Consider the following 115,343-nt stretch of genomic DNA (forward strand, 5'->3'; position numbering starts at 1 on the left):
TCCCGAGCCACCGTAACCAGGGGCTGTGCCCCCCGGGTCTGCTCTTCCAGGGGCTGCGCCTCGAGCCACCGTAACCAGGGGCTGCGTCCCCGGGTCTGCTCTTCCAGGGGCTGCGCCCCGGGCCCCCTCTCAGGGGCTGCGCCTCGGGGCTCCCTGCCAAGGGCTTCGCTTCTGGACCCCTCTTCCATAGGCTGCGCCCCCGTGACCGTCTCCCCGGGGCTCCCTTCCGAGGGCTGCGTTCCTGGAGGCCGGGGTCTGGGGCGGAGCCCCAGTTTCGGGAAGGGGCGGGTAGGGGACTAGCCCGCCGCAGGCGACACGGCCCCTCGGCCCCCTACCGCCCAGGGCGAAACTACTCCCCGCGGCGCCGGATCTTGTTGCCGAGCCACACCAGCGGATCGTACTTGCGGTCCGCCGCCCGCTCCTTGAGCGGGATCAGCGCATTGTCCGTGATCTTGATCTGCTCGGGGCAGACCTCCGTACAGCACTTGGTGATGTTGCAGTAGCCCAGTCCGTGCTCCTCCTGGGCGGTGCTCTTGCGGTCAAGACCGGTCTCGGCGGCCGCGTCCAGCGGATGCATGTCCAGCTCCGCGACCCGCATCAGGAACCGCGGACCGGCGAACGCCTCCTTGTTCTCCTCGAAGTCCCGCACCACATGGCAGGTGTCCTGGCACAGGAAGCACTCGATGCACTTGCGGAACTCCTGCGAGCGCCCCACGTCCTCCTGCCACATCCGGTACTCGCCCGGACCCAGCCCCTCCGGGGGCACGAAGGACGGCACCTCACGGGCCTTGGTGTAGTTGAACGACACGTCCGTCACCAGGTCCCGCACCACCGGGAAGGCCCGCAGCGGGGTGATGGTGATCGTCTCGTTCCGTTCGAACACCGACATCCGGGTCATGCACAGCAGCCGCGGCCGCCCGTTGACCTCGGCGCTGCACGAACCGCATTTGCCCGCCTTGCAGTTCCAGCGGACCGCCAGGTCGGGGGCCTGGGTGGCCTGCAGCCGGTGGACGATGTCGAGCACCACCTCGCCGTCGTTGACCTCGACGTGGAAGTCCTTCAGACCGCCGCCGTCCTGGTCGCCCCGCCACACCCGGAAGTGGGCCTCGTACGCACTCACTGGGTCAGCTCCTCGTCCGTCAGGTACTTCACCAGCTCGTCCTTCTCAAACAGATTCAGCAGGTCGGGCCGGATGGGTGGCATCTCACGCCGCTCGAGCCGGATCTGGCCGTGCCCGGAGTCGGGGGCCGCGAGCCCGCCCGAGGGGTCGGAGAGGCGGCAGACCAGATTGAGCCGCCGCCATCCGCGGTCCATCTCCGGGCAGTCGTCGCGGGTGTGTCCGCCGCGGCTCTCGGTCCGCTCCAGGGCGGCCCGTGCCACGCACTCGCTGACCAGCAGCATGTTCCGCAGGTCGATCGCCAGGTGCCAGCCGGGGTTGAACTGCCGGTGGCCCTCGACCCCGGCGCGGCGCGCCCGGACCCGCAGACTGGCCAGCCGGTGCAGCGCCTCCTCCATCTCCTCGGCCTTGCGGATGATCCCCACCAGGTCGTTCATCGCCTGCTGGAGCTCCTGGTGGAGGGTGTACGGGTTCTCCGGCGGCCCGGCCGGGCCCGCGGTCTCGTCCGGCTCACCGGCCTCGGCGCTGAACGGGCGCAGCGCCTCGGCCGCCGCCAGGTCCAGCTGTGCCTCGTCCGGCACCGGGCGGGTGCCAGAGTCCGCGGTCTCCTGGGCGTAGCGGGCCGCGTGGAGCCCGGCGCGGCGCCCGAAGACCAGCAGGTCGGAGAGGGAGTTGCCGCCGAGCCGGTTGGAGCCGTGCATCCCGCCCGCGACCTCGCCCGCGGCGAAGAGACCGGGCACGCCGGTGGCGGCAGTGGTGTCCGGGTCGACGTCCACCCCGCCCATCACGTAGTGACAGGTGGGGCCCACCTCCATGGGCTCGGCGGTGATGTCGACGTCCGCCAGCTCCTTGAACTGGTGGTGCATCGAGGGCAGCCGCCGCTTGATGACCTCGGGGGACATCCGGGTGGAGACGTCCAGGAAGACCCCGCCGTGCGGGGAGCCCCGGCCCGCCTTCACCTCGGCGTTGATGGCGCGGGCCACTTCGTCGCGGGGCAGCAGCTCGGGCGGGCGGCGGTTGTGGTCCGGGTCCTCGTACCAGCGGTCGGCCTCGCCCTCGGACTGGGCGTACTTCTCCTTGAAGACGTCCGGGACGTAGTCGAACATGAACCGCTTGCCCTCGCTGTTGCGCAGCACCCCGCCGTCGCCGCGCACCGACTCGGTGACCAGGATCCCCTTCACCGAGGGCGGCCAGACCATGCCGGTCGGGTGGAACTGCACAAACTCCATGTTGACCAGCGGGGCGCCCGCGAGCAGCGCCAGCGAATGGCCGTCGCCGGTGTACTCCCAGGAGTTGGAGGTCACCTTGAAGGACTTGCCGATACCGCCGGTGGCCAGCACCACGGCCGGGGTCTCCAGGGTGAAGAAGCGGCCCGATTCGCGCTCGTAGCCGAAGACCCCGGCGACCCGGTCGCCGTCCTTGACGATCCGGGTGACCGTGCACTCCTGGAAGATCTTCAGCCGGGACTCGTAGTCGCCGGTGGCGGCCTTGTCCTCCTGCTGGAGGGAGACGATCTTCTGCTGGAGGGTGCGGATCAGCTCCAGGCCGGTGCGGTCCCCGACATGGGCGAGGCGGGGGTACTCATGGCCGCCGAAGTTCCGCTGGGAGATCTTGCCCTCCGGGGTGCGGTCGAAGAGCGCGCCCCAGGTCTCCAGCTCCCAGACCCGGTCCGGGGCCTCCTGGGCGTGCAGCTCGGCCATCCGCCAGTGGTTGAGGAACTTGCCCCCGCGCATGGTGTCGCGGAAGTGCACCTGCCAGTTGTCGCGGTCGTTGACGTTGCCCATGCTGGCGGCGATGCCGCCCTCGGCCATCACCGTATGGGCCTTGCCGAACAGTGACTTGCAGATGACGGCGCAGCGCATGCCCTGTTCGCGGGCCTCGATCGCGGCACGCAGCCCGGCGCCGCCCGCGCCGATCACGACCACGTCCCACGCCTGCCGCTCGACTTGCGTCATCGGATGAGCACCTCTCCTAGAAAAAGCGGGGATCGTCGAAGGCGCCGCTCGCCACCAGATAGACGTAGAAGTCCGCGACGGCGACGCTGATGAGAGAGGCCCAGGCGAGCTGCATATGGCGTGCGTTGAGCCCGCTCACCCAGCCCCAGAGCCGATAGCGCACCGGATGCCGGGAGAAGTGCTTCAGCCGGCCGCCGACGATATGGCGGCAGGAGTGGCAGGAGAGGGTGTACGCCCAGATCAGCGCGATGTTGGCGAGCAGCACCAGGGTGCCGAGGCCCATATGTCCCCAGCGGCCGTGCTCGTCCCGGAAGCCGAGCACGGTGTCATAGGTGAGGATCACCGCGACGATCACCGCGAAGTAGAAGAAGTAGCGGTGGACGTTCTGCAGGATCAGCGGGAAGCGGGTCTCGCCGGTGTACTTGGCGCGCGGTTCGGCGACCGCGCAGGCGGGCGGTGAGGCCCAGAAGCCCCGGTAATACGCCTTGCGGTAGTAGTAGCAGGTGAGCCGGAACCCCAGGGGGAAGATCAGGATCAGCAGCGCCGGGGAAAGGCCCCACCACGCGCCGAAGATCTCCCAGTTGGCGCCGCCCTTCATGGGCACGCAGTTCTGCGCGATGCAGGGCGAGTAGAAGGGCGAGACATACGGCTCGGCGTAGTAGTCGTCCCCCGCGAAGGCCCGCCAGGTCGAGTAGACGATGAACGCGAACAGTCCGGCGGCGGTGAGGGCGGGGGAGAGCCACCAGCGATCGCTGCGCAGATGGCGGCCGGGGATGGCGGCGCGCGAGGGGCCGTGCACGCCGTGCGGGGCCGATCCGGAGTCCGCCGGTGCGGGCGTGGTGGTGTGGGGGTCGGTGCCTGTGGCCAAGGGGAACTCCGCGGTGGAGTGGTATGGGGGGACGGTGGGGTGCGCCCCGTGACGGGGGGCGCGCCGGACCGTCCCTAGGGCGCGTGGCGATCGCGCGCGCCGAGGCCCTCGTCGTCGACGTCCGACCACAGCGCACTGTCGTACGGGGCGTCGGGGACCGGAACCATTTCGGGGCGTGATCGCTCCACGGGGGCCGTCTCGCGCAGCAGCGCGAGGCTTTCGCGAAGGTGGTCCGCGTCGGTGCGGACGCGGCGTATCTCCAGCCCGCCGGCGCCCACCCGCTGCTCCAGCCGGGAGACGGAACGGACCAGGTCATCGAGACAGCGCTGGACGGCCGTCAAGTCGTCGTTCAAGGACATGACTTGCCCTCACTTCCGCGGTTGCGGTTGGCGACGCTCATGCGACAGCGAGTGTTACGCGCCGCGGTCCTGGTTGTGAAGGGATCTGTCGGGATTGGCGCCTTCACCGGCGGGATTCCGCCGTCGTGCGCCGGAGCGCGCGCCCGCCGCGTTGATCCGGGCGGGTGATCCTTTCCCCTCATGGCCGTCTCCATGGCCCTCTCGGCGTGCTGTCCCATGAACCGTCGCTTTGAGTGAGGACTATATGCGATCAGCGTCACACTATGCCAAATGCGCATATGTCCGTCACCCTGCGGAGGTACGAGCCATGCCCATCACCAAGCGCCGCCGCGCCATGCTGCTCGCCGCGGGAGTGATGCTGCCGCTGCCCGTACTGACCGGCTGCAGCTCGGAGGACGACGGCCCGCCGCCGCGCGCCGCCTGGGACATCGCCTCCGCGGCCCGCTCCGGGACCGCGGGCACCGGCACCCTGCGCTGGGCCCTGGACGCGACGCCCACCACCCTCAACGCCTTCTCGAAGACCGCGGACACGGGCACCCAGCGGATCGCTGGCGCGGTGCTGCCCTCCCTCTTCACCCTTGACGCCCGCGGCCGGCCGCAGCGCAACGACGACTATCTGACCGCAGCCGACGTCACCTCGACCGATCCCAAGCAGGTCGTGGTCTTCAAGCTCAACCCCAAGGCGGTGTGGAGCGACGGGCGCCCGATCGGCGCGGAGGACTTCGAGGCCCAGTGGAAGGCGCTGCGCGGCACCGACGAGAAGTACGGGACGGCGCGCAACGCCGGATACGACCGGATCGCCAAGGTCGAACCGGGGGAGGGCAAGCACGAGGTCAAGGTCACCTTCGCCAAGCCGTACACCGACTGGCGCTCGCTGTTCACACCGCTGTACCCGAAGAGCGTGATGGGCAACCCGGCGGTCTTCACGGCCGCGGCGAACAAGGGGCTCGAGGTCGGCGCCGGGCCCTTCACGGTCCGCCAGGTGACGGACTCCGAGGTCACCCTCGTCCGCAACCCCCGCTGGTGGGGCGACCGGGCGCGGCTGAGCCGTGTGGTCTTCCAGGCGGTCCCGGCCGAGAAGCGGGCCGAGGCGCTGGCCGCCGGGCGGCTGGACCTGGCCGAGGTGGACGGGGCCACGGCCCGGCGCATCCAGGCGACCGCCTCCAGCAAGCGGGCCGCGGGGGCCAAGCGGGGCTCCCCGGCCCCGGGCAAGGCGGGCGCGCCGGAGCCGTCCACGGACGGCCGGGAGGCGGGTGCTCAGGGCGCGGCCACCGGCGACACCGACAAGAACCCATCGGGGACCCAGGCGCGGACCCGGGCGCTGAGCAGGTACACCCTTCGCAAGGCCCTGGACCCGGCCTACACCCAGCTCGCCCTCAACGGCACCAAGGGCCCGCTCGCCGATGAGCGGGTGCGCCGCGCGGTGGCCCGCGCGATCGACCGGAAGGCCCTGGCGAAGCTGGTGCTCAAGCCGATGGGGCTGCCGTACGAGCCACTGGGCAACCATCTGCTGATGGCGGGCCAGCCGGGCTACAAGGACCACAGCGGCGCCCTCGGCGACCCGGACACCAACGCCGCGCAGTCGCTGCTGGCGGACGCGGGCTGGCGGGTGGGCGGCGACAGCGGTCGGCAGAAGGGGGTGGACGGCAAGACGGACGACCGGGGCGGCCGCCACAGCGCCCCGACCCCCGACAGCGCCTCCGGCACCGCCTCCAGCACCGAGTCCGGAACCGCCTCCAGCACCGCGTCCAGCACTGCGTCCAGCACCGAGTCCACGAGCACACCCGGTGCCCGGCCCGCGGCCGGTGACGCCCGGCGGTCCGAACGCCTCCGGGAGACGGCGGTCGTACGGAAGAAGGGACGGCCGCTGGTGCTGCGCTTCGTCCTCCCCGACGACCAGACCGGCGCCCGGCTGAGCACGGTCGGCGAGCGCATCGCGCGGATGCTGGAGAAGATCGGCGTCCGGACCGAGATCACCAAGGTCTCCGGCGAGAGCTACTTCCGGGACCACATCGCCACCGGCGACTACGACCTGGCCCTCTACTCCTGGCCCGCCTCCGCGTACCCGGCCACCGATTCCCGTCCCATCTACGCCAAGCCGCAGCCCGCGGCCGACGGCTCCCTGGTGGTCGAGCAGAACTACACCCGGGTGGGTACGGACCAGATCGACCAGCTCTTCGACCAGGCGCTCTCCGAGCTGGACGGCGGCGCCGCGCGCTCCCTGGTCAGCCGGGCGGACGCCAGGATCTGGGCGGCGGCCGGATCGATCCCGCTCTATCAGCGGCCCCAGCTGGTCGCGATGCGCAAGGGTTTGGTCAACGCGGGCGCCTTCGGCTTCGCCACCCCCCGCTACCAGGACATCGGCTTCCGGAAGTAGGGAGCCGCCGGTGAGGTTTCCCGCGAGGCTCCGGTGCCTCACGGGAATCCTCTGAAGTCGCTCAACTGCCTTGCTGGTGTGTCCTCTCGTTCTGGATCATGTGTCTGATCACGGTCATGCCGCGCCGACCGCGCGGCGGACAGAACGGGGAGCGCGGATGAAGCCCACATGGACTACGGGGATCGCGGCCATGATGATCGCCGCGACGGCTGTCGGGTGTTCCTTCGGCGACGGCGGCCGGAGCGACAGGGGAGCGTCCAACGACATCGGAGCGAGGCATGCCACCGCCTGCGACCACGGCAGCTACACCTGGTTCAACGTCTCCCGGCGCGCGGTGGTGACCGATATGGACCAGGGCCGGTACGACAAGGGGGAGGCGCTCAGCACCAAGCGTCTCAAGCAGATCGCCTCCTACACCAGGTCCGTCCGTACCGGAAACGGAGCCGAGCTGCCCTCGACGACGGTGTACCGCTCCCTGGCCGCTCATCTGAAGACGGGCGAGGGGCTCGCGGGCGATGGGACCAACGAGAGGGGGAGGACCACCAAGGACGAACACGACAGCTGGGCGTACCGGAAGGCCGAGTCCCCCGGGCGCTATGTCACCGCTCGTGCGGTCCCTCTGGTCGAGGCCGACTTCCAGTACCGCTGCCCCGGCGACCCGGCGGTCACCGGCCATGTGGTGACCTGGGAGATCCCCTCGGAGATCATCGTCGAGTGTGGACGGAAGCCCGAGAAGAACCGCGATGACGGCGAGCGCGAGGCCGCCCGGCTGGGCTGTCGCAAGGGCGATCCCGCCGTGGCCTGACGGCCGTGCCGGGCTGTGGGGACGGGCCGGGGAATCCTGCCGGGATGGGCTGCGGCGTCCGGTCCCGCGCCGTCCCCGTACCATGGGGGTGAGGCCGAGGCGTGATCAGCCCGGCGGAAGGCGCGCCGCCCAAGGAGCGCGTCGCCACCCAACAACCGGGAGAAGCGCGCTTTCATGCCCACGCGCCACGACATCCGTAACGTCGCCATCGTCGCCCACGTCGACCATGGCAAGACGACCCTCGTCGACGCCATGCTCAAGCAGGCGGGCGCGTTTGCCGCCCATCAGCAGGTGGACGACCGGGTCATGGACTCCAACGACCTGGAGCGCGAGAAGGGCATCACCATTCTCGCGAAGAACACCGCCGTGAAGTACCACCCGGCGGACGGCGGCGACCCCGTCACCATCAACATCATCGACACCCCCGGCCACGCCGACTTCGGCGGTGAGGTCGAGCGCGGGCTGTCCATGGTCGACGCGGTGGTCCTGCTGGTGGACGCCTCAGAGGGGCCGCTGCCGCAGACCCGCTTCGTGCTGCGCAAGGCGCTCCAGGCCAAGCTGCCGGTGATCCTGTGCATCAACAAGACGGACCGCCCGGACTCCCGGATCGACGAGGTCGTCAACGAGGCGTACGACCTCTTCCTGGACCTGGACGCGACCGAGGAGCAGATCGAGTTCCCGATCGTCTACGCGTGCGCCCGCGACGGCGTGGCCTCGCTGACCAAGCCGGAGGACGGCACCGTCCCGGCCGACAGCGACAGCCTCCAGCCGTTCTTCTCCGCCCTGCTGGAGACCGTCCCGGCGCCCGAGTACGACGCGGCAGCCCCGCTCCAGGCCCATGTCACCAACCTGGACGCGGACAACTTCCTCGGCCGCATCGCGCTGCTCAGGGTCGAGCAGGGCGAGCTGAAGAAGGGGCAGACGGTCGCGTGGATCAAGCGCGACGGCACCATCGCCAACGTCCGGATCACCGAGCTGATGATGACCGAGGCGCTGACCCGCAAGCCCGCCGAGGTGGCGGGGCCCGGGGACATCTGCGCGGTCGCTGGCATCCCGGACATCATGATCGGTGAGACCCTGGCCGACCCGGAGAACCCGATCGCGCTGCCGCTGATCACCGTTGACGAGCCCGCGATCTCGATGACCATCGGCACCAACACCTCCCCGCTGGTCGGCCGCGGTCCCGGCGGCAAGGGCGCCGACAAGTCGGCGGTGAAGGACCGCAAGGTCACCGCGCGGCTGGTCAAGGACCGGCTCGAGCGCGAGCTGATCGGTAACGTCTCGCTGCGCGTGCTGCCCACCGACCGCCCGGACGCCTGGGAGGTGCAGGGCCGCGGCGAGCTGGCGCTGGCGATCCTGGTGGAGACCATGCGCCGGGAAGGCTTCGAGCTCACCGTCGGCAAGCCGCAGGTGGTCACCCGGGAGGTCGACGGCAAGGTCCACGAGCCGATCGAGCGCATCACCATCGATGTGCCCGAGGAGCACATGGGCGCGGTCACCCAGCTCATGGGCACCCGCAAGGGCCGGATGGACAACATGTCCAACCACGGCTCCGGCTGGGTCCGCATGGAGTTCATCGTCCCCTCCCGCGGTCTGATCGGCTTCCGCACCGAGTTCCTGACCGCGACCCGCGGCACCGGTATCGCCCACTCCATCCACGAGGGCCACGAGCCGTGGTTCGGCGAGCTGAAGACCCGTAACAACGGCTCGCTGGTGGCCGACCGCGCGGGCGCGGTGACCGCCTTCGCGATGACCAACCTCCAGGAGCGCGGGGTGCTGTTCACCTCGCCGGGCACCGAGGTGTACGAGGGCATGATCGTCGGCGAGAACTCCCGCTCCGACGACATGGACGTCAACATCACCAAGGAGAAGAAGCTCACCAACATGCGGTCCTCCACCGCGGATGTGACCGAGTCCCTGGTCCCGCCGCGGCTGCTCTCGCTCGAGCAGTCCCTGGAGTTCTGCCGCGACGACGAGTGCGTCGAGGTGACGCCGGAGACGGTGCGGATCCGCAAGGTGGTGCTGGACCAGAAGGAGCGCGCCCGCACCGCCGCCCGCGCCAAGCGCTGACGCGCCCGCCCACGCGCGGACGCACCTGCCCGGAAAGTTTTCCGGTTGAATCCGTGATCGACGCGCCCGCCCGCGCGCGGACGCACCACGGCGCACCACGGCGCCGATCACTGAGCGTAGGCGCCCCACTGTGCCTCGGTGAGCTGCCAACGGCCCGGATCCACCGCCGCCACGGCGGGGGTCCGGGCCGCTGCCATGTCAGCAACCTGCCAGTCAAACGGTTATCCGGTTCTCCCTGTCCGAATATCGGAGTTTGGGCTCCGCATGATGTGTTAACAGTCCGTTTCGCGTGTGTCTGTCTGAAGCAGTTTTGTCCGGATTTCAAAGCTCCGCGCGTAGATGCTGTGACCAAAGCGAGACCCATAAGGTGTGGTTTAAGGGCCGGACGTGCTCAATCATGGGGTCCATTGAGCTCGGGTCAATGGGTCACACGCTGTGGGGAGCGCGGGCCTACGAGCGCATCTGGGGGGTTCCGGTCCCTTTCGCTGTCAGGGGTGTCAGCGTGTCTCCGGGCGCCCCCTCTCGTAGTGACAGTGGACTCCTGAGGAGGCAAACCCATGCGCGGTGCCAAGAGCGCCAAGTGGGTCGCGTTGGCAGCGGTCGTGGCGCTGGCCGCGACCGCCTGTGGTGGTAACGACAGCGACAGCGGCAGCAATGACATGAACAAGGGCACGGCGGACCCGAACGGGATACTCACCGCCCAGCTCGGCGAGCCGCAGAACCCGCTGCAGCCGGCGAACGCGAAGGAGAGCCAGGGCAGCCGCGTGCTGCGGGCGATCTTCGCGGGTCTGGTGGACTACGAGCCCGGCACCGGCAAGCTGGTGTACGTCAATGCCGAGTCCGTCACCCCCAACAAGGACTCCTCCGTCTGGACCGTCAAGCTCAAGCCGGGCTGGAAGTTCCACAACGGCGAGGCCGTGACCGCCAAGTCCTACGTGGACTCCTGGAACTGGTCCGCCAACGTCGCGAACAACCAGACCAACTCCAGCTGGTTCCAGGACATCAAGGGCTACGAGGACGTCCACCCGGAGAAGGGCAAGCCCAAGACCGACAAGATGTCCGGGCTGAAGGTCGTCAACGACAACGAGTTCAAGATCGAGCTCAACAGCTCGGTCTCGTACTTCGCCTACAAGCTCGGCTACGACGTCTGGGCCCCGCTGCCCAGCGGCTTCTTCAAGGACCCCAAGGGCTTCGGCGAGAAGCCGGTCGGCAACGGCCCCTACAAGTTCGTCTCCTGGGACCACAAGAAGCTGATCAAGGTCCGTAAGTACGCGGACTACAAGGGCCCGAACAAGGCCAAGAACGGCGGCATCGACTTCAAGAACTACACCACCGCCGACGCCGCCTACTCGGATCTGCGCTCCAACAACCTCGACTGGATCGAGCAGGTCCCGACCACCGCGCTGACCAACTACAAGACCGACCTGGGCAAGCGCGCGATCGACGAGGAGTACTCGGCGGTCCAGTCGGTCGTCCCGGCCTTCTACACCAAGCAGTTCAAGGACATCGACCCCAAGGTCATCCAGGGTCTGTCCATGGCGATCGACCGCAACACGATCACCAAGACCGTGCTCCACGGCTCCCGCACCCCGGCCGACAGCTATGTCGCCCGCGGCGTGCTCGGCTACAAGGCCGGTGCGCTCAAGGAGCAGGTCAGCTACGACCCGGCCAAGGCCAAGGCGCTCATCAAGCAGGGCGGCGGCGTCCCGGGCAACAAGATCTCGATCCAGTACAACGCCGACCAGGACCACAAGCCCTGGGTGGACGCGGTCTGCAACAGCATCCGCAAGGCCACCGGCGTCGACTGCGTCGGCGACTCCAAGCCCGACTTCCAGGCCGACCTGAACGCGCGCGACAAGCACCAGGTCAAGTCCATGTACCGCGGTGGCTGGGTGCTCGACTACCCGGTCAACTCGAACTTCATGAGGGACCTCTACGGCTCCAAGGCGGCCGGTAACACCAGCGGTTACGCCAACAAGGAGTTCGACGAGCTCGCCAACAAGGCCGACAAGGCCGCCACGCTCGACGACACCGTGAAGCTCTACCAGCAGGCGGAGCAGGTCCTCGCCAAGGACATGCCGGCGATCCCGCTGTGGTTCTACAAGGTCAACAGCGGCCAGTCCAACAAGGTCCTGGGGAAGATCCCCTACGGCCAGGACGGCGACCCCATCTTCACCGACGTCCAGGTGAAGAAGAAGTAATCATCGGGACCGTCGGCCGGTGCCGCCGCTCCTCCCAACCGGGGAGCGGCGGCACCGGCCCGCAGGCGTGAGGCCCGCAGCTCATCCCCCCACCCGCGTGGCGCAGACGAGACGTGGCCTCCGCCGCCCCCCAACGGCATGGAGGCATAATGGGGCGCTACGTCGCTAGGCGACTGCTCCAGATGATCCCGGTCTTCATCGGGACTACTCTGTTGATTTTCCTCATGGTCCATGTACTGCCCGGAGACCCCATCCGGGCGATGTGGGGAGAGAAGGCCGCGGACCCCGCGCAGGTCGCGTCCCTGCGCCATGAGTTCGGGCTGGACCAGCCCCTGTGGAAGCAGTACATCGACTACATGGCCGACCTCTTCCAGGGAGACTTCGGCAAGACCTTCGGCGGTCGCCCGGTCTCCGAGGAGATGGGCATGGCCTTCCCGGTCACCCTCCGCCTCGCCGCGGTGGCCCTCACCATTGAGATCATCGTCGGCATCGGGCTCGGTGCCTGGGCCGGTCTCAGGGCGGGCAAGGCCGTCGACACCGGCGTGCTGGTCTTCACGCTGATCGTCATCTCGATGCCGGTCTTCGTGCTCGGCTACCTCGCTCAGTTCCTCTTCGCGGACGAGCTCGGCTGGCTGCCACCGAACGTCCAGGATTCGATGAACCTCCAGCAGCTCCTGCTGCCGGGGTTCGTCCTCGCGATGCTCTCCATGGCGTATGTGGCCCGGCTGACCCGGACCACCTTCGCGGAGAACCTGCGCGCCGACTACATGCGCACCGCGCTCGCCAAGGGGCTGCCGCGCCGCCGCATCATCGGCGTCCACCTGCTGCGCAACTCGCTCATCCCGGTGATCACCTTCCTCGGCACCGATGTCGGTGCGCTGGTCGGCGGCGCGGTCGTCACCGAAGGCATCTTCAACGTCCAGGGCGTCGGCAATCTGCTCTTCAAGGCGCTCGGGCAGCGTGAGGGCTCCACCATCGTCGGGGTCGTGACCGTCTTCGTCCTCGTCATTCTGCTGATCAACTTGCTCGTCGACCTGCTGTACGCGGTCCTGGACCCGAGGATCCGTTATGCCTGAGCCGCTGACAGATACGACACTCGCTCCCGGCACCCAGGCTTCCGTCACCGAAGTGACGGCGGCCAAGGACCCCTCGAAGGGTTCGGGACCCGGCAAGCCGCGCTCGCTGTGGGGCGACGCCTGGTTCGAACTCCGCCACCGCCCGCTGTTCTGGGTCTCGGCCGTGCTGCTGGTACTGCTGCTGGCCATCGCGGCCTTCCCCGGCCTGTTCACCGACGCCCACCCGCGCGACGGCGATCTGACCAACCACTTCCTGACCAAGCCCCAGCTGAGCCACTTCTTCCAGGCCGACTGGTTCGGCTACGACGGTCAGGGCCGCTCCATCTACGCCCGGGTCATCTACGGCACCCGCGCCTCGATCCTCGTCGGCGTCGGTGTGACCGCGGCGGTGACGATCTTCGGCGGTCTGCTGGGCATGCTGGCCGGGTACTTCGGCGGCTGGATCGACTCGATCATCTCCCGGATCGTCGACATCTTCTTCGGTCTGCCGTTCCTGCTCGGTTCGATGGTCATCCTGAACGCCTTCGCCGAGCGCAAGGTGTACGTCGTGATCGCGGCCCTCGCCTTCCTCGGCTGGACCACCATCGCCCGGGTGATGCGCAGTTCGGTGATCACCGCCAAGCAGGCGGACTACGTCACGGCGGCGCGTGCGCTCGGAGCGGGCACCAACCGGATCCTGTTCCGGCATGTGCTGCCGAACGCGCTGGCCCCCACCATCGTGGTCGCCACGATCGCGCTCGGCGCCTACATCTCCGCCGAGGCCACGCTGTCCTACCTGGGCCTGGGTCTGGCCGACCCGACGATCTCCTGGGGCATCGACATCTCCGACGCGAAGGACGCCATCCGGGACAACCCGCATGTGATGTTGTTCCCGGCCGGAATGCTGAGCCTCACGGTCTTCGCATTCATCACGCTCGGCGACGCGGTGCGCGACGCCCTCGACCCCAAGCTGCGCTGAGGAGGGCGTACGTGACCACCATCGAGAAGACCGCGGACGACGCCGTCCGCGAGGGTGCCGGAGACGACGGCACCCCCCTGCTGGAAGTCCGCGATCTGCATGTGGAGTTCCACACCCGGGACGGTGTCGCCAAGGCCGTCAACGGTGTCAACTACAGCGTCCGCGCCGGTGAGACGCTCGCCGTCCTCGGCGAGTCCGGCTCCGGCAAGTCGGTGACCGCCCAGGCGATCATGGGCATCCTCGATATGCCGCCGGGGAGGATCCCGCAGGGGCAGATCCTGTTCCGGGGCGAGGACATGCTCACCATGGCGGGCGAGGAGCGCCGTAAGATCCGCGGCCGTAAGATCGCCATGATCTTCCAGGACGCGCTCTCGGCGCTGAACCCGGTGCTCTCCGTGGGCTATCAGCTCGGCGAGATGTTCCGGGTCCACGAGGGCCTGTCCAAGAAGGACGCCAAGGCCAAGGCCATCGAGCTGATGGACCGGGTCCGGATTCCGGCGGCCAAGGAGCGGGTGAGCGACTATCCGCACCAGTTCTCCGGCGGTATGCGCCAGCGCATCATGATCGCCATGGCGATGGCGCTGGAGCCGGACCTGATCATCGCCGACGAGCCGACCACGGCGCTGGACGTGACCGTCCAGGCCCAGGTGATGGACCTGCTCGCGGAGCTCCAGCGCGAGTACCACATGGGTCTGATCCTGATCACCCACGACCTGGGTGTGGTGGCGGACGTCGCCGACAAGATCGCCGTGATGTACGCGGGCCGGATCGTCGAGACCGCGCCCGTGCACGAGCTCTACAAGCGCCCGGCCCACCCCTACACCCGCGGTCTGCTGGACTCCATCCCGCGCCTGGACCGCAAGGGGCAGGAGCTCTACGCGATCAAGGGACTGCCGCCCAATCTGCTCAAGACCCCCTCGGGCTGCGCCTTCAACCCGCGCTGCCCCAAGGCGGAGGACATCTGCCGTACGGACGTCCCCGCCCTGGTGCAGGTCACCGAGCAGGACGGCACCGAGCTGCCGGGCCGCGGCAGCGCCTGCCACTTCTGGAAGGAGACGATCCATGGCTGAGCTCAGCCCCGACGCGGAGGCCACGCCGAACGTCTCCGAGGTGGAGGTCGTCGACGCGGCGACCGAGGACGAGGCGGTCGACGCCATCGAGGCGCCCGTGGAGCGCGGCGAGCCGATCCTCCAGGTGCGCAATCTGGTCAAGCACTTCCCGCTGACCCAGGGCATCCTCTTCAAGCGGCAGATCGGCGCGGTCAAGGCGGTCGACGGCATCTCCTTCGACCTCTACCAGGGCGAGACGCTCGGCATCGTCGGTGAGTCCGGCTGTGGCAAGTCCACCGTCGCCAAGCTGCTGATGACCCTGGAGACCGCCACCGCGGGCGAGGTCTTCTACAAGGGCCAGGACATCACCCGGCTGTCGGGCCGCGCGCTGCGGGCCGTACGGCGCAACATCCAGATGGTGTTCCAGGACCCGTACACCTCGCTCAACCCGCGCATGACGGTGGGCGACATCATCGGGGAGCCCTTCGAGATCCACCCCGAGGTGGCCCCCAGGGGCGACCGCCGCCGCAAGGTCCAGGAGCTCCTGGACGTGGTGGGCCTCAACCCCGAGTACATCAACCGCTACCCCCACCAGTTCTCCGGCGGCCAGCGCCAGCGCATCGGCATCGCGCGCGGCCTCGCCCTCAACCCGGAGATCATCATCTGCGACGAGCCGGTCTCCGCGCTCGACGTCTCCGTTCAGGCGCAGGTCATCAACCTGATGGAGGGCCTGCAGGACGAGTTCAACCTGTCCTACATCTTCATCGCCCACGACCTGTCCATCGTCCGGCACATCTCCGACCGGGTCGGCGTGATGTACCTGGGGAAGATGGCCGAGATCGGCTCCGACACCGAGATCTACGACCACCCGACGCACCCCTACACCCAGGCGCTGCTGTCGGCCGTCCCGGTCCCGGACCCGGAGTCGCGCGAGGGCCGCACCCGCATCATCCTCACCGGCGACGTCCCCTCCCCGGCCAACCCGCCCTCGGGCTGCCGCTTCCGCACCCGCTGCTGGAAGGCCGAGGACAAGTGCGCCGAGGAGACCCCGCTGTTGGCCATCCCCGAGCGCTTCGCCACCACGGATTCGCCCGCGGCACATGAGTCGGCGTGCCACTTCGCGGAGGAAAAGGACGTGGTCCACGCGTAGCGCTACCGCGCCAGTCGCCGTTTGAACGACGAGGGCCCCCGGGACCGTGCTGATCACGGCCCGGGCGGCCCTCGCCGTCGTTCAGGCCGCGACCTCGCGACGCGCTGCGTCCAACAGCACCCCGATCTCGGCTGAGGCCCGCCGGGCGTCCTCGATGCTGGGCGCCTCGCCGACGGCCGCCTGCAACTCGAGGACTCAACGTATGGTGACGCGTTGGTCGCGATGGGGCAGGCGTCGGGCAAGGGGTGGTGGACGGAGTACCGGGATCGGGTGCGGCCGTCGCTGCTTGACGTCGCCGAGTTGGAGGCTGGTGCCCGCGCTCTCCGAACGTAGCCCTTCAGGTCATGCCCTTCGATGGGCCGGTGCCGTTCGGCACCTCCTTTACGCGGGCCGAGCCCGAGGTATGTCAATTGAGCACGGTGGTCGTGGGGCATGTGGAGAGGTCGCCTTACCTCGGTGACCCCAGTGGTCTCGTTCGACACGGGGATGCCTTCGCTAAGGTGTGCGAAGTGGCGTTGCCTCCCGTGGACGCAACGGTCTCACCGGAGGCACATGACGCCAAGGACTCGCTGGGCCTCATCCAGCGACTCCTGTATCCCCTGCTCTAGGAGAACGAGGGGGAGTTCGACCGCATCGAAGGTTGACCGGCTCACGCGGGACCCGGCATCTGGAAGACGCCATCGAGGTGGTGGATCACTGCCACCGGCCGATCATCGACGTCACCGGTACGTTGGATCTCGGCTCTCGCGCCGGTCGGCGGGCACTCTGGCCGGCCCTCCGAGGCGAACCCAAGGAATCAAGGTCCCGCATTTCCTCGGTTTCACGGCCGCCGGCTTGATGCAAAGGATTCACAGAAGAGCCACATGATACAATATAAGGATAAAAACGGGCATGGGTGCGTCCTTTTTGGGCGCACCCTGTAATTCGGCGCAGGGATATTTGCTGGGTAGGTTTTCTTATGACCCTTGCTGAGGGAGGTGCGCTGGGCGGGCAGAAGCCCGGCAGTGCTGGCGCTGTAACCGCTGTGGTCGGGGTCGATGGCATGCTCAAGGGGTGGAGCAGGGGGGCGGAGGGGCTTCTGGGCTACACAGCGGGGGAGGTGGTGAACCGCTCCGCCGCGGTTCTTCTGGAGCCGCCGGAAGAATGCCGAGTGGCTGCCATTGCCGAACAATGGCGCATGCACGGAGGCTGGAGGGGCCGTGTTGTGCTGCGGCATAAGGACAGCCGGCCACGGAGTGTGGACATTCAGGTATCTCCACTATTCACCGTGGAGCGACAAGACTGCGTACTGATTACCGTCGGCGACAACAGTATGTCCGGAGAGGCTACCGAGCTGCGGAGGGCGCAGGAGCGCCTGGCCCTGCTCAGGGAAGCCGACGTGTACATCGGGAACACGCTGGAGATGCGGCGGACCGCCCAGGAATTGGCGGACTTCGCGGTGCCCCGCCTCGCGGATGTGGTGACGGTCGACTTGCTGGAGCCGGTCCTGCGCGGGGATGAGCTCGACCCGGAGCCGCCTGAGGGCCAGGCCGCGCTGCGGCGTGTAGGGCAGCAGTCGGTCCGCGGGGGCGTCGGGGAACTTGCCGGGCAGACCGCCGTGCCGGCGGGTGCTGCGGAATGGCTGACGCGGGCCCCGCGTCTGGGGGATGACACACCGCGGATGACGCGTGGCCACCGGGACCGCTCGGCCGCCGGGTGGCGCGGCGAAGACGGAGAAGGACCGGCTTCGCGGATGGTGGTTCCGATGTCCGCCCGCGGCACCGTCCTGGGCGTGACCCAGTTCATCCGGTTCCAGACTCGGGAGCCCTTCGGGGACGACGACCTCCTCCTGGCCGAGGAGTTGGTCACGCGAGTCGCGATCTGCGTGGACAACGCCAGCCGCTACACCCGCGAGCGCACCGGAGCCCTCGCTTTGCAGCGAAGCCTGCTCCCGCATGTCCTGGCCGGCGGGGCAGCCGTGGAGGCCGCCTCCCGATACCTCCCCGCGGGCGGCGTGAAGGGCCTTGGCGTCGGTGGCGACTGGCTTGACGTGATCCCTCTGTCAGGTTCCCGGACCGGCCTGGTGGTCGGCGATGTGGTCGGGCACGGCATCGAAGCCGCAGCCGCCATGGGGCGGCTGCGCACCGCCGTACTCACGCTGGCCGAGATGGACCTTCCCCCTGATGAACTGCTGGCTCACCTTGATGATCTGGTCATGCGCCTCGCCGAGGACGAAGCCGATGAGACAGTCGCCCACGCGCTCTTGGGCGCCACCTGCCTGTACGCGGTATATGACCCGGTCACTCGGCGGTGCACCATGGCCCGCGCCGGTCACCCCGCGCCGGTACTGGTCGAACCCGGCGGTCTGGTCACCATCCCGGACCTACCCAGCGGCCCCCCACTTGGCCTCGGGTACCTGCCCTTCGAATCCGCTGAGATGGAACTTCCTGAGTCAAGCCTGATCGCCTTTTACACCGACGGCCTCATCGAGTCCTTCGACCGTGACATCGACCTTGGCCTCGACCGTCTGAGCAGCACGCTCGCACAGTTCCACGAGGCCCCGCTCGACGGCCTCTGCCAGAAGGCGGCCGACAACCTGCTGACCGGGCCGCCCAGTGACGACGCCACCCTGCTCCTGGTCCGCACCCGCGTCCTGAGCGCCGGCCAAGTCGCCTCCTGGGACCTGCCCGCCACCCCTTCAGTCGTCGCCCGCGCCCGCGCGCACGCCGCTGAGCAACTGGCCGCATGGGAACTGAAGGAGCTGACGGTCAGCACGGAACTGATCGTCAGCGAACTGGTCACGAACGCCATCCGTCACGCCACGGGCCCCATTCGCCTCCGCTTGATCCGCCATGACACCCTGACCTGCGAAGTCGCCGATGCCAGCAGCACCTCCCCCCGCCTGCGCCACGCCCGCACCACAGATGAGGGCGGCCGCGGTCTCTTCCTCGTCGCACACACAGCTCACCGCTGGGGCACCCGCTACACCTCCAACGGGAAACTCATCTGGACCGAACAAGACCTGCCCGCCGCGTGGCGTGAGGCGGACCAAGCGCGAAAGATACGCCGCCACGTGGCCATGGCCGCCGGGCCCAGGCAGCTGCCCCTGAGATCTCTGATCCCCCGCGACCGGCTCGTGGCATGGACCAGCGCCCTGCTGTCCCCGCTGGACGCAGAACAGCGCCGCACCCTGGACGCCTGGCTTTCCCACGGCTCGGTCGCCTTGGCGGCCCGCGAGCTGGGCCGCCCGCCCGCCACACTGCGCAGGCACCTTCGCCGGGCCGCCACAGCGCTGGACGCGGACCTGGACCAGGCCTGCGTGCGCGTGCGGCTGTACCTGGCGCTGCGCTCGGAGATCGAACTTCCCTCAACCGCGAACGAACCGGTCGAACGGGTGGACCCGGCCACGGACTGCCTCGTGTGGCTGGTGGACCTCCCCACTGCCCGCCACTGGGCGGCGGACCTGGTACAGCCACTGAACGCCACGCTGCGGCACACTCTGATGGAGTGGTTGGAACACCACGGGCACATCCAGCAGGCCGCCGATGAACTCGGAGTGCACCGCAGTACGGTCAGCCGCCGTATCGGACACGCCGCGGATGCGTTGCAGGCGGATCTGGATCACCCCGGCACGCGAGCACACCTGTATCTGGCACTGCTGACCGTGCACGTCACATCCCCTGGCGCCACCCTCCCGGCTGGTGCGCCAGGCCGGGGAGACTGGCTGACCCGCGCCACCAAGGCGTCCCGTCCCATCGAAATGGGCGACGGACAGACGGCCGCCCCTCGCCGGGGCGCGGGGGGCGATGTGACCGACGACCACGTTCTCGGCATCGGGTAGCCGCACTGAGGTCCAGGGAGCGCACGGCGACCCGCAGGGCCTGTTCGGTCAGCGGCGGCATGGGGAACAGCGGCTCGTTGTGGGAGTCCTCTATGGGCTGTGTGCTCACGGCGCTGTCTCCTCCGGTGTGCCGTAGGTCATCCAGTTTGCCCCATCACGGGTGGCTGCGGGTTCAGCGTGAACCATACGGCCTTGCCGGTGACGCCCGCGTCCTTGTCGGTGTAGTCGTGTACGCCCCAGGTGTCGGAACACGACTCGACGAGCGTGAGCCCGCGCCCGCCCTCGTCCTCGTCGTTCGCCGCCACCGGCTGCGGCAGCCCGCAGCCGGAGTCCCATACGGTGACCCGAAAGTCGGACGGCGACGGCTCCCAGTCCATGCTGACGTACGCGTCGGTGGTGGTGTTCCGGTACGCGTTGGTGACCAGCTCCGATACGAGGAGTTCGGCCGTGTCCACGATGCAGTCGAGCCGCGCCGCCCTCAGGATGTGACGGATGGTGGCCCGTGCGACGCCCACGGCGCGTGGGTCGTGGGGGATGAACAGGCCGTAGGACCAGGGCTCTTCGGGCGTGCGCATGGGGCAGCCTCCGGGTGAGTGCCTACTGTGACTGGCGCCATACGTAAAGTAGCGCTACGGCGCGTATATATTCAACCCATTGGCGATGGTGAGGTTACGCAGTGGACGCGTGCACGTGCCCTGCGCAACACTCGCCCGCAGGAGAGAAGGGAACCGCATGGGACTCAGGGGCGATCCCACGTACCGGCAGCGCCGCTTTGGCGCCGAGGTACGCAGACTGCGGGAGGCGGCGGGACTGACGGTTGGCGAGGCGGCTGAAGCGGTGGGCATGCGCCAGCCGCACTTCAGCAACGTCGAAGCCGGTCGCACAGGCCTGTCGGCCGACCGCTTCCGGAAGCTAACCCAGGCGTTGGGTGGTACGTATACATATCCCGTCGATGCCTTACTGACCCTGGGGCAGGCATCGGGGAAAGGGTGGTGGAGCGACTACCGCGCAACCCTCGGTGCGACTCACCTCGACCTGGCAGAGCTGGAGGCCGGAGCCGCCTCCCTGCGCAACTACGAGCTGCTGTTCATTCCAGGGCTGCTCCAGACCTTCGAGTACGCGACTGCCGTGCATAGCAGTGGCTTCTCGCCGACCGTAAGTGAAGTACGTGACGCAGCCGTAGAGTTCAGGATGCGGCGCCAGGGGGTCCTGTCGGGCGAGCGGCCTCCCCATTTCCACGCCATCATTCATGAGGCGGCGCTGCGTGTTCTCTACGGAGGCCGGGCGGTGATGCGTGATCAACTGCTGCGGCTGATCGAGCTGTCGCGCTTGCCGAACGTCACGATCCAAATCGTCCCCATCGACAACGAGGGAAGCGCGGCCTTCAGTCACCCGTTCATGGTGATCGAACCCGGCGTGGTGGAATTGGGCACGGTGCTCGTCGACCAGGTGGGCAAGGCGCAGTTCCTCGACGAGCGCCAAGCGCTTGCCGAGTACGGAGAATCGTTCGTGAGGCTGAGTGAACTGGCGCTGCCTCTGGTCGATGCTGAGGCTGTGCCGGAGGCTCGTACGGCGAAGGATTCCCTCGGGCTCATCCAGCACATCCTCTATCCGCTTCTCTAAGGAGACAGCTGCATGTCCTCGCTTCCGTGGCGGAAGTCCAGCTTCAGCACGGGTGACGCCCCCAACTGCGTCGAACTCGCCGCAGACCCCACCGGCACTCCCCACCTCCGCGAGAGCGAAGACCCGGAGGCCGTCATATCCACAACCCCCGCCGCGCTCCGCGCGTTTCTGCGGGCCGCGAAGGCGGGGACACTGGACCGCCCCTCCAGGAGTGCTTGATCTGGCGCAACTAATATGTCAAACGTTTTCGCGAGGGGTACCCCCACCCCCGGCAACCCGGGGCCGGTCCGGCGGTCCGGCGGTCCGGCGATGGCCTCGTCCCCCGAACACAGGCGCCGCCACCGGCACTTACCCCCAGAGCCCGGCGCTCGGCGACGGCGCTCCGCCCCCACCCCCCGACCCATGCTCACATGCGCCGAAGGCGCGAGACGGCGCCGCACCGCGCCTCGTAGGGTCGTGGCATGACTGCCCCGCACTCACCGGTCTATCAGGAGCACTACACCCGCACCTGGGAATGACTCCGGCGGGAGCGTTTTCGACATCTTGCCCTGAGCGTCATGCCCTGAGCATCAAGCCTTGAGCCATGCCCTGAGCGTCATGCCCTGATCCCCGCGCGCTCCTCCGCGAAGTGGCACGCGGAGGGGTGGGAGGCAGCGCCCGGCAGCCCCGGCGGGGGCGTCAGCGTCGGCACTTCGACCGCGCAGCGGTCCTGGGCCTTCCAGCAGCGGGTGCGGAAGCGGCAGCCGGTCGGTGGGTTGGCCGGGGAGGGGACGTCGCCGGTGAGGAGGAGGCGGGTGCGGCCCTCGCGCGGTTCCGGGTCGGGGACCGGGACGGCTGAGAGCAGGGCCTGGGTGTACGGGTGCGTCGGGTGGTCGTAGATCTCGCGGCCGGTGCCCGTTTCGGCGATACGGCCGAGGTACATCACGGCCACCCGGTCGGAGATATGGCGGACCACCGACAGGTCGTGGGCGATGAAGATGTAGGACAGGTCGAACTCGTTCTGCAGGGCCTCCATCAGGTTGACCACCTGCGCCTGCACCGAGACGTCCAGTGCCGAGACCGGTTCGTCCGCGACGATGATCTCCGGTCGTAGCGCCAGGCCGCGCGCGATGCCGATGCGCTGGCGCTGGCCGCCGGAGAACTGGTGGGGGTAGCGGCTGATGTGCTCCGGGTTCAGCCCCACCACGTCCAGGAGGTCCTGGACCGCCCGCCGCCGGTCGCCCTTCGGGGCCGCCTCGGGGTGGATCTCGAAGGGTTCGCCGACGATGTCGCCCACCGTCATACGGGGGTTGAGCGAGGTGTACGGGTCCTGGAAGACCATCTGGATGTTGCGCCGTACGGCCCGCAGCGCGCGGCCCGACAGCCGGGTGATGTCCTCGCCCCGGTAGTGGATCGTCCCGGCCGTCGGCCGTTCCAGGCTGACCAGCAGCTTGGCGACGGTGGACTTGCCACAGCCGGACTCGCCGACGATGCCGAGGGTCTCCCCGCGCCGCAGGGCGAAGGAGACCGTGTCGACCGCCCGGACCGCGCCGATCCGCCGCTTCACCAGCACTCCCCGGGTCAGCGGATAGTGCTTGGCGAGATCGCGGACCTCGAGGACCGGCTCGGCGGTGCCGGTCTCAGGCGTTGACGGCGTCGAGGGCATCGAGTTCGTCCTTCCAGAAGTGGCAGGCGCTGGTCCGCGCGCCGGGGGAGCCCGTTCCGGCGGCCGCCGTCACCTCGTACAGCGGCGGCCGTTCCACGCGGCAGACCTCCTGGGCGCGCGGGCAGCGGGGGTGGAAGGGGCAGCCGGAGGGCAGGGCGAGGGGGTTGGGCGGGGCGCCCTTGATCGCGTAGAGCCGTTCGCCCCGGTGGTCCACGCGCGGCACGGAATCCAGCAGTCCACGGGTGTACGGGTGGGCGGGGCGGCGGTAGAGGTCGCGCACCGGCGCGGTCTCCACGATCCGGCCCGCGTACATCACGGCGATGGTGTCGGCCACGTCCGCGACCACCCCCAGGTCATGGGTGATGAGGACCAGCCCCATCGCGTACTCCCGCCGCAGCTCCGCGAGCACCTCCATGACCTGCGCCTGAACGGTGACGTCCAGCGCGGTCGTCGGCTCGTCGGCGATGATCAGGTCCGGTTCCAGCGCCATCGCCATGGCGATCATGATGCGCTGGCGCATCCCGCCGGAGAACTGATGCGGATGGTCCCCGGCCCGCTGCGCCGCCGCCGGGATGCGGACCCGCTCCATCAGCTCGACCGCCCGCCGCCGGGCGTCCTTGCGGGACATCCCCCGGTGCACCTCGTACATCTCGGCGAGCTGGGCGCCCACGGGGACCACGGGGTTGAGGGCGGAGAGCGCGTCCTGGAAGATCATCGCCATCGCGGCGCCCCGGATCCGGCGCCGCTCCTCCGCGCCCATCGTCAGCAGGTCCCGCCCCTGGAACAGCACCTGGCCGCCGGTGATCCGGCCGGGCGGAGAGTCGAGGATGCCCATGACCGCCTGGGCGGTCACCGACTTGCCGGAGCCCGACTCGCCCAGTACGGCCAGCGTCTGACCGGCGTCGACGGCGTACGAGACACCGCCGACCGCCTCGGCGACCCCGTCCCGGGTGCGGAATTCCACCCGCAGGTCACATACCTCCAGCAGACGGCTCACGGCAGCTCAACTCCTCACCGAGGCTCTGGCGCGACTCATCGCAGCTTGGGGTCAAGCGCGTCACGCACCGCGTCGCCGAGCATGATGAACGCGAGCACCGTGATGGACAGCGCCCCGGCGGGCCACAGCAGCATGTGCGGGGCGTTGCGGATCTGGGTCGCGGCCGAGGAGATGTCGATCCCCCAGGAGACGGTGGGCGGTTTGAGCCCCACGCCGAGGAACGACAGCGTGGCCTCCAGCGAGATGTAGGTGCCCAGCGCGATGGTGGCGACGACGATCACGGGGGCCACGGCGTTGGGCGCGATATGGCGCAGCAGCGTCCGGCCGCTGCTCGCGCCGAGCACCCGCGCCGCCTGGACGTAGTCGTGCTCCTTGACGGTCACCACCGAGCCGCGTGCGATCCGGGAGATCTGGGGCCAGCCCAGCAGCACGATGAAGCCCACCACCGGCCAGACCGAGCCGCTGGTGACCACCGACAGGAAGACCAGCCCGCCCAGCAGGATCGGGATGCCGAAGAAGACATCGGCGATCCGCGACAGCAGCGCGTCCCACCAGCCGCCGAAGTACCCGGCGAGCCCGCCCAGCACGCTGCCCAGCAGCGCCGCGCCGAGGGTGGCGCAGATGCCGACGGTGATGGAGGCGCGGGCTCCGTAGACCGTACGGGTGTAGACGTCGCGGCCCTGGAGGTCATAGCCGAAGGGGTGGCCGGGGGCCGGGCCGTCCTGCGCCCTGGCCAGGTCGCCGTGGTACGGGTTTCCGCTCGCGATCAGCTGCGGCCAGATCGCGATCACGACGAGAAACAGGATGATCAGCGCGGAGACGACGAAGACCGGGTTGCGGCGCAGATCGTGCCAGGCGTCGGTCCACAGGCCCCGCCCGGTGGGCGCGGCCGGGCCGCCGAAGCGGCGGCCGGGCTCCCCGCGCCCGCGCAGCGGAAGGCGCCAAGGCGGGCGCCGTGGCCCGCCCTTCAGGGGCGGTCCGCCCGTCAGCGACCGGGGGCCGGACGCGGCGGGATCCACCGGACCGCCGCCGGGCGGTGCGATCGCCTCGGTCATGTCGTAGCGCGTGTCAAAGGGCTCAGGCATACCGGATCCTCGGGTCGAGCACGGCGTAGAGGAGGTCGACGAGCAGATTGGCGAGCAGGAAGACGATCACCAGGATGGTCACGAAGCCGACGACGGTCGGCGAGTTCTGGCGCAGGATGCCCTGGTAGAGCTGGTAGCCCACGCCATGGATGTTGAAGATCCGCTCGGTGACGATGGCCCCGCCCATGAGCGCGCCGATGTCGGTACCGATGAACGTCACCACCGGGATCAGCGAGTTGCGCAGCAGATGGCGGGTGACGATCCGGCGGCGCGGCAGCCCCTTGGCCACGGCGGTGCGGACGTAGTCGGCGCGGGCGTTCTCCACGATGGAGGTACGGGTGAGACGGGTGGTGTACGCGAGGGACACCAGCCCCAGCACCACCCCGGGCAGCAGCAGTTCGTTCAGCGGCGCCCCCGGGGAGACCGACGGCCTGGCCAAGCCCCAGCTCACGCCGAACAGATACTGCAGCACCGTGCCGCTGACGAACGTCGGGACGGAGACCACGACCAGGGTGAGCAGCAGTACCGAGGTGTCGAGGCCCCGGCCCCGGCGCAGCCCGCTGAGGACGCCCAGGGTGATCCCCAGCGCCATCTCGAACGCGACGGCCACGAGGGTGAGCCGGAGGGTGATGGGGAACGCGCTCGCCATCAGCTCGGTCACCGGCTGCCCGTTGAAGGCCGTGCCGAAGTGGCCGCCGAAGATCTGCCCCATGTAGTGCGCGTACTGCCGCCACAGCGGCTCATCGAGGAAGAGGTCCTTACGGATCCGGGCGGCGGTGGCGGGGTCGGGGGCCTTGTCGCCGAAGAGCGCGGCCACCGGGTCGCCGAGCGCGTACACCATGAAGAAGATCAGGAACGTGGAGCCGATGAAGACCGGGATCATCTGCAGCAGCCGCCGCAGCGCATAGCGGCCCATGGCTCAGCCGACCCTGATCTGTGAGTAGACCGGCACGCTGAACTGATTGAGCGCCACCTCGCTGAGCCGCTGTGAATAGCCCGCGCTGCCGTTCTGGTACCACAGCGGAATGGCGGGCATCTGCTCGGCGAGGACCTTCTCCGCGTCCCGGAAACCGGCGATGGCACGGCCGTCGGCGGAGGCGGCGTTGGCCTGGTTGACCAGCCTGTCGAAGCCGGTGTCGCTGAAGTGGCCGTCGTTGGAGGAGGCGCCGGTGTAGTACAGCGGCTGGAGGAAGTTCTGGATCAGCGGATAGTCCATCTGCCAGCCGGCCCGGAACGGCCCGGTCATCTTCTTCCCCGCCATCTTGTTGCGGTAGTCGGCGAAGGTGCCGACCGGTTTGCCGACACAGGCCCGGTCGTTCCGCAGCACGGTGTTGACGCTGTTGCAGACCGCGTCCACCCAGTCCTTGTGGGAGCCGGTGTCGGCGTTGTACGTGATCGTCATCCGGCCGCCCGGCAGCCCGCCGCCCGCCTTGATCAGCTTGCGCGCCCGTACCGGGTCGTAGCGGCAGGCCTCGCCGCACAGCCCGGGCCGGTAGCCGCCCTGGTGGCGCAGGACCGGCGAGGTCCAGTCGGTCGCGGGGGTGCGGGTGCCCTGGAAGATCCGCTCGGTGATCTGCTCACGGTTGATCGCCATCGAGATGCCCCGGCGGACCTTGGCCTTCGCCGGGCCGCTCCAGGTGCGGTCGTACATCGGGAAGGTGAGGGTCTGGATGATCCCGGCGGGCTGGTTGATGTAGCGGTTGCCGAGGTCGGAGCGGACGAACTTCAGCTGCTGCGCCGGGACATCGTCGACCAGATCGAGATTGCCCGCCTGGAGATCGGTGTAGGCGGTGTTGCTGTCGGTGTAGACGCGCAGGTCGACGCCCTTGTTACGGGCCTTGTCCGGACCGGGGTAGCCGCCCCAGGCCCGCAGCTTCATCACCGAGCCCTTGGCGTACGACCGCACCTGGTACGGGCCGTTGCCGATGGGCTTCCTCAGCCAGGCGGCATGGTCCTCGAAGAACGCCCGGGGCAGCGGCACATAGGCGTTGTAGCCGAGCGTCTTGGGCCAGGTGGAGAACTTCTGGGTGAGCCGGACGGTGAAGGTCCGGTCGTTGCTGACCCGCAGCCCGGAGAGGGTCTTGGCGGTGGGGGCGCCGCCGGAGGCGGGGTGCACCTTGTCATAGCCCTCGATGTACTCGAAGAAGTAGGCGTTGCGCTGCTTGTGGTCGATCTGGGCGCCGTAGTTCCAGGCGTTCACGAAGGAGGCGGCGGTGACCTTCTCCCCATTGGCGAACCGCCAGCCCTTCTTGAGGGTGATGGTGTAGTTCCGCTGGTCGGAGCTCTCGATCCGCTCCGCGAGCGCGTTCTTGGCCTCGCCGGTCCTCGGGTCGTAACGCTTGAGCCCCCGGAAGATCATGTCCAGGACCTTGCCGCCCTGGACGTCATTGGTGTTGGCGGGCTCCAGCGGATTGGGGGGATCGCCCCAGGAGGAACGGACGACCCCGGCATCGGTTCCGCCACCTCCGGCGCCGCAGGCCGTCATGGTGGGAGCGGTGGTCGCGGCCGTCGCGATCAGGACGACGGCGCGCAGGGATCGCCGGGCGCGCAGGGCGTGTACGGGACGCGGGGCGCCCAGGGAAGCCCGGGTACGCAGGGCATACGGGGCTACGCGACGCATGGCGCCTCCCGACGATCCGGTCCAAGATCGGCCTTACGGGGCATCCGGCGGATCGATCCCCTCCCCGCCCCTTCCCGATACTGGGGCTCTGCCCCAGACCCCGGGGGTCCAGGGGCGAAGCCCCTGGTTTCGGGAAGGGGCGGGGAGCAGCCCGCCGCAGGCGACAAGATCAGTCGGACACCACCTAGGCCCATCTGACATCCGCACCGCCGGTGGCGCACGCCGATGACCGCTGTCCGGGGTGGCGGGGCCGGAGACGCGGGAGGTTCGCCACCGGGGGCGCGGTTTGCCAGCGGGCATCGCGGTTCGCCACCGGGGGTCGCGGTCTGCCATGCCCGCCCGGGCGCAGGCGTCGCGGACACTCCCCGTCCGCGACCACGCCTACCGTGCGTCCCATGGAGATCCACCCCTTCCGCATCGCCGTCCCCGAAGCCGACCTCGACGATCTGCGCCGCCGCCTGGAACGCACCCGCTGGCCGGAGCGGCTTCCGGGCCCCGGCTGGTCCGACGGGGCATCGCCCGACCATGTCCGCGAGCTGGCCGGGTACTGGGCCACCGGGTTCGACTGGCGGGCGCAGGAGGCCCGGTTGAACGCGTTCCCGCAGTTCACGACCGAGATCGACGGACAGCGGGTGCACTTCCTCCATGTCCGCTCGCCCGAGCCGGATGCCCTGCCGCTGCTGATCACCCATGGCTGGCCGGGCTCGGTCGCGGAGTTCACCGAGGTCATCGGCCCGCTGACCGATCCGCGCGGACACGGCGGCGATCCGGCCGACGCCTTCCACGTGGTCATCCCGTCCCTCCCCGGCTTCGCCTGCTCCGCCCCGCCGCGCGAGCCCGGCTGGGGCATCCGCCGCATCGCCACCGCGTGGACGGAGCTGATGCGGCGCCTGGGGTACGAGCGCTACGGCACCCAGGGCGGCGACTTCGGGTCGCTGATCTCCCCCGAGGTGGCCCGGGTGGCGCCGTCCCGGGTCGTCGGCGTCCACGTCAACGCCCTGGTGACCATGGGGTCGGCCGACCCGGCCGGGCCGGGGGAGCTGACCCCGGCCGAGCGCTCACGCCTCACCGGGCTCGAACGCTGGCGGCGCGAGCTGTCCGGCTACGTCGCCATCCAGAGCACCCGCCCGCAGACCCTGTCCTACGGCCTCGCCGACTCGCCGGTCGGCCAACTGGCCTGGAACGTGGACTGGTTCGCCGCCCACGGCGACAAGCCCCGGGCCCTCGACCGCGACGCGGTCCTGACGAACGTCTCCCTGTACTGGTTCACCAATACGGCGGGCACGTCCGCCCGCCTCTACAAGGAGGCCGCCCCGGCCTGGGGCGCACCGCCCGAGCGCTCCGGGGTCCCCACCGGCGTCGCGGTCTTCCGGGGCGACACCGCGATCCGCCGCCTCGCCGAGCCATGGCATGCGATCACCCACTGGTCGGAGTTCGGGGCGGGCGGGCACTTCGCGGCGATGGAGGTCCCGGAGCTCCTGGTGGGCGACGTACGGACGTTCTTCCGCGACCTGCGCTGACCTGCGCTGGCCTGCGTCGACCGTGACGGGACCGGCCCTCGGGAACGTCATCTCGCCAGGATCGCGCTCGCGACCACATCGAAGAGGTGATCGGCGCGCGCCGCGAGCGAGGGCTGGTCGCCGAGCCATGCGAGCGCCGCGATCAGCGCGAAGAGATCGGTGCCGTCGATGTCGGTCCGCGCCGTCCCCGCCTCCTGGGCGCGGACGAGGAGCCGCGTACCGGCCGCGCGCAGGGTGACACACGAAGCGTGGAGCGCCGATTCGGTGTCCTCGATGGCGGCGGCCATCAGCACGGTCACGCCCCGGTACTCGGTGGTCCACGCGACGCAGTCCCGTAGCCACGACACCAGCGCGTCTTCGGGCGAGCCCGACGCTTCGAGTGCGCCCGCCCGCGCCGCCAGCTCGTCGAAGCTGGTGTGGAGCAGGGCCTCGAGCAGCGCCTCGCGGGTCGGGAAGTGACGGAGCAGGGTCGCGAGCCCCATACCGGCCCGGCGCGCGATATCGCGCAGCGACGCGTCGACGCCCTGCTCGGCGATGACGGTGCCCGCGATGGCGAGCAGGTGGTCACGGTTCTTCCTGGCGTCGGCCCGCATCTGCCCCTCTTGACTATCCGGATCAGTGGTCCATATATTCGGATCAGTGGTACGGATATCCGGATCACTGATCCGATCAGCGTATCCCCTGGCAGGGGCAGGAGAAAACGATGCCAACACCCACCATGAGGGCGATCCGGCTGCATGACTTCGGCGGCCCCGAGGTGCTGCGCTACGAGGAGGTGCCGGTTCCGGAGCCGGGGCCCGGTGAGGTACTGATCCGCGTACACGCGGTCGGCCTCAACCCTCCCGACTGGTACGTGCGCGAGGGGATGCCCGACATCGCTCCCGAGCTCAGGCCCCCGTTCGAGCTCCCCCTGATCCCGGGGACCGATGTCTCGGGCGTCGTGGCGGCCGTCGCCGACGGCGTCAGCGGTCTCGCGGCCGGGGACGAGGTGGTCGGCCTGCTGCGCTTCCCCACCGCGCTCCAGGGCAGCGCGTACGCCGAATACGTCACCGCACCGGCGTCCGACCTCGCCCGCAAGCCCGCCGCGGTCGGCCATGTGCACGCCGCCGGGCTGCCCATGTCGGGGCTGACCGCGTGGCAGTTCTTGATCGAGCTCGGGCATGACCACCCCTCGCCGTTCCAGGCGGCCCGGCACCGCCCGATCGCCCTCGACGGCGGGACCACGGTGCTCATCAACGGCGCCGCCGGCGGCGTGGGACACCTCGCGCTCCAACTGGCCAAGTGGAAGGGGGCCCGCGTCATCGCCGTGGCCTCCGGGGCCCACGAGACGTTCCTGCGCGGGCTCGGCGCCGACGCGTTCATCGACTACACCAAGGAGCGCCCCGAGGAGGTGGCCCATGACGTCGATCTCGTCCTGGACACCGTCGGGGGCCCCGACAGCAGGCGCTTCCTGCGCACCCTCAAGCGCGGCGGATCCCTCTACCCGGTGTACTTCGGCGAGTTCGACGACGAGGAGAACGCGAGGCTGGGCGTCACGGTCACGGGCACCCAGGTCCGCTCGGACGGCGCGCAACTCGCCGAACTGGGGCACCTGCTCGACGCGGGCACGCTGCGCGTCGCGGTGGCCAGCACCTTTCCGCTCGCGGAGGCCCGAGCGGCGCACGAACGCGCCTCCCGGGGCCATATCCAGGGCAAGATCGTGCTCACGGTCGGCTGGGAACGAGCCCTCCGGACGCGCGGCGAAGGCGGACACGTCGCTCCCCGGGAGGGGTCCCGGGCGGTCCCGCGGATGATGGGCCGCCCACAGCCGAGGTGAACGTGAGGAAGTCCCGCCATGACCCCCGTACAAGTCAACTGGCTCTCCATCGTGCTCGGCCCCATCGCCGTCATCGCCCTGCTGTCCGCCTTCTCCGCGCAGCGCTCGGCGGTCAAGCGGGGCGAGTCCATGCCCGGCTGGGGCAAGGCCGTACAGGGCGTGGGGATCGTCTTCGTCCTGTTCGTGGCCCTGTCCAACATGATGTGGGGTACCTGAGGCGGGCGGGCCGGGGCGCCGTCCTCGGCCGGGCCGTGGGACGGGCGGAGAGCGCCGTTCGCCTATGATCGCGAACGTGCCGCAGAACGACCTCCAGCGCATCGTCGACTTCCGGATCTCCTTCGCCCGCCGACAGGCCGGTGAGGTGCGGGAGGTGCCGGGCGGTTTCCTGGTGCTGCACCGGGAGTACGCACGCTCCCATGAGCACAATCAGCTCCACATCACCGGCCCCGCCGACCCCGGGGGGCTGCCCGCGCTCGCCGATGAGGCCATGGCCTTCCTGCCGCACCGCCGGATCACGGTCCATGACGAGGCCCTGGGCGCGCTCTGTGTGCCCGCGCTCGAACGGGCCGGATACACCCATGTCACCGAGGTGCTGATGGCCCACACCGGGCCGGCGCCGGAGCCCGGGGCGGCCGATGTGGTGGAGCGGGAGCTGGGGCCCCATCCGCACGGGCTGCTGCGGCGGGCGGTGACGGCGCAGCAGTGGCGGTGGATGCCGGACGCGGACGAGAAGACCGTGCACGACCTGGTGGAGCGGCGCACCGCCCGGCGGGCCGGCGCCGAGGAGGTGCGCTTCCTCGCCGCCCATGACGACGGCGGCGAGATCGCCTCCTGGGCCGATCTGTATCTGGAGCCCGCCGCCGGGGTCGCCCAGATCGAGGAGGTGGCGACCGCCCAGCCGTATCTGCGCCGGGGTCACGCCGACGCCGTGCTGGCCGAGGCGCTGCGCCGCGCGGCGGCCGCCGGGTGCGCGCTGCGGTTCCTCGTCGCCGACCAGGACGACTGGCCGCTGGGCTGGTACGGCCGCCGCGGCTTCACCCCCGTCGGCCGTGCGCACTCCTTCTCGCGGTTCTGAGGCCCCGGTTCGGCTCGTTACGGCTCCCGCCCGGTCCTTTAACGGCTCCTGCCCGGTCCCTTACGGCTCCTTGCGCGCGGGCACCGTACCCGACTCCGCCGCGATCAGCGCCGGGTCCAGGACCACGTCCTCCTCGCGGGCCTCGAGCGTCGGGTCCTCGGGGAAGTGGCAGGCGGACAGGTGGCCCTCGCGGTTGCCCTCCAGGCGGATGAGCGGCGGGTCCTCGCGCGCGCACTTGTCCTGGGCCTTCCAGCAGCGGGTGCGGAAGCGGCAGCCCGAGGGCGGGTTGATGGGGGAGGGAACGTCCCCGGCGAGCCGGATGCGCTCGCGGCGGGTGGCCGCCGCCGCGTCCGGACCGCCCGGGGCCTCCTCGGCCATCACCACCGCCGCGTCCGGCACCGCGGACAGCAGCGCATGGGTGTACGGGTGGCGGGGGCGCCGGTAGATGGACTCGCGGTCGCCCACCTCGACCACCTTGCCCAGGTACATCACGGCGACCCGCTGCGAGAAGTGGCGTACCACGGCGAGGTCATGGGCGATGAACAGGAAGGCGATACCCAGCTCCCGCTGGAGCTTCTGGAGCAGATTGACGACCTGGGCCTGGATGGAGACGTCCAGCGCCGAGACCGGCTCGTCGGCGACGATCAGCTTGGGCTCCAGGGCGAGCGCGCGGGCCACCCCGATGCGCTGGCGCTGGCCGCCGGAGAACTCGTGCGGGAAGCGGTTGTAGTGCTCGGGGTTGAGGCCCACGATCTCCAGCAGTTCGCGCACCCGGGCCTCGCGGCCGCCCGGCGGATCGATGCCGTTGATCTCCATGGGCCCGGAGATGATGGTGCCGACGGTCTGCCGGGGGTTCAGCGAGGAGTACGGATCCTGGAAGATCATCTGGATCTCGGAGCGGATCGGGGCGAGCTCCTTGCGACCCGCGTGGGTGATGTCCCGGCCCCGGTAGGTGATCGTGCCGCTGGTGGGTTCCAGCAGCCGGGTCAGCAGCCGGCCCGTGGTGGACTTGCCGCAGCCGGACTCCCCGACCAGCCCGAAGCTCTCCCCGGCGTGCACGGTCAGATCGACCCCGTCCACCGCCTGCACGGCCCCGACCTTCCGTTTGAACGGAAAGCCGCCCATGATCGGGAAATGTTTGGTCAGCTTCTCGGTGACCAGGAGGGGTTCGGGCGTGCCCGACTCGATGCTCATGCGTCAGCGCTCCTAAGCCCTGGTCCCTAGCCCAACCGGGGCTTGATCTGCTCGGTGAAGAGGGTCTGTTTCCGCTCGGCGCCCAGATGACAGGCGGCGCCGCGGCCGTCCGGCAGCGACGGCCGCTCGGTGGCGCAGCGGTCGTCCGCCACCTGGTCGGTGTAGTGGCACCGCGGATGGAAGGGGCAGCCCGGCGGCGGGCTGAGCAGGCTCGGCGGGGAGCCGGGGATGGGGCTCAGCGGCTCGTCCACGGCGGAGGTCAGCCGCGGCATGGAGCCCAGCAGCCCCCAGGTGTACGGGTGCTGGGGCGCCCGCAGCACCTCGCTGACCGTACCGCGCTCCACGGCCCGGCCCGCGTACATCACCAGCAGGTCATCGGCGGTGTTGGCGACCACGCCCAGGTCATGGGTGATGAGGATGATCGCGGAGCCGAACTCCTGCTGGAGGTCCTTCAGCAGATCGAGGATCTGGGCCTGGACGGTGACGTCGAGGGCGGTGGTCGGCTCGTCGGCGATCAGCAGGTCGGGGTCGCACACCAGCGACATCGCGATCATCGCGCGCTGGCGCATCCCGCCGGAGAACTGGTGCGGATAGTCGTCCACCCGCAGCCGTGCGTTGGGGATGCCGACCTTCTCCAGCATTTCGATCGCCCGGGAGCGGGCCTCGCTCTTGGAGGCGCCGGTGTGCTTGCGGTACGGCTCGGCGATCTGGCGGCCCACCGTGTAGTACGGCGACAGGGCGGTCAGCGGGTCCTGGAAGATCATCGCCATGGTGTTGCCGCGCAGCCGCTCCAGGGTGCGCTCGGGCGCGCCGGTCAGCTCCTGTCCGTCCAGCAGTATCTCGCCGCTGACGGTGGTGGTGCGCGGGTCGTGCAGGCCCAGCACGGTGAGGTTGGTGACGGACTTCCCGGAGCCGGACTCGCCCACGATGCCGAGCGTGCGGCCGCGTTCGAGGTCGAAGGAGAGGCCGTCGACGGCCTTGACGATCCCGTCCTCGGTGGCGAAGCGGACGTACAGATCGCGTACGGACAGGAAGGCGCCGTCGCCGGGGGCCGGTGGCGGCGGCGCGCCGTCGTCGGGCTTGGTGAGTGTGGTCATCTCGGCAGCTCCGGGTCTGTCAGGCGAGGCGCACGCGCGGGTCGATGAAGGCGTAGGCGGCGTCGACCAGGATGTTGAACACCACGATGGCCGCGGAGCTGACCAGCATCACACCCATCAGCATGGGCAGATCGGTGAGCTGGACGGACTCCACCGCCAACCGTCCGATGCCGTGCAGGGTGAAGGTGTACTCGGTGACCATGGCCCCGCCGAGGAGCGATCCGAGGTCGATGCCGAAGATGGTGACGATGGGGGCGATGGCGCCGCGCCAGGCGTAGCGGAAGAAGACCGTACGGCTGGAGAGCCCCTTGGCCCGCGCCGTACGGACATGGTCCTCCTGCAACTGCTCGACCATCTGGGAGCGGGTCATCCTGCTGTAGTTGGCCATGAAGATCAGCGAGAGCACCACCCAGGGCAGCAGCATCCCGCTGAACCACTTCGCCGGATTGTCGGTGAAGGGGTAGTAGGCGGGCTGGTCCATGATCCCCAGTCCGCTGACGAACCAGGCCAGCGCGAGCACTCCGACGAAGTAGATCTGCATCGAGGCGCCGAGCAGCGACAGCGAGCTGAAGAACTTGTCGATCCAGGTGCCGCGCCGCCAGGCCGCGATCATGCCGATGCCGATCCCGCAGACCAGGAAGACCGCGGCGCCGCCGATGGCGAGCGAGAGGGTGGTCGGGAAGCGGTCGACGATGGTGCCCCAGACCGACTCCTGGCTGACGAAGGAGTAGCCGAAGCAGGGCGCGTCGCAGTGCCCCACGGCGAAGTCCCGCCCGGCGAAGATCCCCACCATGAACTTCCAGTACTGGACCGGCACCGGCTGGTCCAGACCCAGATTCTTGTTGATCATGGCGAGCGAGGTGGGGTCGCAGTTCTTGCCGCAGGCGAGCCGGGCCGGTTCGGCGGGCAGGGCGAAGAAGAGGAAGAACGTGATCGCACTGATCAGGATCAGGATCACGATCGCGCCGAGGGACCGGCGGGCGAGGAATCTCAACATGACGTCGGTGATCTTCCGCTAGGGGCGGGTTCCGGCCGCGTCCGCCGGGGCGGACGCGGCCGGGTTCTGCGCGGCCTGGGTGCGGCCGCGGCTCCTTGATGAAGACGGCTACTTGATGAAGGTGGCCGTCGGGTCCACGGCCCCGTAGACCGAGTTGAACTTCACTCCGCCGATGCCCGAACCCCAGAGGGTGAACAGCCGGTTGTAGAAGGTCGGGACCGCGGGGATCTCATCGGTGAGGATCTTCTCGCTGAGCTTGATCCACTGCGAGGTGGCCTGGTTCAGATCGCTGACCCTGGTCACCTTGCCGATCTCTTTGTTGAGCGACGGGACGTTCAGGTGCGAGTAGTTCGAGGAGTCGTCGTAGACGTTCTCGCCGCCGTACACCGGCGGGACCACGGTCGAGGCGGACGGCCAGTCGGCACCCCATGAGGACCGGTACAGGTCGAACTTGTTCTTGACCTTTCCGATCTGGGTGTAATAGGTCGACTGGTCGATCTCCTTCTTCTGCACCTTGAACCCGGCCCGCTCCAGGGCCTGCTCGACGACCACCGAGGCGTCCTGGTGGGTGTCGCCGTTGCCGTAGGCGTAGACGAGCTCGTAGTTCTCCTCGCCCGCCTCCTTCAGCAGCTGCTTGGCCTTCTTGGCGTTGCCGCCGGGGTACTTCTTCTTCTGGAACGGGTCGAAGGAGGGGTCGTAGCCCTTGAGCGTGGGGCCGACCAGCCCGCCGCCGATCTCACCGCCCTTCGGACCGCCGAACTGCTGGAGGTACTGACCGCTGGGGAAGGCCCAGGCGATCGCCTCGCGCACCTTCTTGTTCTTGACCCGATCGGTGTTGATCGAAACGACATCCACATAGGGCTGGGTTTCGGTCAGCGACCGGGACATCGCCTCCTTGTCCTTGAGGACCGTGGAGATCTGCGACGGGTCGACCGCGTTGGTCCACGTCATCCCGTTGCGGTCGGCGCCCTTGTTCGCCTGGAGCCGGCGGGTGGAATCCACCCACTGGTGGCCGAAGGAGACGTCGAACTTATCGACGTACTGGTGGCGTATCGAGTCGGTCTTGGGGTCCCAGTGGTCGTTCTTGACGAACTGGATGCCCTTGCCCGGCTTAAAGTTCTGGATCTTGTAAGGACCGGAGGCCAGCGGGGCCTTGTCGTACTTCTCCTTGGTGTCCTTGCTCGGCGGCACCGCGCTGATGTTGGGCATGGCGACCGCGAACGGCACCTCGGCGCGGGGCTGGTCGAAGTGGAAGACGATGGTCTTGTCGTCCGGGGTGTCCAGCACCGACTTGGGCAGGTGCTTGCCCTTGTAGGGGCCGTCCGGAAGCGCCTTGCGGTACTTCTGGCCCTCCCCGGAGAGCCACTGCTGGAGATAGGTCGGCCCGTTGGTCTGGTACGGCGCGTAGAGCCGTTCGACGGCCTGGCGGACGTCCCTGGAGGTGATGGGCGAGCCGTCCTCGTACTTCAGCCCGTCCTTCAGGGTGTACGTCCAGGTGCGGCCGCCGTCGGAGGACTTGCCGGTGTTGGTGGCGAGGTCGCCGACCAGCTTGGCCTTGCCCGTCTTGTCGTCGAACTGGTAGTTCGTCAGCGTCCGGTTGTAGAGCGTCTGCATGATCAGCTCATCGCTGACATAGATCTGCCCCGGGTCCAGGTGCTCGAAGGCGTCCCGCTGCAGCACCGTGACGGTGCCGCCCTTCTTGGCGCCCGCCAGGTCCTTGGCCGGTCCGGTGGAGTCGGCGGCGGTGCCGATGGTGATGTCCTGGGACTCCATCTGGGGCTCGTTCGAATCTTTGGGGTCCGAGCCGCCGCCTCCGCTGCTGCACCCCGCGAGCACCAGGGCCCCCGCGGCCAGGGCGACGGCGTAGGTACGGGCTCTGCGGCTGTTCTTGGACATCATCGTGGTCACTGCACCTGCCTCATCGGACGGAATGTTTCCGTTCACTGCCTCGGGGCCGCCGGCCCCCCGGTCACCGTGTGGTCTTCGGGTCCATCGCGTCCCGGACCGAGTCCCCGAGCAGGTTGAAGGCGACCACGAAGACCACCATGGCGATGCCGGGGAAGAACATGTAGGTGATGTCGCCCTCGTAGAAGTTCGCGCCCTTGGCGAACATCCGGCCCCAGTCGGGGGTCGGCTCCACCACGCCCACGCCGAGGAAGGACAGCGCCGCCTCCGCCGTCACGAAGTTCGGCAGCATCAGCGTGGACTGCACCAGGATGGGCGTGACGAGGTTGGGCAGCAGCTCCTTGCGGACGATCCGCCACGGCGAGGCGCCGGTCACCCTGGCCGCCTCGACGAACTCGCGCTCCCTCAGGGACAGCACCTGGCCGCGCAGCAGCCGGGCCAGCTGCATCCAGCCCAGCAGCCACAACACCATCACCAGCGCCGTCACCCGGAAATAGGTGGGGGTCTCCTTCTGCGGGCTGACGAACAGCGCGGTGACCACCGGCATGAAGGCGACGAAGAACAGCTGCTGCGGAAAGGACAGCAGCAGATCGATGAGGCGGCCGAGGAAGTAGTCGGTACGGCCGCCCGCATAGCCCGCCACCACGCCGATCACGATGCCGGTGAGCGTGGACAGCAGGGTCGCGGCCAGCCCGATCAGCAGCGAGGTGCGGATGCCGTAGACCAGCTGGGTCAGCACATCGCGGCCCAGCTTGGGCTCGATGCCGAACCAGAACTCGCCGTCGATGCCCCCGTTGGGCTTCATCGGATATCCGGTGAGGGGGTCCAGTAGCTCGGGCCGGTCCAGCCCGTAGGTGGTGTACGGATCCTTGCCGTACAGCCAGGCGATCACCGGTGCCAGTACGGCGACGGCGAAGAAGAAGACCACCACGCACGCGGAGATCACACCGGTGCGGTCGCGGGTGAAGCGCCGCCACATCAGCTGGCGGGGCGCCAGACCGGCCGGTGCCTCACTCTCCGTACCAGCCGGTGCGGTCTTTTCGACCACGCCGGTCTGGGATGGACTGGTCATCGCGTAGCGTCCCCCCGCACTGGTGTCACACCATCAACTCGCGCTATCTATGCGCGTCATGTCGCCGCCCCGCTCGCCTGGGTGCTGCATGCGTGTCGGGTTGAGCGGACTTTCGCAATCGGAGAACGGCAGAGTCAAGGGGCCGGGGAGGGTGGATCTGCCGCTCATTCGAACCTTGAGCGAACATTTGGCAGATCGAGGTCCAGGCGTGCTTGACAAGGATTCTTCATAGCGGGCAAAGCATGCTCTATGGGGAGGAAACGCGTTAACACACAGGCAACTCATCTGTCGCAACACCGATATACGGACGCGTCAGGCTGAACTACGTACGGCCGTGCGGGTGCCGTGGACCGGCCGGGGCGCGCCATGTCGCCCCGGCCGGTCGTATCACTTCGGGCCACTTCGGTTTTTCTTCCACGATCCGTGTTTTTCTTCCGCTCACGACGGTTGCCCGGGGTGCGAGGCGGGGGAGACCTACGGCTATGGGGCAGGGACGGATACTCAACAGCGGAGCGCGTGTCTTCGGGGCGCTCGTCTGCGCGGTTCTCGGGCTGATCTCGCTGGGGTGGATCATCCACGACCTGGACAAGTCCGATGAGGCGAGCCACTTGTGGTGGACCTGGGCGGGGCTGCCGTTCCGGGCCACCGGAGGGATCTTCGGCTCCTCCCTGCTCGACCTCTCGCTGCTGCTGGTCTACGCGGTCGTCGGGGTCACCGCCCTGCGCTCACCGGCCGCCGCGGGCGCGCTCGGTACGGTCGCCGTGGTGACCGTCGCGGTGCGCCTGCCCAGCCTGTGGAATCTGAACTCGGACTGGCTCCAGGGCGTTCCCGGCGATCTGAAGACCCGGGCGAACGCCAGCGCCTGGGCGCAGGTGGTGCTCGCGGGGCTGCTGCTGGCCGTCGTGGCCGCCGCCCGCCGCCCCGCCGACCTCGCCGCCCCGCCCGGGCAGCCGGTCCCGGCCGCCGACCGGCCGCCGGGCCGTCCCGCGCCCGGGGCGGCGGTCGTCTGCGCGCTGTTCCTGGGCGCCATCGGGGCCGTCATCGCCGCCTGGCAGATCTACTGGGCCCAGGAGCGCGGCTGGGAGATCTACAAGTATCTGCTCACCGGCAAGCACACGCTGCCCACCCTGCTCTCGGCGCCCGTTGCCTGGACCGCATGGGCCGTGGTCGCGCTGTGCCTGGCCGGAGCGGCCGCCGCGCTCGCGCGCGCCCCGCTGGCCCGCCCGCTGGGGATGGTGGCGGCGGCCTTGGTCACGGCCACGGGGACCAGCGAGGCATCGCTCTACATCAAGCTGGACTATGTGGACCACCTCAGCGATCTGCCGACGGTGGGCGTGCTCAGCGTGCTCACCGGCTTCTTCGAAGCGATCGCCGGGCTGATCGCCCTGTTCGCGCTGGCGCGGCGGGGCGTGCCGGAGGGCGCCGCGGGCGCCGGGGGTTTCGGGAGCACCCCGGCGTACGGCGGCGGCTATGGCAGCGGGGGCTACGGCGGCGGCGGTTACGCCCCGCCGCCGCCCGCCACTCCGCCGCTGGTCTCCCCGCCGTCCGTCACCCCGCCCCCACCGCCGTCCGCGCCCCCGCCGCCGCCACCGGGCTGGTGACGGCGGGGCCCGGCCCCTGGGATGACGGTGGCCGGGCGCGGCCCCGGCGGACTACTGGAGCCCGAGGGACCGCTTGAGGAAGTCCACCTGGAGCAGCAGCAGATTCTCCGCGACCTGCTCCTGCGGGGTCATATGGGTCACCCCGGACAGCGGCAGCACCTCATGCGGACGGCCCGCGGCCAGCAGCGCCGAGGAGAGCCGCAGGGTGTGCGCGGCCACCACGTTGTCGTCCGCCAAGCCGTGGATGATCATCATCGGCCGTACGGTGTCGGCCGCGCCGGACAGCCCCTCGTCGGTCATCAGCGCGTTCGCGTCGTAGACCTCGGGCTGCTCGTCCGGCAGGCCCAGATACCGCTCGGTATAGTGGGTGTCGTACAGCCGCCAGTCCGTCACCGGAGCGCCCACCACGCCCGCGTGGAAGACATCGGGGCGGCGCAGCACCGCCAGCGCGGCCAGATAGCCGCCGTAGGACCAGCCGCGGATGGCCACCCGGCCGAGGTCCAGCGGATAGCGCCCGGCGAGCGCTGTGACCGCCTCGACCTGGTCCTCCAGGGTGACCGCGGCCAGGTCGTCGCGTACCGCCTTCTCCCAGGCGGGGGAGCGGCCCGGGGTGCCGCGGCCGTCCGCGACGACCACCGCGAAGCCCTGGTCGGCGAACCACTGCGAGGTGAGGTGGGCGTTGTGCGAGGCGACCACCCGCTGGCCGTGCGGGCCGCCGTAGGGGTCCATCAGGACCGGCAGCGGTCCGTCGCCCTCCCGATAGCCGCTGGGCAGCAGTACGGCGCAGGGGATGTCCCGCTTGCCCGCGAAGACGAGCTCGGGACGGGCGGTGATCACGGGCCGCTCCGGGTGGGCGTCGAGCTCGGCGAGGCGTTCGGCCGCGCCGTGGTCGGCGGGGCGGAGGAGCTCCACGCTCACCCCTGGCCGCTCAAGACCCGTGTACGACAGCGCGATCACCTCACCGCCGCGCACCGCGGAGTGGACCGCCGGGAAGGGCCGCTCGCCGACCGGCTCCCAGCCGCCCTGGTCACCGCTGCCCCGGAACCAGGCGCGGTGGACGGAGATCCTGCCCGGCCGTTCGGGCAGCGGGGCACCGGCCCCGGGGGAGGCGGAGAACAGCACCTCGTCGGTGCCGATGTCGAGGACCGCGCGGACCTGGAGGGCGCTGGAGGTCAGCCTGCGGTCGCCCACCATGAGCACCCGGGCGCCGCCCTCGTCGGCGATGCGGACGAGCCGTCCATCCTCGGTCCAGGCGGGCACCCCGGGAAAAAGATCCAGCCAAACCGCGTCCTCGTCCACATGGACGGTGCTGGTCCGGCCGGTGTCGGTGTCCACGGCCAGGTAGAGCTGGCTGCGCTGGTCCCTGGCCTGGACCAGAAGCAGCGGCGGGCCGTAGGCCGACCAGTGCACCCGCGCGAGGTACGGATAGCGCTCCCGGTCCCATTCGACCTCCGTACGGGAGCCGTCCAGACCGAGCAGAACCAGCCGCACCTCCGCGTTGGCGGTGCCCGCGGCGGGATAGGCCACCTCCGCGGGCTCCCGGCCGGGGTGGGCCGGGTCGGCGATCCACCAGCGCCGTACGGGGGCCTCGTCGGCCCGGGCGGCCAGCAGGGCATCGCTCCGCGGCGACCACCAGAAGCCGCGTGAGCGCTGCATCTCCTCGGCCGCGATGAACTCCGCGAGGCCATAGGTGACGGAGTCCCCCTCCGGCTCCGCGAGCGCCCGGTCCCCCTCGCCGTCCGCGCCGATGACCCGCAGCGCCCCGCCCGCCGCGTAGGCGATGTGGCGGCCGTCGGGCGAGGGGCGCGGGTCCACGACCGGGCCGGGGGCGCGGAGCTCGCGGGTGGTGCCGGTGGGCAGCTCCGTGGTGAACAGCCGTCCGGAGAGGGCGAAGGCGGCCCGCTCGACCGCGGCGTCCACCGCGTAGCCGACCACTCCGGCCGACCCCTCGCGGCTGCGCTCGCGCCGCGCCCGCTCCTCGGGGGACAGCTCCTCGTCGGCGCCGCCGAGCAGCTCGGCCGGGTCGGCGGCGGGGTACTCGCGCCGCCCGGCGAGGTCGTACACCCACAACAGGCCGGTCCGGTCGGTGCCGGAGCGGGAGCGCAGGAAGGTGACGCGTGAATCGTCGGGGGCCACGGCGAGGGCCCGCGGTGTCCCGAGGGTGAAGCGTTGGGTACGCGCGTGCTGCCGTGGGAACGAGAGCTGTCCGGTCATAGGGGGAGCGTACGGCCGCCGGATCTTCGCGAGGGAGGGTACGGACCGGTAGGCCGGGCGGGTGTTGCCCCCGGCACGGTCCGGCCGGGACGGCGCCGGTGCCAAGCCGCCCCGGGCGATGACGAGATGGCGCATAACCAACGAGAAGTCGCCCCCGGGGCTGGGAAGTTGGTGCGATCAGGCATGCGCCCCTGTCATGCTCCCGTGCACCGAGTCGTGTGCACACCGCCATAGTTATGATCGATTGCGCATAGTGGGTAGCCCCCCTGTGGCATCAATATGTTGTCCGTCCGAGTGCGTGTACCTGGAGGTGAGCCGCTGTGGCGCTCTCGATCTCGTTGTCAGTGCTGCTGTTGATCGTCGTCTTCATGCTCGTGAACAAGGCAGGACTGAAGGCGGCTCATGCGATCATCTGTGTCCTCCTCGGTTTCTACCTGGCCAGTTCCTCGGTCGCTCCGACGATCGACGACCTCACCACCAACGTGGCGGACATGATCGGCGGCGTGAAGATCTGAGCCCCGAGCGGTACCGGGGCGTGCGATCCATGGGCACGGGTGTGCGAATCGTAGGCTGTGCCCATGACCGTTCTTCCCGCCCGTCGTCTGCTGCTGGTACACGCGCATCCGGACGACGAGTCGATCAATAACGGCGCGACCATGGCGAAGTACGCCGCCGAGGGCGCACACGTCACCCTGGTGACCTGCACCCTCGGTGAGGAGGGCGAGGTCATCCCGGCTGACCTCGCGCATCTCGCCGCCGACCGCGACGACGCGCTCGGCCCGCACCGGATCGGCGAACTCGCCGCGGCCATGGACGCCTTGGGGGTCGAGGACCACCGCTTCCTGGGCGGGCCGGGCCGCTATCGCGACTCCGGAATGATGGGCGCCCCGCAGAACGACCGGCCGGACTGCTTCTGGCGGGCCGACCTGGACGAGGCCGCCGGACATCTGGTGGCCGTGATCCGTGAGATCCGTCCCCAGGTCCTCGTGGCGTACGACACCAATGGGGGCTATGGCCACCCCGATCACATCCAGGCGCACCGGGTGGCGATGCGCGCCGTGGAACTGGCCGCCGATCCCGGCTTCCGCCCCGACCTCGCCGAGCCGCACGACGTCGCGAAGGTCTACTGGAACTGCGTACCGCGCTCGGCAGTCGAGGAGGGCTTCGCCCGGCTGCGGGCCGCGGGCCGTGACTCCCTCTTCCCCGGCGTCGCCTCGGTGGACGACGTCCCCGGCGTGGTGGAGGACGCGGACGTCACCGCGTTCATCGACGGCACCCCGCACGCGGCGGCGAAGGCCGCGGCGATGCGCGCCCACGCCAGCCAGATCGCGGTGGACGGACCCTTCTTCGCGCTCTCCAACGACCTGGGGCAGCCGATGTTCCTCCATGAGCACTACCGGCTCGTCAAGGGCGAGGCCGGGGCGGACCGCGAGGACGACCTGTTCGCGGGGGTGACGGCATGACGGCCCCGCGCCTGGGCGGTTACGCCCTGCTCGCCGTGGCCGGGGTGCTCGTCGGCGCCGCGGGCGCGCTGGTCCAAGCGGCGTGGTTCCCCGGCGGGTTGCTGCTCGCGCTGCTCGCGGTCGCGGGCCTGTGCTACGGCGGCGTGAAGGCCATGGGTGCCCGGATGGGCGGCGGAGTGCCCGCGGGGGCCTGGACGGTGGCCGTGTTGCTGCTCACTTCCTCCCGCCCGGAAGGGGATTTCCTTTTCGGCGCCGGGCTGGGGTCGTACGCTTTCCTCCTCGGCGGGATGTTCATCGGTGTGATGTGTGCCACGCTGCCTTTGGTGCCACAACCTCCTGGCCCGCCGGTCCGACTTGGTAAGTGACGTGACGTTTATGGCACGACGTCCCCGGCGCTCGGAGGTCCTTCGGGCATACGGCGAAGGGGACGCCTCGGGCGTACCGGATGCGGTGATCCGGCGGCCGTCAAGTGCGCGTCCGCACCGCCCAGTATGGTGGTGCCGCCGCCGAGCCGCCCGCGCGAGGTCTGACGGGCGGCGGAGCTAACTGGGAGAACCTGCTTTGAGCCGTGAATCTGACAGTTCGTCCTCCGGGCCCCGGGAGGGAAGCGGCGGTGCCGCCTACCCGTCGGGCACCCCGCCGTACGGATCCCGCCAGTACCCCTCGCCGAACCCCGCGCAGGAGGCCCCGCAGGGTGCCGCCGAGGACGGGCAGGCGCGTGCCGCGGCCAAGCCGGAGGAACCGAAGACCGAGACCACGCTGACGACCCGGATCAAGATCAACATTCCGGGGTCGCGGCCCATCCCGCCGGTGGTGATGCGCACGCCGGTCGCGGAGGACGGCGTGCCCACGCCGCGCTCCGGCGGGGACGACGACGCCCCCGAGCGCACCGGCTCCCTGCCCCGGGTCGACTACCCCCCGACGCCCGAGCGCGGGGTGCCGACCGAGCCCGGCGGGGCCAACGAGCCCACCGACGGCCGGGAGAGGAAGAGCGGCAAGGGCGACGGCGAGCGGACCAGCGACTGGTTCTCGCCCCGTAAACCCAAGGGCGGCTCGTCGGCCACCGGAAGCACCCCGAGGCCACCGGCCCCCGACACCACGCAGGGGTTTCCGGCGCCCGACACCACTCAGGGCTTCCCGGTGCCGCAGCAGGGCGGCGGCCCGGTCACCGATCTGCCGTACTTCACCGACGCCCAGTCCCCGTCCGGCCACCCCGAGCCGTCCGGGCCCACCACCGGCCCGGTCACCGGCGACATGTACCTGCCGCCGTCCGGCCCCGGTGCGGGCCCGCGCGGCGGCGATCCGCTGGCCCCGCCCGGGCCCGGCCCCGCGGGCGGTCTGTACGGCGGTGACCCGCAGACGCCTCCGGGCGGAGTGGGCCCGCTGGCCGGGGGAGGCCCCGGCGGCCAGCCGCCGACCCCGCCGGGCGGCTCGCCGCTGTCCGGCAGCCTCGGCGCCACCACCGGCGTGGGACCGCTGAGCGGCCCCGGGGCGCGGCCCGCGGACGGCCCCGGAGCCGATCCGTCAGCGTCGCTGTTCCGCGATCCCGAGCCCACCCCGACCGGCGGGGTGCCGCCGGAGCCGATCTCCAGCGACACGCTGGTCAGCGGGGTGCCCGTGGTGCCCTCGGCCGGGGGCCGGGCCAAGCCGCCGTCCCCGCCCGTCCCGGGCGGCCCGGGGGCCCCGGCGCCCGGCGGCGACAGCGCCCCGGCGCCGTCCGCCCCGAAGGCCGGCAAGCCCAAGAAGAAGGGCCGGTCCAAGGTCGTCATGGCCGGGGGCCTGCTGTTCGTGATCGCGGCCGGTGCCTACGCGGCCGGTCTGGTGATGAACCACGCGGATGTGCCGAACGGCACCACCGTCCTCGGCGTCGACATCGGCGGCACCTCCAAGCAGGCCGCCATCGACAAGCTGGACACCGAGCTGGGCAAGCGCACCACCGCCCCGCTGACGGTGTCGGTCGACGGCCAGGACAAGGAGATCAAGCCCTCCGTGGCGGGCCTGGCGCTCGACACCGAGACCACGGTCCGTAACGTCGCGGGCCGGGACTACAACCCGGTCACCGTGATCGGCTCGCTCTTCGGCGGCACCCATGAGGCCGAACCGGCGGTCACCGTGGACGAGGAGAAGCTGCGGGACGCCCTGGAGCGGCTCGCGGGCAACTCCGGCACGGCCCGCGAGGGCGGCATCAGCTTCGCCACCGGCAAGGCCGTTCCGGTGTACGGCAAGGAGGGCAAGGGGCTGGACGTGGACAAGGCGGTCAAGGCCGTCTCGGACGGGTTCCAGCTGCGCGCGGAGACCGGGCAGAACAAGGCCATCACGCTGCCGGTCACCGTCAAGCGCCCCACGGTCAGCAAGGCCGAGGTGGACCGGAAGCTGAAGTCCTTCGCCGAGCCCGCGATGTCGGGGCTGGTCACGGTCCAGACGGACGCCCAGCACTCGATCCAGTTCGGCCCGGACAAGTCGCTGCCGAAGATCCTCTCCATGCGGGTGGTCGACGGCAAGCTGGTGGAGCACTACGACCTGACCGTCCTCAAGCAGCTCTACGGCAGCACCTTCGACGGCGTGCTGCTCGAGCGGGGCGACGGCTCCAAGAAGCCCGTCACCCCGGAGGACGTGGAGTCGGCGCTGCGCCAGGCGCTGCTCGGCAAGACGCCCAGCGAGCGCGTCAGCGTCGTCGGCAAGGACAACTGACCGGCCCGTCACGCGCGGTCGGACGACGCGGCCCCCGCCCGGCACCGGGCGGGGGCCGCGGTGCGTCCGCCGGGTCGTCCCGTGCCCTCCCGGGCCGTGTCGCGCCCGCGGGGCGCCGGGGCGCGTCATGCCCCGACCCATGACATCTGTCATCCCCAGGTCACGACCGCTGACACTGCCGCCCACACCCCTCCCTCGGCCAGTCTTATGGCCATGACCGCAACGACCGCTGTTTCCGCCCCCGGCACCGGGGCCGCCGCCACGGGCGCCCCGCCCGTGGTCCGCTTCGAGAAGGTGAACAAGGCCTACGGCAATGTGCGCGCCGTGGCCGATCTCGATCTCACCCTGTACCCGGGGGAGACCGTGGCCCTGCTGGGCCCCAACGGCGCCGGTAAGTCCTCCAGCCTCGATCTGCTGCTCGGCCTGCGCCACCCCGACTCCGGCCGGGTGGAGGTCTTCGGCACCACCCCGCGGCAGGCCATCATCCGCGGCCGGGTCGGCGCGATGCTGCAGAGCGGCGCCCTGATGGAGGAGGTGACGGTCCGCGAGCTGGTGGGGCTGGCGTCCGATCTGCACCCCAAGGGCTACCCGGTGGACGAGGTGCTGGAGCGGGCGGGGATCTCCGAGATCGCCTCCCGCAAGGTGAACAAGCTCTCCGGCGGTCAGGAGCAGCGGGTGCGCTTCGCCTTCGCCACCGCCGGGGCCTCCGATCTGATCGTGCTGGACGAGCCCACCACCGGTATGGACGTCTCGTCCCGGCAGACCTTCTGGGGCTCGATGCGGGAGCAGGCGAAGCAGGGCCGCGCCATCCTGTTCGCCACCCACTACCTCGAAGAGGCCGACACCATCGCCGACCGGGTGATCGTGCTGCACCGCGGCCGGGTGCTGGCCGACGGCTCCTCGGCCGAGATCAAGGCGATGGCCGGGGCCCGCCGGATCTCCTTCGAGCTGGACGGGCCGGTGGAGGAGCGGGCGCTGCGCGCACTGCCCGCGCTGACCGAGATCGACATCTCGGGGCGTACCGTACGGATACGGTCCACCGACGCGGACGCGACCGTCCACGCGGTGTACGGGCTCGGGCTCTATCCGCTCGGGCTCGAGGTCACCGGCCTCGGCCTGGAGCAGGCGTTCCTCGCCATCACCGACGCCGCGGCGGCAGTTGAGGAGTCCGCACGATGAAGACGCTGGTCAAGCTGGAGATCGCGCGGACCCTGCGCAATCGCAAGTTCATGTTCTTCACCGTCATCTACCCGTCCGTGCTCTTCCTGATGATCGCGGGCAGCAGCGACGCCCACGACCGGGTGCCCGGCAGCCGGCTGTCGATGCCGCTCTACTACATGGTCGCGATGGCCTCCTTCGGAGCGCTGACCGTCGTACTGATGGGCAACAGCGAGCGGATCGCCAAGGAGCGCGAGGGCGGCTGGACCCGCCAGCTGCGGCTCACCCGGCTGCCCGGGCGCGGCTATGTGGCGGCCAAGATCGCCGCCGGGGCGGTGGCCACCCTGCCGTCGATCGTGATCGTCTTCATCGTGGCCGCCGTCGCCAAGGGCATCCGGCTGGACGCCGTCTGGGAGTGGCCCGCGCTGACCGTGGCGATCTGGGCGGGCTCCCTGGTCTTCGCGGCGCTCGGGGTGGCGATCGGCTATCTGGCGAGCGGGGACGCGGTACGCCCGCTGACGATGATCATCTACTTCGGGCTGTCGATCCTCGGCGGGCTGTGGGGGCCCACCACGTCGTATCCCGACTGGCTGAAGAACATCGGCGACAACCTGCCCACCCACGCCTACACCGCGCTCGGCCAGGCGATCGAGCTGGGCAGCGCCCCGCACGCCAAGGACGTGGCGCTGCTCATCGGCTACCTCGTGCTCTTCGCGGGCGGCGCGGCATGGCTGTACCGCAAGGACACCCGTAAGGCGTGAAGGAAGCCGTAAGGCATAAAGGAAGCCGTGAGGCACAGAGGAAGCCGTGAGGCACAGAGGCACTAAAGGAAGCCGTAAGGCATGACCGAGGGTGTGCCCCGAGGCGTGATCCGAGGCGTGATCCAAGGAGAGAAGAACCATGGCTGACCGGGCCGAACGGACCGACGGCGATCCGGAAGTCCGCCCCGCCGGGCGCCGCCGCCCGACCTGGTGGGCCGACGCGATGGCGTACGACGACGAGAAGGACCAGGTGGTCCCCATCGGGCAGGGCCCAGAGAACCGTCGGCAGGCCCTGGTCAAGCTGATGTGGATCGCCATCTGGATGGGCTATATGGGCGCACCGGTGAGCGATCTCCTGGGCGGCGACCACACCGTCCCCGCCACCGTGGGCGGCGGGGTCGGCCTGCTGGCCTTCGTCGCCGTCTATCTGATGCTGGTCTTCCGGCACACCGGGCGGGCGCTGAGCCGGGTCACGATCCTCGGGGCGCTGGGCACGATCTGCGGGCTCGCCGCCGTTCTCACCCTCACCATGGGCGACGACTGGCTGGTGCTCTCGGTCTATGTGTCCGTCGCCTTCGGGGCGGTGCTGCCGCTGCGGCTCTCGGGGTGGGCGATCCCGCTGAACACGGCGTTCATGGTGGGCATCGGGATGCTGGTGCGCGGTTCGCACGGGCTGGTGTCCGCCCTGGTCATCCCCTCGCTGCTCGGCGGCTTCGCGATGAGCGCGGTGGGGCAGATGGTCCGCACCACCCGGGCGCTGCGCGCCGCCCGCGCCACCGTGGCCCAGCTCGCCGCCAATGAGGAGCGGCTGCGGCTCGCCCGCGATCTGCACGATCTGCTGGGCCACTCGCTCTCGCTGATCACGCTCAAGAGCGAGCTGGCGGGCCGGATGCTGCCCGACAAGCCCGAGCAGGCGGCGCGTCAGGTGGCCGATATCGAGCGGGTCAGCCGTCAGGCGCTGGTGGACGTCAGGGAAGCGGTCAGCGGCTTTCGGCGCCCCACCCTGGAGGCCGAGGTCGCCGGGGCCCGTACCGCCCTCGCCGCCGGGGGCATCGCCGCCGATCTGAGCCGGGCCGGCAGCCACCACCCCGACCTTCCGTCCGACCAGGAGGGCGCGCTGGCCTGGGCGCTGCGCGAGGCGGTCACCAACGTGGTGCGGCACAGCGGGGCGCGGCGCTGTGTGGTGACGCTCGACGAGCTCGGCGACGAGCTGCGCCTGACGGTCACGGACGACGGCCGCGGGGCGACCGGTCCGCACGGCAATGGGCTCACCGGGCTGGCCGAGCGGCTCCAGCTGGCCGACGGACGACTGGAGACCGGCCCCGGCGAGCGCGGCGGCTTCACCCTCCGCGCCCTGGTCCCGCTCTCCCGCGGCGCCCGAGTGGAGCTGCCCTCGCGGGCCGCGCCGTAGCGTGACCGCTTCCCCGGCGGGCGGTCCGGGGATCACGGCCGCCGGGGGAGCGGCTACGCTGCGGGGCGTGATCCGGGTACTGCTGGCCGAGGACCAGTCCATGGTGCGGGAGGCGCTGGCCGCGCTCCTCGGGCTCGACGACGAGATCGAGGTCATCGCGCAGGTGGCCCGCGGTGACGAGGTCGTGGACGCCGCCCGTACCCATCGCCCCGATGTGGCCCTGCTGGACATCGAGATGCCCGGTATGAGCGGTATCGAGGCCGCCGCCGCACTGCACCGGGCCGAGTCCGGGATCCGGATCGTGATCCTGACCACTTTCGGCCGCCCCGGCTATCTGCGCCGCGCCATGGAGTCCGGCGCCGACGCCTTCCTGGTCAAGGACGCCCCGGCGGCGCAGCTCGCGGACGCGATACGGCGGGTGCTGCACGGGGAGCGGGTGATCGACCCCACGCTGGCCGCCGCCGCGCTCGTGGACGGGGCCAGCCCGCTGACCGCGCGGGAGCGCCAGGTGCTGGGCGCCTCGGCGGACGGCTCGACCAACGCGGAGCTGGCCCGCGCGCTGAACCTGTCGCCGGGCACGGTCCGCAACTACCTCTCCACGGCCATCCAGAAGACCGCCGCCCGCAACCGCGCCGACGCCGTCCGCATCGCCCGCGACAAGGGCTGGCTGTGACGGCCAGGCACGGGGCCGCGCCGGGGTGCGGCTCCGCCCCGCCGTGGGCGCGACCGGCCACGGCGCCGCGGCGGACGACCGACGGCGGGTCGGGGCGGCGGGTCCGGCGGCGGAGCGCTCAGTTCAGCATCGCGCGGGCGGCGCGGGCCTGGCGGCGTATCGTCTCGGCGGCGTCGGGCTCCACCGCCGCCACGACCTCCGCGTAGTCCTCCAGCTCCTTGGCGCCGGTCAGGAACTCGCCCCGCTCCACGAGGAGTTTGGCCCGCTCGTAGCGCAGCTCGGCCGGGTGGCTGGGCAGCAGCAGGGACAGCTCCAGCGCCCAGAGCCGGACATCGGTGCGCTCCGGGCGGGCGGCCGCCCAGGCGCGGATGTTGTTGAGGATCCGCAGCACGATGTCCAGTGGCCCGGCCGGGGTCAGCATCGACGGTGAGAGCGGGACGCCGGTGGCCCCCGACACCAGCGTCGCCGCGTCCTCGGCGGACAGCGGCCGTCCGCCGTCGAACGGGTCGGCCAGCACATGGCCGCCGTAAGGATCCCCGAAACCCACCACGAAGTGGCCCGGCAGCCCCACCCCGTACACCGGCGCGCCCGCCCGCCGCGCCACCTCCATCCACACCACGGACAGCAGGATCGGCAGCCCGCGGCGGCGCCGCAGCACCTGGTGGAGGAGCGAGGACTCCAGCCGCCGGTAGTCGGCCGGGCCGCCGTGGAAGCCATGGCGCTCACCGAGGAGGCGGGCCAGCGCGGCGGCCCAGTCCTCGGGGCCGCCGGGGGAGAAGGGGAGCTGACCGGCCAGCCGGTCCAGCTCGATCTGCGCTTCGTCGATTCCGGTCTCGTCCAGGCCGGGGTCGGCCTCCATGCCCACCAGCAGGCACAGCAGCGCCAGATCGGGGCGCTCTTCGCGGGCCGCGTCGGCGAACCAGCGGCGGCGGGAGACGTCGTTCATCCGTGGCATAGCCGCCTCGTACCCTGCTCAGCGCGGATCCTCCCCCGACGCGCGCCAGTGATGGTAGCTGTGGTGGACGGTGAAGCCCATGTTCTCGTAGAGGGCGTGTGCCCCGCCATTGTCCGACTCCACCTGGAGATATGCGGCCGAGGCGCCCTCGTCGAGCGCCTTGCGGGCCAGCGCCGTCATCACGGCCCTGGCCAGGCCCTGGCGCCGCCGCTCCGGGGCGACCTCCACGGCGCTGAACCCGGCCCAGCGGCCGTCCACCACACAGCGCCCGATCGCGGCGGGTGCGCCGCGCTCTTCCGTGGTCGGTGCGCCGCCCCCTTCCGCCGCCAGGGTGGCGCCCTCTCCCGCCGCTATGGTCGCGAACCACACCGACGGGCCGCCCGACAGCACCGCCCGCGCCTCGGGTGAGGGCTCGCCGGACGACCGCTGGTAGCGGGTCAGCCAGGCGTCGTCGAGCTGGCGGGAGAGCGTCACCGCCGAGGCGTCGGCGTCCAGGTCCCCGATGGGGGCGAGCGCCGCGACCAGCATCCGCGCGGAGACCTCCCGTATCCAGCCGCGGCTCTCAAGCTCCGCGGCGAGCAGCTCCTGGGTGGCCTCGGCGCCCGTACTGACCTGGATGTACGCGGGCAGCTCCCGGGCCGTGTACCACGCGGTCACCCGGCGCAGCGCCGCGTCGAGCCCCATCCCGGGGTCGCCGAGGGGCAGCACCGAATTGGCCCGCCGGGTGAATCCGCCGGAGGCGCGCAACGTCCACTCGCCCAGTAGTTCGCTGGTCACCGGCGGCCAGGCCCGGGCGGCGACCCGGTCCAGCTCGGGTGCGCTCGCGGCGGGGCCGCGGCGGCGGGCCGGAGCGGCGGGCACCACCTTCCCCGCCACCAGGGACGCCTCGGCGACCCGCACCGGCTCACCGGTACGCCGTGTGATGGCGAGCGTGCCCTGGGTCCACGATGTGAGAACCCCGACCACGTCGGTGAAGGTGGCGCCGGTCTCACGATCTTCTGTCACCAGCCTGACCGAGATGCGTTTTCCCACGTCATCCGGGGTGATCCGGACCTCGAGACGTCCGCCAGTGGTGAAATCCACAGCTCTGTCAGCCCCTCATGTGCGCTCGGTGCCCAAGAACGGAGATACTAGGTGCGGGCATCGACGACGCCGCGCTCCCGCGCGATAGCAGCCCTAGAGGAGGAACGACAGCGTGACCTACGTCATCGCGCAGCCTTGTGTCGACCTGAAGGACAAGGCGTGCATCGAGGAGTGCCCCGTCGACTGTATCTACGAGGGCCAGCGGTCCTTGTACATCCACCCGGACGAATGCGTCGACTGTGGGGCCTGTGAGCCGGTCTGCCCGGTTGAGGCGATCTTCTACGAGGACGACACTCCCGAGGAGTGGAAGGACTACTACAAGGCGAACGTCGAGTTCTTCGACGAGCTCGGTTCGCCCGGTGGCGCGAGCAAGCTCGGCCTGATCGAGCGGGACCACCCCTTCATCGCCGCGCTTCCGCCGCAGGAGCACGACGAGTAACGCCTGCCCCGGCGCCATCGCCCGGAAGCAGTCGGCGGTCCCGTACGGCCAGTGGCCTGCGGGACCGGGCTGTTTCCCGGGCGGCCCGGGCGGCCCGGCCCCGTTCCCGGGCGGTCCCGGGCGCTCCCGCGGATTGCCCGGCGGTCCCGTTCCCGGGCGGTCCCGGGCGCTCCCGCGGATTGCCCGGCGGTCCCGTTCCCCGGCCTTCCCGGCGCTCCCGCGGATTGCGCGGCGGCCCCACCCGGGCCTCCGCGGCGCTCCCGCGGGTTTCCCCGGGCCCCCTCGGCCCGGGCTAGTTCCACAGAAAGCGAGCCACCCCGTGCCACCCGTCTCCGCCCGTCTCCCGGTCTTCCCCTGGGACCGGCTCGAACCGTACAAGGCGACCGCCGCGGCCCATCCCGACGGCATCGTCGACCTCTCGGTGGGCACCCCCGTCGACCCGGTTCCCGAGCTGATCCGCGCGGCGCTCGCCGACGCCTCGGACAGCCCCGGCTATCCGACCGTCTGGGGCACGGCCGCGCTGCGCGACGCCCTCACCGGCTGGGTCGAGCGGCGGCTGGGCGCGGCCGGGGTGACCCACACCCAGGTGCTGCCGGTGGTCGGCTCCAAGGAGCTGGTGGCCTCGCTGCCGGCGCAGCTGGGCCTGGGCCCCGGCGACCGGGTCGCCTTCCCGCGGCTCGCCTACCCGACGTACGAGGTGGGCGCGCGGCTGGCGGGCGCCGAGCCGGTGCCGTACGACGAGCCGGTGGACCTCGACCCGGCCGGGCTGAAGCTGCTGTGGCTCAACTCACCGGCCAACCCCACCGGCCGGGTGCTGTCCAAGGACGAGCTGCGCACCGCGGTCGCCTGGGCCCGCGCCCATGGGGTGCTGGTGGTCAGTGACGAGTGCTATCTGGAGCTGGGCTGGGAGGCGGATCCGGTCTCGGTGCTCCACCCGGAGATCTCCGGCGGCTCCTTCGAGGGCCTGGTGGCGGTCCACTCGCTCTCCAAGCGGTCCAATCTGGCGGGCTACCGGGCCGCCTTCCTCGCCGGTGACGAGGCGGTGCTTGGCGAGCTGCTGAAGATCCGCAAGCACGGCGGGATGATGGTCCCCGCACCGGTGCAGGCCGCCACGGCCGCGGCGCTCGGCGACGACAAGCACGTGGCGGAGCAGCGCGAGCGCTACGAGCGGCGCCGGGCCGCGCTGCGGTCGGCGCTGGCGGGCCGCGGCTTCCGCATCGAGCACAGCGAGGCGTCGCTGTACCTGTGGGCGACGCGCGACGAGCCGTGCTGGGACACCGTGGGCGCCCTGGCCGAGCTGGGCATCCTGGTGGCCCCGGGCGAGTTCTACGGCGCGGCGGGGGAGCGGCACGTGCGGGTCGCGTTCACGGCGACCGACGAGCGCGTGGAAGCGGCGGCCCGCCGACTGGCGGCCTGAACGGGGACACGCGCTACGCGCCGCCTGCGGCGACCTGCCCCTCCCCGAACCCGGGACCCCGCCCCACGCCCCGGACCGGGGCTTCGCCCCTTCCTGTGGCATCGCTGTGCGGCTCTGCCGCGGGGTTCGGGGCCCAGGGGCGGAGCCCTTGGTATCGGGAAGGGGCGGGGAGGGGAAAGCACCGGTAGGCGGCTCCCCCGCGCGGCCCGCCGGACACCCGTTGCGGCTGATGGACCCGAAGGGGCCCGGGGAGTACGAGAACTCCCCGGGCCCCTGGTATTCGTACGTCCGGCGGACGATCAGCCGAGCAGCGGCAGGCCCTTGACCGGCAGCCCCTTGACCGGGAGGCCCGGGCCCTGCGGGGCGCTGGGCGCGGGGGCCTGCGGGGCGGCGGTGGCCGGGGCGGGCTGCGCGGGCCGCACCGCCTTGCCCTTGGCGTGGGCGCCGCCCTTCCCCTTGCCCTGCCCGAGGGCCCGGCTCCCGCCCTTACCAGCGGCCTTGGCGTGGGCAGCCTTGGCCGGGCTGCCCTTGACGGCCTTGTGGGACGTGGCGGCCTTCGCAGGCTTGGCGGCCTTCGCGGACGTCGCAGGCTTGGCGGCCTTCGCGGACTGCGCGGGCTGCGCAGCCTTGGACGGGGTCACATCCGCCGGGGCGGCCCGACCCGGCAGGATCCCCTTGACGGTCCCGCTGGCCTTGCCGCTGACGTCACCCGCCGCGCTTCCGACCTGCTGCGAGGCGACGTCGGCGACGTCGGCAACCTCACCGACCGAGGCGGCGTCCAGCGAGGACAGCCCCAGGTTGGAGGCCTGCGGCTGGGTCGGCTCCGCCGCACTCGCGGCGCCGGCGGCGCCGACGACGGGAGCCGCACTCGCCGCGACCAGTAGCGCCGCGCGGGCGATCCGACGGGTGAGAGGGAGGGACATGGTGCTCCTTTGACGAGGGGACAATGGGCGTCTGTGTCCAGCGATTCGGACATTGTGAATACCGCGTGAACCTCGCGAAAGTTGCGGTGCCCCAAGGCAAAGAGTTGGTAATGCGTCGCATTATCCGTTTCTGCGCGTAATACGCCCGGGTTACGTCCGCCCCATTCGGCCGTATGTGTCGCGCAATCCACCGCCAGCCCCTCTGAACTGCGGTGATTCCATGCGCTATCGCATGGTGTCGATCCGTACTTCCGTCCCGGAAATCCCCTCGGCCGGACGCCAACCCGCCCCGGAATTCCGGGCGTTCCATTCGTGGCCGCCGTAAGAGACACGTTCGATGCGCAACTCGTCCGAGTGGGCCACCGCCCAGTGCGCGATCTCCCAGCCGCGCTGCCCGGCACGCCCCGGGGCCGTCGCCTTGGGCACCGGAACCAGCACCGCGTGCGGCGAGGGGGCGGCCTGCTGACCGCCACCGTGCCCGGCCAGGTCCGGCCGCGCCTCCGTCTCGTCGCCGAACTCCCGCTTCAGCGCGGCCCGTACCCGCACCGGATCGCCCGCCTCGCCGTCGTCCGGCGGCCCCGGGCAGCTGAGGGCCGCCCCGGAGCGCCCGCTGAGGGCGCCGGTCAGCACCACCGCCTCGGTCTCGTGCTTGGCGTACGCCTGCGGGAAGCCGCTGCGCTGCACCCGCTGCGCCGCCACCGTCAGCGGCAGCCGCGAATAGCCGGGCATCCGCACCAGGTCGTCGTAGAACTGCCCGGCGGAGTAGACCGGATCGCGGATCTGCCGCACGCTTCCCCAGCCCTGCGAGGGGCGTTGCTGGAACAGCCCCTGCGAATCCCGGTCGCCGTGGCGGATGTTGCGCAGCCCCGACTCCTGGAGGGCGGTGGCCAGCGCGATGGTGACGGCCCGCTCGGGCAGTCCGCGGGAGGCGGCCACGGCCTCGATCGTGGCGGCGTTCACGGTCTGTTCTGGGGAGAGCCGCACCTGGACGCCGCCTGCCCGTACGACGCAGCGCGGCGGTCCGACACCGCCCGTCACCAACTGCGCCGCCAGATATCCGGCCAGGCCCAGCAGTACGGCACAGGAGACCGCGGCCCGCAGCAGCCGGGCGCGGTGGGAGAAGACGGACAGGTGCAGGAGGGGCACGGGCCACACGGTACTGGAGCCTCACGCGGCCTGTTTCCGGTTCCCGGGCGCGGGGTGGGGAACGCCACGTCTCGCGGGTGCGGGACGCCACGTTCGCGGGGGCGGCCGGGGGGCCGAGGCGGCGCGGCGCCCGGGATGGGGCCGGGGCCGGGGCCGCGGGAGCTGTGATCCGACCGGCTAGGGTCGCGGGTATGGCACACCCAGCACTCGACCTGTCCCTGGACGCAGCCCGGCTCACCGCCCGGCTCGTCGACTTCCCCTCGGTCAGCGGTGCGGAGAAGGCGCTCGCCGACGCCGTGGAGCAGGCCCTCCGAACCCTGCCGCACCTGACGGTCGACCGGGACGGGGACGCCGTCGTGGCCCGCACGGACCTGGGCCGGGACGAGCGGGTCGTGCTGGCGGGCCATCTGGACACCGTGCCGATCGCCGACAACGTGCCCTCACGCCTCGATGACGACGGCGTGCTGTGGGGCTGCGGCACCTCCGACATGAAGTCCGGTGTCGCCGTACAGCTGCGCATGGCCGCCACCGTGCCCGCGCCCAACCGCGACCTCACCTTCGTCTTCTACGACCACGAGGAGGTCGCCGCCGAGCTCAACGGGCTGGGGCGGCTGGCCAGGAACCATCCCGAGTGGCTGGCCGGGGACTTCGCCGTGCTGCTTGAGCCCACCGACGGCAAGGTCGAGGGCGGCTGCCAGGGCACGCTGCGGGTACGGGTGCGCACCCAGGGGCGGCGCGCCCACTCCGCGCGCAGCTGGCTCGGCGAGAACGCCATCCACAAGGCGGCGCCGATCCTGGACCGGCTGGCCGGTTATGTGCCCCGGCGGGCGGAGATCGACGGGCTCACCTACCGCGAGGGCCTTAACGCCGTGACGATCGAGGGCGGCCACGCGACCAATGTCATCCCCGACTTCTGCACGGTGACGGTGAACTTCCGCTTCGCCCCGGACCGTTCCGAGGGGGAGGCGCTCGCACACGTCCGCGAGGTCTTCTCCGGCTTCGAGGTCGAGCTGACCGACAGCGCGCCCGGCGCCCTGCCCGGCCTCGCCCACCCGTCGGCCGCGGCCCTGGTGGCGACGCTCGGGGTGGAGGTGGCGCCCAAGGACGCCTGGACCGATGTGGCCCGCTTCTCGGCACTAGGCGTGCCCGCCGTGAACTACGGCCCCGGCGACCCGAAACTGGCCCACACCCGCGAGGAACACGTCCCGACCGCCGCCGTCCTGCAGGCCGAGGAGCGCCTACGCACCTGGCTAACCCACTAGCAGGCACCCCCGCTTCTCCCCCCCACCCCACAACCGCAGCTCCGACCCGGGGCCCCGCCCCGGCCCCCGAACCGGGGCTCCGGCCCAGACCCCGGAACTGGGTTCTGCCCGGACCCCAAGCCAGGGTTCTGCCCTGGGCTTGGCACCGGAGCCTGCCGGGGCCCCGCATCCGGGGCTTCGCCCCAGGCCCCGGAGACGGGGTTCTGCATAAGACGAGACCGGGCCTCGGGCCCAGACATCGGAACCGGGGCTCCGGCCCCCGGAGCCGGTGCTCGGGTAGCCGCTTGAGACGGGGCTCTCCTTGAGGCTCCGGGACCGGGGCTCCCGCCCCGGTTCCGGGGCATGGTCTCAGGTCCCGGAGCCGGGGTTCTGCCCGAGGTCCCGGAGCCGGGCCTTGCTGGGCCCCGTACTGGGGCTCCGCGCCGGACCCCGGAGGTGGGCTTTGGCCTGGGGCGCCCGACCTGGGGCTCCCGCCCCAGGTCCCGGAGCGGGGGCTCTGGCTCTCTCCGCGGCGGCGATGTGCCGTCCGGCGTGTGGCCGGGGATCGGGGTCCAGGGGCGGAGCCCCTGGTTACGGGAAGGGGCGGGGAGGGGAAAGCACCGCCATGCGGCTCCGGCGGCGGGGCGGGGCCTCGTCTCGGGCCCCGGGGGCTGGGGCGGAGCCCCAGTTGTGGGAAGGGGCGGGGAGGGGAACAGCCCGCCGTAGGCGGCACGGCCCGCCGGGACGCCCGCGCGCCCCGCCAGCGAGCCGCCGAACCCGCGTGATCAGCGGTTCGGCGGGTGAGCGTGTGCCCGGATTTTCGGCCGTATGCCGCCCAAGGGGCCTACCCTGATGCACAGATCTTTGACCAGATCTTGGTCATGGCGAAGGGAGCACTCAGTGGGCAACGCCGAAGAAGAGCGAGCGCTGCGGGAGCAGCGTCTGGGCCCGGTCGTGCGCCGCCGCCATCAGATGCGACCCGAGACGACCGACCAGCGCCTCCTGGACACCCAGGGGGCCACCCACTGGGTGCACGAGGACCCGTTCCGGGTGATGCGCATCCAGTCGGAGTTCGTCGAGGGCTTCGGCACCCTGGCGGAGCTGGGCCGGGCGATCAGCGTGTTCGGTTCCGCCCGTACGCCCGAGGGGTCACCGGAGTACGAGGCGGGGGTGCGGATCGGCCGGGCCCTCGCGGAGGCGGGCTTCGGGGTGATCACGGGCGGCGGCCCCGGCGCGATGGAGGCGGCCAACCGCGGTGCGACCGAGGCGGGCGGTGTCTCGGTCGGCCTGGGCATCGAGCTGCCGTACGAGCAGGGCCTGAACCCGTACGTCGACATCGGCGTCAACTTCCGCTACTTCTTCGTGCGGAAGACGATGTTCGTGAAGTACGCCCAGGGGTTCGTGGTGCTGCCCGGCGGTCTCGGCACCCTCGACGAGTGCTTCGAGGCGCTCACCCTCGTCCAGACCAAGAAGGTCACCCGCTTCCCGATCGTCCTCTTCGGCAGCGCCTACTGGAAGGGCCTGGTCGACTGGCTCACCAACACCCTCATCGCCGAGGGCAAGGCGTCCCCGCAGGATCTGGAGCTGTTCCACCTCACCGATGACATCGACGAGGTGATCGACCTGGTGACCAAGGAGTCCGGCCCCTGACCGGTCCGTGACCGCGCGTTGTCTCCTCACGGTCCGCTCAGGCCAGTCCCCGGCGGGCCACCGCCGGGGGCCGGTGGCCTGCGATGGACGACACCATGTCCAGCACCTGACGGGTCTCCGCCACCTCGTGCACCCGGTAGATCCGGGCCCCCAGCCAGGCCGATACGGCGGTCGTCGCGAGCGTGCCGATCAGCCGCTCCTTGACCGGCCGGTCCAGGCTCTCCCCGACGAAGTCCTTGTTGGACAGCGAGACCAGCACCGGCCAGCCGGTCTCCGTCAGCTCGTCCAGCCGACGCGTCGCCTCCAGCGAGTGGCGGGTGTTCTTACCGAAGTCATGGCCCGGGTCGATCATGATTCCGTCGCGCCGCACCCCCAGCCCGACGGCGCGCTCCGCGAGCTCCAGGGTGACCCGCAGGATGTCCTCCACCACGTCGTCGTAGCCGATCCGGTGCGGACGGGTGCGCGGCCGGGCCCCGCCCGCGTGGGTGCACACCAGCCCGGCGCCGTACCGGGCGGCGACCTCGGCCAGCTTGGGGTCGACCCCGCCCCAGGCGTCGTTGAGCACATCCGCGCCCGCGGCGCAGACCGCCTCGCCGACCTCATGGCGCCAGGTGTCCACGCTGATCACCACGTCCGGATGGCGCCTGCGCACCTCGGCCACGAAGCCCACCGTGCGGCGCGCCTCCTCCTCGGCGCTCACCTCTTCGCCCGGTCCGGCCTTGACGCCGCCGACGTCGATGATCGCGGCGCCGTCCGCGACCGCCTGCTCCACCCGGGCCAGGGCGGGCTCGTCGCGAAAGGTCGCACCCTGGTCGTAGAAGGAATCCGGCGTCCGGTTCACGATCGCCATGATCACCCGGTCGTTCTCACCGAACTCACGTCGTCCCAGCCGCAGCATCGAACTTCCCTCACGTCTTCTTCCGGGTCGCGGGCAGCGACGATAACTGTCAGAGGGGCATGGCACGATCGGGGCAGACAGTTATCGAGGCCGACGGACACAAGACTCAACCATGCATCTGACGGGGAGACGATCACCGTGTTCTTGTTCTTGCTGATCGCGCTGGTCGTGGTGGTCGGCGGGGTCACGCTCGCCGTCGTCGGCGGCGGTGACGGCCCGCTCACCGACGCGCCCCCGGACCGGCTGGGCGATCCGCTGCCCGCCGACCGGCCGCTGGCGCGCACCGATGTGGAGCGGCTGCGGCTCCCCATGACGCTGCGGGGCTACCGGATGGCGGACGTCGACGATGTGCTGGGCCGCCTCGGCGCCGAGCTCGCCGAGCGTGACGCCCGGATCGCCGAGCTGGAGACGGCGCTCGCCGGTCCGCGCACGAGGCCCTTGTCGTCCTCCGGGCGCGGCCCCGATCCGCTGTCGGCCCCGGAGATCGACCATGGCTTCGGGCCGGGCGGCGGCCTCGAGGGCCCCGGCTCCGGCCCCGAGCGGCGCGGCTTCAAGGACGACGGCTTCGACGACGACGCCTTCGAGGGCGGCTTCAAGGACGGCGGCTTCGGCGACAGGGACTTCGAGGACACGGGCTTCGACGCCTTCGGGCGGCGCGGCTTCAGCGGAACCGGCTTGGACGGACACGGAAACGGCTTCGAGGGCCGCGGTTACGAAGGGCATGGCGCATGAGCGAGCAGGGTGTGGTCGAGGGGCCGGACGGTCTGCCGCGCTGTCCCTGGGGCCTGGAGAGCGAGACCATGGCCGACTACCGCGTCTACCACGACACGGAGTGGGGCCGCCCGGTCCACGGCGATGACGCGCTCTATGAGCGGGTCTCCCTGGAGGCGTTCCAGTCGGGGCTGTCCTGGCTCACGATCCTGCGCCGCAGGGAGGGGTTCCGGGCCGCCTTCGCCGACTTCTCGATCAAGAAGGTCGCTGAGTTCACCGAGGCCGACGAGGAGCGGCTGCTCGCCGACCCCGGCATCATCCGCAACCGCGCCAAGATCGCCGCCACGATCGCCAACGCCCGCGCCGCGGTGGCGCTCGCGCCCGGCGAGCTGAGCGAGCTGATCTGGTCCCACGCCCCGGCGCCCGACGGCCGCCCGGTGCCGCGGACCTTCGCCGATGTCCCCGCGATCACCCCGGAGTCCACGGCCCTCAGCCGCGACCTCAAGAAGCGCGGCTTCCGCTTCGTCGGCCCCACCACGGCGTACGCGCTGATGCAGGCATGCGGCCTGGTCAACGACCATCTGGCGGACTGCCATGTCCGTGACGCGGTCCGCGACGCGGTCTGAGCGCCCCGGCCGCCGACGGCCGGTGGCCAAAGCGGCCGGGGCCAATGCCGGGGCCGGATCAGGGGCGGCGGCCGGGCCGGTCGCTCAGCGCCCGGTGAACCTCGGCCTCTCCTTGTTCACGAACGCGTTCACCGCGATCGCGTGGTCGTCCGAGGCCCCCGCGCGGCGCTGCAGCTCGTCCTCCATGGCCAGGGCCTCGGTGAGGGTGTGGCCCGCGGCGAAGGCCATGGACTCCTTGATCGCCGCATAGGCCGCGGTGGGGCCCTCGGCCAGCCGCCGGGCGAACGCCGCCGCCTCGGCGGCCAGCTCCCCGGCCGGGACCACCCGGTGGGCGATGCCCAGGCCAAGCGCCTCCTGGGCGTCGATGGTGCGCGGGAAGAGCAGCAGATCCGCCGCCCGGCCGTAGCCGATCAGCCGCTGAAGGGTCCAGGAGACGCCCGAGTCGGCGGTCAGCGCGACCCCGGCGAAGGAGGTGTTGAAGGAGGCGGTGTCGGCGACGATCCGGTAGTCGGCGGCGAAGGCGAAGCCCGCCCCGGCGCCCGCCGCGACCCCGTTGACCGCGGCGACCACCGGCTTCGGCATCCCGGCGATCGTGGTGACGATCGGGTTGTAGTGCAGTGCCACCGTGCTCATGGTCGAGCCCTCGCCGGTGCCGGCGCGGTCGGCGGCCAGCAGTCCGATGTGCTCCTTGAGGTCCTGGCCGACGCAGAAGGCGCGCGGCCCGGAGCCGGTGAGCAGCACCGCCCGTACCGCCGGGCTCTCCGCGGCCTCCAGCAGCGCGTCGCGCAGCGCCTCCTTGGTGTCGATGTTCAGGGCGTTCATCGCGTCGGGACGATTCAGCGTGATCGTCGCGAGACCCTCGGTGAGGTCGTAGAGCACGGTGTCGGCCATGGCGGTCCTCCGGCGGTCGGGCGAGGCGGTCGGGCGGCTCGGGCTGCGGCCGCACGGCGGGCCCGGGAGGGGGCCCGCCGCGGCGGTCAGCGCACAGCATGCCGGAGATCACGACCGACCGACATGTGACCTGCGTCAAAGAACCGACCCTTCGTTCGGTGACGGCGGGCGTACGTTACCGCGATCCCCTCCCCGAATTGAGTGGTTTTGGGGGAACGCCTCGCGCAGGCGTTGCCGACCGATGTTGGTCATCGGGTCGTGCCATGCGGGATAATGAAGGGGAAGCAACGTGTTCGATGCCGGTGACACCTGGGTTGTCGGCTGCGATGAGCTGGTTTCAGGAAGGGGAACGAGCATGGCGGCCATGAAGCCGCGGACGGGCGACGGCCCGCTCGAGGTGACCAAGGAGGGGCGGGGCATCGTCATGCGCGTTCCGCTCGAAGGCGGCGGTCGGCTCGTCGTCGAGCTGACACCGGACGAGGCCGACGCCCTCGGCGACGCCCTGAAGAAGGTCGTCGGCTGACGGCTTGCGGCCCACCATCACCCGCGCGCTGCCCCGGCGGCCGGTACCTGACGTACCGGCCGCCGGGGCAGCGCTCGTACGGGGTTCCGGCGGAACGGTCCGAACGGCCGGGAACGGCCGTTCGGACCGTTCCGCCGCTGACCGTTCGGGCGGTTCCGGCCGCGGGATGCGGCCCGGCCGCGGGGGTTCGGCCCCGCTTGACCGTGAAGGCTCAGCCCCGCTTGACCGCGCAGAGCAGGCCGTCGCCGACCGGCAGCAGGGACGACTGGAGCACGGTGGACTCCCGCACGGTCCGCAGCAGCTCGCGCACCCGCAGTACCTCCGTGGGCTGGGCCGCGGAGTCCACGGTCCGCCCGTTGGCGAAGACCCCCTCGAAGCAGACCAGCCCGCCGGGCCGCAGCAGCCGCAACGATTCGGCGAGGTAGTCCAGGCACTCCTGCCGGTCGCCGTCGCAGAAGACCAGGTCGTATCCGCCGTCGGCCAGCCGGGGCAGGACGTCGAGGGCGCGGCCGGGGATGAAGCGCGCCCGGTTCCCGGTGAACCCGGCCGTGCGGAACGCCTGCCGGGCGAACTGCTGCATCTCCGGTTCGGTGTCCACGGTGGTCAGCACGCCGTCCGGGCGCATTCCGCGCAGCAGGTGGATTCCGGAGACGCCGGTCCCGGTGCCGATCTCGGCGACGACCTTGGCGTCGGCGGTGGCAGCGAGCAGCCGCAGCGCGGCGCCGGTGCCCGCGGACACCGAGCGCAGCCCTGCTTCCCGGGCCCGGTCACGGGCCCAGTGAAGGGCTTCGTCCTCGGCGACAAACGCGTCGGCGAACGCCCAGCTCGTCTGCCGGTTGCCGGTAATGACCCTCTCCTGTCCCCGTAGTTGGCGCAACGGTGACTGTATCCGCTGCGCACGGGAACCCGCAGATGGGACCAGGCGTTGTAAAAGCCGGGGGGACTGTATGGATCACGACCAAATGCAGGTCAAAAATGCTTATCCGGAGCTAACGGGCGAGGTGGATATGGTAGGGGCTCTACTGGAGACCACCAGAGCCGACAGGGGAGGTGCGGCTGCGGCCGGTGACCGGCGAGTGCTGAGGCGCTTCCGCAGGTCAGTGGGCGAGCCGAAATCCGTGACCAACACCGCTGACCGTTCTCACCCCCGTAGCCCGAAGGGCACGGGAGGTGCGCCCCTCGCCGAGCCCGCCACCACCGCGACCTTCGCCACGGATGCGGACGCGGCGTGGACGCCTCCCACCTGGGAGGAGATCGTCAGCACTCACAGCGCACGGGTGTACCGCCTCGCCTACCGGCTCACCGGTAACCAGCACGACGCCGAGGATCTCACCCAGGAGGTGTTCGTCCGCGTCTTCCGCTCGCTGTCGACGTACACCCCTGGCACCTTCGAGGGCTGGCTGCACCGCATCACCACCAATCTCTTCCTCGACATGGTCCGCCGCCGGCAGCGCATCCGCTTCGACGCGCTCGGCGAGGACGCGGCGGAGCGGCTCCCCAGCCGCGAGCCCTCTCCCCAGCAGCACTTCAACGACACCCACTTCGACGCGGATGTGCAGCAGGCGCTGGACACCCTCGCCCCGGAGTTCCGCGCCGCCGTGGTGCTCTGTGACATCGAGGGGCTGTCGTACGAGGAGATCGCGGCCACCCTGGGTGTCAAGCTGGGCACCGTGCGCAGCCGTATCCACCGCGGCCGCTCGCATCTGCGCAAGGCGCTGCAGCACCGCGCCCCCGCGGCGCGGGGCGGGCAGCAGCAAGGCGGGCAGCAGCAAGAGGTCACCACGGTGGCTCCGGGCGGCACGGTCCCCCGGCTGAGCGGGGAGGTCGGAATCGCGTGACCCGATCAGGCGGTCCGTCCCCCGCCGAGCAGCATCTCGGCGACCGCCTTGCGGCTCTGGTCGACGGTGAGCTCGGGCATGACGCGCGGGAGCGCGTCCTCGCCCACCTCGCCACCTGCTGCAAGTGCAAGGCGGAGGCCGATGCCCAGCGTCGGCTGAAAAACGTGTTCGCCCAGACGGCGCCCCCGGCACCGTCGGAGGGCTTTCTGGCCCGTCTCCAGGGCCTGCCCGCCGCGGGCGGCGATGACGGCATGGGCGGCTCCCCCTTCGGTGGCCCGGGCGTCTTCGCCCCGCGCGATCTGCGCGGCGGGCCGCGGGACGTGCGCGAGCTGCGCGATGTCCGGGAGCCGGAGGAGAGACGGGAGCGGGCGTTCGCCTTCGTGCCCGCGATGCCCCCCGGCACCGCGATCGCACCGGCGGCGTCGGCCCGTGCCTCGCGTCAGCGCGGCTTCCGGATCCATGAGGTCGAGCGCCCCGCCCCGCGCCGTAGGTTCGCCTTCGCGGCGGCCGGAGCGGTCTCCCTGGCGGCCTTCGCGCTCGGCGCGGCCCTGCCGCTGGACGCGGCGGTCGACCCCCCGGGCGCCGCCAATTCGGCCGACGGCGCCGACACCGCGGTCTCCCCGGCGAGCGTCGCCGACACCGCTGTGAACGCGGGCGTGCGGGAGCGCACCCGCCGTGAGGTGGGCCTGCTGGCCACCCCGGCCTCCAGTACGGGCGCCCCGTCCCCGACGGCCACCCCGTACCCGCCGTCCCTGCGCCAGCCGGTGGCGGCGCTGAACCCGCTGATACAGCCGATCCTGTCGGTCACGGAGCTGCTGCGGACGTCGAACTCCACACCTCCGGCCCCCCGGCCGACCCAGCTGGAGGCCCCGCCCGGGCCCGCGTCCGGCGGCTCGCCGTACCTCGGGGTCAGCGCGCCCCCGAAGTAGCGCGGAAGCGGTACGACGGCGATCACGGCGTCGCGTTTCCGGCCGCCCGTGTCTTCGCCGTTCATGACGGGGTCTTCTCGTCCGCCCTGCGCGGGCGCCGATGGACCTGATTGAATCGCCTCCGGGCAGCGCGACCCGGAGGCGGCGACGTATGCCCCGGACGGGTGCGGTCCCTGCCCGTCTGCGGGAACTTGGGGAGATCATGGACGAGCCGAGGGCCCCCGGGCCCAAGCCGAAGCCGAGGTGGTGGAGCCGCCCGGCCGCCGCACGACCCGACGACCGGCCGGACGACGCGGCGGAGGGTGCCGAGGAGCGTACGGGGCCGGCAGCGGCGCAGCTGGCGCCGGAGCCGGTGGACGCCCCCGCGGAGGGTCCGGCGCCCGAGGAGCGGGCGCCCCGGCCGTTGCATGAGCCCGACCCGTACAGCACCCCGCCCTATGGCGGCCCGGGGCCCTGGGCCCCGGCCCCGCCCGTTCAGCATCCGGTGACGACCCCCGCGCAGGGCACCCATGTCCCGCCCGGGATGGCCCAGACGCCTCACCAGGCGCCCGGGATGACCCCGCCCCACGGCACCACCGTGCCGACCGCCGCGGGGCCCGTACCGGGCCAGAGCGCGCCGCCGCAGCACCCCGGGATGACCCCGCCGCACGGCACCCAGCTGCCTCCGGGCCCCGGAGAGCCCCACCACAGCCACCAGGCCGTCCCCACGGCGCAGCCCGCCCAGGGCGCCCAGTGGGGCGGTTACGACCCCTGGACCGTGGTTCCGCCGCCCACCGGGCGCGAGCGCGAGCGGAAGACCGTCTCGCGCCGCGGCGCCTGGATCGCCGTACTGCTGATCGCCCTGGTCGCGGGGTGCCTCGGCGGCGGTATCGGCGCCTACGCGGAGCGGGAGCACGCCTCCGGGGGCGTCGATGTGAAGCTGCCGCAGGCCCCGGTCGAGAAGGAGGCCAGGTCCCCGGGCAGTGTCGCCGGAATCGCCGCCAGGTCGCTGCCCGGCGTGGTGACCATCCATGTGCGCGGCAGTGCGGAGGAGGGCACCGGCACCGGCTTCATCCTCGACAAGCGGGGCCACATCCTCACCAATAACCATGTCGTCCAGCCCGCCGGTACGGGCGGCGACATATCGGTGACCTTCAACGGCGGCCAGGACGCCAAGGCCCAGGTGATCGGCCGGGACACCGGGTACGACCTCGCGGTGATCAAGGTCGACCGCGTCTCCGGGCTCACCCCGCTGCCGCTGGGCAACTCCGACTCCGTGCGCGTCGGCGACCCCGTCGTGGCCATCGGCGCCCCCTTCGACCTGGCGGGCACGGTCACCTCCGGGATCATCAGCGCCAAGGAGCGCCCCATCACCGCGGGCGGCGAGAAGGAGGACGGCAGCGACGTCAGCTATGTCGACGCGCTGCAGACCGATGCCCCGATCAACCCGGGCAACTCCGGCGGCCCCCTGGTCGACCGCAAGGGGCGGGTCATCGGGATCAACAGCGCGATCCGGGCGGCCGACGACGGCTCGGGGCTCGGCGGCGCCCAGGGCGGCAGCATCGGCCTGGGCTTCGCCATCCCGATCAACCAGGGCAAGCGGGTCGCTGAGGAGCTGATCAACACGGGGAAGGCCACCCATCCGGTCATCGGCGTCACCCTCGACATGAGCTACACGGGCGACGGCGCCCGGGTGAACACCAAGGGCGCGGGTGGCGGTGCGCCGGTCACCGCGGGCGGCCCCGGCGACAAGGCGGGGATCGAGCCCGGTGACGTGATCACGGAGGTGGACGGCGTACGGGTGCACAGCGGCCAGGAGCTGATCGTGAAGATCCGCAGCCACCGCCCCGGGGACCGGCTCGAGCTCACCGTCAGGCGCGACGGCAAGGAGCGTCCCGCGGAGCTGACCCTGGGCTCGGCGAGCACCGGCTGACGCCCGTTGTTGGCCCGGCCGTCTCCCGCGCCGACCCCACCGCCAGGTACGGTATTGAGTGGCCCAGGCCGGGGCCCAGACGTCTTGAGGAGCTGCAAGGTGTTGGACATAGGACCTCTCGAGCTTGTCGCGCTCGTCGTCCTTGCGGTGCTCGTCTTCGGCCCGGAGAAGCTCCCGAAGGTGATTCGGGACGTGACGCAGTTCATCCGGAAGATCCGGGAGTTCTCCGACAGCGCCAAGGAGGACATCCGCACCGAGCTGGGCCCGGAGTTCAAGGACTTCGAGTTCGAGGACCTCAACCCCAAGACCTTCGTGCGCAAGCACGTACTGGACTCCGATGAGCTCGGCCTGAAGGAGATCCGTAACGGTTTCGACCTCCGTAAGGAGATGGCGGAGGTCGCCGACGCGGTGCACGGCCGGGAGAGTGATCCGGCGCAGGGCTCTTCAGGGGGATCCGGAACCACCCCGCCGTCCCTGTCCAAGGACGGCTCCAGCACGCCTGACCTGCTACGCAAGCGTGAGGAGCCGAGGCGCGAGGAGCGTCCTCCTTTCGACTCCGACGCCACTTGATCCCCCCGTATGCCCGGCCTGGTTGACCCGTATGGCTATCCTCCCTTTGTCCGGGGTGAGGGTCGCCCGAGGGGGGCGGGCCGCCCACGACGCAGGGCACATGAGGAGGCCGCGCGCACATGGAGACCACGGATCGGCTAGGCGAACGAGGGGTGGCAGCGGCCATGCAGGGGATGCCCGTCGACGCACGGCGGAGTGTCGACGGCTATCTGAAGGCCGCCTTCCCCTGGTACGGGCTTGACGAGGCGTTCACCGGCCCCCGCTGGCTGATGCAGGTGGGCGCGGCCGCGGACGGCATCGTCGAGTACGGCTCGACCGGCCATGGCGAGGAGCCGTCCCTGCGGGTCGAGACCGATATGGACCAGCAGCGCTTCACGGTGGTCGTCACCGTCGCCAGCCGCCCGGGTCGGGACAGCGCCGACGGCACCGGCAAGCTGGAGGCCACCTCGGTCTCCTCGGCCGCCTGGCTGGCCGGTTCCGGTCTGCTGTCGTGCACTTGGCCGACCCGGATGGAGCGGGCGCTGCGCCAGGACTGGCTGGACCAGCAGACCGCGATCGCCTGGGAGCTGGCGGACGACCTGGAGGGCGAGAGCTGGTCACAGCTGTCGCTCCCGGTGGACGGGGTGCCGACCGACTTCCACTACCGCGAGTCGGAGTACGGCTGGGTGCTGGCCGGTACGGCGAACGAGGACGTGCACATCGGGGCCTACGGGCGCGGGATGAGCGCCTATGGTCTGGGCTTCGCGGTGGTGAAGGACATCACCCGCTACGACGGGTAGGGCCGTACCGGACGGCTGCGGCGTACCCAACGGCTGAGGGGCGGTTTCCCCGGGAAACCGCCCCTCACCGTTCGGTCGCGACCGCGCTCGCTCAGAACTTGTTGCGCGGGGTGACGCCCAGCGACATGCCCGCGAGGCCGCGCTGACGGCCGCCGATCTTGCCCGCGATCGCCTTGAGCGCGCTGCCCGCCGGGGAGTCGGGGTCGGTCAGCACCACCGGCTTGCCCTCGTCGCCGCCCTCACGCAGCCGTACGTCGATCGGGATGGCGCCCAGCACCGGCACCGTGGTACCCGTGGTCCGGCTGAGCCCGTCGGCGACCACCTGGCCACCGCCGGTGCCGAAGACATCGACCATCTCGTCGCAGTGCGGGCAGGGCAGCCCGGACATGTTCTCCACCACGCCGACGATCTTCTGATGGGTCTGGACGGCGATCGCGCCCGCCCGCTCGGCGACCTCGGCCGCGGCCTGCTGCGGCGTGGTCACCACCAGGATCTCGGCGTTGGGCACCAGCTGGGCGACGGAGATCGCGATGTCACCGGTGCCCGGCGGGAGGTCGAGCAGCAGCACATCGAGGTCGCCCCAGTAGACATCGGCCAGGAACTGCTGGAGCGCGCGGTGCAGCATCGGCCCGCGCCAGACCACCGGGGCGTTCCCGGGCGTGAACATCCCGATCGAGATCACCTTCACGCCGTTCGCCGACGGCGGCATGATCATGTTCTCCACCTGGGTGGGCCGTCCGTCGGCGCCCAGCATCCGGGGCACCGAGTGGCCGTAGATATCGGCGTCCACCACGCCGACCTTGAGCCCGTCCGCGGCCAGCGCGGCGGCCAGGTTGACCGTCACCGAGGACTTGCCGACCCCGCCCTTGCCGGAGGCCACCGCGTAGACCCTGGTCAGCGAGCCGGGCTTGGCGAAGGGCACCTCGCGCTCGGCTTGGCCACCGCGCAGCGAGGCGGCCAGCTCACGCCGCTGCTCGTCGCTCATCACCTCGAGGTCCACCGTGACTCCGGTCACACCCTCGACCCCGGCGACCGCCGTCCGCACATTGCTGGTGATCGTGTCCCGCATCGGACAGCCGGAGACCGTGAGGTAGACCACCACGGCGACCGAGCCATCCGCCGCGATCTCGACGGATTTGACCATGCCGAGTTCGGTGATCGGCTTGTGGATCTCCGGGTCGTTGACCGTCGCGAGCGCGGCGCGCACCGCGTCTTCGCTCGGCGCTGGGAGGGTGTCGGTAGCCATACGGAGATGGTACGGCGCCGTGGGCGGGGCGCGGACGGCCGTCAGCGGTCGTGTTCCTCACTCGGCCGGGGTTCGCCGGGGCCGCCCGGCCGTGCGGCGCTCCGGCCGCCGTCCGGCCCCTGGCGCAGGTCCGCCAGCTGGTCGCGGAGCCAGTCGCGGGTGGCCACCTCGCCCAGGCCCGTGCGCAGCGCCGCGATCTCCCGGGTGAGGAACTCGGTGTCGGCGATGGACCGTTCGTTCTGCTTGCGGTCCTGTTCGAGGTTGACCCGGTCGCGGTCGGCCTGCCGGTACTGGGCCAGCAGGATCAGCGGGGCGGAGTACGACGCCTGGAGCGAGAGCATCAGCGTCAGGAAGATGAACGGGAACGGGTCGAACCGCAGCCGCGCCGGCGCCAGGCTGTTCCAGGTCAGCCATACGACGACGAAGACCGTCATCCAGGCGATGAACCGCCCGGTGCCCAGGAACCGCGCGATCCGCTCCGACGCCCTGCCGAACGCCTCGGGGTCCCAGCGCGGCAGCGGGCTGCGGCGCGGCGCCTTGGGCCGGTCCAGACGGCCGCCGTCACCGTCCATCGGCGGCCTCCGGCAGGGCCATCCCGGCGTGCAGCTCGCCCTCCCGCCAGTCCGTCGGCAGCAGGTGGTCCAGGACGTCGTCGACCGTCACCGCGCCGAGCAGCGAGCCGGTCTCGTCCACGACCGGCGCCGCGAGCAGGTTGTAGGTGGCCAGATGACCGGCGACGACGGGCAGCGGGGTGTCCGGCGGCAGCGTCGGCAGATCGCTGTCGACGGCCGCGCCGACAAGGGTGAACGGCGGGTCGCGCAGCAGCCGTTGGAAGTGGATGATGCCCAGGTAGCGGCCGGTGGGCGTCTGGTCGGGCGGGCGGCAGACATAGACCTGGGAGGCGAGCGCGGGGGTCAGGTCCTGGTTGCGCACCCGGGCGAGCGCGTCCGCGACGGTGGCGTCCGGGCGCAGCACGATCGGCTCGGTCGTCATCAGACCGCCCGCCGACCCCTCCTCGTACGACATCAGCCGCCGCATGTCGGCCGCGTCCCGGGGGCGCATCAGGTCCAGTAGCCGCTCCTTGTCGGGCTCGGGGAGCTCGGAGAGCAGATCGGCCGCGTCATCGGGGTCCATGGCCTCCAGGACGTCGGCCGCGCGCTCCTCCTTGAGCTTGCCGAGGACCTCCACCCGGTCGTCGTCGGGCAGCTCCTCCAGGACGTCCGCGAGCCGCTCGTCGTCCAGGGCCGCCGCCACCTCGCCCCGGCGCTTGGCGGACAGGTGGTGCAGCACATTGGCCAGGTCGGCGGGGCGCAGCTGCTCGAAGGTGGCCAGCAGGTTCTCCGCGCCCTGCCCCTGCTCATCCAGCGAGAAGCCGGTGACCGCCGACCAGTCCACGGTCAGCGCCTCGCCGCGGCGGCGCAGCGCACGGGTCCTGCCGCGGCGGACGTAGACCTTGTCGACCTCCCAGTCCCGGCGCGCGGGGAGCTGGCTCATCGAGACGTCCAGGACCGTCACCGGGTCATCGGTCTCGACCAGCCGCACCGTGCGGTCGAGCAGTTCGCCGAGGACCAGGGTCTCGGTGGGGCGCTGTTCGAAGCGGCGCATGTTGAGCACACCGGTGGTGATGACCTGGCCGGACTCCACACCCGTCACCCGGGTCATGGGCAGGAAGATCCGACGGCGGCCGACCACCTCGACCACCAGGCCGAGCACCCGCGGCGGACGGCCTGCCAGCCGCAGCATCGCCACGACATCGCGCACCCGCCCCACCTGGTCGCCGTTCGGGTCGAAGACGGCGACGCCCGCGAGATGCGAGACGAAGACCCGGGGGGCGCCTGCCGGCATGCCCTGCCTCCCCTCGTCATGGGGCCCATCTGTCAGGATTTGTGGCTATTCAAGGCAATGATCCGCTCTCTACCGGGTTCAGGCTAACGTGCCCGCACCTGCCCTGCCGCCGGACGTGAGCACCGCGGCACCCTGCGGACACCGCGGGACGGCACCGGTACGCTGCCCTACTGCACCGGCATCAGGAGGCAGAGCGGACGTGCGCACCCGGAACAGGGCTGTCGTTGCGGCGATGTGCGCGGGGTTGGCCGCCACCCTCGCCGCGTGTGGCGGCGGGGAGAAGGACCCCGACGCGGGGACGAACGGCGTGGGAAAGCTGCCCGCCGCGAAGATCGAGAGCAAGGCCCGTCAGGCGGCCGGCAGCGCGCACGCGGTGCGGCTCTCCGGCAACCTCGTCACCAGTGGGGCCACCTACAAGCTGAACATGCGGCTCAACACCGACGGCGGCGCGGGCGAGGTCTCCACCAAGGGCTCCAGCTTCCAGCTGCTGCGCGTCGGCAAGGAGCTCTACCTCAAGGCCGGCGCGGGCTTCTGGTCGCACGACGGCAAGAGCGATGGCGGCGACGCGGACAACGCGGCGGGCAAGCTGGACAACAAATACGTGAAGGTCCCCTCCGGCGACCCCTCCTACAAGCGGCTCAGCGGGTTCACCGATATGAAGCTGCTGCTCGACGGGTTGCTCGGACTGCACGGCAAGATCGCCACAGGTGACCACGGGCGCGTGGGCGGCGTGCGGACGATCACCATCAGCGCCGGTGAGGCCGGTGACGGCGGCTCGCTCGACGTCTCCCTGGAGGGCCGTCCGTATCCGCTGCGGCTGCAGCGGGCGGGCGGCGCGGGCGTGATCCGGCTCACGGACTGGAACAAGGGCTTCAAGCTCACCGCCCCGGAGAAGGGCCATGTGCTCGACTACGGACAGCAGATCCCGGAGACGGCGTAACCGCGCGCACGCCTCGTAGGAGCGCGTCCTTACGGTCGCCGGCTCGCCACGACGCGTCCCTTACGGCCATCGGCTCGCTAGGGCGCGTCCTGACGGTCGTCAGCCGGTCAGGACGCGTCCTTACGGGCGTCACGGGCCCGCTTCTTGCGGCGGGCCAGCAGCTTGGGGAGCGCCGCCGGGATCGGGCGGCGGGTGATCGCCGGGGACGGCAGCGGGGCCGCCGCCAGGGAGCCCGCGGGGTGCTCGGCGAGCGCCCCGGGCATGGGCTCCAGCCGCAGCACCCGGCAGTCACGGGCCCAGCGCTCCGCGATGTGGTCGGCGTCCGCCGCGTTCAGCCGCTTGCCCTTGAGCTCGTCGACCGCCGCGGTCCACGCCTCGCCGCCCGGGGCCAGCTCGGCCACCCGCGCGGACCAGCTCACCAGCCGCCCGCCCTTGTCCTTGCTGCGCACGGTCACGGTGGCGCCGCCGCCGTCGGCCAGCCCGAGGTCCTCGAGGGGCTGCTCATCGGGCCCGTCCCCGACGAGACAGACCGCGCCCTCGTGCCAGATGTGCCACAGGGCGCGCGGGGCACCCTCGGTGCCCTGGACCCAGATGAGGGCGGACTTCTTGGTCGCCTCCTCGACAAGGGCACGGTCCATCGGCGTCTGCGTCATGCCGACAGCCTAGGCCAGTCCCACACCCGTCCCAGCCCGTGAAAGGTCAGTTCCGTCGCAGGGGCACGGGCCTTACGCTGGCCGCGTGTCCACCGCCCGTCGCGCCTCAGCCCCCACCGCCTCGTCCACCGCACCCGGCGACGCTGGTCGCTTCCACGGCGGTCCCCTGGACATCACGCTCCTTACGGTCGCCATCGCCGGGGTCTCGCTCTCCGCGCCGCTGGCCGCCGCGACGGCGGCGCCCGCGCTCGCCATCGCCTTCTGGCGCAACGCCATGGCGGTGGGCGCGCTCACCCCGCTCGCCCTGTGGCGCCACCGGAGCGAGCTGCGCGGGATGGGCCGCCGGACGGCGCTGCTCTCGGCCGGGGCGGGGGCGCTGCTCGCGGTGCACTTCGGAGCCTGGCTGCCGAGCCTGCACATGACCTCCGTGGCCTCCTCGACCGCGCTGGTGACCACGACCCCCATCTGGACGGCGCTGCTGCTGCGGCTGCGCGGCCACCGCCCGCCCCCGCTCGCCTGGCTGGGCATGGGCCTGGCGTTCCTCGGTGTGCTGATCCTCACCGGGGTCGACCTGTCCGCCTCCCCGCGCGCCCTGCTGGGCGACGGGCTCGCGCTGCTGGGCGGGGCCGCGGCGGCCGGGTACGTACTGCTCGGCGCCGAGGTGCGCCGTTCGGTGAGCACCACCGCGTACACCTATGTCTGCTACGCCACCACCAGCGTGCTCCTGCTGCTGACCTGCCTGGTGGCGGGCGCGGAGCTCGGCGGCTACAGCGGCACCACCTGGCTGCGGCTGGCCGCGCTGACGGTCACCGCGCAGCTGCTGGGGCACACCCTCATCAACCGGGTGGTCAAGGGCCTCGGCCCGTCCGTCACCTCGACCGCGCTCCTGCTGGAGACGCCGGGCGCGGCCCTGATCGCGGCACTGTGGCTGGGTCAGCTGCCGCCCGTGGCCGCCTATCCGGCGCTCGTGGTGATCCTCGGCGGACTCGCGCTGGTCATCATGGCGGACGGGAAGGGCCCGGCGGCGGACGAGCAGAGCGCGGTGAACGAACCCGCCCGTTGAGTGAGGGCCCGCCCGCTGAGTGGGGCGGGTGAGGGCCCCCGTCCGCCCCTACAGCCAGCCGTTGCGCTTGAAGCCTCGGTGGATCGCGAAGCAGATGCCCACCGTGACCACGAGCACGGTCGGGTAGCCGAACTTCCAGCGCAGCTCCGGCATGTAGTCGAAGTTCATGCCGTAGATCCCCGCGATCATCGTCGGCACGGCGAAGATCGCCGCCCAGGACGTGATCTTCCGCATGTCCTCGTTCTGCGCGACCGTGGCCTGCGCAAGATTGGCCTGGAGGATCGAGTTCAGCAGGTCGTCGAAGCCCAGCACCTGCTCGTTGACCCGCGCCAGATGGTCCGCGACATCCCGGAAGTACTTCTGGATGTCCGGGTCCACCAGCCGCATCGGACGCTCGCTCAGCAGCTGCATCGGCCGCAGCAGCGGCGAGACGGCCCGCTTGAACTCCAGGACCTCGCGCTTGAGCTGGTAGATCCGGCCCGCGTCGCCGCCCCGCCGGGAGGTCGCGGCCGAGAAGACGTCGATCTCGACCTCGTCGATGTCGTCCTGGACCGCGTCGGCCACCGCGAGATAGCCGTCGACCACCTGGTCGGCAATGGCGTGCAGCACCGCGGAGGGGCCCTTGGCGAGCAGTTCCGGGTCCTGCTGGAGCCGGTGGCGCAGCGCGCGCAGCGAGCCCTGGCCGCCGTGCCGGACGGTCACGATGAAGTTCCGGCCGGTGAAGCACATCACCTCGCCGGTCTCCACGACCTCGCTGGTCGAGGTGAGTTCGGTGTGCTCCACGTAGTGGATGGTCTTGAAGACGGTGAAGAGGGTGTCGTCGTACCGCTCCAGCTTGGGCCGCTGGTGCGCCTGCACCGCGTCCTCGACCGCCAGCGGGTGGAGCCCGAACTCCTGGGCGATCCCCGCGAACTCGCGCTCGTTCGGCTCGTGCAGCCCGATCCAGGCGAACCCGCCCTCCTCACGGACCCGTTCCATGGCCTGCGCCGGGCTCACGTGGTCGCTGACCCGCTTGCCGTCGCGGTAGACCCCGCAGTCGACCACGGCGCTGGTGACCGAAGGGTCACGCGTCGCGTCGTAGTCGCTGGCGGTGCGGGAACGGCGCAGGGCGGGGCGTACGGCTGCGCGCAGGTCGCGGATCATCGACATGACGGGCTCCTTCACAGGCCGGCCGTCAGCGGCGGGCGCGCGGCGCAGCGCGGCGCCCGGAAGGTGGACGTACGACATCCCGTGCCCGTACGTCCGCAAAGCGGGCGGCGCTCCGTGCGATGGCGCTGACGGAAGGTTCTTCGGAACTGAACAAAGCGGTACGAAGGCGCTCTACCGTCAGATGCCCTGGATGCGAGTGGGCTTCGCGTGTTTCACCGCACGGCGGTGGGGTACGGAAGGCTCAGATCATGAAGTCGCATACCAAGGGGAAACGACGGGAGAACTGTCGGTACTGCACGGTCGACTAGGATCCACCGCAGCCCCACCTCCTCCGGCCGGTCCCCCGTGAGGGACGATCTGTAACTCCGCGGGCAGGGATTAAGGCTATCAGTCGGCAGAACCGTAACGTCGCCGCTTTGCCTGTTCGATGCGCGATCTATGCTCACCGCATGTCAGACGTTCTTCAGCTGGTCGAGGCCCGGTTGATCACCGAGCTGGGCGAGCCGGACGCCCGAGCCGCCGTCACCTTCGTCGGTACGGACCGCATCGAGGTGCTGCGGTTCCGCGATGAGAGCGATGTGGTCCGCTACGCCACGCTCGGCATGTCGGACCACCCGATGACCAGCCCGACCGCCGCCGTCGCCGACCCGCTGCGGGGACCGCGCGCCGAGCTGGTCCTGACCGTAAGGGCGGACGGTTCCGGTCCCGACCTCTCCGTCCTCGACGAGGTGCTGCGCCCGCTCGCCGTGCTGGCCGCCTCGCCCCAGGTCGAGGGGGTCGTGGTGACCCCCGGCGCATCGCTGGACCTCGGCGGGCCGCTGTGGCCCGGGGCACCCTTCAGCTCCGTCCTGGTCGCCGAACCGGGCGGCCTGGTCGAGGACTTGGAGCTGCTGGAGCCCCTGGAGCCGGTGCGCTTCCTGCCGATGCTGCCGATGACCACGAACGAGGCGGCGTGGAAGCGGGTGCACGGCGCCGGTGCCCTCCAGGACCGCTGGCTGCGGCACGGCACGGATCTGCGCGACCCGGTGCGGCCCGGGGTGCCGCTGTCGGGCTGAGAACCGTACGGAGGCGCGCGATGCCCCCGGGTGCGGGGCGGGCGGGAGCCGTGGCGGGGTCGGACGGGAACTGGTGCGGGAAGTGACCTCCGGACGGGTGATCGTCCTTGACGCGACGACGACCGGGGAGGACCGTGGGGCCCTATGAGGGGCGAACCCAGTTGCCCGAAGTGCGGTGGCCGGGTGCGAGCGCCCGGTCTCTTCGCCGACTCCTGGCAGTGCGGTGTGCACGGCACGGTGCACCCCCTCCAGCCGGTCGTCCCGCCGAGCGTCGAAGCACTCGTGGTCGTCACCAACCGCGCCCGGGTGCCCGTATGGATGCCGTGGCCGCTGCCCGTGGGCTGGCTGTTCACGGGTGTGGCCTGTGCCGGGGACGACCGCAGCGGCGGCCGTGCCACCGCGGTGGCTTGCTCCGGCCCCGGACCGCTGGGCGGCCCGGGTGAGCTGCTGCTGATCGCCGAGGAGCTGGGCATCGGCCTCGGCGCGCGTTTCGCGGGCCTCCCCGGGCCCGATCCGGGGCCGGGGATGCGGGTGGACAAGCCGCCACACGTCAAGGTGCTGGCCGCCGGGCGTCCCACCCCGCTGTGGCACGTCGAGGGCACCCCGGACGACCGCGCGGTCTTCGCGGGCGAGGCGTGCGGGCTGTGGCTGTGGGCGGTCGTCTGGCCCGAGCAGACCGGGCTGCTGATGTACGACGAGATGGTGCTCACCGATCTGCGGGACGCGGGGGCCGAGGTCGATCTGGTGCCCTGCGGCGCGCTCTCGCCGAGGCTGCTCTCGCCCTGAGCCCTTTCCCGTTCGCCTCTGGCCTCGCCGTTCCCGGCCTCGCCGTCGGCTGGTACGTCATGCACGGGTCAGGGCCCATCGCCGCGGGCAGGTGCGGGCGTGGCGGCCGGGCCTGGTTATGCTGGGGCATCCCCCAGGTCCATGAGGCCCGTCCATGAGGTCCATGAGGGCCGTCCCGAACGCAGCTTGGAGCCCGTGCCGTGCGCATCGACCTGCACACCCACTCCACCGCGTCGGACGGTACGGACACCCCCGCCGAGCTGGTACGGAACGCCGCCGCCCAGGGGCTGGACGTCGTCGCGCTCACCGATCACGACACCGTCGGCGGCTATGAGGAGGCGACCAAGGCGCTGCCCTCCGGGCTGACGCTGGTCACCGGCGCCGAGCTGTCCTGCCGTCTGAACGGGGTGAGCCTGCACATGCTGGCGTACCTCTTCGACCCGGCCGAGCCCGAGCTGGCGCGCGAGCGCGAGCTGGTGCGCGACGACCGGGTGCCCCGGGCCCGGGCGATGGTCGCGAAGCTGCGCGAGCTGGACGTGCCGATCACCTGGGAGCGGGTGGCGGGGATCGCCGGGGACGGGTCCGTCGGACGGCCGCACATCGCCACCGCGCTGGTCGAGCTGGGCGTCGTGGAGACCGTCTCGGACGCCTTCACCCAGGACTGGCTGGCCGACGGCGGCCGGGCGCATGTGGAGAAGCACGAGCTGGACCCCTTCGAGGCGATCCGGCTGATCAAGGGTGCGGGCGGGGTCGCGGTCTTCGCGCATCCGCTGGCCGTCAAGCGCGGCCAGTGCGTACCGGAGAGCGCGATCGGCGAGCTGGCGGCGGCGGGCCTCGACGGCATCGAGGTCGACCATATGGACCACGCCGAGGACACCCGTGTCCGGCTGCGCGGTCTCGCCGCCGAGCTCGGTGTGCTCACCACCGGCTCCAGCGACTATCACGGCAGCCGTAAGACCTGTCGGCTCGGCGAGTACACGACGGACCCCGAGGTCTACCGGGAGATCGTGCGCCGGGCGACCGGGGCCTTCCCGGTGCCGGGCGCGGGCGGCTGAGCGGCCCCCGCTTCCCCGGGCGCGGACGGCCGGGCCCCGCGTCCCCAGGGCGGGCGGCTGAGCCCCGCCATCACGGTCCAGCAGATCGTCAACGGCGTCATCCAGGTGGCCCACTCCGCCTGACACGCACGAGCGCCCCCGTACGGTCCGTACGGGGGCGCTCGACGCTCTGTACTGCTGGGCAGGGCCCTTATGGCACTACCGGGCGGCGGTGTCGGCTGGACGGATGTAGATGCGCTGGCCGATTGCGGCGGCCTGCTGCACGATCCGGTTGACGGAGGCGGCGTCTACGACGGTGCTCTCGATGGCGCTGCCATCGATGTCGTCAAGGCGCATGATCTCGAAGCGCAAGGCTTCTCCCTTCGTCTGATCCTCCTGAAGGAGAACTGATGTGTACGGAGTCGCGCAGCATCGCTGCCGCGCTCTCCTATAGGTGTTCAACGAGCGGGTCCCCCGAAAACATTCCCTACGCTAATAAAATTTTTTCGCAGCCTAAGTATCCGCTGGTAGCCGGGGCGGGGTCCGGTTGTGCCCCTCACAGAGCCGCCCGGAGAATGAACCGCGTATGAGTGAGACCAAGCCTCCGGGCCCACAGGACCTCGCCTCGATCGTCGCGGGCATCGAGCGCACGAACGAGCTGCTGCAGCGCGTACTCGCCGAGGTCGCGACCACGCCCTCGACTCACGCGATCTTCGTGGACGCGGGGTATGTCTATGCGGCCGCCGGGCGGCTGGTCGCGGGCACGGAGGACCGCCGGGCGTTCGAGCTGGACGCCGAGGGGCTGATCGAGGCGTTCATCGACAAGGCGCGCACGATCTTCCCGGACAGCAGGCTGCTGCGCGTCTACTGGTTCGACGGCGCCCGGCGCCGGATCCACACCCCGGAGCAGCAGGGCATCGCCGAACTGCCCGACGTCAAGGTCCGGCTCGGCAACCTCAACGCCAACAACCAGCAGAAGGGCGTCGACTCGCTCATCCGCTCCGACCTGGAATCCCTCGCCCGCCACCGCGCCATCGGCGACGCCGTGCTGATCGGCGGCGACGAGGACCTGGTCTCCGCCGTCGAGGCCGCCCAGGGCTACGGGGCCCGCGTCCACCTCTGGGGCATCGAGGCCCTTGACGGGCGCAACCAGGCCGAGCCGCTGCTGTGGGAGGTCGACAGCCAGCGCACCTTCGACCTCGACTTCTGCAAGCCGTATGTCACCCGGCGCGCCACCGGCTTCGAGCCGAACGGCGACGCGCCGCTGTGCGGGCCCGCCCCGACCCGGGACGAGGTGCGCTTCGTCGGAGCGCAGATCGCCGCCCAGTGGCTGTCCTCACGCGGCCGTGACACCCTCGCGGACCTGCTGCCGGGCCATCCGTATCTGCCCGGCTCCGTGGACCAGGAGCTGCTGATCGACGCGGAGGGGCTGCTGCGGCTCTCGCTGCGCGCCCACGCCGATCTGCGGCGGGCCCTGCGGGACGGCTTCTGGGAGCATCTGCAGGCGCAGTACTGACCCTGCGGGGGCAGCCCGGATCGGGCCTTCTGGCTCAGCTCACGTCGCGCCAGAAGGAGATCAGGGCGTCGGCGGTGGGATGGGCCCGCTCGGCGTTGGGGGAGTGCCCGGCGCCCTCGATCACGGTCCTGCGGGCGGCCAGCCGCCCGGCCATCTCGTCCATCAGCGGCACCGGCCAGGCGTAGTCCACCTCGCCCGACAGCACATGGACGCGCAGCCGCAGCGCCGCCAGCTCATCGACCCGGTCCGGCTCTTCGGACAGCTGCCGCCCGGTGACGATCAGCTGCTCCGGTACGGTCCCGAGCCAGCGCTGGTGCAGGAACTCCGCCACCCCGGGCGGTGTCGACTCATCGGCCGCCTCTGGCGGGTCCAGCTCGCGCATCGCCTGCCATACGGACTCCATGTCCATCACGGTCAGCGCGTCGATCAGCAGCTTGATCCGGGCGCGCTGCGGGGCGGAGATGGCCGCCGGGCCGGAGCTCATGATCGTCAGCGAGGCGAACGCCCCCGGGTCGCGCAGTGCGGCGGTCCGCGCGATCAGCCCGCCGAGCGAGTGCCCGAGCACATGGACGGGGTCCTCGGTCGCCGCGCTCAGGGCGGTGACCTGCGCGAGCAGGTCCTGCGCCAGCTCGTCCTGGGCGTACGCGGCCTCCTTACGGGGGCCATGGCTCTCGTGCTGCCCCCTGCCGTCGACGGCGACGGCCCGGAATCCCGCCGCGGCGAGCGGTTCCAGCAGCGCGATGAAGTCCTCCTTGCTCCCGGTGAACCCCGGGACCAGCAGGACGGTCCCGCGCGCCGCCGAAGCGGGCCGCGCGTCATGGACGGCGAACTCACCGCGCGCGGTCCGGAGGCGGTACGCGCGGGCGCTCGCGGGCAGTGTGAGGAAGGGCGGCCTGCTCATGGGACGAGGCTATACAGCCCGCGGGAAACGGCACATGAACGCCCAGGGGCCCGTACCGCGGTGTCGCGGTACGGGCCCCTGGGGCTCTGCGCTGCTGTGCCGTGGCGCCCTGGTGCCGTTGTGCCGATGGGCTGGGTCAGCCCTCGACCGTGGCCTCGGCAGCCTTGGCGCGCGTACGGCGCCGGGGCTTGGCGGGCGCGGCCTCGGCCTCGTCCACCGCCGGTGCCGCGGTGGCGCTCTTGGCGCGGGTGCGGCGCCGCGGCTTGGCGGCTTCGTCGCCGTCGGCGGCCTCGGTGGTGCCTTCGGCGGTCGCGACAGCGGCTTCGGCGGTCTCCGTCGCCTTGGCGCGGGTGCGCCGCGGCTTGGCGGGAGCCTCGGCGGCCTCCGCCTCCGGCTGCGCGTCGGCCTTGGCGGCGGCGCGGGTGCGGCGCCGGGGCTTGGCCTCCTCCGAGGTCCCTTCGGCCGTCTCGGCGGCGTCGGCTGTCTCGGCGGCCTTACGGGTCCGGCGGCGGGGCTTGGTCTCCTCCGCCGCGCCCTCGGCCGTGTCCACGGCGGCTTCCGCCGCTTCGGTGGCCTTGGCGCGGGTCCGGCGGCGCGGCTTCGCGGGAGCCTCCACGGCCTCCGCCGTCGTCACCGCCGCTTCCGCGGCCTCGGCCACGGACTCCTCCGCAGTGCCCCCGGCCGTCTCGACGGCCTCCGCGGCCTTGGCGCGGGTCCGGCGGCGCGGCTTCGCGGGAGCTTCCACGGCCTCGGGGGCCTCCACGGCCTCGCGGGCCTCCGCCGTCGTCACGGCCGTCGCCGCGGCTTCCGCCGCCTCGGCGGCGTACGCGGCGCCCGTGGACTCAGCCACGCCCCTCTCGGCCGCCTCGGCGGCCCTCGCACCCCGTGTGCGGCGGCGGCGCGGCTTGGCGGCGGCCCTGGAGGGCTCCGCTTCCGGCTGGCCCGCCTCCGCCGTGTCCACGGCGGCCGTGCCAGCCTCCGCGCCGGTCGTCGCCAAGCCGCCGCGCGTACGGCGGCGTCGGCGGGGCCGACGGGGCTCGCTGGCGCTCTCGGCGGTGTCGGCGGCGGCCTCGGCCGCCTCCGCGCCCGCCCCGTCCAGGGTCACACCGCCACGCGTGCGGCGCCGGACCCGGCGGTCGCGCGCGGGGCGCTCCTCCGCGGCCGGTGCGGCGGCCCGGCCGCGGCCTCCACGGCCGGGGCGGCCTCCGCGGCCCCCGGTCTCGCCCAGGTCCTCCACCTCCTCGGCGGCGAGCCCGGCCCGGGTGCGCTCGGCACGCGGGAGCACACCGGTGGTGCCCGGGGGGATGCTCAGCAGCTCGTAAAGGTGCTCGGAGGTGGAGTACGTCTCCTCCGGGTCGTTGAACGGCAGGTCCAGCGCCTTGTTGATCAGCTGCCAGCGCGGGATGTCGTCCCAGTCGACAAGCGTGATCGCGATGCCCGAGGCGCCCGCGCGACCCGTACGGCCGATGCGGTGCAGATAGGTCTTCTCGTCCTCGGGCGACTGGTAATTGATCACATGCGTGACGCCCTCGACGTCGATGCCGCGCGCGGCGACGTCGGTGCACACCAGCACGTCGACCTTGCCGTTGCGGAAGGCGCGCAGCGCCTGCTCGCGGGCGCCCTGGCCGAGGTCGCCGTGGACCGCGCCGGAGGCGAAGCCGCGGCGCGCGAGCTGATCGGCGATGTCGGCGGCGGTGCGCTTCGTACGGCAGAAGATCATCGCGAGGCCCCGGCCATCGGCCTGCAGCACCCGCGCCACGACCTCCGGCTTGTCCAGGGAGTGGGCGCGGAAGACATGCTGCGTGATGTTGGCCACGGTCGCGCCCTCGTCGTCCGGCGCGGTGGCACGGATGTGCGTGGGCTGCGACATATAGCGCCGGGCCAGCGAGATGACCTGTCCCGGCATGGTGGCCGAGAAGAGCATCGTCTGGCGTTTGGCGGGCAGCAGCTGGATGATCTTCTCGACGTCGGGCAGGAAGCCCAGGTCGAGCATCTCATCGGCCTCGTCCAGGACGAGCGCCTTGACGGCGGAGAGCCGCAGCTTCTTCTGGCCCGCCAGGTCCAGCAGCCGGCCCGGGGTGCCGACGACCACGTCGACGCCCTTCTTCAGGGCCTCGACCTGCGGTTCGTAGGCGCGACCGCCGTAGATCGACACGACGCGGACGGCGCGGACCTTACCGGCGGTCAGCAGGTCGTTGGTCACCTGCTGGCACAGCTCACGGGTGGGGACGACGACGAGCGCCTGCGGGGCGTCGGTCAGCTGCTCGGGCTTGGCCCGGCCGGCCTCGACGTCCGCGGGGACGACGACGCGCTCCAGCAGGGGGAGGCCGAAGCCCAGCGTCTTGCCGGTGCCGGTCTTGGCCTGTCCGATGACGTCGGTGCCGGAGAGGGCGACCGGAAGCGTCATCTCCTGGATGGGGAACGGGGACGTGATGCCGACGGCTTCCAGGGCCTCGGCGGTCTCGGGGAGGATCCCGAGTTCTCGGAACGTGGTCAGGATGCTTGCCTCTTCTGTGAGCGCGACGGGAGGCGGCGAAGGGGGTCACACGGCGCCCGGGTGCACCGGCCTTGGAAGGGGCCGGTTCGGCGCGGGACCACTGCCTTCGCTCGAGCGCACACGCCGCGAGCGGGTCCCTCCTGCCGTGCGCATAGGTGCTGCGCGCCGCGCGGAGGGCGGTCGGGTTTGGAGCCGATCGGGCCACCGACCGGGCATCCGCATTCGTGGAACAACCCACCGATACTCGGCGGGCGCATTTATCACTGTACCCCGTAAGCGCGCATCTGTGACCGGCTATCCGATGCGGGGCATCCGCGGGCATGGCTGACCAGGGCCTTCCCCGGGGCGCGGAGCGGGCTATTGTGCGCTCCATGGAGACGCCAGACACACCTGAGACGCCCGCCGCGACCACCGGGGACCGCGCCGGTGACGACGCAGCTCCGGGGAAGGGCGGCGGGGAGAAGGCCCCGGAGCCCACCGGGATCGCCGCCCAGGACTGGGACACGGCCGCCGCCGAGCCGCAGTACCGGGCCGCCGTGGTGGATCTGCTCGGCGCCCTCGCGTACGGCGAGCTGGCCGCCTTCGAGCGGCTGGCTGAGGACGCGAAGCTGGCGCCCACGCTCGAGGACAAGGCGGAGCTTGCGAAGATGGCGTCCGCCGAGTTCCACCACTTCGAGCGGCTTCGGGGGCGGCTCTCGGCGATCGGCGAGGAACCGACGGAGGCGATGGAGCCGTTCGCGGCGGCACTGGACGGGTTCCACCGTCAGACCGCGCCGTCCGACTGGCTGGAGGGCCTGGTCAAGGCGTACGTGGGCGACTCGATCGCGAGTGACTTCTACCGCGAGGTCGCGGCCCGGCTGGACTCCGACACCCGCGATCTGGTGCTCCAGGTGCTGGACGACACCGGCCACGCCTCGTTCGCGATCGAGAAGGTGCGGGCCGCGATCGAGGCCGATCCGCGGGTCGGCGGGCGGCTGGCGCTGTGGGCGCGGCGGCTGATGGGCGAGGCGCTGTCGCAGGCCCAGCGGGTGGTCGCGGACCGCGACTCGCTCTCCACGATGCTGGTGGGCGGGCTGGCCGACGGTTTCGACCTGGCGGAAGTGGGCCGGATGTTCTCCCGGATCACCGAGGCCCACACCAAGCGGATGGCCGCCCTGGGGCTCTCCGCCTAGGTCGAACGGCTGGGGAACGACTACGGAACGGGGGCTCCGGCGGCCCCCACGCCCCTACGCCGGGACCGAACGCCGACGGCGCGTCCTAGTGGGGCGGATGAGCAGCGACAGCAGCGCCGCCGCGAAGCCGAGCGCGACGATCAGCACGGCCGCCGCATGCCCCGAGCCCAGCACCGTATGGGTCAGCAGAGCGCCCAGAAGCGCGGCGGCGGGGCCGGTGGACAGGACGAGGCGCCGTGCTGGCAGCCTCCGCGGGAGCCGGTGGAGCGCCCCGTACGCGATGACGAGACCGATCAGTACCGAGGCGAGCGCTTCCCAGAACAGCATTGGCGCGTCCTTCCCGTGAGCGGACCGGAACCGATTCGTGATCACGAGTCGGTCACGCCCGTCCTACCCGTGCCCGACCGGAGGCAATCCTGTCCATGGGGGCGGTCTGTAGCGCGTGTTGAGCCGAGGGCGTGCGTGCGAGCGCAAACAGCGGCGGGGTCCGGTGATCTTGTTCCACCGGACCCCGCCGCCGTGGGTGAATCCTCAGGCCGCGCCGAAACCGACCTTGCGGGCGGTCGGCTCGCCGAGCTCGACGTAGGCGAGCCGGTCGGACGGGACCAGGACCTTACGGCCGTGGGCGTCCTCCAGGGCCAGCACCTGAGCCTTGCCGCCGAGCGCCTCGGTCACCAGGCGCTCGACCTCCTCGGCAGACTGCCCGCTCTCCAAGGTGATCTCGCGGGGCGCGTGCTGCACGCCGATCTTGACCTCCACGGCCTTGTCCCTCCGACGGTCAACTGGGGTAGCGCGGCCATCCGCGCTGTACCCAGCACACCCTAGCCGGGCCGGGACACCCGCCGGGGGCCGCGGTCGCACGCCGGGAGCGAACACGCCCGCCGCCGCGAACACGCCTGTTCGCGGCCGGGAACGGTCCCCGGCCGCTCAGTGGCCGCGCCCATCCTGCGGGGCCGCCGCGCTCAGCGGGTCCGCCGCACTGCACGGGCCAGTCCGGCGGTCGCTCAGCGCATCCGCCCGGCGGGCCCGCTCAGTGGCCGCCCTCGGCCCCGTGCAGCGGGAACCCCGCGATACCCCGCCAGGCCAGCGAGGTGAGCAACTGCACGGCGGTGTCCCGCGGCACGGCGCTCTCGCTGGAGAGCCAGTAGCGCGCGACCACCTGGGACACCCCGCCGAGGCCCACGGCCAGCAGCATCGACTCGTCCCGGGACAGTCCGGTGTCCTCGGCGATGACCTCACAGATCGCCTCGGCGCACTGCAGCGAGACGCGGTCCACGCGCTCGCGCACCGCGGGCTCGTTGGTCAGATCGGACTCGAAGACGAGCCGGAAGGCGCCGCCCTCCTCTTCGACGTAGGCGAAATACGCCTCCATGGTCGCCGCGACGCGCTGCTTGTTCTCGGTGGTCGAGGCGAGCGCGGTGCGCACCGCCTGGAGCAGGGCCTCGCAGTGCTGGTCGAGCAGGGCCAGATACAGCTCCAGCTTGCCCGGGAAGTGCTGGTAGAGCACCGGCTTGCTGACCCCGGCCCGCTCGGCGATGTCATCCATCGCGGCCGCGTGGTAGCCCTGCGCGACGAAGACCTCCTGAGCCGCCCCCAGCAGCTGATTACGTCGGGCTCGGCGCGGCAGGCGCGTACCCCGTGGGCGCGCCTCGGTCTGCTCGATGGCTGTCACGCCGCCTCCCAGTGAATGATCCCTGTGCACGATGTCCATCGCGCCCGCCATCGTACTTTTGGGTAACAGTGCGGCGCGCTGTTCGTGCGGAGAATTTCATGTACCGGACTCTATGAAAAGCCCATAAATGACGCTGGTCACCGGTAGTCCTCCTGGTTGATCACCGGTAGTCCTCCTCGTTCTCCTCGACGATCCGTGCCTGTTCCGCCCGGTCGGCCTCGTTGGCCTCCATGGACTCCTCGGCCCTCGGCCGTTCGTCGCGGCGGGAGATCACCTCGCGGTGCTGCTCGGCGGCGTCCGCCTCGGGAGCCTCGACGTCGCGCGCGGTGGCTTCGTCGGTGTTCTCCACGGAGTCCTCGAAGGTGTCGGGGTCGGTTGGGTCGATGGACATGTACTCCCCTTCCCTGTTCCCTGTGGCGGCTTCGCACTGGTGGTTCGCCGGTGGTGCGCGCCAGTGGTGGTCAGCCAGTGGTGGGCGCCAGTGACAGGTTCCCCCTTATGACGCCTTTCCACCGACGGCTACCACATGGTGGCCATCCGGTGGCGAGCCAGTGGCAAGGTGATCGCCCCTGTGACTTACGAGCCTAGGAGAGGTCACTTTCGGACGCTACGTGGTCTGTGAGCGCGAACACACGGTCGCGCACGTGATCGTCTCGTAACATTGCCGCATGTCTTCGACCGAGCCGCCGGAAGCCCGCATCGTCGCGGCGGTGCCGCCCACGAGGTCCGTGCGGGTCGGAGCGGGGGAGAAGCTGCGAACCGCCGCCCTTCCGGGGCTCACGATGACCGTGCGCTGCCGTACGGCGTCCGTCTCGGGGCTGCCGCCCGCGCTCTTCGTCCACGGCCTCGGCGGCTCCTCGCAGAACTGGTCGGCGCTCATGGAACGGCTCGCCGACCGGGTGGAGGGCGAGGCGGTCGACCTCCCCGGCTTCGGCGACTCCCCGCCGCCGGACGACGGCAACTACTCCATCACGGGACATGCCCGCGCCGTGATCCGCTACCTCGACGCACGGGCCCGCGGGCCCGTCCATCTGGTCGGCAATTCGATGGGCGGCGCGATCGCCACTCGCGTCGCCGCGGTGCGGCCCGACCTGGTGCGCACCCTCACACTCGTCTCGCCGGCGCTGCCCGAGCTGCGCCCGCAGCGCACCGCGGTGCCGACCGGCCTGCTCGCGGTGCCCGGGGTGACCCGGCTGTTCACCCGCCTGACCAGGGACTGGGACGCGGAGCGGCGCACCCGGGAGGTGATGCTGCTCACCTTCGGCGATCCGTCCCTGGTCACCCGGGAGGCCTTCGCCCACGCGGTGGAGGAGTTCGAACGCAGGCTCACCCTCCCGTACTTCTGGGACGCGCTCACCCGCTCGGCGCGCGGTGTTGTCGACTCGTACGCCCTGGGCGGTCAGCACTCCCTGTGGCGTCAGGCCGAGCGGGTGCTCGCCCCGACGCTGCTCGTCTACGGCGGACGCGACCAGTTGGTGTCCGTAAGGATGGCGGATCGGGCCAACGCCACCTTCCGCGACTCGCGTCTGTTGACGCTGTTGGACGCCGGGCATGTCGCGATGATGGAGTATCCCGAAGCGGTGGCGCGCGGGATGCGCGAGCTGCTCGACGACGTTGATCAACGAGATGGCCGGGACAGCCGGGAGGCGCGGGGGGCCGTACCGGTGTCCGGCGCGGACGGGAGCGGTGCGGCGCGTGGGTAAACACAGCGCACGTGGCAGCCAGGAGGGCCGGGAGCGCCGGTCCGTCGCGGCGGGCTCCGGCCAAGGACAGGGCTCGGGCCCAGAGTTCGTCGAGTACAGCGCGTCAGATGAGGCCCCCGCCGCCGACGGTGGCAGAGCGGGGACGGGGCGCCGCCGAGCCGCACCGGGGCCCGGCGCCCCGGATCCCGGGGTGACCCCGCCGCAGGGCGTGCCGAGGCTGCCTTACGGAGCCGATGGACCCGCGGCGCGCACCAGGGGCGGACATCCGGAGCAGCGCGAGGCGGGCGGCGGCTGGGGCGCGGTCGGCGGGCGCGGCGCCGGTCCGGGCGGAGTGGGGGGACCAGGCGGGCCTGGCGGGGTGAGGGGCCCCGGCGGCCCTGGGGGCCCTGGCGGGGTCAGAAGTCCCGGTGGGCCCGGCGGAGTCGGAGGCCCTGGTGGTCTCGGCGGTCCGGGCGGGGGCATGGGGCCGGGCGGGCCCGGCGGACTCAGGAGCCCCGGCGGTCCGGGCGGGCCCGGCGGTCCGGGCGGGCCCGGCGGTCAGCGGCCTCCTTACGGCATGCGCACCATGAACCCGCCGCAGCGCCCGACCACGGGCGGCACGGGCGGCGCGGCCGGTCTGATGCCCGGCCCGCGCAAGGAGTACATCGAGGCGTTCGACACCCCCGACGCCCTGGACTGCGACGGCGACGACGTCTTCGCCGCCGGTGCGCCGGGCGGCGTGCCCCCACAGCGCCGTACGCGGCGGGCGGCCACCTCTGCCGAGGGGATCGGCGGCGGCTCGGGCGGCGACGGCGGGAGCGGGCCGGACGACGACGAGCAGGAGCCCCCGGGCAAGGGGGCGCGCGGTGTCAGCAAGGGCGGTAAGGGGCGCACGTTCACCGGTATCGCCGCGGCGGCCGTGACCACCGTACTGGCCGTGGTGGTGGCCGGACAGGTCGCGGGCGGACCGCAGGGCGGCGGCGGTAAGACGCAGGCCCGGGGCGGCTCGGAGCGCGGCGACGACGCCGCCGCCCGGGGCGCCCGCGGCTCCCACGCCGACGACGGCCGCGGTGCGGCCCGCTCGGCGAGCCCGCCCGCCCCCGTCACCTACGACGAGAAGATGGCGACTCCCTTTCCGCTCGACGCCAAGCTGCGCGGATCCGGCGCCTTCCGGACCGTCGGCGGGCACGACAAGGCGCCCGGCCGGGGCCAGGTGCTGCGCTACCGCGTGGATGTGGAGAAGGGACTGCCGCTCGACGGCGAGCTGTTCGCCGAGGCCGTGCACAAGACGCTCAATGACGACCGCAGTTGGGGGCACGGCGGCGTTCGCACCTTCGAGCGGGTGTCGTCCGGGCATGCGGACTTCGCGATCACCCTCGCGAGCCCCGGGACCACGGCCACGTGGTGCGCCAAGTCCGGCCTGGACACCACCGAGGACAACGTCTCCTGTGACTCGGCGTCCACCGAGCGCGTCATGATCAACGCCTATCGGTGGGCACAGGGCGCCAGGACCTTCGGCGACGACAAGATGCACTCCTACCGCCAGATGCTCATCAACCACGAGGTGGGCCACCGTCTCGGCCACAACCACGAGATCTGCTCCAAGCAGGGCGCGCTCGCGCCGGTGATGATGCAGCAGACCAAGTTCCTGTCGACGGACGGTGCCACCTGCCGCCCCAACGCCTGGCCGTTCCCCAAGGGCTGACGGACCCGTACCGGCCCTATAGCGCCTCGCAACGCCTGAATTCCCAATAGGTCACGTGCGTTCACCCCTTCCGGTGGTGCGACGGACAACCGTCCATCGCGCCCTAGCCCTGCGCGCATAACGTGCTCCCGCTGCCTGACGGCGGCAGACGCCGGTGACGGCGGCAGACGAACGGCCCGTTTGGGAGATCGGGGGTGCGCTCATGCGCGTGGGACTGCTTACGGAGGGTGGCTATCCGTATGCGACCGGTGATGCGCGGGTGTGGTGCGACCGGCTGGTGCGCGGGCTCGCCCAGCATGAGTTCGAGGTGTACGCACTCAGCCGTGGCCCCGGTCAGGAGGCCACGGGCTGGGGCGAGTTGCCCCGGCACGTCGGCCGGGTGCGCACCGCGCCGCTGTGGGGGGAGCCCGAGCCCCGGCGCGGTGGCTGGGGCGGCCGTCGGCAGCGGCGGCGGTTCGCCGAGCACTTCGGGGAGCTGGCGACGGCGATCAGCGCGCCTTACGGTTCCGGTGCGCCGTACGGTTCGGGCGTGCCCTACGGTCCGGGCGCGTCCCATGGCTCCGGCGCGTCCCATGGCGCCAGTGCGCCTCATGGCTCCGGTGTGCCCGGGTGTTCCACGGACCAGGCGGACCGTTTCGCCAATGGTCTCCACGGCCTCGCGGACCTGGCGGGGGAGTACGGGGGACTGTCCGCCGCGCTCCGCTCCGAGGACGCCGTAAGGACGCTGGAGCGGGCCTGCCGCACCCTCGGGGCGCCGCACGGCGCGCAGCGGGCGCGAGTCGCCGATCTGTTGAACGTCACCGAGGCCCTGGAGCGCGCGCTGCGCCCGCTGTCCCTCGACTGGTACGGCGAAGGGGCCGGAGGCGACCCCGGGCTGTCCGGGGTGGATCTGTGTCACACCGCGACCGGCGGCGCGGCCGTGCTGCCCGGGCTGCTGGCCAAGCGCCGCTTCGGCACCCCGCTGCTGCTCACCGAGTACGGCGTACGGCTGCGCGAGTGCTATCTGACGGGCGCCGCCGGTGCCGAGGGCGGACCGCCGTTCCCCGAGGGCGGACGGCCGCTCTCCGGGCCCGTACGGTCCCTGCTGACCGCGTTCCACGGCCGACTGGCCGCCGAGGCGTACGCGCGGGCGGATCTGATCACCCCCGGCAATACGCACACCCGCCGCTGGCAGGAGCGGTGCGGCGCCGACCGGGAGCGGCTGCGCACCGTCTACCCGGGCATGGACGCCGCCCGCTTCGCGGAGGTCGGCGAGCAGTGCGCGGCGCCGTCCGAAGGCGACGACCGGACGCTGGTGTGGGTGGGCCGGATCGAGCCCCCCAAGGACGTCATCGCGCTGCTGCACGCCTTCGCCGAGGTGCGCCGGTGGCAGCCGGACGCCCGGCTGAGGATCATCGAGACCCGGCGCGGCGAGGACGCGGAGCAGGACGGCTATCCGGCCCACTGCCGGGCCCTGGCCGACCACCTCTTCCCCGACGAGGCGGCGGACGCCCACTCCGCCGGGGACAGCCCCGTCTCCTTCGAACGGCTCGGCGACCCCGAGGTGCCGACCCTGGCCGATGCCTATGCGGCGGGCGGTGTCGTGGTGCTGTCCAGCGTGGTCGAGGGCTTTCCGGTCGGGCTGGTCGAGGCGATGTTCTGCGGACGGGCCACGGTGTCCACGGATGTGGGCGCGGTGTGCGAGGTCATCGGCGGCACCGGCCTCGTGGTGCCCCCGCGCAACCCCCGGGCGCTCGCGGACGCGTGCCTGGCGCTGCTGAGCGACGCCGAGCGCTGTGCGCGCCTGGGCGCCGCCGCGCGCGCCCGTGCGCTGGAGCTGTTCACCGTGGAGCAGAACGTCGCGGCGTTCCGCGGGATCTATCTCGAGCTGATGTCGCACTGCCCGGTGCCGCGCGAAGAGGTCGGCGAGGGCGGCGGGCCGCTGCCCTTCGCCAGGCCTGCCGAGGCCCATGTGCCGGGGCGCTGGACCGCGGGCCGCGACGGCGACGGCTTCGGCCACCGGACGCCCGGCCCGGCCGCCTCCCGCCCCGCCCCGGAGCACACCCCCACCTGGGCCGGTCCACCACCACGCGAGCCGCTGGGCGTGGGCCCGTGCCCGTCCGAGGAGCGCGCATGACCACGCCCCCCCGACGGAACGACCCGTTCGCCCCGGCCCCGGACCCCGACCCGACCCCTTCCGATCAGGGCCCCGCCTCGGACCGCTTCGCCTCCGATCGCGGTCTCGCCGCCCTCTCAGGGGCCGCTCGGGTGCCGGTCTCTCGGCGGCCGGATGAGGCGTCCGCGCGTACCGGTACCGGCATCGGTGCCGGGAAGGGCCAGGGGAAGGGGCGGCGTGGGCCCGCCGATCCGGTACGGGCGCTGATGCACCGTCACCACGATCTGTGCGCCCGCGCCGTCGATCCGCTGGAGATCGCCGCCGGGCTGGAGGCCCACGGTGTGACGGACCGCACCGCCGCGCGCTTTCGGCACCGCGATGTCTTCTCGCTCGCCGAGGAGTTGTACGCGCGGGTGCCGCGCGCCGAGGAGCCCGCGCTCCCGGCAGCCGCCGCGCCGGGGCGCGCGCTCGGCGTGCGGATGACGCTCGCGGCGCTGTGGCTGCTGCCGGGCGCCCTGTGCGCGGCGACCGCCTCCGCCGCTCTCCGCGTCGATGCCATCCGTAAGGACGCCACCATCGGCCTCGCCCTGGGCGCGGGCGGCGCCGCACTGACGCTCATCGCCCTGTGGCTGTGCCTGCGCCACGGCCCCCTGCGCGTCCGTGGGCGCGGGGCCGGACGCGGGGGCCGTATCGCGCACGCCCTCGGCACCGGCTGGCTGCTCGGGTACGCCGCCGCCGGGGACTGGCTGCTCACCGGGCTCCTCGACGGACGCCGCCCGTACGACGCGGCGCCCGCAGCGGGGGCCGCCGTCGTCCTCGCCCTGGCCGCCGCGCCCGCCGCATGGTGCGCCCGCTGGTTCGCCGTCGGGGCGCGCCGCAGGCTGGCGGTCAGCCGAGGTCTGGAGGAGTTCGCCTCGGGGGTGCGCCCGCTGTTCGCGGGCGTGGTGACGGCCTTCCTCTGCGCTCTGGCGGCCCTGGTGCCCGCGGCCCGGCTCACGGTGCCCGGATCGCCTCCCGCCACCGCGCACCTCTCGACGGCCGAGGGCGCCGCCGTGGCGCTCTGCGGGCTGCTGTTCCTCGCCCGGCTGCTGGCCGTCCACGGCTTCCGGAGGGCCGCGCTCAGCGGCATCGCCGTGGCCTGCGCGGTCCAGGCCACGGCCCTGGCCACGACGGCGGCCGCCCGGCTGCCGGGCGCCGGGCCACTCGGGGAGCCCGTGGCACGGCTGACCGCCGCCCAGGGCGCCGCCGCCGTCCCCGCGGCCGCCTGTGGGGCCGCCGCGCTCGCCCTGCTGATCCACGCGTTCGGCGCCCTGTGCCGTGCCTCCGCCCACGGCGGCCCGGGCGCGCGTACGGCCCGGCCCGCTCGTGACCCCCGTACGGCCCGCACCACCCCGGACCGCGCCCCATATGGCGTCCACCGCGCCGCACAAGGCGCCCACCTCGCCCCGTAAGGGGCCCATCGCGCCCGTAAGGCGCCCACCGAACCCGCCACCCCCCGTCCTTCCCCCCTCAATGAGTCCGAGGAGCAACCACATGAGCTGCGACATGACCGATCAGCGCGCGGGTACGGGGAGGCGCGACCGATGAGAGTCCTGTTGCTCGGATCCGGCGGATTCCTCGGCCGCTATGTGGCCGAACACCTGCTCGCCGACCCCGCCGTCCAGCTCACCGCGCTCGGCCGCGGCGACGACGCCGATGTGCGGTTCGACCTCTCCAACGGCAGCCCGGGCGCCCTCACCCGCTTCCTCAACGCGGTCCACCCCGGCGTGGTGATCAACTGCGCCGGGGCGACCCGTGGCGGGGCGCGCGAGCTCACCCGGCACAACACCGTCGCCGTGGCCACCGTCTGCGAGTCGCTGCGCCGCAGCGGCTGCGGCGCCCGCCTCGTCCAGATCGGCTGCTCCTCCGAGTACGGGCCCTCGCAACCCGGCTCGTCGACCGCCGAGGACGCCGTGCCGCGCCCCGGCGGGCCGTACGGCGTGAGCAAGCTCGCCGCCACCGAGCTGGTGCTCGGCTCCGGGCTGGACGCGGTGGTGCTGCGGGTCTTCTCGCCCGTGGGCCCCGGCACTCCGGCCGGTTCGCCGCTGGGGCGGCTCGCGGAGGCGATGCGGCGCGCGATGCAGTCGGGGGAGAGCGAGCTCAAGCTGAGCGGCCTGGGCGTGCAGCGCGACTTCGTGGACGTACGGGACGTGGCGCGGGCGGTCCACGCGGCCTCGCTGTCGGCCGCGCAGGGCGTGGTCAACATCGGCACCGGGCGCGCCGTAAGGCTGCGCGAGGCCGCGTCCGTGCTCGCCAGGGTCGCGGGCTTCGGCGGCGCCCTGCACGAGATCGACACCTCGCCGGGGCGCGGGGGCCCGCATCACGTCCCGGCCGCCGCGGCCCACATCCCGGCGCCCGCCCACCCCCACGGCACGGCCCACGGCCATGCCACCGCCCACGGCCACGCGCCCGCCCACCCCCAGCTGGCGGGCGAGCACGGCGGCGGTCCAGCGGGCGCCACCACCTACCCCTACCCGGACGGCTGCGGCAGCTGGCAGCAGGCCGATGTGCGCACCGCCCGCGACCGGCTCGGCTGGCGCTCCAGGATCCCGCTGGAGGAGTCGCTCGCCGACATCTGGATGGAGGCGGCATGTCGCATCTGATCCCCGCGGGCCCGGGACACGAGGTCCCGGCCACCGCCCGGCTGGGCTTCGGGGTGCCCGGTTACGCCCACCCCCTGGTGGCGCCCACCGAGTGGGCCGAGCTCACCCGCCCCGGCGCGCCCCTGCACTGGGCGGTCCTCAACGTCGCCCGCGGGCCCGGCGCGCGCAGGGATCCACACTGCCTCACGGCGGCGGCCCGGCTGCGCGCCACGGGCGTACGGGTGCTGGGCCATCTCGACCTGCGGTGCGGCACCCGCCCCTTCGGCGAGGTGATCAGTGACGCCAACCACTTCCTGGACTGGTACGAGGTCGACGGCTTCTGTCTGGAGCGCTGCCCGGTGGACCGGCCGGGACTGCCGGAGGTCCGCCGTACGGTGGCCACGCTGCGCGCGCTGCTCGGCGGGGCCTATCTGGTGCTCGGCCAGGGCATCCATCCGCATGAGGGCTATATGGAGCTCGCCGATCAGCTGGTGACCTTCCGGGGCTCGTGGCCCGACTACCGCTGGTCCCAGGTGGCCGAGTGGACCGCGGGATATCCGCCCGAACGGTTCTGCCACCAGGTGCACGGCGTTCCCCGTCGGCATCTTGAGGAAGCGCTGAGGATCGCCCGCTGGCAGGGGGCGGGCACGATCTACTTCACCGACCGTACGGCCCACCCCGAGGGGCGGACCTGCACCGATTCCCCCTGGACGGCCCTGCCCGGCTACTGGGACGAAATCGTCTCGCGACTCGGACCACGTGTCATGGAATGAGATGGGGCGTGGCAGTGTTACGAGAAGAAAACCACCCCGCTCACGCGGGGGTGAACCGTCTGCTCCCTCCCCTTACGGAGTCCCCGTGTCGCTGCCACCCCTGGTCGAGCCGGCTGCCGAGCTCACCGTCGACGAGGTCCGCAGGTACTCGCGCCATCTGATCATCCCCGATGTCGGGATGGACGGGCAGAAGCGGCTGAAGAACGCCAAGGTGCTCTGTGTGGGCGCGGGCGGCCTCGGCTCCCCTGCCCTGATGTACCTCGCCGCGGCCGGCGTGGGCACCCTCGGCATCGTGGAGTTCGACGAGGTCGACGAGTCCAACCTGCAGCGCCAGATCATTCACAGCCAGGCGGACATCGGCCGGCCCAAGGCGGAGTCCGCCCGTGACAGCGTCCTCGGCATCAACCCGTATGTGAACGTCGTGCTGCACGAGGGCCGTCTCGAGGCGGACAACGTGATGGAGATCTTCTCCCAGTACGACCTGATCGTGGACGGCACCGACAACTTCGCCACCCGCTATCTCGTCAACGACGCGTGCGTGCTGCTGAACAAGCCGTACGTATGGGGTTCGATCTACCGCTTCGACGGCCAGGCGTCGGTCTTCTGGTCCGAGCACGGCCCCTGCTACCGCTGCCTGTACCCCGAGCCCCCGCCGCCCGGCATGGTCCCGTCCTGCGCCGAGGGCGGCGTGCTGGGCGTGCTGTGCGCCTCCATCGGCTCCATCCAGGTCACCGAGGCCATCAAGGTGCTCACCGGCGCCGGGGACCCGCTGGTCGGCCGTCTGATGATTTACGACGCCCTGGAGATGACCTACCGCCAGGTCAAGGTCCGCAAGGACCCGGACTGCGCGGTCTGCGGCCCGAACCCGACCGTCACCGAGCTGATCGACTACGAGGCGTTCTGCGGTGTGGTGTCGGACGAGGCCCAGGAGGCGGCGGCCGGTGCGACGATCACTCCCAAGCAGCTCAAGGAGTGGATCGACGACGGCGAGAGCATCGACATCATCGATGTCCGCGAGCCCAACGAGTACGAGATCGTCTCGATCCCCGGCGCCCGGCTGATCCCGAAGAACGAGTTCCTGATGGGCGGCGCCCTCCAGGACCTTCCGCAGGACAAGAAGATCGTCTTGCATTGCAAGACGGGTGTCCGGTCGGCGGAAGTCCTGGCCGTCCTGAAGTCCGCGGGCTTCTCCGACGCCGTCCACGTGGGCGGCGGCGTGATCGGCTGGGTCAACCAGATCGAGCCCGACAAGCCGGTCTACTGATCCCCGGTACCCACCGCCCGTGAGGGGGCCGGACCGCCGCGCCGACGGCGATCCGGCCCCTTACGGTTGTCGTCGGCCTCCTTACGGCTGCCGCGGGAGCGTCCGGCCCTCCTTACGGCTGCCACGAGGGCGTCAGCGGCACGTCGTGCCGCCCGCGGGCACCTTCCCGTCCAGCAGATAGGCGTTCACGGTCTTCGTCATACAGGCGTTGCCGCTGTTGTACGCGCCATGGCCCTGCCCCTCGTAGGTGACCTCGACGCCCACGCCCTTGCCCAGCTCCTGGACCATCTTCCGGGCCCCCTCGTACGGGGTGGCCGGGTCCCCGGTGTTGCCGACCACCAGGATCGGCGCCGAGCCCTCGGCGCTGACGTCCGGGCCGTCCGTGGTGCCGTCCACCGGCCAGCCGGTGCAGCCGAGCATGCCCCAGGCCAGATACTCGCCGAAGACCGGGGACGCCTTGCGGAAGCGCGGCAGCTGCGCCTTCACATCGGTCACCGTGTAACGCTGCCTGTCGTCCACGCAGTTGATGGCCGCGTTGGCGGCGCTGACGTTGCTGTAGTGGCCGTTCTCATCGCGGCCGGACATCGAATCGGCCATCGCGAGCAGCATGTTGCCCTCCTCGAGCCGCATCGCCTCCTGCAGCCCGAGCGTCAGGTACTTCCAGCTCCCCTTGTCGTAGAGCGCGGCGGCGATACCGCTCAGCGCCCCGTCCTGGGTGAGCTTGCGGCCGCTCTGGGTGGACAGCGGCTTCTTGTCGAGCTTCTTCAGCAAGGCCACGATCCGGTCGGCGCCCGCCGCCGGGTCGCCGCCGGTCGGGCAGGCCGTGCCCTTCTTGGCGCAGTCCTTGAGGTAGTTGTCGAGCGCGAGCTGGAACCCCTTCGCCTGGCCGTAGGAGCCCTGCTCGGGGTCCTCTGTGGGGTCGACCACGGCGTCCAGGACCGCGCGTCCCACCCGCTTCGGGAACAGGTGGGCGTAGACGCCGCCGAGTTCGGTGCCGTAGGAGATGCCGAAGTACGACAGCTTGTCGTCGCCCAGCACTTGCCGCATGAGGTCCATGTCCCGGGCGGCGCTCACGGTGTCCACATGGCCGAGCACCTTGCCGGAACGCTCCTCGCAGCCCTTCATGAACGCCTTGGAGTCCGCCAACGCTGCCTTGACCTCGGCGTCGTCGTCCGGCGTGCTGTCCACGGTGTCCGAGGCGTCGATCTCCTCGTCGCTCTGGCACCGCACCCCGGCGCTCTCGCCGACCCCGCGCGGATCGAAGCTCACCAGGTCATAGCGCGAGCGCAGGGTGTCGTACGCGGTGGCGAAACCGGGGAGCGAGGAGACCCCGGACCCACCGGGTCCGCCGAAGTTGAACACCAGGGAGCCGATGCGCTTGCCCGAGCCGGTGGCCTTGGCGCGGATCATGGCCAGATCGATCGTTTCGCCGCTGGGCTTCGCGTAGTCAAGCGGCGCCTTGAGCGTGGCGCATTCCCACCCGCTCCCCGGCTTCTCACCGGTGCCCTGCAGCACGCTCGGGGCAGGGCAGGACGACCAGTCGAGCTTCTGGCCGGTGAGCGAGCCCGGCAGCCCGGAATCCGAAGGCGCGGCCGCGGCCGGCGCCGAGGGCTCGGACGACGCCTTGCCCTGCTCATTCCCCCCGTCGCCGTCACAGCCCGCGGCGGCGAGAAGGGCGACCACGGCGGTCATGGAGACCAGCGCCCTGGTCCGTATGGTGCGTGGGGAACTCGGCATATCCGGAGATCCTATGTCGGCTCTAGGCGCAGACCTTGCCCTTCGGAGGCACCGTGCCCTTGAGCAGATAGGCGTTGACCGTCTTTCGGACACAGGCGTTGCCGCTGTCGTACGCCCCATGGCCCTCGCCCTTGTAGGTGAGCTGGACGCCGACCCCGGGGCCCAGCTCCTTCGCCATCCGCGCGGCGCCCTCGTACGGGGTGGCCGGGTCACCGGTGTTGCCGACGACCAGGATCGGCGCGGCCCCCTTGGCGCTCACGTCGGGCGTGCTCCAGGCGCCGTGGACCGGCCAGTCGGTGCACTGGGTCAGGCCCCACGCCATCATGTCGCCGAAGACGGGGGAGACCTTACGGAAGGCGGGCACCTTCCGCTCGATGTCCGGGACCGTATAGCGCTGCTTGAAGTCGGCGCAGGTGATGGCGGACAGAGAGGACTGGAGGGTGCTGTACCGGCCGTCCGGGCCGCGACCGTTCATGGCGTCCCCCAGGGCCAGCAGGATCCTGCCGTCGCCCTGCTGGGCGCCCGCGATCCCCTGGGTGAGGTACTGCCAGTACTCCCGCGAGTACAGGGACTGCGCGATGCCGCCGTCGGCCAGGGACTCGGTCAGCTTCCGGCCGCCGTAGCCGCGCACCGGACGGCCGTCGAGCCGCTTCAGCAGCGTGCGGATCCGGCTCTGGGTGGGGCAGCTGGAGGCGCTGTCCCTGGGGCACGCCTTCAGATAGTCGTCGAGGGCGCGCTGGAACCCCTTGGCCTGGCCGAGCGCGCCCTGTTCCGGCGTCTGCATGGGGTCCACCACCCCGTCGAAGAGGGCGCGCCCCACGTTCTTCGGGTACAGATGGGCGTAGACGCCGCCGAGTTCGGTGCCGTAGGAGACCCCGAAGTAGTGCATCTTCCTGTCGCCGAGGACGCGCCGCATCAGGTCCATGTCCCGGGCGGCGTTGGTGGTGCCGACGTACGGCAGGATCGTGCCGGAGTTCTTCTCGCATCCGGCGGCGAAGGTCTTGACCCGGCGGACCAGGCCCTTCACCTCGGCGTTGTCGTTCGGGGTGGAGTCGGCGGCGTAGTAGGCGTCGAGCTGCCGGTCCGAGAGGCAGCGCACCCCGCTGCTGCGGCCGACCCCGCGCGGATCGAAGCTGACCAGGTCGTAGCGGGTGCGCAGTTGCTTGTAGCTGCCCGCGAGCGCCGGGAGGGTGGCCACGCCCGAACCGCCGGGCCCGCCGAAGTTGAAGATCAGCGAGCCGATCCGGTGCCGCCGGTCGGTGGCCTTGGCGCGGATCATGGCGATGCCGATGGTCTTGCCGCGCGGTTTGCGGTAGTCCAGTGGCACATGGAGCGTCGCGCACTCCCACTCCCCGCCCGGGGCCTTGGTGGCGGCCGCGTCCTGGCTCGAGGAGGGGGCGGGGCAACTGGACCAGTCCAGCTTCTGGTGGGCCGAGGTGTCCGGCCGTCCGCCGCCGCCACCGCATCCGGCGGCCAGGGCGGTCAGCAGCAGGGCGGCGGACAGCGCACCGAGGCGCAGAGGTCGGGACACGGCGGCTCTCCCGTGGGTGGGGGTACCGCCATCGTGCGGTCCGTGGCCGCCGCACGCGCGCACAGCGGGGGCGTACGGGTGAGGGGAGCGGCGGGTGCCCGGTGCCCTCTGGAGCCCTCCAGAGGGGCCTCGGGAGGGCTCCGGAGGGGCCTCTACGGGTGCTGCACGCCGCTTTCGCGGGGTGACGGGTGACGTGGGTGGGGGCGAGCCCCTACAGCGCCTCCTTGCGGGTGAGGTGGGTGAAGGCCACCCAGCCGGGCAGCACCGGCAGCCAGAAGACCATCAGCCGGAAGAGCAGCACCGCGGGCGCCGCCGTCTCGTACGGCAGTCCGGCGAAGGTCAGACCCGCGATCAGGGCGGCCTCGACCGCGCCCACACCTCCGGGGGTGGGCGCCGCCGACCCCAGGGCGTTGCCCGCGAGGAAGACGACGGCGATGCTCGCGTAGCTCAGCTCACCGCCGAACGCCCGGATCGCGGAGTCGAGGCACATCACGTTCGCGACCGTCAGCAGCAGGGTGCCGCCGATCCCGGCGAGCAGCTTCCTGGGCCGCTGGAGCACGTCCAGCATGCGCGGGACGACGCCCGCGAACAGCGACCGCACCCGGGTGGAGACGAACTTCCGCAGCACGGGAATGGCGGTCACCACCAGCACCAGTACGGCGGCCGTCAGCAGCCCGGCGATCACCGTCCGGGACGGCGAGAGCGCCGGGGTGCGCTCGGTGCCCGTGATGTAGCCGAAGGTCAGCAGCAGCACGATATGGCTGGCGAGGCCGAACAGCTGGGAGGCGCCCACACTGGCCACCGCGAGCCCTGGCCGCACCCCCGCGCGCTGGAGGAACCGGGTGTTGAGGGCGACCCCGCCGACCGCAGCGGGCGCCACCAGCTTCACGAACGAGGCGGCCACCTGCGCCAGCACCGTCCGCCCGAGGGGCACCTTCTCCGGTACGAAGCCGAGCAGGCTCAGCGCCGCGGCCAGATAGGTGAGCGCGGAGAAGACGACCGCGAAGATGACCCAGATCCAGTTGGCCTCGCCCACCATGGCGCCCAGCTTGAGATGGGTGAACTGGGACAGCAGGAAGTACGCGGCGAAGGCCCCCGCGCAGAAGCTGACCAGGGTGCGCGGCTTGATGCGCTCCAGCCGCTCGGGCTCTATCGGCGCCTGCGGCCTCACCAGCAGCACCTGCTGGCGGATCTGGGAGAGCAGGTCCTCCTCGCGGGCGTCCTCCAGGGCCTCCTCGATGGCGCGCTTCTCCGCCTGCTTCTCGGCCTTGGCCGTCTTACGGTCACCGGCCGCCACCTCCGGGCCCCCGGTGGCCTCCTGGGCCTGACTCGCCTCGGTCTCCCGGGCCTCCTTGGCCTCCTTGGCGGCGTGGGACGCCTCCAGGACGGCCTCCCGGTGGCGCTGGGCGCGCTCGCGCGCGAGCTGGCGCAGGGTCGCGCGGGTGCCCCGGCCGAGCGCCAGGGGCTGCAGCAGCGGAAGGCTGTCGGCGATCGCGTCCGGACCGAGGACGTCCACGGCGGCGGCCACGGAGCGCTCGGCGCCCACCCGCAGGCCCAGGGTGGTCAGCAGCTGTGCGATGTCCATCCGCAGCACCACGTCACCGGCCGCGATCTCACCGCCGCGCAGATCGGTGAGGAACACCGTGCCGTTGCGGTCGACCAGCAGGGCGTCGCTGTCCAGCCGCCGGTGGGCGATCCGCCGCGACTGGAGCGCCTGGACCTGGTGCCAGGCCCCGGCCAGCAGTTCGTCGGTGACCGCCTCGTCCGGCAGAGCGTGCAGCGGGCGCCCGCCGACGTGCTCGTAGACGAGCATCACGGCGTCCGGGCCGAGCTCGGAGGTGGCGATCAGCTTGGGCGCGTTGGCCCCGGCGGCGATGGCCGCGTAGGCGAGCAGCGCCTCCTGCTCCAGGGCCTGGCGCAGCGTCTGGAGGCTGCGGGGCGGGGTGATCGTCCGCAGGGTCAGCCGCTGCCAGACGCCGTAGAAGAAGCCCTGCGCCTGCTGTTCCCGGTCGACGACCGTGACGTCCAGGGGCGGGCCGTCCTCCAGGGTGACCAGATAGCGGCGGCCCCGGTCGCCGTGGCCGCCGTGCTCGTCCTCGGGCTCCTCTGCGCGCAGGGCGCTGACCGGATTGAAGCCGACCCGGCGCAGCCCGGCGAGCAGGTGCTGGCCGGTGGGGCGCACATTGGGGGAGCCGACCGCGTAGAGCGTGCCGTAGGCGACCGCCCAGCCGATGAGCACCGTAAGGATGATCGAGAAGGGTGTGGTGTAGCCGCCCACGAGCACCGCGAAGGCGTCGAGCAGCAGCACGCACCACATGGCCACCCGCCAGCGCGGGCGCCGGGCCATGCCGACGGCCGTCATATAGGCGATGACGGGGGCGAGGTAGCCGTGCACGGGGTCGCTGAAGGCGCCGCCGGGGGCGGGCTGGGTAAGGGCCTCGCGGAGCGAGCCGGGGGCGCCTCTGGCGACCCAGAGGTCCATGGCGAGGGACACCCCGTGGGCCAGCACCGCGGCCAGCACGCCGTCGGCGATCCGCAGTCCGTCCCGTTTGATCAGCCGCTCGAAGGCGAAGGCCACCGGCAGGACGAGGACGGCCACTCCGGCCGTGAGGCCCGCGAAGTCGATCAGTAGCGGGGGCGCCTGGTTGGCGCCGTGCCCGATGTCCTTCTCCAGACCCGCGGTGGTGCCGTGGGCGAAGGCCGCGATGGCGAGCACGAGGGCCATGCCGAGGATCCCGAGCAGCATCCGCAGCAGATCGGCGGGGCGGTGCACACGGGCGGGCAGCAACGGCTCGTCGCCGGAGACCCGGTCCACATGGTCCTCCGGTCCGTCCGGGCCGCAGTCATCCCCCTCGCCCGGAGCCTCTGCCTCTGGCCGACCGGGCGGTGTCGTGGAGTGCGGCAACGCCTCCGGGGCGCGGGCCTCCTCCTCCGGAGGCTGCGCACCCTGGTGCTTCGCCGTCTCTTCTTGATCTCGTATCACCAGTCACCGCCCGGAAGATGGTGGCATGCCCGGGCTGCGGAGGGGGGCATCAGGGTGCATTTCGGGGATGTGGACCCCGAATGGTACGCCCCGCTCAGGATTCCCGCGCAATGCGTGATCGAACCGCGATCCGGCCCGGAACGGGCCTGTGGCCACCCCGCGCGGGGCGTGCGGTGGGGCGCTCTGCGGCGCGTGCGGGGACGCGCTCTGCGGGGCGTGCGGAGGGGCGTGCGGCGCGGCTGTGTGCGTGTGGCGCGGCTGTCGTCGGGGCTGTCGGAGGGGTGCGGCAGGATGGGGCGGATGAGCCGGGAGAGCAGGGAGAGCAGGGAGCCGGAGGGCGGGGACGGCATCGAGGAGCTGCCCGAGTACGCCGAGCGGGTGCTGGAGGTGGCCGAGCTGATCCCCTCCGGCCGCGTGATGACCTATGGGGACGTCGCCGAATGGCTGGAGGAGGGCGGCCCGCGCCAGGTGGGGCGGGTGATGGCGCTCTACGGGGGCGCCGTGCCGTGGTGGCGGGTGGTGCGCGCGGACGGTGTGCTGCTGCCCGGCCACGAGCTGCGCGCCCTTGACCACTATCGGGAGGAGGGCACCCCGCTGCGCGAGGCGGCGCGCTCGGCCGAGGGCCATGTGCCGCGGATCGACATGGCCAGGGCGCGGTGGGACGGGGGCGGGCAGGACCACGGCCGGTAGCGGGGCTGCTTCCGGCGGCGCCGCGGGCCGGGGGCGGCCGTCCCCGGGGACGGCGGACGCGCGCTCGTGCCGGGTCGCGGTGAGCACGAGGCCCTGCCGGATTGCGGTGAGCACGAGGTCGTGCCGGGTCGCGCGGAGCGCGGGGCCGTACGCGTGCCCGATGCACCCGTGGCTCAGCCCGCGTCCGTACGGACGTCCGATGAGCGGGAGGCCGTACCGGTGTGCGGTGCGCGCCGGGCCGTACCGGCGTGTCGTGAGCGCCGGGCCGTATCGGTGTGCCATGGGCGTGCGGCCGTACCGGTGTGCCGCGAGCATCGGGCCGTACCGGCGTGGTGTGAGCGTGCGGCCTGACCCATATGCGGTGGGCCCGCGGTCGTACCGGCGGTATCCACAGCCATCCGGGTGAGGCCCCGCGGCGCATGAGAGGCTGTCCCGCACCCAGCGAACCCACCAGGACCGGCGATCCAACGTGAGCTCCTCCCCCTCGTCCCTTCCGCGGCAGCGGCGGGCACGGCAGCCGTCCTCACGGCAGTCGGCCCAGGGCGGTTACCGCCTGCTCCGTCATCGGCCGGAGCCAGGTGCCCTTCCTGTCCTGGACGCACGGCAGCGCGCCGTGGTTGAGCATCGGGGCGGTCCTTTGCTGGTGCTCGCCGGGCCCGGCACGGGCAAGACGACGACGCTCGTGGAGGCGGTGGCCCGCCGGGTGCGCGAGGGCGCGGACCCCGAGCGGCTTCTGGTGCTCACCTTCAGCCGTAAGGCGGCCGTCGAGCTGCGCGACCGCATGTCCGCGCGCCTGGGCGGCGCGAGCGCCCCGCGGGCCACGACCTTCCACTCCTATTGCTACGCACTGGTCCGCGCCCACCAGGACGTCGATCTCTTCGTGGATCCGCTGCGGCTGCTCTCCGGACCGGAGCAGGACGTCGTCGTCCGGGAGCTGCTGGCCGGTCAGGCCGAGCTGGCGAGCGAGGGCCGGGCCTTCGTCCGCTGGCCGGACGACCTGCGCGCCTGCCTGACCACGCGGGGCTTCGCCGACGAGGTGCGCGCGGTGCTGGCCCGCAGCCGGGAGCTGGGCCTCGGCCCGCGGTCGCTGGGGGAGTTCGCCGAGCGCACCGGGCGCCCCGACTGGTCCGCGGCGGCCGGCTTCCTCGCCGAATACCTCGACGTCCTGGACGCCCAGGGGGTGCTGGACTACGCGGAGCTTGTGCACCGCGCGGTGCTGCTTGCCGGGCGACCGGAGGTCGCGGCCGAGCTGGCGGGGCGGTACGACGCCGTGTTCGTCGACGAGTACCAGGACACCGACGTGGCCCAGGGGCGGCTGCTGCGGGCGCTCGCGGGCGGCGGCAGGGAACTGCTCGCCTTCGGCGACCCCGATCAGTCGATCTACGCCTTCCGTGGCGCGGACGTGGGCGGCATCCTCGGCTTCCGCGAGGACTTCCCGCGAGCGGACGGGCGGCCCGCGGACATGGAGGTCCTTACCGTGTCCCGCAGGTCGGGGGCCGCGCTGCTCGCGGCCACCCGGCGGATCACCGGCCGGATGCCGCTCACCCGGCTGCCCGCGCGAGCCGTAAGGGCGCACCGTGAGCTCGCGGCCGTCCGCGACGGCGGCCGCGTCGAGGCGTACACGTACCCCACCCCGGGCGCCGAGCTCGACAATGTGGCGGACATCCTGCGCCGCGCCCATCTGGAGGACGGGATGCCGTGGCGCGAGATGGCCGTCCTGGTGCGCGCCGGGGGGCGCTCGATTCCGGGCGTGCGCCGGGCGCTCACCTCGGCCGGAGTCCCCGTCGACGTGGACGGCGATGACATCCCGCTGCGCCATGAGCCCGCCGTGGCCCCCTTGCTGACGGCGCTGCGGGCGGCCGCCACGGCCGCGCTGCCGGACAGCGGCGGGCTGTCCGCGGTCCTCGGCGTCGAGACCGCCCTGACGCTGCTCGCCTCGCCCCTCGGCGGTATGGACGCCGCCGATCTGCGCCGCCTGGGCCGTGCCCTGCGCGAGGAGGAGCGGTCCGCCGGGCGGGCGGTGCCGCGCCCCTCCGACGTCCTGCTCGCCGAGGCGCTCGCCGAGCCGGAGCGGCTGGCCGTTCACGACCCGGCGTACGCGCGCGGCGCGCAGACCCTCGGGCGGCTGCTGCGCACGGCCCACGAGACGCTGGTCCGGGGCGGCACCGCGGAACAGACGCTGTGGGAGCTGTGGGACGGCACCCCCTGGCCCGGCCGGCTGGAGCGGGCCGCCCTGCGCGGCGGCACCGCCGGGCGGAACGCCGACCGCGACCTGGACGCGGTGTGCGCGCTGTTCGAGACCGCCGCGCGCGCCGAGGAGCGCACCGGCGGCCGCGGCGCCCTCAACTTCCTGGAGGAGATCGACGCCCAGGACATAGCCGCCGACACCCTCTCCCGCCGGACAGCCCGCCCCGACGCCGTACGGCTGATGACCGCCCACCGCTCCAAGGGGCTGGAATGGGCCCTGGTGGTCGTCGCGGGGGTGCAGGAGGGGCTGTGGCCCGATCTGCGGCGGCGCGGCTCGCTCCTGGAGGCCGACCGGATCGGCAGGGACGGGCTGGCCGAGCCGCTGCCGCCGGGCGCGCTGCTGGCCGAGGAGCGGCGGCTGTTCTACGTGGCGACGACGCGTGCCAAGGAGCGGCTTGTGGTCACCGCCGTCAAGGCCGCGTCCGAGGACGGGGACCAGCCCTCCCGCTTCCTCGCCGAACTGGGCGTCCCGCCCACCGACGTCACCCACCGGCCGCGCCGTCCGCTGTCCGTCGCCGCGCTCGTCGCCGAGCTGCGCGCCACCACCGTCGACCCGGACGCCTCGGAGGCGCTGCGGGACGCCGCAGCGCGCCGCCTGGCGCGGCTCGCTGCGCTGCGCGACGAGGAGGGCCGCCCGCTGGTCCAGGCCGCCCACCCCCACCGCTGGTGGGGGCTGTACGAGCCGACCCACAGCGAGGTCCCGCTGCGCGACCGGGACCGGCCCGTGGCGCTGTCCGGCAGCGCGCTCGACCAGCTCGTCAACACCTGCTCGCTCCAGTGGTTCCTGGGGCGCGAGGTGAAGGCGGACGCGCCCTCGACGGCCGCCCAGGGCTTCGGCAACGTCGTGCACGTCCTGGCCGACGAGGTCGCCTCCGGCCGCACCCCGGCCGATCTCGCGGTCCTCATGGAGCGCCTGGACTCCGTATGGGACGCGCTCGCCTTCGACGCCCCCTGGAAGTCACGGCAGGAGAAGGAGCAGGCGCGGGCGGCCCTGGAGCGCTTTCTGCGGTGGCATGTGATGGAGCGCGGCGGCCGCACCCCGGTCGCCACCGAGCACCCCTTCGATGTCACGCTCGAAGCCGACGTCTATAAGGTGCGCATCCGCGGCAGCGTGGACCGCGTCGAGACGGACGCCCAGGGGCGCGCCTATGTGGTCGACTTCAAGACCGGTAAGCAGGCCGTGACCCGTGGCGACGTCGAGCACCACCCCCAACTGGCGGTCTATCAGCTGGCGGTGCGCGAGGGCGCCGTGGACGACGTCTTCGACGGCGGACGCCCCGAGCCGGGCGGTGCGGAGCTCGTCCAGCTGCGCCAGGGCGCGGCCAAGAAGGACGGCGGCGACGACGTCCCCAAGGTCCAGGCCCAGGAGCCGCCGGACGGGGAGTGGGTGGGGCGGCTGCTCGCTACCGCGGCCGGGCGCGTCCTGGACGAGCGGTTCACCCCGAGCACGGGCGACCACTGCGAGCGCTGTGCCTTCCGGGCCGCGTGCAGCGCGCGGGCGGAGGGGCGCCATGTGGTCGAGTGACACTGCACGGGCTGGGGGCGCCATGTGGTGGGGTGACGCCGTCGCGCACGGGGTTGGGGCGGCGCGGCACCGGGCCGACGACGTCGCCCGTCGGGCCGTTGCCCCGGGGCGGCCGTCGACCGGCGTGGCGGGGCGTGTCGGTGGGCACCGATAGCCTCACTGGAGTGTCAGCCCGCATCACCGATCCCGAGGAGCTCAAGGAACTCCTCGGGATCCCGTTCACCCCGGAGCAGGTGGCGTGCATCACCGCACCGCCCGCCCCGCAGGTGATCGTCGCCGGGGCGGGTTCCGGAAAGACCACGGTGATGGCCGCCCGCGTCGTCTGGCTGGTCGGCACCGGACAGGTCGCGCCCGACCGGGTGCTCGGCCTGACCTTCACCAACAAGGCCGCCGGAGAGCTCGCGGAGCGCGTCCGTAAGGCCCTCATCACGGCGGGCATCGTGGACCCGGACCCGGATCCGGGCGCCACCGAGGAGGCGCCGGGCGAGCCCGTCATCTCCACGTACCACGCCTTCGCCGGACAGCTGCTCAAGGACCACGGGCTGCGCATCGGCCTCGAGCCGAGCGCCCGGCTGCTCGCCGACGCCACCCGCTTCCAGCTCGCGGCGCGCGTCCTGCGTTCCGCCCCCGGCCCGTATCCGGCGCTCACCCGCCCGTTCTCCGACCTGGTCACCGATCTGCTCGCGCTCGACGCCGAGCTCGCCGAGCACCTGGTCCCCACCGGGCGGCTGCGCGCGTACGACACCGAGCTGCTGCGGACGCTGGAGGGCACCCGGCTCACCAACGAGGCGCTGCGCAGGGTGCCCGAGGCCGCCCGCGCCCGCCAGGAGCTGCTGGGCCTGGTCGAGGCGTACCGCGAGGAGAAGCGCCGCCGCGATCTGCTCGACTTCGGCGACCAGATCGCCCATTCGGCCACTCTGGCCCTGGACCACCCGGAGGTCGGCCGGATCCTGCGCGAGCAGTTCGCGGTCGTCCTGCTCGACGAGTACCAGGACACCTCCGTCGCCCAGCGGCTGCTGCTGTCCGGCCTCTTCGGCGGCGGCACCGGACACCCCGTCACCGCCGTCGGCGACCCCTGCCAGGCCATCTACGGCTGGCGCGGCGCCTCCGTGGCCAACCTGGACGACTTCCCCGAGCACTTCCGGCACGCCGACGACAGCCCGGCGAGGCGCTTCGCGCTCAGCGAGAACCGGCGCAGCGGCGGCCGCCTCCTGGACCTCGCCAACGGGCTGGCCGCCCCGCTGCGCGCGATGCACGAGGGCGTCGAGGCGCTGCGCCCCGCGCCCGGCGCCGAGCGGGACGGAGCGGTGCGCTGTGCGCTGCTGCCCACCCACGCCGAGGAGCTGGCCTGGCTCGCCGACTCCCTCGCCCACCTGGTGCGCACCGGCACCCCACCCGGTGAGATCGCGGTGCTGTGCCGTACGGCGGGTGACTTCGCGCGGATCCAGGGCGCATTGGTGGAGCGAGACGTTCCGGTGGAGGTGGTGGGCCTGTCGGGGCTGCTGCACCTGCCGGAGGTCGCCGATCTGGTGGCCGTCTGCGAGGTACTCCAGGACCCGGGGGCCAACGCCGCGCTGGTCCGTCTGCTCACCGGGCCGCGCTGGCGGATCGGCCCCCGCGACCTCGCGCTGCTCGGCCGCCGCGCCCGTGCGCTGGTCTCTTACGGCGGTCATGACGGGGCGGAGGACGATCCGGACCGACGGCTCGCCGAGGCCGTCGAGGGCACCGACCCCGCCGAGGTGATCTCCCTCGCCGACGCCCTCGACACCTTCCTGGAGGCGGGCGGCGGCCCGGACGACGGGCTGCCCTTCTCGGCCGACGCACGGGTCCGGTTCGCCCGGCTCGCCGCCGAACTCCGCGAGCTGCGCCGCTCGCTGGCCGATCCGCTGATGGACGTCCTCCACCGGGTCCTGGCCACCACGGGTCTCGAGGTCGAGCTGTCCGCCTCACCGCACGCCCTGGCCGCACGCCGCCGCGAGACCCTTGGCAACTTCCTGGACGTCGCGGCGGCCTTCGCGGGCCGGGAGGGCGGCGCGGCCTTGGACGGCGCGGCGGCGGGTGGTGCGGCGGCGGGGGACGCGGCCATGGGCGGCGCGGCGGTGGGGGGCGCGGCCACCCTGCAGGGCTTCCTCGGCTTCCTGCGCACCGCCGCGCAGTACGAGAAGGGGCTCGACAACGCCCTGCCCGGCGGCGAGGACACGGTCAAGGTGCTCACCGCCCACAAGGCCAAGGGGCTGGAGTGGGATGTGGTGGCGGTGCCTGGGCTGGTCGCCAAGCAGTTCCCGAGCGAGCAGTCCCGCGAGTCCTGGACGGCGAACGCCAAGGTGCTGCCGCACGAACTGCGCGGGGACGCGCGGACCCTCCCGGACGTCACCGCCTGGGACGGCAAGGGGATCGCCGCCTTCAAGGACGCCATGAAGGGGCATCAGCGGACCGAGGAGCTGCGGCTTGGCTATGTGACCTTCACCCGGCCGCGCTCGCTGCTGCTCGGCTCCGGGCACTGGTGGGGCCCCAGCCAGAAGCGTCCGCGCGGCCCGTCGGGCTTCCTGGACGCACTGCGCGAGCACTGCGAGGCCGGGTACGGCGAGATCGAGGCATGGGCCGAACCGCCGGAGGAGGGCGCGGAGAACCCGGCCCTGCGGACGTCGGAGGCCGACCTGGCCTGGCCGCTTCCGCTGGACCCGGCGGCGCTGCGCCACCGGCGCCACGCCGCCGATGTGGTGCTCGCCCATCTGGCGCGCATCGAGGCGGCGGGGGAGGGGCCGACCGCGCGGGACGGGGGGCACCCCTCGGCGGACGGGAACCTCTTTCCGGAGCCGCCGGAGGAGCTTGAACCGCCGGAGGAGCGTGAGCCCCCGGAGGACCCGGAGTGGCCCGAGCCTCCGGAGGATCCTTACGGTTCGTACGAGGACGGGCGGTACGACGACACGTCGCCCCCCGACCCTTACGACGTACCAGAACCCGGCGTACCGGAGCCCGGCGTACCAGAACCCGGCGCCCCGGATCCTGGTGTGCCCGATCTCACACAAGGCCCCGTCGAGGACGAGCTGGCGCCCGAGGAGGCCCGGCTGGTCGGCTCCTGGGACCGCGATCTGGACGCGCTCGCCGGAGAGCTGCGCCGGGCTCGGGAGACCGTCCACGAAGTGCCGCTGCCGGGCACGCTCACCGCGTCACAGCTGCTGCGCCTCGCCGCCGACCCGGACGGCTTCGCACGGGAACTGGCCCGCCCCATGCCCCGGCCGCCGCGCCCCGCCGCGCGGCGCGGCACCCGCTTCCACGCCTGGGTGGAGGCGCGCTTCGAGGCGCTGCCGCTGCCCTTCCTCGGCCCGGACGAGCTTCCGGGCGGCGAGGACGACGAGGCGGAGATCGCCGACGAGCGGGATCTGGCCGCGCTCAAGGAGGCGTTCGCCCGCACGCCGTACGCCCGTCGCACCCCTTACCGCGTGGAGGCGCCGGTCCAGCTGACCCTGGCGGGCCGCACCATCCGCGGCCGGATCGACGCGGTGTACCGCGAGTCCGGCACGGGCCCCGACGACGGCCCGCGTTACGAGATCGTCGACTGGAAGACCGGCCGCTCGCAGGACGCCGACCCGCTCCAGCTGGCCATCTACCGCGTCGCCTGGGCCGAACAGCACGGACTGCCCCTGTCGGCGGTCACGGCGGCCTTCGTGTACGTACGCAGCGGTGAGGTGGTCCGCCCCGCCGGGCTGCCCGGCCGGGCCGGGCTCGAGCGCGTCCTGCTCGGGGAGCCGGGGGACACGGACGTCGGCGGGGAAGCGGACGTCGGCGCGGACGCGGAGGCCGTCGGGGACGGAGACACGGACCTCGGCGGGTACACAGACCGGGACGCCGACACGACCGGAGACGCCGACACGAGCGGAAATGACCGAATCGATACCGGAACCGTCACCGAGAGCGAGCGCACCTGAGCACCCCGGAGGCCCCCGCCCCCGCCCCGCCGCGGGCCGGATAGGCTCACATGCATGAGCAACACCCCGGACACGGACAACGCCGTCCGCGCCTTCGCGGACGGCCATCGCGCCGCCTTCCTCGCCGAGCTCTCCGAGTGGCTGCGCATCCCGTCCGTATCCGCCGACCCGGCCCGCGCCGAGGACGTCAGGCGCGGTGCCCGGTGGCTCAGGGACCACCTGGCCGCCACGGGCTTCCCGGTGACTGAGATATGGGACACACCGGGCGCCCCGGCCGTGTTCGCCGAATGGCCGTCCGGTGATCCCGACGCCCTTACGGTGCTCGTCTACGGTCACCACGACGTCCAGCCCGCCGACCGCGCGGACGGCTGGCGCACCGACCCCTTCGAGCCCGTCATCGAGGACGGCAGGCTCTACGCCCGCGGCGCCGCCGATGACAAGGGGCAGGTCCTCTTCCACACCCTGGGGATACGGGCGCACCTGGCCGTGACCGGCCGCAGCGCGCCCGCGGTGAACCTCAAGCTGCTGATCGAGGGCGAGGAGGAGTCCGGCTCCCCGCACTTCCCCGAGCTGGTCCGCGCGCACGCCGAACGGCTGGGCTGCGACACCGTGATCGTCTCCGACACCGGGATGTGGTCCGAGGACACCCCGACCGTCTGCACCGGCATGCGGGGCCTGGTCGAGTGCCAGATCGACCTCCACGGCCCCGGCCAGGACATCCACTCCGGCTCCTTCGGCGGCGCGGTGCCCAACCCGGCCACCGAGGCCGCCCGGCTGGCCGCCGCGCTGCACGACGACGACCGTAAGGTGGCCATCCCCGGCTTCTACGACGGCGTCGTGGAGCCGACCGACCATGAGCGCGAGCTCTTCGCCGAGCTGCCCTTCGACGAGGCGGGCTGGCTGCGGACCGCGCATTCTCGGGCCGCGCTCGGCGAGGCCGGGTACTCCACCCTGGAGCGGATCTGGGCCCGTCCGACCGCCGAGGTCAACGGCATCGCCGGGGGCTACCAGGGGCCGGGCGGAAAGACCATCGTGCCCTCGGCCGCCCAGCTGAAGCTGTCCTTCCGGCTGGTGGCGGGGCAGGAGGTGGAGAAGGTCCAGTCGGCCGTGCGGGACTGGGCCGCCGCGCTGATCCCGGCCGGGATCCACCATGAGATCACCTATTGGGGCGCCACCCGCCCCTGTCTGACCCCGCTGGACCACCCCGCGCTCCAGTCGGTCGTGCGCGCCATGGGGCGTGCCTTCGGCCAGAAGATCCTGTTCACCCGAGAGGGCGGATCGGGCCCCGCCGCCGATCTCCAGGACATCCTCGGCGCTCCGGTGCTCTTCCTGGGCATCTCGGTGCCGTCCGACGGCTGGCACGCGCCCAACGAGAAGGTCGAGCTCGGCCTGCTCATGAAGGGCGCAGAGACGGCCGCCCACCTCTGGGCCGAGCTCGCCGAGAAGGGACGGGAATAGCTTGCTCTGTTATGTGAACCACCCATTGCACTGGGGGAGTTGGAAGCAGTCGTGACCACCTCGACCGACCACGCCGCCGACCGGCCGATCACGCTCAGCGCCCCGAGCGGCATCGACCGCTCCGCGCACCACCGCTTGGACGAGGCGTGGCTGGCCGCGGCCTGGAGCCACCCGACGACGCGCGTCTTCGTGGTCTCCGGCGGCCAGGCCCTGGTCGACGACACCCCGGACGGCCGTACCGAACTCGTCATGACCCCGTCCTTCGAGGCCCCGCCCACCGAGACCCACCGCTACTTCCTGGGCACCGACCAGGAGGGCGTGCGCTACTTCGCGCTCCAGAAGGACTCCCTGCCGGGGCGGATGGACCAGTCCGCGCGCCCCGCCGGGCTGCGCGAGGCGGGCGTGCTGCTGTCCGAGCGTGACGCGGGGCTGCTGGTGCACGCGGTCGCGCTGGAGAACTGGCAGCGGCTGCACCGCTTCTGCTCACGCTGCGGTCAGCGCACGGTGATCGCAGCGGCGGGCCATATCCGCCGCTGCCCGGCGTGCGGGGCCGAGCACTACCCCCGCACCGACCCCGCCGTGATCATGCTGGTGAAGGACGAACAGGACCGGGCGCTGCTGGGGCGCCAGGTGCACTGGCCGGAGGGGCGCTTCTCGACGCTGGCGGGCTTCGTGGAGCCGGGCGAGTCGATCGAGCAGGCCGTGGTCCGCGAGGTGGCGGAGGAGGCGGGCGTCACGGTCGGCGAGGTCGATTACGTGGCCAGCCAGCCGTGGCCGTTCCCGTCCAGTCTGATGCTCGGCTTCATGGCCCGGGCCACGTCCTCCCGGATCCAGGTGGACGGGGAGGAGATCCACGAGGCCCGCTGGTTCTCCCGGGAGGACCTGCGGGCCGCGATCGAGTCCGGGGAAGTTTTGCCTCCCTCCGGCATCTCGATCGCGGCCCGGCTGATCGAGCTCTGGTACGGCGGGCCGCTGCCGCGGGGCTGAGGCGGGGGCAGCGCGACTGACGCAGACCGCGCGGCTGACGCGGAGGCGCGTCACCGAGACGATGCGGACGTTGTGATCACCGGTTCTCGGCGGTCGACGGCCAGAGTGGAGGCAGCGGCGTGCAGGTGTACATCAGCGCTGACATGGAGGGCGTCACCGGGTTGGTGGGCGCACAGGACGTGCAGGCCGGCGGGCGGGACTACCCCCATGGCCGGGTCATGATGACCGAGGACGTGAACGCCGCCGTGCGCGGCGCGCTCGCGGCCGGTGCCACGCGGGTTCTGGTGAATGACGCCCACAGCACCATGCGGAACCTGCTCGCGGATCAGACCCACCCCGAGGCGGAGCTGGTCAGGGGCAAGCCCAAGCGGATGGGCATGCTCGAAGGACTGGACGGTGACTTCGGCGCGGTGCTGTGCGTCGGCTACCACTCGCGTGCCGGTGCCCTGGGCGTGCTCAGCCACAGCTACATGGGGCACGAGATCGAGGACATGTGGTTGGACGACCGGCCCATGGGAGAGATCGGATTCGCCCATGCCACGGCCGCCGCACTGGGGGTGCCCGTGGTGATGCTCTCCGGTGACGACGCGGCCTGCGACGAGATGACGGCCTGGGACGCCCGGGTGGTCACGGCCCCCGTCAAGTACGCCACGGATCGGTTCAGCGCTCGGCTGAGGCCCGCGGCCGAAGCGCGCAAGGCGATCGAGGAGGCCGCCGCCGAGGGAGTGCGCCGTGCCGACTCCCGCTCTCGGCCGCCCCGTACGGAAGCCGCCGCGACCTTGGCTGTGCGGTGGCAGTCGGCCACCGTGGCCAGCCAACTCGAGGCGATCCCCGGAGTCGGCCTGCGCGACTCGCGCACCGTAGAGGTGGCCGGGGCCGTTCCTCAGCTCTACCGGCTCTTCGGTGTGTTCATGCGCGTGGCGACGGCACTCACCGACCAGCAGCCGTACTGCTGAGCTGCCGTACGGCGACGAGACCCGCGCCCGTGGTTCTCGGGCGGGGTCTCGTGCACCGACTCTCCGGTCAGACGCCCAGCGCCTGCTTCACCTGGGCGAGGCTCGGGTTGGTCATGACGACCTCAGGACCACCGTTGGAGGAAATTACCTGAACGGTGGGCACCGTCTGGTTGCCACCGTTCGCCTTCTCGACGAAGGCCGCGGACTCCGGGTCATGTTCGATGTTGATCTCGGTGTAGGCGATGCCCTCGCGGTCCATCTGCCCCTTCAGGCGTCGGCAGTAGCCGCACCAGGTGGTGCTGTACATCGTCACAGTGCCGGACATCGGTCTTCGCTCTCCTCGGGGCCGTGGTGGTCGGGCAGAAGGTGAACGCTCACCTTCTGCCGGTCATTCCCGGATTCATATGACCGGAAGACCACGGCTGTGGACAACCCGCATCGGGCGTCTCAGGGGACCTGGCAGCATGGCGGGGTGACTGCTGCAACGTCCTCCACTCTGTTCCCGCAGGGCGCCACGCCGGGTGCCTACGCGGCCACGCCGCGTGACGCCGACGCGGTGCTCGACGGGCTCGATCCCGAGCAGCGCGAGGTGGCCACGTCCCTGCACGGCGCCGTGTGCGTGCTGGCCGGGGCCGGCACCGGCAAGACCCGCGCCATCACCCACCGGATCGCCTATG

General features: G+C 71.8%; 96 protein-coding genes and 2 pseudogenes (1 of these 98 running past the window's edge). 58 read left to right on the top strand and 40 right to left on the bottom strand.

The features are described 5' to 3' along the window. Nucleotides 1–349: 349 nt before the first annotated feature. The 4 genes from VT50_RS18180 to VT50_RS18195 all read right to left on the bottom strand — a co-directional run bounded on the left by VT50_RS18180 (nt 350) and on the right by VT50_RS18195 (nt 4,299). The gene (locus VT50_RS18180) at nt 350–1,120 is read right to left on the bottom strand and encodes a succinate dehydrogenase/fumarate reductase iron-sulfur subunit (RefSeq protein WP_046084009.1); all 771 of its coding nucleotides are present in this window, start codon (nt 1,118–1,120) and stop codon (nt 350–352) included. Next, complete coding sequence (locus tag VT50_RS18185) at nt 1,117–3,072, bottom strand: fumarate reductase/succinate dehydrogenase flavoprotein subunit (RefSeq protein WP_046084008.1); 1,956 nt, start codon at nt 3,070–3,072, stop codon at nt 1,117–1,119. The genes VT50_RS18180 and VT50_RS18185 overlap by 4 nt, the downstream gene beginning before the upstream one ends. A 16-nt stretch (nt 3,073–3,088) precedes the next feature. Continuing rightward, nucleotides 3,089–3,940, bottom strand: coding sequence for a hypothetical protein (locus tag VT50_RS18190; RefSeq protein ID WP_046084007.1), 852 nt, complete (start codon nt 3,938–3,940; stop codon nt 3,089–3,091). A 74-nt stretch (nt 3,941–4,014) separates the two neighbouring features. Further along, a complete protein-coding gene (locus tag VT50_RS18195; RefSeq protein WP_020868672.1) occupies nt 4,015–4,299 on the bottom strand; it encodes a hypothetical protein in 285 nt (94 codons plus the stop codon). A gap of 307 nt (nt 4,300–4,606) precedes the next feature. Between VT50_RS18195 and VT50_RS18200 the strand changes: the two genes are divergently transcribed. From VT50_RS18200 to VT50_RS18245, 10 genes and pseudogenes are all read left to right on the top strand, one after another. Then, nucleotides 4,607–6,676, top strand: coding sequence for an ABC transporter family substrate-binding protein (locus VT50_RS18200; RefSeq protein WP_046084006.1), 2,070 nt, complete (start codon nt 4,607–4,609; stop codon nt 6,674–6,676). A gap of 157 nt (nt 6,677–6,833) precedes the next feature. Then, nucleotides 6,834–7,481, top strand: coding sequence for a hypothetical protein (locus tag VT50_RS18205; RefSeq protein WP_143645237.1), 648 nt, complete (start codon nt 6,834–6,836; stop codon nt 7,479–7,481). 174 nt (nt 7,482–7,655) lie between these two features. Continuing rightward, nucleotides 7,656–9,551 (top strand): translational GTPase TypA, encoded by a 1,896-nt coding sequence (gene typA / locus VT50_RS18210; protein WP_046084004.1) that lies wholly within the window; start codon nt 7,656–7,658, stop codon nt 9,549–9,551. Between the two features lie 557 nt (nt 9,552–10,108). Further along, nucleotides 10,109–11,752 (top strand): peptide ABC transporter substrate-binding protein, encoded by a 1,644-nt coding sequence (locus VT50_RS18215; protein ID WP_046084003.1) that lies wholly within the window; start codon nt 10,109–10,111, stop codon nt 11,750–11,752. 149 nt (nt 11,753–11,901) lie between these two features. Next, on the top strand, nt 11,902–12,828 hold the full coding sequence (locus tag VT50_RS18220) for an ABC transporter permease (RefSeq protein WP_046084002.1): 927 nt from the start codon (nt 11,902–11,904) through the stop codon (nt 12,826–12,828). Next, nucleotides 12,821–13,786: an ABC transporter permease gene (locus tag VT50_RS18225; RefSeq protein WP_107424828.1), complete on the top strand. Its 966-nt coding sequence runs from the start codon at nt 12,821–12,823 to the stop codon at nt 13,784–13,786. Before VT50_RS18220 ends, VT50_RS18225 begins: the two co-directional genes overlap by 8 nt. An 11-nt stretch (nt 13,787–13,797) precedes the next feature. After that, nucleotides 13,798–14,856 (top strand): ABC transporter ATP-binding protein, encoded by a 1,059-nt coding sequence (locus tag VT50_RS18230; RefSeq protein WP_046084001.1) that lies wholly within the window; start codon nt 13,798–13,800, stop codon nt 14,854–14,856. Further along, the gene (locus VT50_RS18235) at nt 14,849–15,985 is read left to right on the top strand and encodes an ABC transporter ATP-binding protein (RefSeq protein WP_046084000.1); all 1,137 of its coding nucleotides are present in this window, start codon (nt 14,849–14,851) and stop codon (nt 15,983–15,985) included. The genes VT50_RS18230 and VT50_RS18235 overlap by 8 nt, the downstream gene beginning before the upstream one ends. Before the next feature lie 344 nt (nt 15,986–16,329). Next, nucleotides 16,330–16,458 (top strand): annotated as a pseudogene (locus tag VT50_RS41390) (XRE family transcriptional regulator); the annotation flags it as partial. A gap of 485 nt (nt 16,459–16,943) precedes the next feature. Continuing rightward, nucleotides 16,944–19,805, top strand: a complete 2,862-nt coding sequence (locus VT50_RS18245) for a SpoIIE family protein phosphatase (RefSeq protein ID WP_078840519.1) — start codon at nt 16,944–16,946, stop codon at nt 19,803–19,805. 137 nt (nt 19,806–19,942) lie between these two features. On the opposite strand, the gene VT50_RS18250 is transcribed toward VT50_RS18245, so the two are convergent. Continuing rightward, nucleotides 19,943–20,380 carry an ATP-binding protein gene (locus tag VT50_RS18250; RefSeq protein WP_046083998.1) on the bottom strand — a complete coding sequence of 146 codons (438 nt, stop codon included), beginning with the start codon at nt 20,378–20,380 and terminating at the stop codon, nt 19,943–19,945. Nucleotides 20,381–20,537: 157 nt separating this feature from the next. On the opposite strand from VT50_RS18250, the gene VT50_RS18255 reads away from it, so the two are divergent. Continuing rightward, nucleotides 20,538–21,428 (top strand): helix-turn-helix domain-containing protein, encoded by an 891-nt coding sequence (locus VT50_RS18255; protein ID WP_075200234.1) that lies wholly within the window; start codon nt 20,538–20,540, stop codon nt 21,426–21,428. Nucleotides 21,429–21,440: 12 nt separating this feature from the next. Then, nucleotides 21,441–21,647: a DUF397 domain-containing protein gene (locus tag VT50_RS18260; RefSeq protein WP_046083997.1), complete on the top strand. Its 207-nt coding sequence runs from the start codon at nt 21,441–21,443 to the stop codon at nt 21,645–21,647. A gap of 376 nt (nt 21,648–22,023) precedes the next feature. Here VT50_RS18260 and VT50_RS18265 read toward each other — a convergent pair whose 3' ends face one another. From VT50_RS18265 to VT50_RS18285, 5 genes are read right to left on the bottom strand one after another with little or no spacing between them, the layout of a single operon-like run. Then, nucleotides 22,024–23,073, bottom strand: coding sequence for an ABC transporter ATP-binding protein (locus VT50_RS18265; RefSeq protein WP_046083996.1), 1,050 nt, complete (start codon nt 23,071–23,073; stop codon nt 22,024–22,026). Beyond that, nucleotides 23,048–24,070 (bottom strand): ABC transporter ATP-binding protein, encoded by a 1,023-nt coding sequence (locus VT50_RS18270; RefSeq protein WP_046083995.1) that lies wholly within the window; start codon nt 24,068–24,070, stop codon nt 23,048–23,050. The genes VT50_RS18265 and VT50_RS18270 overlap by 26 nt, the downstream gene beginning before the upstream one ends. Before the next feature lie 35 nt (nt 24,071–24,105). Then, nucleotides 24,106–25,155 carry an ABC transporter permease gene (locus VT50_RS18275; protein WP_046083994.1) on the bottom strand — a complete coding sequence of 350 codons (1,050 nt, stop codon included), beginning with the start codon at nt 25,153–25,155 and terminating at the stop codon, nt 24,106–24,108. Further along, nucleotides 25,148–26,071 carry an ABC transporter permease gene (locus VT50_RS18280; protein WP_046083993.1) on the bottom strand — a complete coding sequence of 308 codons (924 nt, stop codon included), beginning with the start codon at nt 26,069–26,071 and terminating at the stop codon, nt 25,148–25,150. Before VT50_RS18280 ends, VT50_RS18275 begins: the two co-directional genes overlap by 8 nt. Nucleotides 26,072–26,074: 3 nt before the next feature. Continuing rightward, on the bottom strand, nt 26,075–27,640 hold the full coding sequence (locus VT50_RS18285; RefSeq protein WP_046084016.1) for a peptide ABC transporter substrate-binding protein: 1,566 nt from the start codon (nt 27,638–27,640) through the stop codon (nt 26,075–26,077). Between the two features lie 530 nt (nt 27,641–28,170). Between VT50_RS18285 and VT50_RS18290 the strand changes: the two genes are divergently transcribed. Further along, on the top strand, nt 28,171–29,295 hold the full coding sequence (locus tag VT50_RS18290) for an epoxide hydrolase family protein (protein WP_046083992.1): 1,125 nt from the start codon (nt 28,171–28,173) through the stop codon (nt 29,293–29,295). A gap of 47 nt (nt 29,296–29,342) precedes the next feature. Here VT50_RS18290 and VT50_RS18295 read toward each other — a convergent pair whose 3' ends face one another. After that, on the bottom strand, nt 29,343–29,888 hold the full coding sequence (locus tag VT50_RS18295) for a TetR/AcrR family transcriptional regulator (RefSeq protein ID WP_046083991.1): 546 nt from the start codon (nt 29,886–29,888) through the stop codon (nt 29,343–29,345). 110 nt (nt 29,889–29,998) lie between these two features. Between VT50_RS18295 and VT50_RS18300 the strand changes: the two genes are divergently transcribed. The 3 genes from VT50_RS18300 (at nt 29,999) to VT50_RS18310 (ending at nt 32,186) form a co-directional block, all read left to right on the top strand. Beyond that, complete coding sequence (locus tag VT50_RS18300) at nt 29,999–31,111, top strand: NADP-dependent oxidoreductase (RefSeq protein WP_206269428.1); 1,113 nt, start codon at nt 29,999–30,001, stop codon at nt 31,109–31,111. 18 nt (nt 31,112–31,129) lie between these two features. After that, nucleotides 31,130–31,327: a hypothetical protein gene (locus tag VT50_RS18305; RefSeq protein ID WP_046083990.1), complete on the top strand. Its 198-nt coding sequence runs from the start codon at nt 31,130–31,132 to the stop codon at nt 31,325–31,327. A gap of 76 nt (nt 31,328–31,403) precedes the next feature. Next, nucleotides 31,404–32,186 (top strand): GNAT family N-acetyltransferase, encoded by a 783-nt coding sequence (locus tag VT50_RS18310; RefSeq protein ID WP_240529202.1) that lies wholly within the window; start codon nt 31,404–31,406, stop codon nt 32,184–32,186. Nucleotides 32,187–32,246: 60 nt separating this feature from the next. On the opposite strand, the gene VT50_RS18315 is transcribed toward VT50_RS18310, so the two are convergent. From VT50_RS18315 to VT50_RS18335, 5 genes are all read right to left on the bottom strand, one after another. Next, nucleotides 32,247–33,380 (bottom strand): ABC transporter ATP-binding protein, encoded by a 1,134-nt coding sequence (locus VT50_RS18315; RefSeq protein ID WP_046083988.1) that lies wholly within the window; start codon nt 33,378–33,380, stop codon nt 32,247–32,249. A 26-nt stretch (nt 33,381–33,406) separates the two neighbouring features. Beyond that, nucleotides 33,407–34,477, bottom strand: a complete 1,071-nt coding sequence (locus tag VT50_RS18320; RefSeq protein WP_046083987.1) for an ABC transporter ATP-binding protein — start codon at nt 34,475–34,477, stop codon at nt 33,407–33,409. Between the two features lie 19 nt (nt 34,478–34,496). Next, on the bottom strand, nt 34,497–35,474 hold the full coding sequence (locus VT50_RS18325) for an ABC transporter permease (protein WP_046083986.1): 978 nt from the start codon (nt 35,472–35,474) through the stop codon (nt 34,497–34,499). A gap of 108 nt (nt 35,475–35,582) precedes the next feature. Next, complete coding sequence (locus VT50_RS18330) at nt 35,583–37,373, bottom strand: ABC transporter substrate-binding protein (protein ID WP_240529206.1); 1,791 nt, start codon at nt 37,371–37,373, stop codon at nt 35,583–35,585. Nucleotides 37,374–37,443: 70 nt separating this feature from the next. Continuing rightward, on the bottom strand, nt 37,444–38,451 hold the full coding sequence (locus VT50_RS18335) for an ABC transporter permease (protein ID WP_046083985.1): 1,008 nt from the start codon (nt 38,449–38,451) through the stop codon (nt 37,444–37,446). Nucleotides 38,452–38,933: 482 nt separating this feature from the next. Here VT50_RS18335 and VT50_RS18340 point away from each other — a divergent pair, with 482 nt between their 5' ends. Then, nucleotides 38,934–40,052, top strand: a complete 1,119-nt coding sequence (locus VT50_RS18340; protein ID WP_046083984.1) for a hypothetical protein — start codon at nt 38,934–38,936, stop codon at nt 40,050–40,052. Between the two features lie 51 nt (nt 40,053–40,103). Here the strand turns inward: VT50_RS18340 and VT50_RS18345 are convergent, their stop codons facing one another. Further along, on the bottom strand, nt 40,104–42,266 hold the full coding sequence (locus VT50_RS18345) for a S9 family peptidase (RefSeq protein ID WP_046084013.1): 2,163 nt from the start codon (nt 42,264–42,266) through the stop codon (nt 40,104–40,106). 320 nt (nt 42,267–42,586) lie between these two features. Here VT50_RS18345 and VT50_RS18350 point away from each other — a divergent pair, with 320 nt between their 5' ends. The 8 genes from VT50_RS18350 to VT50_RS18390 all read left to right on the top strand — a co-directional run bounded on the left by VT50_RS18350 (nt 42,587) and on the right by VT50_RS18390 (nt 50,423). After that, nucleotides 42,587–42,781: a hypothetical protein gene (locus VT50_RS18350; protein WP_046083983.1), complete on the top strand. Its 195-nt coding sequence runs from the start codon at nt 42,587–42,589 to the stop codon at nt 42,779–42,781. 63 nt (nt 42,782–42,844) lie between these two features. After that, nucleotides 42,845–43,729, top strand: a complete 885-nt coding sequence (gene mshB / locus VT50_RS18355) for an N-acetyl-1-D-myo-inositol-2-amino-2-deoxy-alpha-D-glucopyranoside deacetylase (protein ID WP_046083982.1) — start codon at nt 42,845–42,847, stop codon at nt 43,727–43,729. Then, nucleotides 43,726–44,094, top strand: coding sequence for a DUF6113 family protein (locus tag VT50_RS18360; protein ID WP_044570320.1), 369 nt, complete (start codon nt 43,726–43,728; stop codon nt 44,092–44,094). The genes mshB and VT50_RS18360 overlap by 4 nt, the downstream gene beginning before the upstream one ends. Before the next feature lie 196 nt (nt 44,095–44,290). Further along, nucleotides 44,291–46,420, top strand: a complete 2,130-nt coding sequence (locus tag VT50_RS18370) for a peptidoglycan binding domain-containing protein (RefSeq protein ID WP_046083981.1) — start codon at nt 44,291–44,293, stop codon at nt 46,418–46,420. Nucleotides 46,421–46,633: 213 nt separating this feature from the next. Next, the gene (locus tag VT50_RS18375; RefSeq protein ID WP_046084012.1) at nt 46,634–47,599 is read left to right on the top strand and encodes an ABC transporter ATP-binding protein; all 966 of its coding nucleotides are present in this window, start codon (nt 46,634–46,636) and stop codon (nt 47,597–47,599) included. Further along, entirely contained in the window at nt 47,596–48,339 is a 744-nt protein-coding gene (locus VT50_RS18380) for an ABC transporter permease (protein ID WP_046083980.1), read from the top strand. The genes VT50_RS18375 and VT50_RS18380 overlap by 4 nt, the downstream gene beginning before the upstream one ends. 139 nt (nt 48,340–48,478) lie before the next feature. Then, nucleotides 48,479–49,750, top strand: a complete 1,272-nt coding sequence (locus VT50_RS18385; RefSeq protein WP_078840516.1) for a sensor histidine kinase — start codon at nt 48,479–48,481, stop codon at nt 49,748–49,750. Nucleotides 49,751–49,850: 100 nt separating this feature from the next. Continuing rightward, complete coding sequence (locus tag VT50_RS18390) at nt 49,851–50,423, top strand: response regulator transcription factor (protein ID WP_046084010.1); 573 nt, start codon at nt 49,851–49,853, stop codon at nt 50,421–50,423. Between the two features lie 118 nt (nt 50,424–50,541). Here the strand turns inward: VT50_RS18390 and VT50_RS18395 are convergent, their stop codons facing one another. Together VT50_RS18395 and VT50_RS18400 are read right to left on the bottom strand one after the other, a co-directional pair. Beyond that, nucleotides 50,542–51,378: a transglutaminase-like domain-containing protein gene (locus VT50_RS18395; protein ID WP_079343849.1), complete on the bottom strand. Its 837-nt coding sequence runs from the start codon at nt 51,376–51,378 to the stop codon at nt 50,542–50,544. An 18-nt stretch (nt 51,379–51,396) separates the two neighbouring features. Further along, nucleotides 51,397–52,461 (bottom strand): GNAT family N-acetyltransferase, encoded by a 1,065-nt coding sequence (locus tag VT50_RS18400; RefSeq protein WP_079343850.1) that lies wholly within the window; start codon nt 52,459–52,461, stop codon nt 51,397–51,399. Between the two features lie 112 nt (nt 52,462–52,573). Here VT50_RS18400 and fdxA point away from each other — a divergent pair, with 112 nt between their 5' ends. Together fdxA and dapC are read left to right on the top strand one after the other, a co-directional pair. Beyond that, entirely contained in the window at nt 52,574–52,900 is a 327-nt protein-coding gene (gene fdxA, locus VT50_RS18405) for a ferredoxin (protein WP_014054705.1), read from the top strand. A gap of 319 nt (nt 52,901–53,219) precedes the next feature. Next, nucleotides 53,220–54,317 (top strand): succinyldiaminopimelate transaminase, encoded by a 1,098-nt coding sequence (gene dapC, locus VT50_RS18410; protein WP_046086791.1) that lies wholly within the window; start codon nt 53,220–53,222, stop codon nt 54,315–54,317. A 299-nt stretch (nt 54,318–54,616) separates the two neighbouring features. Here dapC and VT50_RS41395 read toward each other — a convergent pair whose 3' ends face one another. Next, complete coding sequence (locus VT50_RS41395) at nt 54,617–55,240, bottom strand: ATP-binding protein (RefSeq protein WP_420822200.1); 624 nt, start codon at nt 55,238–55,240, stop codon at nt 54,617–54,619. Between the two features lie 225 nt (nt 55,241–55,465). After that, complete coding sequence (locus VT50_RS18420) at nt 55,466–56,395, bottom strand: VldE C-terminal domain-containing protein (RefSeq protein WP_079343851.1); 930 nt, start codon at nt 56,393–56,395, stop codon at nt 55,466–55,468. Between the two features lie 182 nt (nt 56,396–56,577). On the opposite strand from VT50_RS18420, the gene dapE reads away from it, so the two are divergent. Then, on the top strand, nt 56,578–57,648 hold the full coding sequence (dapE, locus tag VT50_RS18425; protein ID WP_079343852.1) for a succinyl-diaminopimelate desuccinylase: 1,071 nt from the start codon (nt 56,578–56,580) through the stop codon (nt 57,646–57,648). 879 nt (nt 57,649–58,527) lie between these two features. Continuing rightward, nucleotides 58,528–59,277: an LOG family protein gene (locus VT50_RS18430; RefSeq protein WP_079343853.1), complete on the top strand. Its 750-nt coding sequence runs from the start codon at nt 58,528–58,530 to the stop codon at nt 59,275–59,277. Between the two features lie 37 nt (nt 59,278–59,314). Here the strand turns inward: VT50_RS18430 and folP are convergent, their stop codons facing one another. Next, on the bottom strand, nt 59,315–60,175 hold the full coding sequence (gene folP, locus VT50_RS18435) for a dihydropteroate synthase (RefSeq protein WP_046091056.1): 861 nt from the start codon (nt 60,173–60,175) through the stop codon (nt 59,315–59,317). 138 nt (nt 60,176–60,313) lie between these two features. Here folP and VT50_RS41400 point away from each other — a divergent pair, with 138 nt between their 5' ends. Together VT50_RS41400 and VT50_RS18445 are read left to right on the top strand one after the other, a co-directional pair. Then, on the top strand, nt 60,314–60,907 hold the full coding sequence (locus tag VT50_RS41400) for a DivIVA domain-containing protein (protein WP_420822201.1): 594 nt from the start codon (nt 60,314–60,316) through the stop codon (nt 60,905–60,907). Beyond that, nucleotides 60,904–61,512 (top strand): DNA-3-methyladenine glycosylase I, encoded by a 609-nt coding sequence (locus VT50_RS18445; RefSeq protein ID WP_046091057.1) that lies wholly within the window; start codon nt 60,904–60,906, stop codon nt 61,510–61,512. The genes VT50_RS41400 and VT50_RS18445 overlap by 4 nt, the downstream gene beginning before the upstream one ends. An 84-nt stretch (nt 61,513–61,596) precedes the next feature. Here VT50_RS18445 and chcB read toward each other — a convergent pair whose 3' ends face one another. Further along, nucleotides 61,597–62,403, bottom strand: coding sequence for a 2-cyclohexenylcarbonyl CoA isomerase (chcB, locus tag VT50_RS18450; protein ID WP_046091058.1), 807 nt, complete (start codon nt 62,401–62,403; stop codon nt 61,597–61,599). Between the two features lie 355 nt (nt 62,404–62,758). On the opposite strand from chcB, the gene VT50_RS18455 reads away from it, so the two are divergent. After that, complete coding sequence (locus tag VT50_RS18455; protein ID WP_003966491.1) at nt 62,759–62,926, top strand: DUF3117 domain-containing protein; 168 nt, start codon at nt 62,759–62,761, stop codon at nt 62,924–62,926. Between the two features lie 211 nt (nt 62,927–63,137). On the opposite strand, the gene VT50_RS18460 is transcribed toward VT50_RS18455, so the two are convergent. Beyond that, complete coding sequence (locus VT50_RS18460) at nt 63,138–63,803, bottom strand: O-methyltransferase (RefSeq protein WP_046086015.1); 666 nt, start codon at nt 63,801–63,803, stop codon at nt 63,138–63,140. A gap of 241 nt (nt 63,804–64,044) precedes the next feature. Between VT50_RS18460 and sigE the strand changes: the two genes are divergently transcribed. The 5 genes from sigE (at nt 64,045) to VT50_RS18485 (ending at nt 68,954) form a co-directional block, all read left to right on the top strand. Then, complete coding sequence (gene sigE, locus VT50_RS18465; RefSeq protein ID WP_046086021.1) at nt 64,045–64,764, top strand: RNA polymerase sigma factor SigE; 720 nt, start codon at nt 64,045–64,047, stop codon at nt 64,762–64,764. Then, nucleotides 64,761–65,693, top strand: a complete 933-nt coding sequence (locus VT50_RS18470) for an anti-sigma factor family protein (RefSeq protein ID WP_046086014.1) — start codon at nt 64,761–64,763, stop codon at nt 65,691–65,693. Before sigE ends, VT50_RS18470 begins: the two co-directional genes overlap by 4 nt. Before the next feature lie 202 nt (nt 65,694–65,895). Beyond that, nucleotides 65,896–67,605 carry a trypsin-like peptidase domain-containing protein gene (locus VT50_RS18475; protein WP_046086013.1) on the top strand — a complete coding sequence of 570 codons (1,710 nt, stop codon included), beginning with the start codon at nt 65,896–65,898 and terminating at the stop codon, nt 67,603–67,605. A 99-nt stretch (nt 67,606–67,704) separates the two neighbouring features. Beyond that, nucleotides 67,705–68,175 (top strand): sec-independent translocase, encoded by a 471-nt coding sequence (locus VT50_RS18480; protein WP_046086012.1) that lies wholly within the window; start codon nt 67,705–67,707, stop codon nt 68,173–68,175. A 119-nt stretch (nt 68,176–68,294) separates the two neighbouring features. Further along, on the top strand, nt 68,295–68,954 hold the full coding sequence (locus tag VT50_RS18485) for a hypothetical protein (protein WP_046086011.1): 660 nt from the start codon (nt 68,295–68,297) through the stop codon (nt 68,952–68,954). A gap of 91 nt (nt 68,955–69,045) precedes the next feature. Here the strand turns inward: VT50_RS18485 and VT50_RS18490 are convergent, their stop codons facing one another. From VT50_RS18490 to VT50_RS18500, 3 genes are read right to left on the bottom strand one after another with little or no spacing between them, the layout of a single operon-like run. Then, a complete protein-coding gene (locus tag VT50_RS18490) occupies nt 69,046–70,200 on the bottom strand; it encodes an Mrp/NBP35 family ATP-binding protein (protein WP_046086010.1) in 1,155 nt (384 codons plus the stop codon). A gap of 41 nt (nt 70,201–70,241) precedes the next feature. Next, complete coding sequence (locus tag VT50_RS18495) at nt 70,242–70,772, bottom strand: DUF1003 domain-containing protein (RefSeq protein ID WP_046086009.1); 531 nt, start codon at nt 70,770–70,772, stop codon at nt 70,242–70,244. Then, nucleotides 70,762–72,045 (bottom strand): magnesium transporter MgtE N-terminal domain-containing protein, encoded by a 1,284-nt coding sequence (locus VT50_RS18500; protein ID WP_046086008.1) that lies wholly within the window; start codon nt 72,043–72,045, stop codon nt 70,762–70,764. The genes VT50_RS18495 and VT50_RS18500 overlap by 11 nt, the downstream gene beginning before the upstream one ends. A 199-nt stretch (nt 72,046–72,244) precedes the next feature. Between VT50_RS18500 and VT50_RS18505 the strand changes: the two genes are divergently transcribed. After that, a complete protein-coding gene (locus tag VT50_RS18505; protein WP_107424830.1) occupies nt 72,245–72,985 on the top strand; it encodes a hypothetical protein in 741 nt (246 codons plus the stop codon). Between the two features lie 107 nt (nt 72,986–73,092). Here the strand turns inward: VT50_RS18505 and VT50_RS18510 are convergent, their stop codons facing one another. Then, complete coding sequence (locus VT50_RS18510) at nt 73,093–73,638, bottom strand: hypothetical protein (protein WP_046086006.1); 546 nt, start codon at nt 73,636–73,638, stop codon at nt 73,093–73,095. 85 nt (nt 73,639–73,723) lie between these two features. Between VT50_RS18510 and VT50_RS18515 the strand changes: the two genes are divergently transcribed. After that, entirely contained in the window at nt 73,724–74,701 is a 978-nt protein-coding gene (locus VT50_RS18515; protein ID WP_046086005.1) for a DMT family transporter, read from the top strand. A gap of 48 nt (nt 74,702–74,749) precedes the next feature. Here VT50_RS18515 and VT50_RS18520 read toward each other — a convergent pair whose 3' ends face one another. Continuing rightward, nucleotides 74,750–75,850: a magnesium and cobalt transport protein CorA gene (locus VT50_RS18520; RefSeq protein WP_046086020.1), complete on the bottom strand. Its 1,101-nt coding sequence runs from the start codon at nt 75,848–75,850 to the stop codon at nt 74,750–74,752. A gap of 449 nt (nt 75,851–76,299) precedes the next feature. Between VT50_RS18520 and VT50_RS18525 the strand changes: the two genes are divergently transcribed. The 3 genes from VT50_RS18525 (at nt 76,300) to VT50_RS18535 (ending at nt 78,746) form a co-directional block, all read left to right on the top strand. Next, nucleotides 76,300–76,905, top strand: coding sequence for a suppressor of fused domain protein (locus tag VT50_RS18525; RefSeq protein WP_046086004.1), 606 nt, complete (start codon nt 76,300–76,302; stop codon nt 76,903–76,905). Nucleotides 76,906–77,049: 144 nt separating this feature from the next. Beyond that, nucleotides 77,050–77,691 carry a DUF6758 family protein gene (locus tag VT50_RS18530; RefSeq protein ID WP_046086003.1) on the top strand — a complete coding sequence of 214 codons (642 nt, stop codon included), beginning with the start codon at nt 77,050–77,052 and terminating at the stop codon, nt 77,689–77,691. A 200-nt stretch (nt 77,692–77,891) separates the two neighbouring features. Further along, the gene (locus VT50_RS18535) at nt 77,892–78,746 is read left to right on the top strand and encodes a PHP domain-containing protein (RefSeq protein ID WP_046086002.1); all 855 of its coding nucleotides are present in this window, start codon (nt 77,892–77,894) and stop codon (nt 78,744–78,746) included. A gap of 198 nt (nt 78,747–78,944) precedes the next feature. Here VT50_RS18535 and VT50_RS39640 read toward each other — a convergent pair whose 3' ends face one another. Then, the gene (locus VT50_RS39640) at nt 78,945–79,097 is read right to left on the bottom strand and encodes a hypothetical protein (RefSeq protein ID WP_020868604.1); all 153 of its coding nucleotides are present in this window, start codon (nt 79,095–79,097) and stop codon (nt 78,945–78,947) included. A 214-nt stretch (nt 79,098–79,311) separates the two neighbouring features. Here VT50_RS39640 and VT50_RS18540 point away from each other — a divergent pair, with 214 nt between their 5' ends. Next, nucleotides 79,312–80,241: an NYN domain-containing protein gene (locus tag VT50_RS18540; protein ID WP_046086001.1), complete on the top strand. Its 930-nt coding sequence runs from the start codon at nt 79,312–79,314 to the stop codon at nt 80,239–80,241. Nucleotides 80,242–80,275: 34 nt separating this feature from the next. Here the strand turns inward: VT50_RS18540 and VT50_RS18545 are convergent, their stop codons facing one another. Both VT50_RS18545 and VT50_RS18550 read right to left on the bottom strand, forming a co-directional pair. Then, nucleotides 80,276–81,142, bottom strand: a complete 867-nt coding sequence (locus VT50_RS18545) for an alpha/beta fold hydrolase (RefSeq protein ID WP_046086000.1) — start codon at nt 81,140–81,142, stop codon at nt 80,276–80,278. A 136-nt stretch (nt 81,143–81,278) separates the two neighbouring features. Beyond that, nucleotides 81,279–83,688, bottom strand: a pseudogene (locus tag VT50_RS18550) (DEAD/DEAH box helicase). Nucleotides 83,689–84,001: 313 nt separating this feature from the next. Between VT50_RS18550 and VT50_RS18555 the strand changes: the two are divergent. After that, a complete protein-coding gene (locus VT50_RS18555) occupies nt 84,002–84,811 on the top strand; it encodes a ferritin-like fold-containing protein (protein WP_206269429.1) in 810 nt (269 codons plus the stop codon). Nucleotides 84,812–84,865: 54 nt separating this feature from the next. Here VT50_RS18555 and VT50_RS18560 read toward each other — a convergent pair whose 3' ends face one another. The 4 genes from VT50_RS18560 to VT50_RS18575 all read right to left on the bottom strand — a co-directional run bounded on the left by VT50_RS18560 (nt 84,866) and on the right by VT50_RS18575 (nt 86,874). Beyond that, nucleotides 84,866–85,138 carry a hypothetical protein gene (locus VT50_RS18560; RefSeq protein WP_046085997.1) on the bottom strand — a complete coding sequence of 91 codons (273 nt, stop codon included), beginning with the start codon at nt 85,136–85,138 and terminating at the stop codon, nt 84,866–84,868. Between the two features lie 204 nt (nt 85,139–85,342). After that, nucleotides 85,343–85,570: a DUF3107 domain-containing protein gene (locus VT50_RS18565; RefSeq protein WP_046085996.1), complete on the bottom strand. Its 228-nt coding sequence runs from the start codon at nt 85,568–85,570 to the stop codon at nt 85,343–85,345. Nucleotides 85,571–85,841: 271 nt separating this feature from the next. After that, a complete protein-coding gene (locus tag VT50_RS18570; protein ID WP_046086019.1) occupies nt 85,842–86,483 on the bottom strand; it encodes a TetR/AcrR family transcriptional regulator in 642 nt (213 codons plus the stop codon). A 160-nt stretch (nt 86,484–86,643) separates the two neighbouring features. Beyond that, on the bottom strand, nt 86,644–86,874 hold the full coding sequence (locus VT50_RS18575; RefSeq protein WP_046085995.1) for a hypothetical protein: 231 nt from the start codon (nt 86,872–86,874) through the stop codon (nt 86,644–86,646). A gap of 277 nt (nt 86,875–87,151) precedes the next feature. On the opposite strand from VT50_RS18575, the gene VT50_RS18580 reads away from it, so the two are divergent. The 7 genes from VT50_RS18580 (at nt 87,152) to moeZ (ending at nt 96,623) form a co-directional block, all read left to right on the top strand. After that, nucleotides 87,152–88,186, top strand: a complete 1,035-nt coding sequence (locus VT50_RS18580; RefSeq protein ID WP_046085994.1) for an alpha/beta fold hydrolase — start codon at nt 87,152–87,154, stop codon at nt 88,184–88,186. Continuing rightward, nucleotides 88,110–89,870, top strand: coding sequence for a DUF3152 domain-containing protein (locus VT50_RS18590; protein ID WP_420822202.1), 1,761 nt, complete (start codon nt 88,110–88,112; stop codon nt 89,868–89,870). Before VT50_RS18580 ends, VT50_RS18590 begins: the two co-directional genes overlap by 77 nt. 202 nt (nt 89,871–90,072) lie before the next feature. Then, a complete protein-coding gene (locus VT50_RS18595) occupies nt 90,073–91,986 on the top strand; it encodes a DUF3492 domain-containing protein (RefSeq protein WP_046085993.1) in 1,914 nt (637 codons plus the stop codon). Beyond that, nucleotides 91,983–93,416 (top strand): hypothetical protein, encoded by a 1,434-nt coding sequence (locus VT50_RS18600; protein WP_075200329.1) that lies wholly within the window; start codon nt 91,983–91,985, stop codon nt 93,414–93,416. The genes VT50_RS18595 and VT50_RS18600 overlap by 4 nt, the downstream gene beginning before the upstream one ends. A gap of 132 nt (nt 93,417–93,548) precedes the next feature. After that, a complete protein-coding gene (locus VT50_RS18605; RefSeq protein WP_046085992.1) occupies nt 93,549–94,607 on the top strand; it encodes an SDR family oxidoreductase in 1,059 nt (352 codons plus the stop codon). Beyond that, a complete protein-coding gene (locus tag VT50_RS18610; RefSeq protein WP_046085991.1) occupies nt 94,595–95,359 on the top strand; it encodes a spherulation-specific family 4 protein in 765 nt (254 codons plus the stop codon). The genes VT50_RS18605 and VT50_RS18610 overlap by 13 nt, the downstream gene beginning before the upstream one ends. 85 nt (nt 95,360–95,444) lie before the next feature. Beyond that, entirely contained in the window at nt 95,445–96,623 is a 1,179-nt protein-coding gene (moeZ, locus tag VT50_RS18615) for an adenylyltransferase/sulfurtransferase MoeZ (protein ID WP_046085990.1), read from the top strand. 132 nt (nt 96,624–96,755) lie between these two features. Here the strand turns inward: moeZ and VT50_RS18620 are convergent, their stop codons facing one another. The 3 genes from VT50_RS18620 to VT50_RS18630 form a co-directional block, all read right to left on the bottom strand. After that, complete coding sequence (locus VT50_RS18620; RefSeq protein WP_046085989.1) at nt 96,756–98,360, bottom strand: alpha/beta hydrolase; 1,605 nt, start codon at nt 98,358–98,360, stop codon at nt 96,756–96,758. A 22-nt stretch (nt 98,361–98,382) separates the two neighbouring features. Then, complete coding sequence (locus VT50_RS18625; RefSeq protein ID WP_046085988.1) at nt 98,383–99,891, bottom strand: alpha/beta hydrolase; 1,509 nt, start codon at nt 99,889–99,891, stop codon at nt 98,383–98,385. Nucleotides 99,892–100,102: 211 nt separating this feature from the next. Further along, entirely contained in the window at nt 100,103–102,874 is a 2,772-nt protein-coding gene (locus tag VT50_RS18630) for a flippase-like domain-containing protein (RefSeq protein ID WP_046085987.1), read from the bottom strand. 300 nt (nt 102,875–103,174) lie between these two features. Between VT50_RS18630 and VT50_RS18635 the strand changes: the two genes are divergently transcribed. The 6 genes from VT50_RS18635 to VT50_RS18660 all read left to right on the top strand — a co-directional run bounded on the left by VT50_RS18635 (nt 103,175) and on the right by VT50_RS18660 (nt 114,666). Next, complete coding sequence (locus VT50_RS18635; RefSeq protein WP_046085986.1) at nt 103,175–103,564, top strand: MGMT family protein; 390 nt, start codon at nt 103,175–103,177, stop codon at nt 103,562–103,564. 592 nt (nt 103,565–104,156) lie between these two features. Then, nucleotides 104,157–107,336 (top strand): ATP-dependent helicase, encoded by a 3,180-nt coding sequence (locus VT50_RS18640; protein ID WP_420822203.1) that lies wholly within the window; start codon nt 104,157–104,159, stop codon nt 107,334–107,336. A gap of 164 nt (nt 107,337–107,500) precedes the next feature. Beyond that, entirely contained in the window at nt 107,501–111,265 is a 3,765-nt protein-coding gene (locus tag VT50_RS18645; protein WP_240529204.1) for an ATP-dependent DNA helicase, read from the top strand. A 54-nt stretch (nt 111,266–111,319) separates the two neighbouring features. After that, nucleotides 111,320–112,723: a M20/M25/M40 family metallo-hydrolase gene (locus tag VT50_RS18650; RefSeq protein ID WP_046085984.1), complete on the top strand. Its 1,404-nt coding sequence runs from the start codon at nt 111,320–111,322 to the stop codon at nt 112,721–112,723. 51 nt (nt 112,724–112,774) lie between these two features. Next, on the top strand, nt 112,775–113,710 hold the full coding sequence (nudC, locus tag VT50_RS18655; RefSeq protein ID WP_046085983.1) for an NAD(+) diphosphatase: 936 nt from the start codon (nt 112,775–112,777) through the stop codon (nt 113,708–113,710). Between the two features lie 119 nt (nt 113,711–113,829). Continuing rightward, nucleotides 113,830–114,666, top strand: coding sequence for a M55 family metallopeptidase (locus VT50_RS18660; protein WP_046085982.1), 837 nt, complete (start codon nt 113,830–113,832; stop codon nt 114,664–114,666). A 67-nt stretch (nt 114,667–114,733) separates the two neighbouring features. On the opposite strand, the gene VT50_RS18665 is transcribed toward VT50_RS18660, so the two are convergent. Continuing rightward, a complete protein-coding gene (locus tag VT50_RS18665) occupies nt 114,734–114,991 on the bottom strand; it encodes a mycoredoxin (protein ID WP_046085981.1) in 258 nt (85 codons plus the stop codon). Between the two features lie 147 nt (nt 114,992–115,138). On the opposite strand from VT50_RS18665, the gene VT50_RS18670 reads away from it, so the two are divergent. Next, nucleotides 115,139–115,343: the 5' end (the start) of an ATP-dependent DNA helicase UvrD2 gene (locus VT50_RS18670; RefSeq protein WP_078840696.1), read on the top strand. It continues 2,090 nt past the right edge of the window; the window shows 205 of its 2,295 coding nt (coding positions 1–205); the start codon lies at nt 115,139–115,141; the stop codon falls past the right edge of the window.

The sequence above is a fragment of the Streptomyces antioxidans genome, from assembly GCF_000968685.2.
Classification (GTDB): Bacteria; Actinomycetota; Actinomycetes; order Streptomycetales; family Streptomycetaceae; genus Streptomyces; species Streptomyces antioxidans.

Coding starts and splice junctions, on each gene's coding strand:
- VT50_RS18495 (WP_046086009.1), bottom strand. CDS start 70,772: ATGGACGGTGACGGCGGCCGTCTGGACCGGCCCAAGGCGCCGCGCCGC.
- VT50_RS18255 (WP_075200234.1), top strand. CDS start 20,538: ATGGGACTCAGGGGCGATCCCACGTACCGGCAGCGCCGCTTTGGCGCC.
- VT50_RS18395 (WP_079343849.1), bottom strand. CDS start 51,378: ATGCCACGGATGAACGACGTCTCCCGCCGCCGCTGGTTCGCCGACGCG.
- VT50_RS18295 (WP_046083991.1), bottom strand. CDS start 29,888: ATGCGGGCCGACGCCAGGAAGAACCGTGACCACCTGCTCGCCATCGCG.
- VT50_RS18605 (WP_046085992.1), top strand. CDS start 93,549: ATGAGAGTCCTGTTGCTCGGATCCGGCGGATTCCTCGGCCGCTATGTG.
- VT50_RS18280 (WP_046083993.1), bottom strand. CDS start 26,071: ATGGGCCGCTATGCGCTGCGGCGGCTGCTGCAGATGATCCCGGTCTTC.
- VT50_RS18340 (WP_046083984.1), top strand. CDS start 38,934: ATGGGGCAGGGACGGATACTCAACAGCGGAGCGCGTGTCTTCGGGGCG.
- VT50_RS18195 (WP_020868672.1), bottom strand. CDS start 4,299: ATGTCCTTGAACGACGACTTGACGGCCGTCCAGCGCTGTCTCGATGAC.
- VT50_RS18390 (WP_046084010.1), top strand. CDS start 49,851: ATGGTGCGGGAGGCGCTGGCCGCGCTCCTCGGGCTCGACGACGAGATC.
- VT50_RS18485 (WP_046086011.1), top strand. CDS start 68,295: ATGGAGACCACGGATCGGCTAGGCGAACGAGGGGTGGCAGCGGCCATG.
- VT50_RS18320 (WP_046083987.1), bottom strand. CDS start 34,477: ATGACCACACTCACCAAGCCCGACGACGGCGCGCCGCCGCCACCGGCC.
- VT50_RS18510 (WP_046086006.1), bottom strand. CDS start 73,638: ATGACGCAGACGCCGATGGACCGTGCCCTTGTCGAGGAGGCGACCAAG.
- VT50_RS18290 (WP_046083992.1), top strand. CDS start 28,171: ATGGAGATCCACCCCTTCCGCATCGCCGTCCCCGAAGCCGACCTCGAC.
- VT50_RS18215 (WP_046084003.1), top strand. CDS start 10,109: ATGCGCGGTGCCAAGAGCGCCAAGTGGGTCGCGTTGGCAGCGGTCGTG.
- VT50_RS18665 (WP_046085981.1), bottom strand. CDS start 114,991: ATGTCCGGCACTGTGACGATGTACAGCACCACCTGGTGCGGCTACTGC.
- VT50_RS18545 (WP_046086000.1), bottom strand. CDS start 81,142: ATGAGCAGGCCGCCCTTCCTCACACTGCCCGCGAGCGCCCGCGCGTAC.
- VT50_RS18245 (WP_078840519.1), top strand. CDS start 16,944: ATGACCCTTGCTGAGGGAGGTGCGCTGGGCGGGCAGAAGCCCGGCAGT.
- VT50_RS18610 (WP_046085991.1), top strand. CDS start 94,595: ATGTCGCATCTGATCCCCGCGGGCCCGGGACACGAGGTCCCGGCCACC.
- VT50_RS18315 (WP_046083988.1), bottom strand. CDS start 33,380: ATGAGCATCGAGTCGGGCACGCCCGAACCCCTCCTGGTCACCGAGAAG.
- VT50_RS18590 (WP_420822202.1), top strand. CDS start 88,110: ATGGCCGGGACAGCCGGGAGGCGCGGGGGGCCGTACCGGTGTCCGGCG.
- VT50_RS18475 (WP_046086013.1), top strand. CDS start 65,896: ATGGACGAGCCGAGGGCCCCCGGGCCCAAGCCGAAGCCGAGGTGGTGG.
- VT50_RS18360 (WP_044570320.1), top strand. CDS start 43,726: ATGACGGCCCCGCGCCTGGGCGGTTACGCCCTGCTCGCCGTGGCCGGG.
- VT50_RS18580 (WP_046085994.1), top strand. CDS start 87,152: ATGTCTTCGACCGAGCCGCCGGAAGCCCGCATCGTCGCGGCGGTGCCG.
- typA (WP_046084004.1), top strand. CDS start 7,656: ATGCCCACGCGCCACGACATCCGTAACGTCGCCATCGTCGCCCACGTC.
- VT50_RS18375 (WP_046084012.1), top strand. CDS start 46,634: ATGACCGCAACGACCGCTGTTTCCGCCCCCGGCACCGGGGCCGCCGCC.
- VT50_RS18345 (WP_046084013.1), bottom strand. CDS start 42,266: ATGACCGGACAGCTCTCGTTCCCACGGCAGCACGCGCGTACCCAACGC.
- VT50_RS18200 (WP_046084006.1), top strand. CDS start 4,607: ATGCCCATCACCAAGCGCCGCCGCGCCATGCTGCTCGCCGCGGGAGTG.
- VT50_RS18300 (WP_206269428.1), top strand. CDS start 29,999: ATGCCAACACCCACCATGAGGGCGATCCGGCTGCATGACTTCGGCGGC.
- VT50_RS18380 (WP_046083980.1), top strand. CDS start 47,596: ATGAAGACGCTGGTCAAGCTGGAGATCGCGCGGACCCTGCGCAATCGC.
- VT50_RS18260 (WP_046083997.1), top strand. CDS start 21,441: ATGTCCTCGCTTCCGTGGCGGAAGTCCAGCTTCAGCACGGGTGACGCC.
- VT50_RS18530 (WP_046086003.1), top strand. CDS start 77,050: ATGAGGGGCGAACCCAGTTGCCCGAAGTGCGGTGGCCGGGTGCGAGCG.
- VT50_RS18500 (WP_046086008.1), bottom strand. CDS start 72,045: ATGCCGGCAGGCGCCCCCCGGGTCTTCGTCTCGCATCTCGCGGGCGTC.
- VT50_RS41395 (WP_420822200.1), bottom strand. CDS start 55,240: ATGTCCCTCCCTCTCACCCGTCGGATCGCCCGCGCGGCGCTACTGGTC.
- VT50_RS18455 (WP_003966491.1), top strand. CDS start 62,759: ATGGCGGCCATGAAGCCGCGGACGGGCGACGGCCCGCTCGAGGTGACC.
- VT50_RS18265 (WP_046083996.1), bottom strand. CDS start 23,073: ATGCCCTCGACGCCGTCAACGCCTGAGACCGGCACCGCCGAGCCGGTC.
- VT50_RS18235 (WP_046084000.1), top strand. CDS start 14,849: ATGGCTGAGCTCAGCCCCGACGCGGAGGCCACGCCGAACGTCTCCGAG.
- VT50_RS18635 (WP_046085986.1), top strand. CDS start 103,175: ATGAGCCGGGAGAGCAGGGAGAGCAGGGAGCCGGAGGGCGGGGACGGC.
- VT50_RS18220 (WP_046084002.1), top strand. CDS start 11,902: ATGGGGCGCTACGTCGCTAGGCGACTGCTCCAGATGATCCCGGTCTTC.
- VT50_RS18575 (WP_046085995.1), bottom strand. CDS start 86,874: ATGTCCATCGACCCAACCGACCCCGACACCTTCGAGGACTCCGTGGAG.
- VT50_RS18595 (WP_046085993.1), top strand. CDS start 90,073: ATGCGCGTGGGACTGCTTACGGAGGGTGGCTATCCGTATGCGACCGGT.
- VT50_RS18490 (WP_046086010.1), bottom strand. CDS start 70,200: ATGGCTACCGACACCCTCCCAGCGCCGAGCGAAGACGCGGTGCGCGCC.
- VT50_RS18205 (WP_143645237.1), top strand. CDS start 6,834: ATGAAGCCCACATGGACTACGGGGATCGCGGCCATGATGATCGCCGCG.
- VT50_RS18305 (WP_046083990.1), top strand. CDS start 31,130: ATGACCCCCGTACAAGTCAACTGGCTCTCCATCGTGCTCGGCCCCATC.
- VT50_RS18445 (WP_046091057.1), top strand. CDS start 60,904: ATGAGCGAGCAGGGTGTGGTCGAGGGGCCGGACGGTCTGCCGCGCTGT.
- VT50_RS18520 (WP_046086020.1), bottom strand. CDS start 75,850: ATGTCGATGATCCGCGACCTGCGCGCAGCCGTACGCCCCGCCCTGCGC.
- VT50_RS18225 (WP_107424828.1), top strand. CDS start 12,821: ATGCCTGAGCCGCTGACAGATACGACACTCGCTCCCGGCACCCAGGCT.
- VT50_RS18285 (WP_046084016.1), bottom strand. CDS start 27,640: ATGACGGCCTGCGGCGCCGGAGGTGGCGGAACCGATGCCGGGGTCGTC.
- VT50_RS18250 (WP_046083998.1), bottom strand. CDS start 20,380: ATGCGCACGCCCGAAGAGCCCTGGTCCTACGGCCTGTTCATCCCCCAC.
- dapE (WP_079343852.1), top strand. CDS start 56,578: ATGGCACACCCAGCACTCGACCTGTCCCTGGACGCAGCCCGGCTCACC.
- VT50_RS18185 (WP_046084008.1), bottom strand. CDS start 3,072: ATGACGCAAGTCGAGCGGCAGGCGTGGGACGTGGTCGTGATCGGCGCG.
- VT50_RS18620 (WP_046085989.1), bottom strand. CDS start 98,360: ATGCCGAGTTCCCCACGCACCATACGGACCAGGGCGCTGGTCTCCATG.
- VT50_RS18275 (WP_046083994.1), bottom strand. CDS start 25,155: ATGCCTGAGCCCTTTGACACGCGCTACGACATGACCGAGGCGATCGCA.
- VT50_RS18560 (WP_046085997.1), bottom strand. CDS start 85,138: ATGCTGTTCTGGGAAGCGCTCGCCTCGGTACTGATCGGTCTCGTCATC.
- VT50_RS18385 (WP_078840516.1), top strand. CDS start 48,479: ATGGCTGACCGGGCCGAACGGACCGACGGCGATCCGGAAGTCCGCCCC.
- mshB (WP_046083982.1), top strand. CDS start 42,845: ATGACCGTTCTTCCCGCCCGTCGTCTGCTGCTGGTACACGCGCATCCG.
- VT50_RS18325 (WP_046083986.1), bottom strand. CDS start 35,474: ATGTTGAGATTCCTCGCCCGCCGGTCCCTCGGCGCGATCGTGATCCTG.
- VT50_RS18330 (WP_240529206.1), bottom strand. CDS start 37,373: ATGATGTCCAAGAACAGCCGCAGAGCCCGTACCTACGCCGTCGCCCTG.
- VT50_RS18525 (WP_046086004.1), top strand. CDS start 76,300: ATGTCAGACGTTCTTCAGCTGGTCGAGGCCCGGTTGATCACCGAGCTG.
- folP (WP_046091056.1), bottom strand. CDS start 60,175: ATGCTGCGGCTGGGACGACGTGAGTTCGGTGAGAACGACCGGGTGATC.
- chcB (WP_046091058.1), bottom strand. CDS start 62,403: ATGGCCGACACCGTGCTCTACGACCTCACCGAGGGTCTCGCGACGATC.
- VT50_RS18650 (WP_046085984.1), top strand. CDS start 111,320: ATGAGCAACACCCCGGACACGGACAACGCCGTCCGCGCCTTCGCGGAC.
- VT50_RS18335 (WP_046083985.1), bottom strand. CDS start 38,451: ATGACCAGTCCATCCCAGACCGGCGTGGTCGAAAAGACCGCACCGGCT.
- VT50_RS18540 (WP_046086001.1), top strand. CDS start 79,312: ATGAGTGAGACCAAGCCTCCGGGCCCACAGGACCTCGCCTCGATCGTC.
- VT50_RS18600 (WP_075200329.1), top strand. CDS start 91,983: ATGACCACGCCCCCCCGACGGAACGACCCGTTCGCCCCGGCCCCGGAC.